This window comes from Wolbachia endosymbiont (group A) of Cydia splendana (genome assembly GCF_947179475.1).
Classification (GTDB): domain Bacteria; phylum Pseudomonadota; class Alphaproteobacteria; order Rickettsiales; family Anaplasmataceae; genus Wolbachia; species Wolbachia pipientis.
The window spans coordinates 807,400-922,742 of sequence record NZ_CAMXBP010000001.1; the positions used below are offsets into that span (position 1 = coordinate 807,400).

Here is a 115,343-nt window from a genome sequence, read left to right on the forward strand (position 1 = left end):
CGGCTTTCCAAATGCTTCCACTATTGCTGTCATAATTTAAACTTTTCTACCTAAAATACAAATACATCAATAAATAATATGTTGATTTTATAAAAATACAACAAAAAAAAGAGCGGATAGTGGGAATCGAACCCACGTCACTAGCTTGGAAGGCTAGAGCTCTACCATTGAGCTATACCCGCACAATGGAGGAGGTAGGATTCGAACCTACGTACGCTCACGCGGACAGATTTACAGTCTGTTACCTTTAACCACTCGGTCACTCCTCCGCAAAAATTTGTTAAGAGAATACTATTTTAGCATCTTAACTTAAGCTCTTATTGTATTTAATACTAAACGCCTAAAATTAAAAAATCAAGCAATAAAACCTACCCTGATTAAAATCATGCAGATTTCATTTTATATAACACAATATTGCCAATAAAACGCCTAAACAAATAATGCGAATCATGCGTACCTGGCGCTTCTTCTGGATGATATTGCACAGAAAAGACTAGGTAATCCTTCATCATTATTCCCTCTACACTATTATCAAATAGAGAAATGTGAGTAATTTCAACATTACTTGGAAGAGAAGCTGAATCAACAACAAAACCATGATTTTGGCTAGTGATCTCAACTTTTCCACTAATTACATCATAAACTGGATGGTTACTCCCTCGGTGACCTATATCCATCTTGATGGTCTTTGCCCCCAAAGTAATCGCAAGTAATTGATGGCCCATGCATATGCCAAAAATTGGTATTTTAGATTTTATAATAATGTCTATTTCTGAAACTACACTTTCTCCTATTTCTTGCGGATCACCAGGACCATTTGAAAGCACTATACCATCTGGATTCATACTCAACACTTTTTGAGCAAAACCTGTGCTTGGTCTGATTAATTCAACTGTACAACCAAGTTCTATTAAGCGTGAAACTATACTGATTTTTACGCCAAAATCAACGATTACAATCCTATATTTTGCATTAAGGTCAATAGCTCTATCTGATGTCATTCCAGTGCGTGACACTGGAATCCATATATTTTTTGCTGGATCCGAGTAGTCAGCTACTTGGATGACAAAGTGCTCCGCTAGTCTATTATTTTCAAAACTGTTATTTAAGCTAACCTTATTAGTTATTTCTATCCCATTTACAGGTTTGTATTCCTTCAATTTGTCTAATGCATGCGCCTTACTCGATGAGCATATCATTCCATTTTGAGATCCATGTTCTCTCAAATGTCTTGTTAAAGCTCTAGTATCAACTCCTGATATCCCAATCACGTTATTTTTCTCTAACCAATCATTTAAACTGATATATGAAGAAGGGTGGGACATAGAAGAAAGTTCACGCATAACCACACCACTTGCAAAAATTTTCTTTCCTTCATTATCTTTATGGTTTATTCCAATGTTACCAATATGAGGAAAAGTGAACGTTATAATTTGATCGGCAAAAGAAGGATCAGTTATAGTATGCTGATAACCGGTCATACCAGTGGTAAAACAAACCTCGCCTATGCACTTGCCTTTTTTACCTACTGATTTTCCCCAAAAGCACTTGCCATCTTGTAAAATTAAAACTGCGTCCTGCACTTCATTATCTATTTAACTGATTCAAAACAGTATACAAGAATTTCAAATAATACGTAACTCTTTCTAAAATTCCAAATTTAACCACGAAGCAGCAAAAAATAACATGAAAAACTTTTAATACAATCTTTCATATAAAATATATAGTTGACTACCTTCATATTTCGTATTAGATATAGGTAAATCATAAGTAAAGTGGAGGGTAATAATGAACACTGGTACAAATCAATCAAAAAAAATAAATGAGAAGTGGTTAGCTGGAGGAATTGGCGCGCTATTATTTGTAATGATGCTACCGTCGATTCTTCTTTTAGCAAAAATAGCTATAGGGCTAATTATGGTTTCAGTTGCAGCAATAGCGATAAAAGTTGCCTTAAAAACAATATCGAATGCTTTAGAGGATAAACAGGCAGATCAAAGCCAAGCGACGCAACAAACAACACAAAGTAAAATTATAAACCTGGCTATTGGATTAACATCTATATTCGTAGGAGGATTATCACTATTCATTATAGCACAAACTGGCTTAATTGCAGCATGTGCAGCTATAACTGCTTTAGCTCTACACGAATATGTTAAAAATCAAGAAATAGGAAAAGAGATAAATGATAAATTCGATAAGGTAGCTGACGATACAATCAATTTTATTGTTAGCAGTGTTGAAAAACTTATTCCAACAAAGCCGCCAGGCATAACAGCCTAAACTGTCTCCGTTCAGGGCATAAGTGTTACAAGTAGCATTATATAAAGCGATTAATGGCATCCTCCTGATAATAGAATAATTGTATCTGTTCAGGGGCATCGCAAATATTGAAGCAAAAGTGGTCAGTGCTTACTATACGAATATTGTGATTTGAATCCACTAGGGAGGATGTCATCCCAGTGCCCAGACACTGGGATCCAGGAATTTTGATTAGAGATTAAATTGGTGAGTATAAAAGTAGCTAATCCTACGTTAAAATACAACGTTTTTAATGGGACTGCGTAAAAGGGCTGGATTCCAGTGTCAAGCACTGGAATGACACCTTTGTGTTTGAGGCAAAACCTGCTATAACATTTCTTCGCAAACAAACGTTCGTACAGTTATGTATCAGCTACTTTCATGGCACCATTTGTTGTAAACTCACATTTCTCTATGATTATCTTTATTTGCCGCTTTCCCGAACGGATGCTCTACAGTTATTTCCTCATTAATAGAGCGAGGTGCACCGGAACCAGGTACAACGATATTCTCGTGCGATTGCATATCCTTCTTTTCCTCACATGGTGTTTGCTTAATGAAATGTGCTGCTAAAACTTCATGTAAAGCTTTACCTTTTATAAGCACAGCCTCGTTTTGCTTAGCTAACTCTAAAATTTTCTTTGGTTCAACATCTTTACCGTCAATAGTTGATTTTTTAATACTAACTTGACCTAAATTTATATTTAGAACAACAGTACAGTTAAGGTCTTTTCCAGATTCATCTTTTGCACCCCAACTAATTTCGATGTCACATATTGCAAATTTTGTAAAGGAGTAGTTCCTCTGTTGTTTCTCATTCTTCTCAATTGTTACTATTCTTTCACCATTGCTGTATATTTTTGCTCTTTTTACCTCGCTTTTCTCTTCTTCCATTCTTTTAGTTTTTTCAGTGAAAAGACGACTGGTTTCTAAACTTTGTTCAGGTTTAGTAATGTTGATATTAAGATGGTCATAATGATTAAGAAGACGGTTTGCATATGGACATGGCACATAACACCCATCAAAGAAAGCAATTGCACTACCAGTTTTTAGAAATTCTTGTCCATCGCTCATTCTTTCACCAATTCGAATAAGATATCTACCCAACCTCTTTTTAAAATTTTCTTTTAACTCCTCCTGATCTTTAGAAGTAAGCTTCTTATCCAATATACCCATTATTTCTTTTCGCTTACTCAATACCACATAATTGAAAAGGAAAATATCATCCTCTCGATAACAATTTGCTATCTTGTCAAATGGATCTGCCGGCCAACCGTTATTATAATTTACGAAATCAGAAGAATCTTCACACTTATTATCCTTAAAATCAAAATTCAATCTTTCAAAATCTGATAATACTTTTTCTGCCCTATCTTCAAAAGACCGAAGTCCATCTTGAAGTTCTTTTCCATAACTCATTCCTTTGTCAATTTGAAGAACATATTGACCATATTTCTTTCTAAACTCCTCCTGTTCTTCGAGGAGAGGAAGATTCCTATCTAATATATCGATTATTTCTTTCCGCTTATTCAATATTACATAGTTAAAAAGGGCACTCTCCCCCTTCTTTTCATAATCGTCTGCTATTTTGTCAAAACACTTATTATCCTTAAACTCCAATTCCTCAAAATCTGAGAGCACACTTTGTACCTGAGTCTCATCGAATTGAAGATTTGCTTGAGGAGATAGAAGAGTCAACTTTTCTTCACTTTCCTTGGTACTCGAATTTTTGTACAAACCATTAAATAGATTTATAATACTAGAAAACATTTCACACCTCTATTGTTATAAGTAAACTTGATTATATCTTAATGCTAAATGTTGTAAAGCTAAAATTAGAAACTAAAAAAGCTAACATAAGTTCTGCATTGTTTGCAGCTTTATCAGCCTATTAGGCAGAATTATTAAAGAATTAGTTGAATAGGTATTATGATTCAATTTAACTCCATCCACAAGTTCTCCGCTTGTTACTCCAGTTGCAATGAACACTGATTCACCTCTTGCCATATCTTTTACGGCGTAGACTTTTTCTGGGTCATCAATATTTAAATTTTTTGCTCTTTCTCTTAACTGATCCGTATCAAGTACTAATCTTCCCTCCATCTGTCCGTCGATAGAGCTTAGCGCTGCAGCCGCAAGCACTCCCTCTGGTGCTCCTCCTATACCGATATACATATCATGATTGCCATTTACTAGTGAAACTATGGCCGCAACATCACCATCATCTATTAGTTTAATTTTTGATCCTAATTTCCTGATTTTCTCTATTAATTCACCATGCCTTTCACGTTTAAGTACAGTTACCACGAGATCATTCACTTTGCACTTTTTTGCCTTGGCTAAATTGTCTAGATTCTTTTCAATGCTATTTTTTAGTGAGACTACACCCTCTGGAAGATTTTTTCCTACCGCTATTTTTTCCATATAAACATCAGGTGCATGTAAAAAATTACCTTTTTTCGTTGCAGCAAGAACAGACATTGCCCCTGGTTTGTAATGAGCACAAATCGTAGTGCCCTCAAGTGGGTCAACGGCAATGTCGATTTCAGGACCATTTCCAGTGCCAACCTTCTCGCCAATATATAGCATCGGCGCTTCATCTCTCTCACCTTCACCAATTACGATAGTACCATTTATTTCCATTGAATTTAATACTGTACGCATTGCATCAACTGCAACCTGATCAGCCCTTTTTTCATCACCAAAGCCTGCCAATTTATACGCAGCAAGTGCTGCAGCTTCGGTCACTTTAACTAATTTACAGGCTAAATCTTCCATCATTTGCTTTAAGAACTATATTCAATATGTATCATGATATATCATGCTGCTTGAAACTGCAATATGCCTTGACTGGTTTTGGGAAAGTTGCTATAATAAATTAGATAGTAATAGTGGTAAAATTTGACATGACTTATGAAAAGATAAAGGAAATTGTAACTAACAATCCTAATATAACTGCTGAGGAGTTTGGTGAGAAGCTCAAAGAAAATAGGATAAACATAAAAAAAACAAATAAATATCATTATACTTTACTTGGGCATATTGTTAATTCAAAGGGACCTAATATTACAGACAACACCAATGATCGTGCTATATTTCTACACATTATTAAATTACTCACAGAGTTGAAAACTGAAGGCAATACTGGTCAATTCAAACATGTAAAAGCTGGATTGAGCGAAGCTATAACGACTAAGCAAGCTGATGTTGTAAGAATACTCCTGGATAGTGGTAAGTTTAATGAAGAAGAAAAATTTAACGCTTTGCTCTGTGCTGTTACTCAAAAGTATGTCCAGGGAGTTAAATTATTGTTAGGTCATGTAAATGATGAAAACATGCAAAAGGCTTTAAAGGTGGCCATGGATAAAGAACAAACTACACAAGTTGAAGAAATTACTCAGATACTATTAAATTTTATTACACCAGAAACATCCAATGTAGAAGAAAATATAGTACCAGCACCTCCTATAGTAACAGAAGCAAATGCTAACCAACCTGTGTCAAGTAGTGTTAATGATCAGCCAGGTCATAGTAACGAAAATGAAACGCCTGTATTAACAATAGAAACAAATACCGGCAAAACTACTATATCAGATTGTGATAATAATAAAAATGTCTTCACAAATTCTCAATTTTCTATGCCAAATGAACAAGAAACTAAATATAAAGAGAGCAAAAAGGATTTTTACACCTCATTGACAAAAGATGTTGTTGGAGTTGTTATTACAGGATTATTCATTACTGCTGCTGTGATGGTTCCATTTGTAGCTGGTGCAGTAGTTTGCAGTGTCATAGCTGCTTTGATTGCAATATATACCGGGTTGCATGTAAAAAATTCTACATTACCAAGTTATAGGGAGATGAGAGAGAATGAAGTTGAACGTGTAACAGGATGTCATCCCAGTGCCCAGACACTGGGATCCAGAAGGTCATAATAAAAACTAGATTCCAGCGTCACGCGCTGGAATGACACCCTCTGGTGGGCTCAAACCATATGAGTAGCCAACACTGCCACTATACTTACCTAGCAAATTTAGATCTAACACTAAACTGTGCTGCCACTAACTTTGCAATCGGTACTCTATAGGGTGAGCATGAAACATAATCTACCCCTGATTCGATGAGAAACTCTATAGATTTTGGATCTGCTCCATGCTCTCCACATATACCCAGTTTTATTTCTTTTCGGGTTTTTTTGCCTCTTTCAATGGCTATCTTGATTAACTCCCCTACCCCTTCGATGTCCAGCACTTCAAATGGATCATTGTCAAATATGTTGCTTTCCTTATAAGAATCGAGGAAATTAACTGAATCATCTCTTGAAAGTCCCATGGTTGTTTGCGTTAAATCATTAGTGCCAAAACTAAAAAACTCTGCATGTTTTGCTAACTTATCAGCAATCAGTGCTGCTCTTGGTAGTTCTATCATCGTTCCAATTGAGTACGCCTTGTCTGATGTCATTCCAGCGCGTGACGCTGGAATCTGCATCTGGATCCTAGCTGAGATGACAGAGGATTCTTTCTTTGCTAGCTCGCATATCAGAACAAACTCTTTCTCACTCATGATAAAAGGAATCATGATTTCAGGTTCCACTTCTATCTTCTTTTCTTTCTTTAATTCACTTGCAGCACTAAGTATTGCCCTAATCTGCATGCTATATATTTCAGGATGAGAAATAGCAAGTCTACAACCTCGATGGCCAAGCATTGGGTTCTTTTCTGATAACTGTGCTATTTTATTTTTTACTGACTCAACTGACTTACTAAGTGATTTGGCAATTTTTTCTATAGTAGACTGATCATTGGGTAAAAATTCATGCAAAGGTGGATCAAGCAACCGTATAGTGACTTCCCTGCCCTCCATAATAGAAAATATTTCTTTGAAATCAGACTTTTGCATTTCTTCTAGTTTAATGAGCGCATTTGCCCTTTCATTTTCATCGTCAGCTATTATCAATTTTTGAATGAATTCGATTCTATCACTAGCGAAAAACATATGTTCTGTGCGACATAAGCCTATACCTTCTGCACCGAATTCTTTTGCAATTTTTGCATCTTTTGGAGTATCAGCGTTCGCTCTCACTTTGATCGTTTTGATTTCATCTATCCAGTTGATTATCGTTTTGAATTCTTGCGATAATTCAGGCGAAATTGTAGGAAGAATGCCAAGCATAACCTCCCCTGTTCCTCCGTTGATGGTAATTGGTTCACCTTTATTTACTTTTGTATCCCCTACAGAAAAGAAAATTCCATCTTTATCGATATAAAGTCCACTTACACTGCAAATGCATGGCTTACCCATTCCACGGGTTACAACAGCAGCATGCGAGGTCATCCCTCCCCGTGCTGTTACTATGCCGCTTGCAGCATTCATTCCATTAATATCTTCAGGACTCGTTTCTGACCTTACTAAAATCACTTTTTTACCCTGCTCTGCAGCTTTTTCAGCATCACTTGCACTAAACATTACATATCCAGAAGCAACACCTGGAGAAGCAGATAGCCCCTTCCCTATTACTTTTTGGTCACTCTCAACGTCAAGAACTGGATGCAATAAATTGTCAAAGGTTTTTGGATCAATTCTCAATATTCCTTCTTCTTTTGTAATCGTTCCTTCGTTTACCATATCAACTATTATGCGAATAGCAGCTTCAGCCGTGCGCTTGCCAGACCTAGTCTGCAAAATCCATAATTTACCGTCCTGTACAGTAAATTCGATATCCTGCATGTCTTTATAATGCCTTTCAAGTTTTTCACATACCACACATAATTCTCGGTAGACACTTGGCAGCAACTTCTCCATGGTGTTTTTTTGCTCTCCGTCAATTGGCATAGGAGTATAAACACCAGAAACCACATCCTCACCCTGAGCATTAATCAGAAATTCACCAAAGTATTTTTTTTCTCCAGTTGAAGGATTTCGTGTAAATATCACACCAGTTGCAGAATTATCATTTAAATTACCAAAAACCATTGCTTGCACGTTGACCGCTGTTCCAAGGTTTTCAGGAATATTATGTATTCTTCTATAGGAAACAGCCCTATCATTTTTCCAAGAGGCAAATACTGCATTAACTGAGTTTAACAATTGCTCTTCAACGTTCTGCGGGAAATGTTTTCCTGTTTTTTCATGTACTATCCTTTTGAAATTGTTAACAATTTCTTTTAAAACATCAACATCAAGATCAGCTAAGCTTTTTGCTCCACTCTTTTGCTGCTTATTATCAATAACATCTTGAAATAGGTGATGATCAAGCTGTAGTACAACATTGGAGTACATCATGATGAAACGGCAGTAGCTATCGTAAGCAAAACGTTCGCCACTTTTTTTTGCAAGCCCAACAACGGTTTCATCATTTAGGCCAACATTTAAAATAGTATCAAGCATGCCCGGCATTGAACTAACACTACCAGAGCGTATTGAAACTAATAAGGGGTTATTTAAATCCCCAAACTTACAACCGATGTCATTTTCGAGCATCGCCATGTAGTTTTTGATTTCACTACATATGTCATTCCAGTGCGTGACCACATTTTTTTCTGGATCCGAGTAGTCAGCTACTTGGATGACAGAAGATCTATTGTCTTGATAATAGACTTTGCAAGCAGAGGTGGAAATTGTGAAACCAGGTGGAACAGGAATGCCAACATTGCACATTTCTGCTAAATTTGCCCCCTTTCCTCCCAGCAGATTTTTCATTTCTGCATTGCCTTCGCATTTACCCTGGCTAAAGTAATGTATTAACTTTTCCCCCATCATTTTCTCCGGATTTTCACTGATAAACACATTGTACATATAGTTCCAATAAACCTGTGAGGACTTGAAACCTTAGGATAATAAATTTTACAAAATTTTGCAACAACGTTCCCTCTGGCAACATCAGTAAAGTTAACAAAAAAGATGACAAATTATTGAATTATTATCAATAAGAATATATAATATAAAGATACATTTAAAAATTTTTTTATGGCTCTTTCTAAGTTTCTCGACCCCAAGAATGATGTTGCGTTTCGGCGTATTTTTGGTACTGAAAAAAATAAAGACATCCTCATTCACTTTCTCAATGATATTTTGGGGTTCACTGGCAAAGATGAAATAAAAGAAATAGAATTCCTCAGCACTATTCAAGATGCTGAAATTGCCTCTAAAAAACAAAGTATCGTTGATGTTCTTTGCAGGGATGAAAATGGGGTGCAAGTAATAGTCGAAATGCAAGTTGCCAAAACTAAAGGCTTTGAAAAACGCGCTCAATATTACGCTGCTAAAGCTTATTCAAGGCAAGCTGATAAAGGTGATCAATATCAGGATCTTAAAGAAATCATTTTTATAGCTATTGCTGATTGTATTCTCTTTCCTAATAAATCTGAGTATAAGTCAGATCATGTAATGTTAGACAAAGATAGCTATGAACATGATTTAAAAGATTTTTATTTTACATTTATTGAGTTACCAAAATTTCCTAAAACTAAAGAAGACCAATTGGAGAGTATAGTTGAAAAATGGATCTATTATTTTAAATATGCAGATGAAACTAGCGAAGAAGAATTGGAAAAGATAATAGGTAGTGATGTAATAATTAAAAAGGCATATGAAGAACTAAATAGATTCAACTGGTCAGAGAAAGAATTTATTGCCTACGAACAGGAAATAAAACGTATTCGTGATGAACGGGCTGTTCTTGAACAAAAACTTGATGATGCTAAAAAGGAAGGAAAAATTGAAGTTGCAAAAACAATGCTGGCTAATAATGTTGATGTCACCACTATTGTTAAGTTTACTGGCCTCTCCATGAGTGAGATCAAAGAATTGCAGAATTAAGTGGACCCGCAAACGGTTACACGAAATAATGCTGCAGCCTGACCAGGTGATAAGTACATTTAGCCTATTTATCTTTATACTTTCATGTCAATTTTATAAATCAAATTTATTTCTGTGAGTAGCTACAATTTAAAGACCTTGCTTCATCAATGTAATGGAACAAAACCTTTTTAGTAAGTTCAAAACCCTCTAAAGTCTCTCCTTCGCATCTTGCTGTAATGCAGTTTTGCGTATTTGATACCCTAAGAAGCCACCAACCTTTATTATCGGTTACTTTAACACCATCAAGATCTGAAAATACAATATTTTGCTTCTCCAGTGTTTTCTTTATTGATTCAATTATTTGAAATTTTTTCTCATCTTTCACTACAATCTTTACTTCATGAGTGATATATAACTTCGGTAAATCCTCAATTACCTGAGATAGGCTTTGGTTTTTCTTAAGCAAAATGTCAACTGCTTTAACAGCAGAATATAGCCCATCATCAAAACCTAGCTCAGAAAAGAAGAAGTGCCCGCTTAATTCACCAGCAAACTTTGCCTCTTCCTCTACCATCTTCTTCTTAACTAGTGAATGTCCAGTAGCGCAGGTAATAACTTGCCCTCCTAACTTACTAACAAAATCATGCACTTTCATACTCATTTTTACGTTAGCAATAACTTTGCTTTCTGGATATTCCTCCAACACTTCACGTGCAAAAATTATAAATAAATGGTCATTGGAAACAACGTTGCCTTTATTATCAATTAAGCGCACCCTATCGCTATCGCCATCTAGCGCAATGCCAAGATCACATTCACATTCCTTCACAATGTCAATTAATTGAGCGAGGTTCTTTTCCTCTATGGGATCTGGATCATGCAGTGGAAATGCCCCATCTATAGAGTTATTGGTTACGATATGCGTATGACCAGGCAAGATCTTTTCAATATACCTTATAATTCCACTTGCTGGACTATTTCCACAATCCCAGGCTATTTTTAATTTCTGTGTAGTATTATTCTTCACTGCACTTTTCAATATGCTAATGTACTCACTATATATATTTATGTTAATTAAGCTTCCAATTCTTGTGCTGTTTTTAATTGGACTGCTTATAATTTCCTTCATTTCTTGATCTGAGAAGACTTTTTTATTACTAAAAAATTTAAAGCCATTATATTCGCTGGGGTTATGAGAGGCAGTTATTATGATACCAAGATCCGCCTGTGTGATTTGTGTTGCAGCGTAAAGCATAGGTGAAGAGCATAGTCCAACGCGTATAACATTTGCACCGGATAAAGTTAAGCCCCTAATTAATTCTCTTTCTATACCTGGTGAATCTATTCTGCTGTCGTAGCCGACACAAACACTAACTACGGTTTGGCCAAACTTTCTACCTATCTCGTACCCATCATTAATCTGCAAGTCTTTGCCTATTATACCTCTAATATCGTATTTTCTTATAATGGTATTGTCCATACTGTACTTCTTGAAGTGACTACTATATAACATTTTGGCCAAATGCTCAAGTTTATTTATCCAACAATTAGTTGGCTTTTTAAAGAAATCTGTTAATATTATAGTATATTTTTTAAAATGTAAAATTATGCCACAGGAAAACGAAAATGTATTTATAGCTGAAAGTCAAAGTTTAGATGTAGATGAACAGAAGAAAAAGGATATTTTAGATGTGATTGAATCTTGTAGCAGCTTTCAAGAGACTATAAAACAATTGGAGGAAAAAAATTTAATCTGGTATTTTATTGGCCCTTTACGCAAAGATGAGAACATTACAGGACAGATAAATTTAAAGTGGGAAAAGGAGTTCCAAAAATTTGAGCAATCAATAAATGAAACACATAGAGAATTTGAAGCATCTTTACCAAATCAAAATTTCTTAGCGTATTCAACAAAAGATGATGACTTCAAAATTAGATTTGAAAATGAAGAAAAACCAATAGAAATTAGCAATATTTTAAGAGCTAGCAGTGAAGGTAAGGTTTATAACATATCTTTAGGGAAAGATAGTCAAATAACTGCAACCAAAAAAGGCAGCGAAAGGCACTATGATTTTACTGGTTCAAGCTCATGTGAAATGACCATTAATTGGCAGGCTAAGGATTCTGAAGGTAACAGCATAGACTGTAGCATGACCGTAAAATTGGATTCTGGTGGTATACAGAGTGTTATTGGTGAGCCAAAATTTGGAGGAATAACGAGTTCAGAAGAAGTATTAAAGTTAGTTGGACAAAATAAAGAAGTTTTTATCAACGGAAAAACTCTGTATCAAGCTTTTACTGGCATATCCAAGAGTGTAGACGATCAGCAAGTACCAGCAGAGGAAATATTTACAAAAGATCTACATATATCACCACAGTCACCTACACCAAGCAGCAGTGGGTATTCCTCTCCTAGCACACCTTCTTCACGTAGAAGTTCTATATCCACCAGCAGTGAATTTAGTGATGAAGATGAAATATTTGAGGATGATATGTCTGGTGATGAAGAAGAGTATGAGCAAGAAGGATTAAAAGATGAAGTTGAGGAATTAGAGGAAGAAAAAGAAACATTTGCTAAATATTTTGCAGTGCAGGCAAAGCAGCTTGAGGATCTAAGATTAGAACGTGACTCCTTGAGAGATAAAGTCAATGAACAACAGCGAGCGATATTTGAAAGAGGTCAAAGAATAAAGGAACAAGAGGAAGAACTACAGGATAAAAATGATGTAATAAAGAACTTAAATGATCAGTTGAAAGATAAGGAAGGTGAAACAAATGAGGCAAATAAAGAATTACAGAGAAAATTGAAGCAAAGTGAAGCTAATTTAACTGTACTAAAGGAAAAGAATGCAAATTTGGAGAATGACCTGAAGAAAATAGTGGAAGGTTTAAACGATGATCATAAAAAGCAGTTGGCAGAACAGTTAATGGAAACAAAAAAGGAAAACAATACATTGGCTGAAACGGCGAACCAATTGTCTAAAGAATTAAATGAATTACAGAGAGAAAAGGAAGACTTAGAGAGGAAAATTCGACAACTTGAACCTGGAAGATCACTTGCAGATGAGCTAAGCGAAGAAAATACGAAGGGGGAAATAGAAAAGCTTCAACGTCAGCTTAAGGAAAAGGAAGATATGTTACAAGAAGAGTTGAAATCTGCCAAAGAGAGTCTAGAGCAACTGCAGAACATATTACAGCAGGAAAAAGGTCAGGCAACTCAAACTGAAGTTGAATATGAAAGTAGAGGAACAAGCATGCAGCAGCAAGACCAAGGTATACAAGCTGTAAACAATAACTCAAGCAGAACAGCTAGTGGGTTAAGACAAGAAAACAAAAAATTGACTAGAGACAAACTAACTATATCTGAACAATTAAAACAAAAAATAAGAGAGATTGACGAGTTAAAGAAAAATTTAAAGCAATTACAAGAAGAAAATAAACAACTCAAACAAGAAGTTACTAAAAATGCAGGAGTTGATGCATCATCTTCAACAGGTCAAAAAGAAGCTAAAGAAGCAGAAGTTATACCGCAAAACATTATGGATTGGCCTGTTCCAATTCCAGATGATAAACCGGAAGAGCAGAAAACTCCATTAGAGCCAATCAAGGTAAATACAGAATTATCAGATCCAAAATCAATCCCTGCTGAGGGTCCGGAAAAATCTCCTCCTCTTTCAAAATGATGAGTTTTGCTTCTATAGCTGACCCAAGCAACACGTCATCCCGCGATTTATTCGCGTTATCTCAGCCGCTAACACGTAGCGGGATACTTAACCGTCATACCGTGATTTATTCACAGTATCTCTTAGCCACTAACAAGCAGCGGGATGACAGCAATCCTACGTCATGCCGCCGCGGTACCTCTAGATCCCGCTAACTAGTAGCGGAATGACGAATTTTTGTTTTTCAAATTATAGCTAAACATACTGTAATTGCTATTGAATGATGGAGAGACATACTCCATTATTTTAGCACGAAGTAACAAATTCAATGAATTGGTTCTTCAAAAATAATTTAAACTTTTACAGTAGGTCATGAAATATTATAGCGATCTCATTAAAAGAAACTTTTATAAGTATCGTTGATGAGAAAGGAAAAGTTGTTAAGGAAGAAGTTGTTGCAAGCGAAAGTAAGGCAATAGCAGATTAGCCAAGGCAAAAAATACGAACCCATAGGAATAGAAAGTGGATAGTTGTCAATATCAATGTGCAAAGAGTTAAGGAGTTTTGGATTACCAGTAATTTGTGTAGATGCAAGGCATATGGCAGCAGCGTTGTCTGCAAGAATCAATAAGAATGATAAAAACGATGCGAGGGGTATAGCGCAGATGATGAGAAGTGTTAGTAAAATCAGTTGTCAAATTAAAATAGCGCTTGGAAGCAGAAGACAGCTAATGTGTAGCAAACAGCAGGTTATTGGAACAATAAGAGGGTTGTTGAAGATACCATACGCGTCAAGTTAAGGAAATAAAGGTATGAAAGAGATAGAATAATAAGGTATAAGTTCTCCCAGATATACTTTTAGTGAGAGAACCAATGAATAAAATAACTTGCTTATCAAAAAAGCTCAAAGAATTTTTTAATGAAAAAGCAGAGAAAATCTCAATTACAACAAGGTTTATAAAAAGAAAGAGAAAGCTAAAAGGTTCATCATTCGTAAAAGCCATGGTCTTGGGTAATATAGGAGTTGATAATTGTAGCGTAGAAACAATGTGTCAATTACTAAACGAGGACTCGATAGATATAACAAAACAAGGTTTGGATTTTAGATTTACTGAAGAAGCAGTGGAATTTATGAAAAGGATGTATAATGAATCTGTGATTCTCTTTAAAAATATCTTGCAAGTTGATTGCAAAATCTTACAGCAATTTAATAGTGTTAAATTATTGGACAGTAGCTATATTACTCTACCTAACAGTATGGAAGAGATGTATAAAGGTTATGGTACTAGCTACAGTGGCTATGAAAGCAATACTAAGTCTGGAATAAAGTTACAATTAGTTTTCGACTACATGAATCAGATAATAGACCAACTTAATTTAACGGAGGGGGTAAGATCAGACCAGGGATATAGGAAACATTTAAGTAATATATTAAGCAATGATTTGCTAATATCTGATCTCGGTTATTTTGTGCCAAGTTCTTTTAAACAAATCAATGAAATAGGAGCTTATTTCATAAGTCGTTATAAATCCGATACCAACATATATGATGTAGAAACAAATCAAAAAATGGAGTTATTAGAATGTTGAGAGGATAAGTTATTTTTAGAAAACGAGGTATTGTTAGGAAAAGAAGCAAAAATTAGAGTAAGAATTATATGTCAGAAACTAACTGAAGAACAGTCTATGGCCAGAAGAAGGAAAGCTAATAGATTAGCAAGATCGCAGGGATATACATCCTCTAAAAGAAATCAAAAATTGTTGAACTGGTCAATATTTATAACTAATGTTCCAGAAAATAAAATTAGTGCTGAGCAAGTATTAACGATTTACAGAGTAAGGTGGCAAATTGAGTTATTATTTAAATTGTATAAAAGCCATATCAGGCTTGATAAGCTAAAAGGAAAGCCATGCAGAGTATTATGTGAACTATATGCTAAATTGTGCGCAATTCTTATATTTCACGGCATAGTTGGTTGCACAGAAGTGAAAAAGAATACAGAACTTAGCTTAACAAAGGCATTTATTGAGCTAAAAAGGCGGGTTAGAGAGTTATTTTTAGTATTAACCAAAATTAATAGTTTAAAAGCATTTCTTAAAAAACTCACTATAACTTGGTCGCGATTTTCATTAAAAGACAAACGTAGAAGGGCTAGAGTATCCACTTTAACCTCTCTAAATTTGCTCACAATCTCTTAACTTGACGCGTATGGTTGAAGATACATGGTCGATAAAGGATCAAAATTTGAAACTTTCGCTTTAAGAATACAAGAGGCAATAAATAATTTGGATGAAATCAGTAGGAGTTCAATTGAAGCGTTAGTTTGTAGTTTGGAAGCAATAGAAAAGTCATTAAGAAAGCTTGACAAAATGCTTTCAGAACAAGGTGAAAAAGACGATGATTGTAAATTGTTAACTACTGTTCCAGGAGTGGGGATTATAGTAGCAATGACGTATAAAGCTGCAATTGATAACCCACATAGGTTTGAGAAATCTGATACAGTTGGAGCATATATAGGGTTGACACCAAGGCAATATTCTTCTGGAGAAGTTGATCGGCATGGCAGCATATCAAAGATGGGACCAGCGGAATGTAGAAGTATGTTATATGAAGCTGCACAAACAATGCTTACAGTTACCAAGCTTACTATTACCCACAAATAAAAACATAATATTGTATTTACTCAAATAATTTAATTTTATTAACCTGAAAGCTTATTAGATTAAAATTATTAAACTAAGAGTTATAATTTTAGCAACTAAAAGCTGTAAATTGCACCATATAAACAGTTATTTCAAGCAAAAGTTATGCCATTAAGAGCTATGCAACAAACATTTATATTTGTGGGTAATAGTAAGGTTACCAAGAGGACATTTAAATTAAAAAACTGGGGTTGCGAAGAAAAAAGGAATGAAAAAAGCAATTGTAGCAGTAGCAAGAAAATTAGCTGTAATTATGCATAGGATGTTGGTTGATAAAACAGAATTTTATTATCAATAAACATCAAAAGAGCATAGGACAATAATTTTATTGAAAATAAAGATAGCAATGCCGATGGAAGGGACAAGCAAGAACTTAGTTAGACTTCGTGGTAAACATGTTGCCGTCCACTTCCGCCTAACAAGTATGATGCGGCTTGACAAATTTATTGTCATCTCAGACCGCGGAGAGAACCATATGCTACTTTTAACTTATGTAAAATTACCAAGGATTATGGAGAAGATATGCTGTTTTGATTTGTGTGAAAATTATTGTTGACTTATGTGCAATTAGAGAACCTAAGTCACTTTAGCTATAATTCAGAATTGAGAGCTTTTAATAACTCTCTAACTCCCACTTAGGTCTTGGTGCAAAATTAAGTGGATCTATATAATTTTTCTGTAACCTTTCAATTCCTGTCCATCCAACCATAATTGCATTGTCTGTACATAGGTCGTTAGGGGGAAAAAATATGTTTAAGTTTATGTGTTGTTTTAATTTTTCTCTCAAGAAATTATTTGCTGCAACTCCGCCGGTAATCACAAAGTCATTGATTTTGATATTTAAAGATTCGGCCATAATAATCGCATTACTAACCCTGTCCAGCAGTATGTCACTAATACACTCTTGAAACGAAGCACATACATCACACACATCTTGCTCGCTCATTTTAAGTTCTTGTACTAAGTTTTTTACTGCTGTTTTAATCCCAGAAAACGAAAAGTTACATCCAGAACGTTTTATCATTGCCCTTGGCAGTTTGAATCTTGTGCCATTGCCTTTTTTAGCCAACTTTTCAATTAATGGGCCTCCTGGGTAGCTTAAACCCAGCATCTTAGCAACTTTATCAAATGCTTCTCCTAGTGAATCATCGAGCGTTTCTCCAAGTTTAATGTATTTACCTACATCCTGTGCAATTAAAAATTGACAGTGACCACCTGATATTAGTAGGACTAAAAATGGAAATTTTACCTCATGCAGTAACCTAATAACCAATGCATGCGCTTCTAAGTGATTCACTGCAATGAACGGTTTTTGTGCTACATGCGCAATTGCTTTAGCCATCATTGTACCAACTATTAATCCACCTATGAGTCCTGGTCCTGATGTTGCTGCAATTGCATTGAGGTCACAAAAGTTAAGGTTAGATTTTTTTACAGCGCTTTTTATCAGGCCACTTAAATGTTCCATATGAGCACGTGAAGCTATCTCAGGAATCACCCCACCGCGTTTTTTGTGTTCTACTTGAGAAAGAATCTTGTGAGCAAGGACTTGCTTGTCACTATTTACAATCGCTACTGCAGTTTCGTCGCAGCTTGTTTCAACAGCTAAAATGGTTTTCATGTATATTTAGTTACTGTATTACCAAAACTATACTTTGAAACGCTGTAGAAGTTAACTGCAAAGTTAACTTCTATAGCTAAAAGATTTACCGACAACCGTCATTCCGCTACGTGTTAGCTGATGAGATACCGCGCACAACTGTACGAACATTCATTCTTAAAGGTAAACTGCACAGCAAATGGTGTCATTCCAGTGCTTGACACTGGAATCCAGCCTTGCCGTAATCTCATCAAGAACGTTGTGTTTTAACATAAGATCAGCCACTTTTATGCTCACCAACTTAGTGCCCAATCCAAATTCCTGGATTCCAGTGTCAAGCACTGGAATGACACCATCTACTACTCAAATTACCTGCAAATTGCAATGTTCGTACACCAAAAGAATGAATCGCGGTATGACGGTTCGCGGCGGCATGACGTAGGAAAACCTGCACTATAAGCTAATCATCATCTCCAAATATAGAGCTAATTTTTTTGCCCCCAGGAGAACATTTATTAGTCCAACTGCTTTGCACTTTGGTTACGTCTTTAGTGGCAGTTTTATTGCTGTATTCCTTGATTTCCTTATCTATTCTCTCCATCATTTGTGAATCAAGGTAGCTCTTTTTCCATTGGCCAGTAGCAAGGAACACTTTGTTTAAGTCTTGAGTGCGGATTAAGTATTCTTTATCTTTAGGGTAAACCTCCTGCGCCCAAGCAAATAGCTCAAAATAGCGTGCAAATAATTCAGATGCACGTGATTTTGCAGTTTGATAAGCCTGTATCTCCTTAAATATAACTTGGCCGATAATTTTCTGCACAAGAATATTTGCTTGCTTTAGGTTCTGCTCAATATCCTGGTAAACTTTATGGAGGAATTCCTGCTCCAAATTTAAGTTCAGTTCATTTTCAACCATGTGTGAAAGTTCATGCACTATAATGTATGGGTTTGACTTCCTCAGTACAATAACATATCTATTTACACTGGAAGACCTGATTGTCTTACACACTCCCTCTTCCATATCCACTAATCCCTCTTGGTATATTTCAAATGAGAGCCTATTTTGCTTTATTAGTGATAAAGTGAGGTTTAATGTGTTTCTAAACTTCTCAAATTGATAGAGATATTCGACATACCGTATTGCATTTTCACTGCTTCCTACTTGAGTTGCTTGTTTTATTAAATTCCTGATTAGCATACCTTATTATTAAAGGAATTCTTTTTATACTCAAGAATTGATTGGCTACAAAGTGTTTTTAGGAAGCCTGATTGCATAGCTAAAGTAATTCATGTTTACTGATAACCGTCATACCGCGATTCATTCCATAGCTGTACGAACATTGTGATTTGAGAGCAATTTCCATAAGGGAGGATGTCATTCCAGTGCTTGGCACTGGAATCCAGCCTTTCCATAATCATCAAAACATTGTATTTTAACGTAAAACAGCTATTTTTATGCTCACCAACTTAATAAAATTCCTGGATCCAAGTAGTCAGGGCACTGGGATGACATTACAGGGGCACTGAAATGACACCATTTTCGGTCTCTTAAATTGCTTTAGCCATAAATATTTAAGAAATTTACTAAATAAAAAAAAGGCAAAAGAAGCCCCGTGGTGGTTGGCTATTTACTATGTACTAAAATATCGGCGTTTTTTTTATTCTAAAACGCTTGATTAAGAGCGATTTAGCTGCTTTTAACTTGCAACTAACCTACACCGCAAGTGTTTAAGAAATTTACTAAGCAGGAAAAAAGGCAAAGAAACCCCGTAGTAGCTAGCATTCAAATTCTCCCTTGTCAATTTGACGTTTTTTGCTGTCTTAAACGCTTTGTAAGCGCGTTTCGGCTTATATAGGTAAAAACCTAAAAATTTTTAAAGACATGCGATGCACGTAGTGCGAAAAATTAAACATGAGACGCCAAATACCCTAAGTTTTTTGTCATTAACCTGCACAGATTGCGAAGATAAATAAATAGCTTCACTGTTATGATAAGCATACGCGTCAAGTTAAGGAAATAAAGGTATGAAAGAGATAGAATAATAAGGTATAAGTTCTCCCAGATATACTTTTAGTGAGAGAACCAATGAATAAAATAACTTGCTTATCAAAAAAGCTCAAAGAATTTTTTAATGAAAAAGCAGAGAAAATCTCAATTACAACAAGGTTTATAAAAAGAAAGAGAAAGCTAAAAGGTTCATCATTCGTAAAAGCCATGGTCTTGGGTAATATAGGAGTTGATAATTGTAGCGTAGAAACAATGTGTCAATTACTAAACGAGGACTCGATAGATATAACAAAACAAGGTTTGGATTTTAGATTTACTGAAGAAGCAGTGGAATTTATGAAAAGGATGTATAATGAATCTGTGATTCTCTTTAAAAATATCTTGCAAGTTGATTGCAAAATCTTACAGCAATTTAATAGTGTTAAATTATTGGACAGTAGCTATATTACTCTACCTAACAGTATGGAAGAGATGTATAAAGGTTATGGTACTAGCTACAGTGGCTATGAAAGCAATACTAAGTCTGGAATAAAGTTACAATTAGTTTTCGACTACATGAATCAGATAATAGACCAACTTAATTTAACGGAGGGGGTAAGATCAGACCAGGGATATAGGAAACATTTAAGTAATATATTAAGCAATGATTTGCTAATATCTGATCTCGGTTATTTTGTGCCAAGTTCTTTTAAACAAATCAATGAAATAGGAGCTTATTTCATAAGTCGTTATAAATCCGATACCAACATATATGATGTAGAAACAAATCAAAAAATGGAGTTATTAGAATGTTTAGAGGATAAGTTATTTTTAGAAAACGAGGTATTGTTAGGAAAAGAAGCAAAAATTAGAGTAAGAATTATATGTCAGAAACTAACTGAAGAACAGTCTATGGCCAGAAGAAGGAAAGCTAATAGATTAGCAAGATCGCAGGGATATACATCCTCTAAAAGAAATCAAAAATTGTTGAACTGGTCAATATTTATAACTAATGTTCCAGAAAATAAAATTAGTGCTGAGCAAGTATTAACGATTTACAGAGTAAGGTGGCAAATTGAGTTATTATTTAAATTGTATAAAAGCCATATCAGGCTTGATAAGCTAAAAGGAAAGCCATGCAGAGTATTATGTGAACTATATGCTAAATTGTGCGCAATTCTTATATTTCGCGGCATAGTTGGTTGCACAGAAGTGAAAAAGAATACAGAACTTAGCTTAACAAAGGCATTTATTGAGCTAAAAAGGCGGGTTAGAGAGTTATTTTTAGTATTAACCAAAATTAATAGTTTAAAAGCATTTCTTAAAAAACTCACTATAACTTGGTCGCGATTTTCATTAAAAGACAAACGTAGAAGGGCTAGAGTATCCACTTTAACCTCTCTAAATTTGCTCACAATCTCTTAACTTGACGCGTATGGTAGTGGTATCTCACTAATCCAATTATTTTTCTCCCGATCTAGCCTATCATCTAATATAGCCTGCCTTATTGATGCCATTAACTTATTCATAAAGAAAATATTATGAATGGTAACGAGCGTGTAAGCCAGGAGCTCTTTAGCTTTCAGTAAATGGTGTATATAAGCTCTTGAATGTTTTCTGCAGGTAAAGCATAAACAGTCACTTTCAATTGGGTTGTTGTCCAGCTCAAATCGTTGATTCCGCAAATTAATATGCTCTTTGCACTTTGAAGAAATAGAATTTCTGTTTTTTACTTTAACAAGTGCGCCACCATGCCTTGCTAAGCGGGTTGGATGCACGCAATCAAACGTGTCAATTCCAAGCTCTACTCCGCGAAAGATGTCCACAATTCCACCAATACCAAGCAAATGAGTAGGCCTGTCTTTTTTCAGGTGGTCCATAGTGAAAGAAACTACATCATGCATCTGCTCTTTACTTTGACCAAGTGATCCACCTATTGCTTGACCAAAAAATGGCAAATCGTTGATAAAATCACAACTTTCTCTACGTAAATCTTGATACACTCCGCCTTGACTAATTCCATACAGTGCCTGCTTGCCATTATTGTTTTTTTCAAATTCATTTAAAGAACGTTCAGCCCATCTGTGGCTCATGAGCATTGATTTTGCTGTGTATTCTTTGCTTACGTGAAATGGAGTGCATTCATCTAAAACTAGGATTAAATCTGCACCTAATTTCTGTTGAATTTGTACAGATTTTTCAGGAGTTAAGCAATAAATTTTACCATTAATGTAAGAACGAAAAATTGCCCCATCCTCATTAATTTTGATCAAAGTTTTTTGTTTTTTTCTTATTCCTTTTATCTCTTCCGAAACTGATCCGTGGCCTAAGCTAAATATCTGATATCCACCTGAGTCAGTTAGCATTGGCCCATTCCATCCTATCATCTTGCGCAAACCACCAAGTTTTGCAACAGTATTCTCTCCTGGTTGAAGCATTAGGTGATAGGTGTTGGAAAGTATGATTTGGGTACCAGCTTCACTTATTCTTTCAATATCTGCAGCTTTAATTGCAGCTTTTGTTGCGCAGAATATAAAAGCGGGGGTTTCTACGCTTCCATTTGGAGTTTTAATTGTTCCAACTCTTGCAGAACCTGATTGCTTGATTCTCTTGAATGAAAATTCTTCTTTCATCTATTTGCCTGAAAGTTCTGTTATGATGTTTTCTACTTTCTCAGGAGTAAGATTTTCATAGAAGTCATTATTGATCTGCACAACGGGAGCATTAACGCATGCACCTAGGCATTCAACTTCTTTTAAAGTGAACAAATTATCTTTAGTAGTCTCACCGATATTGATTCCAAGTTTTTTTTTAAAGGTATTTAAAACTTCTTCACTATTGCACAACCAGCAAGGAGTTGTTCTACAAATTTGTATTAGATATTTGCCTACTGGTTTTAAATTATACATGGTGTAAAAATTTGCCACTTCATATACACGAATATGTGGAATATGCAGCATATCAGCAACATAACGCATAGCAGATTCAGAAACCCATCCGCATTGCTCTTGAACCAGATATAGTAAAGGCATAACAGCACTACCTTCTCTACCTTTGGGATACATCTCTATAAACTTTCCCGCTTTCTTGAGGTTTTCTGATGTAAAACTAAACTGCTCTTCTTTTTCTATCATTCATGAGACTCGTGTAAACTTTAACAGATTATACCTGTAGAACCAATGATTGCAATTGTTGGTTTTTTGAGAAATAGCATAAAGCTTCTTAGCCCTCTTCAAGCTTATATTTACCTTTTAGTATAAAATATTATATTAATTTTTTAATTTTAGTTAAAATTTTCATTGACATTAACACACAGGAGTAATCATAATAGCATTTTATTAATATTTTAAATAAAATTATGTCTATATTAAGAAGATTGCTCGGGATCAACTCAAATACACCGGAAATTAAAGAAGCGATAGGTTTTAATCCAACAAACGTAGAATTAATTGAGGGGAATGGAGTTGCTTACGGACTCAGCTATCAAGATAATGGTAATGGGAGCAGTAAAGTAAAATTACTTATTAGTCCATTATATCAATCAAAAACATACGAATGTGGTACAAATATCAGCGTAGCAAATGAATTCAAAGATCAATTATCTCTCACATTAATAGAAGATTCAGCTGAAATAGATAAAGTTGGAGTTATCTTTCCTGAAGAAGGAATTAGCGAAGAAGGAGAAAAATGCGTTAAAGGCTTATCTTTTAACACTTACGGAATTAAACAATCAGTTAACACTCCTTCAGTTGAACATTTAGATAAAAGAAAATTACAAAAGAATATTGATAATAATAGTCTTGCAAATGTGGGCAATAGTTACTTTCAACCAAGAGCAGTGAAAGTTGGTAATGGTGACGTAATTGTAATCGCCCATAACTTAAAGGATCAAACTTTAGTTTCTTGGTACTTAAAGTCAAGCGAGAGCGGAAAATTTAAGGTATTGACTGGAGAAAAAGGTGTTACAGAAAGAAAATTGTTCAATTTTGATAATCAGGGGCAATTGGCATTAAATGGAAACACGATGCTTTATTCGCAAGTGAGCAAAAGTATTACTAAGGAAAATCAAGAGGTGAGAAAAACACGTATTTTTAAATTTGATATGGCTAAAGTGATTCAGGGTCTAAAGGATGGAGTTAATGGCTTTTTACTTGGTAATCGAAAAGGTCAAATAGATAATAAAGCACTATCTCTTTCTAGAGAACATGAAATAAGCTTTTTGCAGTATGTTGAACAAACGGAAGGAAATGATCTAGTTGCTTTTCTTGAAAATGACCAATCAGCTAATGAGCAGAGGTTACATATAGCAACTCTACTTAAAAATGGATCAGTGTCAGATTTTCCTATCTATCAATTTACAGATCCTATAGAGCAATTATATATTAAAGGCAACGGTCAGGGTGGTTTTATCGTAACTGCGGTAAGTGGAGAAAATATTGTAACTTTTAATCAAAACGGCTCTGGAAAATCTTCTGAAGCAACAATAATACCGGCAAATAGCATCAAAACTCTCAGTGATTTTGTTAATATCATTAACGGTCGATTAACGCCAGATATTATTTCTAGTAGTACCGTGGCTCCTATAACTGTTGCAGAAACGGTTGTGACTTCTAAGAAAACGCCGACTGCTGCAATTACTAGCACAGCAGAAACCGACGCTGTGAAGACTACTAAATTGACAACGGAAGCCGTTGCACCTACTTCTACAATAAGTAAACCTTCAACGGAGTCAACGACAGTAGCAAAAACAACTACTACTTCACAAGCGACCACGGTTGCTACAACGTCAACTAGTGTGCCGATAGTAACTTCAGGGACTGAGACAAGTACTGTAAAACCTACAGCAGCGAATGGTGCGTCGACTTCTACGATGAGTAAACCTTCAACAGAGTCAACGACTCAAACAAGCACAGTAACAGTGGAACCAACTGCGCCAACAACAAGCTCAGAGAAAACTACACAAACAGTATTTAGTATACCAAGTACTAGAACAAAAGAGTCAACAACTCCTATATTCACCACGACTTTACTTCCTCAGTCTACTTCTTCACCACAACCTACTCAACTTGCTATAGGGTCTAATAAGGCAGGAATGATAGGGGGATCTTTGGTTGGAGCAATAGGTATTGTTGGAATTATAGGATTCATAGCATATAGATATGTTAAGGGTCGTAATGCTGCTCCTGTATTAGAACTAACTGATTTGGGTTATAGAAGGCGATCATCTTCAAGTAGCGATGAAGAAATTTTTACCACTGGTAACAGAATGCGAACTATATATCAATCTGAAACAGTGCTAAATAGTATATCAGTAGAAAGTAGTAGTCGATCAAGAAGTAGCTCATCGTCTTCAAGCGGTGGACCAGGCTCTTGACTAACTGAAGCGGAGTCTAAAAGTGAAAAAAGCTTATCTTGGGATAGTGATGATGTGCCGGAATATCACCTTTAGCTATTTGTCTAAATGTTTTTAATATGTAGACTGTTAGGAAATTGTCTTTTGCTTTTGTGATTTTCATGTTAAAGTATAATTCCTAGGTGAAATAAGTAGCTGCTGTTGTGTGATAAACATAGCAGAGGAAAGTCCGGGCTCCAAGGAAAAATAGTGACGGGTAATGCCCGCCGGAGGTAACTCCAGTTATAGGACTACAGAAAATTACCGCCTAAAATATTTTTAGGTAAGGGTGAAAAGGTGTGGTAAGAGCACACCATGGCAATGGCAACATTGGTAGTCGAGTAACCAACACTAGGAGCAAGATTAAATAGAAGTAGATTTTATGTTTTCCTCATATCTACTCGGGTAAATCGCATGCGGTAAATGGTAACATTTACTCCAGATAAATAGCTACATAAACAGAACTCGGCTTATATTTCACCTAGGCGTTCACATGATACGTGCGATATAAGCCATGCTATATTTAAATGTGTAGGCATTTCATGCGTTGTCCTTCACTTGTTCTGCTTAATAGCCATCACTACTTTCGCCTACATTAACATTAGAATATTCATCATCATCAATATACTCTTTCAGAACATACCCTCTGCCCCAAACGGTTTCTATGTGGCTTTTTCCATCATTTGCACTTTCAAGTTTCTTACGTAATTTGCACATAAAAACATCAACTATCTTGTTATCTGAAGGTTCATCCAAGCCATTGTAAAGATGATTTAAGAACATTTCTTTTGTTAGTACTGTTCCTTTACGCAGTGCTAGCAATTCTATCATAGAATACTCTTTATTAGTAAGGTGAACCGTTTTACCTTTCACCTCAACAACCCTGTGATCAAAATTGATATTTATATTACCAATCTTTATCACCGATTCAGGATGGCCTTTAGTACGACGCACTATGGCCTTAATTCGAGCTAATAACTCGCTTTTATGAAATGGCTTGGTTAAGTAATCATCGGCACCATACCCGAGTCCTTTAGCTTTGTGATTGACAGCGGATATGCATGAAAGTATTAAGACAGGAACTTTGATTTTTGCACTTCTTAGTCTTAACAATATATCATATCCGTCAATATCACCAGGTAAGTGTATATCTAAAATAACTAGGTCATAGTAATCTCCGTTTGAGGAAACCATATTATTGTTATAATCTTGTGCAGAAGTAACAACGTCACAGAAGTGTCCATCAGAAGTTAAGGCGTTAACCACAGTCTTTGCACTTACTTGATCATCTTCAATTAATAATATACGCATATTTTACACCCCATAAATAATTTATAATTTTAGTAATATATATAACTAAGGAAAGTAATAAATCAAATTTTTATTAACAAATGATCAAAATTACACTTATTAATTAATAGTAAATATATTGTTCCAAAGTTATATAAATAGATCTAAAATATAATAGACATACCATGATAGTAATAATATTTTTAGTAAATATTGAATTAAAGTTACTATTATTAAAAGAATACTTCGGTTAATAAATATTTAACTATTCTATATGTCTGTGTTATATTTTTAATTTACTTATCCTACTATTTTAAAGTATAAGTAATATTTCCAGGAATATTGTGTGGCAATATCAATTTTAGGTGCTGGTGCATGGGGTACAGCAATCGCAATTTCATTAGGTAGTAAGAAAGATGTGATTTTGTGGACTCACAATGAAACTACATTTGAATCAATCAACGGGAAAAGAGAAAGTGACAAGCTACCCGGTTGTCGAATTTCTGATAATGTGTCAGTAAAATTGGCTATTGAAGACACAATTAATGCTTCAGTAACAATCCTCGCTGTTCCCACTCAGTCTCTGAGGAAGGTATGTCAGCAATTGCATAATTATAATCTGAAAAAAGATGTAGCAATAATTTTAGCTTGTAAGGGAATAGAAAAGTCTACATTAAAATTACCTAGTGAAATAGTAAATGAAATTTTACCTAACAATCCTATTGCTATTTTTTCAGGTCCTAGCTTTGCTGTAGAAGTTGCAAGAAAATTACCCTATTCAATGGTTCTTGCATGCCAAAATAACACATTAGGTTCAAAGCTAGTATCAGAGCTGCAACAAGAAAATGTTAAATTGGAGTTTAGTAACGACATTATAGGAGTACAGATTTGTGCAGCGTTAAAGAACGTTTTTGCTATAGCGTGTGGGATTGTTCTAGGTAGTAAACTTGGGTTTAATGCTCATGCAGCATTGATTACGAAAAGTATGAGCGAAATTAAGGCTTTATACTCAGCAAAAATTGGTGACGGTAGTGTGGATATAAATACACTACTTGGGCCAGCATGTCTGGGTGACCTAATTATGACATGCACATCCTTGAATTCAAGAAACTTATCTTTTGGGTTTAAAATAGGTAATAGTGACAATGGCTTTAATGTTCAGCAGATTTTGTCAGAAGGCAAGTCAGTGATTGAAGGTTTTAGCACTGCTGAGTCCATATTTAATTTAGCAGGAAAGCTAAAGATAAAAATGCCTATATGTGAAGCGGTCTATAGATTATTGTATGAAAGCGCCTCTATAGAGGATACTCTTTCTGTTCTTATAAGTTAATTTTGTATTTGGATATATTGTGAAATTTTTATATAAATTAATATCAACGTGGTGGCTGTCTGGAACAGTAAAAAAAATGCCAGGTACTGTGGGTAGTTTGGCTTCTTTTCCGCTTGTTCCTGTAATCCTGAGCAACAAAATTTTAGGTGCAGCAATTATTTCTTTTTTATTCTTAATTGGATTATGGTCTACAGGTAATTATATAAAACATTACAAGACTTCATGTGATCCAAAAGAGGTAGTAATTGACGAAGTGGTTGGTCAATTGCTGACGATACTTTTAGTTTCGATATTGTTAAGCCAAGAGATGAATTGTTCTTCATTGTTGTTGTGCTTTTTTTCTTTTAGGTTTTTTGATATAATAAAAACGTGGCCTATAAATTTAATCGATAAAAATACCAAAGGTCCTTTAGGTATTATGCTAGATGACGTTATAGCTGCAATTTTAGCCTGTGTTCTTATAGGAGCCTTTTATTGTTTATTGTTGGTGTATGCAGGATAAAAAAATTTATTATTCAAGCTTAATTGTTCAAAATCTAAAGGATTATATACTGTACACAGCGAATTTATCTGAGTGGGAAGTACACGATGAATTTGATAACATCATATTTACAATAAATGGTACCAGGGAGTCATTATTTAATTTTGTGTTCTGTGGAGATCAATGTACCGAGCTTTCTATACAAAAAACTCTAGATTATCTCAGAACAAGAGATATAGAAGCAACATGGGTAATAAATTCACATATGAAAATAAGAGATATTTTAGAAAAGTGTGAAATAAAACACGTTAGCACACCAAAAAAAGCTTTACTTAATATGAAAAATTACTTTTTACCTGCTGATGTTATTCCAAACTTGAGGTTAAATGCTGTGAATGGTAGCAACCTCTTAGAACAGTTAGATCTACACACTTCTAAAATTTTTTATCATGGCGTTGGAATTGTCAGCACATTTTTTCGCGGATTATCAAATTATGATGATAAGAACTCAAGATTAAGATTTTTTCTTGTAACACTAAATAATGAAATTATTGGGACATGCGGTCTTTATGTTCAAGATAGCGTAGCTGGTTTTTATAGTGATGGAGTTTTACCAATTTACAGGAATCGTGGAATAGGTACCCAAATGGTTTTAGAAAGAATAAAGATAGCTAAACAGCTTGAATGCAAATATATAGTAGCACATTGTATGAAATCTTCTGTGAACCTTTATAAGAGATTGGGCTTTCAAATGTTAGGCAATCTTTACTTATATACCTCTTCAGCATAATTCTGAGCGGTTACAAATTTTTACATTTGTTTTAAAAGTGCTATGTTTTTTTTGTATGAAGTGGTTTTAATATTGATTCTAATATTATTCTTTCTCTCTTATTCTAAATTAAAAATTAGTAATAAGATTAAGAACTTACAGCATCAAAATGTTATCATAAATAATTTAATTGATACTGTGAATGATGGGTTTTATATTTGGGATGCAAAAAAACGTATAGAAAAGTTCTCTCCCAATTTACTAATTTTGCTTAATACTGTTTTTTACTCATTTAATGAGTTTGTGAATTTTTTTGAGCAATCAGAAAGCTTAATCAAAAATTTTGTTGAGGCAAAGGAAATAAATAAATCTTTTACTCTAGATTTAAAGTCAAAAGACAGTGAGGTTTATTGCATATGTTACGGTAGAAGCATAATAGATGATTCTAACAATGTGATAGGTGTGCTGTTATGGATAAGGAATGTCTCAGACTGTAAGATAAAGGCTAACGGACTTGAGTTAGAAAATAGTAAGCTTACACAGGAAGTGGAGAGCTATAAAAACGTTTTCAACTCTTTACCATTTCCAATACTAAGATATAACAAGAGTAGAAAGGTGGAATTTTATAACTTGTTTTATGATAAATATGTAGATGGTTCTAAGAAATTTGCTATTACCGGTAGCGCTCATAGCACAAAACCAGGAAGACATGTCATAACTTATAAGAACGAACCTAAGGTTTTCGATTTTGTTAAAATTCCAATACAAGGTTCTGGTAGCATAGTAATGTATGGGAAAGATGTTAGTGATGCAGAGAAATTATATACTGAATTAAACAGTTATTTAGCTACACAGAAAAATTTGCTTGAGAGGTTACCGGTTGCTATAGTAATATATAGTAAGAATCAAAAGCTAAAATTTTATAATAATGCTTTTATAAAAACCTTTCAATTTGACCCAAAATTTTTGGCATCTTACCCAACTTATCACGAAGTTATGCTTTACCTCTTCGAATCTAAAAAGCTTTTAGAAAAAGAGGATTTTCAAACTATTAGTAACCAAAGACATGAGTTGTTCAAAAAATTATTTGAATCGTACGATGATACGATGCACTTCACAAACGGAAAAGCGTTCAGGGTATTAACAATACCCTACGCTTCGGAAGGTTTGCTGTTCTCTTACGAAGAATGCAAAAGATAATACTTAAACTCCTTCTCTCTCTACCATGAGCTGTTTTACTTTCGCTATTGCTCTTGCTGGATTAAGTCCTTTAGGACAAGTTTTTGTGCAATTCATTATTGTATGACAACGATACAACTTGAATGGGTCGTTTAAAACATCAAGTCTTTCACCTGTCTTATTATCACGGCTGTCAGCAATCCATCTGTAAGCTTGTAATAGTATTGCTGGTCCTAAAAATTTATCACTATTCCACCAGTAGCTTGGGCAACCAGTCGAACAGCAAGCACATAATATACAGTCGGACAAGCCATCTAATTTTTTTCTATCTTCAGAAGATTGAGAGTATTCTTTATTTGGTAGGGCAGGCTTATCTGCTTGTAACCAAGGTTTAATTGATTTGTATTGCTCATAAAATTGGCTCAAATCCGAGACTAGGTCCTTTATTACATACATGTGAGGTAATGGATATATTTTTACGTCACCTTTTATATCATGTATAGATCTAGTACATGCAAGAGTATTGGTTCCGTCAATATTCATGGCACAAGATCCACATATGCCTTCTCTACAAGAACGTCTGAAAGTTAAAGTCGAATCTATTTCATCCTTTATTTTTATTAATGCATCAAGTACCATAGGGCCACAACTATCCATATCAATAAAAAATGTGTCTATTCTAGGGTTTTTCTCGTCATCAGCAGACCAACGGTAAATTTGAAATCTTCTGATGTTTTTTGCTCTAGCAGGAATAGGATAAATTTTGCCCTTTTGATTAATTTTAGAATTCTTTGGCAAAGAAAACTGAACCATATCACTTACCTTTTATTGTTTATAGCTAAAACCCTTTGTAGATAACATATTTTATTATCATCTACTATATTTTTATTAAATTCCTTTTAAATCGCACACATATTGTAGCCAAGCGAAGCTAAAATCTCTCTTTCTAGATTTTTCATTATAATTTCTTCATCTTTTTTTTGGTGATCATAACCAAGTAAATGCAGTAATCCATGCACTAACATGTGTGCAATGTGAGCAAGAATGGGTATATAATACTCATGCGATTCTCTTTTTATTGTGTCTATTGAAATTGCTATGTCTCCTAAATCGCACTCATTAGACAATTGTTCATACGGAAATGATAGTACGTTAGTTGGCTTATCCATTTCTCTAAATTTTAAATTAAGTTGATGTAGCAAGTCATCATCAGCCAGAGCTATTGATATATTTGGTTTATAGTGGTCTATTTTTAATTCTTTTAGAGAAGCATTGATGACACCTAATACAAAATTTTTAGGATTTTCTATAATGCTGCACCATTTCTTGTCAAGAATATTTACTTCTAACATGAGTGACACATCAGTAAGGGTGTCATGCAAATAGCTGACACTGGAATCCAAAAAAGAAGAGTTATAGACCCTTGTGTCATGTACACAACTGTACGAATATTGTACACTAGAAGGATGTCATCCCAGTGTCTAGGCACTGGGATCCAGGAATTTTGATTAGACATCAAGTTAGTGAATATAAAAGTAGCTAATCTTATATTAAAACACAACGGCTTTAATGTGGTTGCATTAAGGCTGGATTCCAGTGTCAAGCACTGGAATGACACCTTTGTGTTTGATGCAAAATCGGCTATAACGTTTAATGCACTGCCTTCGAGACAAATATTCATACAGCTGTGCGTTGTGTGCTGAGATGACATCATTTAGGAACTGAAATGACAGGTATTACACATCACTCATCCTTATTATTTCATTCCATTCAATTTCCGAAACTGGGGCAATTGATAAACGTGGTTGTTTTAATATAGTCATATTTTTCAAAAGTGGGTTTTGTTTTATATTATTCAACGTTACTTGGTTATTTAAAGGTTTCAAAAACTTTACATTCACTAATCCGAACTTGGGATCATTAACATGATAATACTCTTTAAATACTTCAACGATTCCAAGTATTGCTTTCTCTTTACCTGTATGATAAAAAAACGCAAGATCGCTTGCTTTCATAATTTTCATGTAATTTTGAGCTTGATAATTGCGCACACCATCCCACTCAACTACCTGCTCCTTTTCCATTTTTTGCCATGAGTATTCACTTGGCTCTGACTTAAGTAGCCAAAATTGCATTATTTTTTTCTTCTTAAGTAAGCTGGTATATCATAGATATTGCTGCCCCACTTAGCTCCTTCGCTTACCTGTTCAGCTGGTTTTGTTTCCAGTGTTTTGTCTTGTGTACTTTCACTTTGACTATATGGCCACTTAAATTTCTCTTTCTCTGAGTCTTCGCTCTGACTTATAGGTGAAGTTTCTGATTTATTATTGCGACCATCAATGCCAGTTGCAAGAACAGAAACTCTAACTCTTCCCTCCATCGCTTGATCAAAAGTAGCACCAAATATTATATTTGCATTTTCATCTACTTCTTCACGCACTCTATTGGCTGCAGCATCAACTTCAAACAGAGTCATATCTCCGCCACCAGTAATGTTAATTAATATTCCTTGCGCACCTTTCATTGATACATTATCAAGCAATGGATTAGATATTGCAGCCTCTGCAGCACTAATTGCTCTATCTTCTCCTTCTGCCTCTCCGGTGCCGATCATCGCTTTGCCCATCTCGCTCATTACTGTTTCTATATCAGCGAAGTCAAGATTGATAAGCCCTGGCATGACCATCAAGTCAGTTACTCCTCTGATGCCAATGTGCAGAACATTATCAGCAAGTTTAAATGCATCAGAAAATGTAGTTTTTTCATTTGCAATTCTAAATAAATTCTGATTTGGAATGACAATAAGTGTATCCACGTATTTTTGCAGTTCTTCAAGTCCAAGCTCTGCAATGCGCATACGGCGCACACCTTCAAAACCGAACGGTTTAGTTACAACTCCAACAGTCAATATCTTTTTTTCTTTTGGCGCTCTATCCTTAACTGCGGCTCTTGCTTCTCTGGCTGCTTTTGCAATTACCGGTGCTGCACCGGTTCCAGTACCACCGCCCATTCCTGCTGTGATGAAAAGCATATGACTATCTTTTATATGCTCCATAATCTCATCAATTGACTCTTCTGCTGCACCTTTGCCAACATCAGGCAAAGCACCAGCACCAAGCCCCTTAGTTAAATTAATGCCAAGCTGAATTTTTTTATCACATAACGACTTTTCTAGTGCTTGAGCATCGGTATTTGCGACAACAAAATTCACTCCTTGCAAATTAGATTGGATCATGTTATTCACAGCATTTCCACCAGCACCACCCACTCCCACAACGGTAATCCTTGGGTGCAATATAGGTAACTCCGGCAGACTAAGATCAATAGACATTTAAATTACTCAAATTTAGCGAATTCACTTGATAATAAGTTACCGCTTTTTTAATAATATGCAAATACTTTTCACTTCTATAGGCGTAAACAGTAAACGGGATTTACTTATTCTTAACATTTATACTAATAAGTGCCGTTAATTATAATAACTAGATTCTTAGATGACATCACTTAACCGATGCAAAAAATAGAAAACGTTTATAAAAAGGGACAGAAACCTATCCCTTTTTATTTTGTTAAAGATTATTAGCTTCCTTATCTTTCTCTTCCCCTTTCAATGCTTCAACCGCAACATCTTTTAATTTTGAGGCAATTTGATATGTTCCATAAAGAACAGCAGCTGCAGCAATTGCCATTATGGCACCCGCAACTATCTGACCAGCAACACCTGTTCCGATAAATCCAGGTAATGAAGCAGCTATTGCTTGATTTGTTCCAACAAAGTAACTGGCAGTCTTAGCAAGAAACCCAGAAGCTTCTGCTGCACTAACAAAGCCTGCTTTCATATGCATTGCTGTAAAGACAACACTTGCAACTGCAAGCGGAAATAATGCTGTTCTCCCTTTATTATGCATAGCGTACTGACCAGCTCCACCAGCTCCACCAGGAATTCCCCAGTATTTTTCAGCTCGTATATATCCTTCTGAAATAGCATGAAAAATGCCATCCCCTTTTCTATACTCATAATTTGTTAATGCCATAACTCTACTCCTTAAATAGAATGTTAAAATTTCATTAAGGAAGCATATAGTAAAAAAAATTGCCTGTCAAGTAAACTAATTTTTTAATATACCTTTATTCTGTAATTGAGCGCTTCAGCAATGTGTGCTCTTTTTACTTCTTCACTTTTTGCAAGATCTGCAATAGTTCTTGCAACTTTTAATACGCGTGTGTAGCCTCGATTGGAAATGTAATTTTCTTTCAGTACGTATTTTAGCAATTCTAACCCTGCCTGATCTGGTTCAGTAAATTTATTAAATGCTTCACCGCTTACTTCTGAATTGCAACGAATATTTAATTCACTATAGCGCTCAGTTTGAACTTTTCTTGCTGCTATCACTCTTTCTCTTATGATTTTAGTACTTTCTCCCTCCACAGAGATTTCAGGAGAGAGTATGCTAACGTTTGGCATTTCAATGCATATGTCTATTCTATCAAGCAATGGGCCTGATATTTTGTTTTTGTAATCTGTGCCACACTTTGGAGCTTTGTTGCACGATCTGCTTGCATCACCTAAATAACCGCACCTGCAAGGGTTCATTGCAGCAATCAGTTGAAAATTTGCAGGGTAGGTTATGTGAGCATTTGCCCTTGCAACGGTAACTTTTCTATCTTCAAGTGGTTGGCGCAGAGAATCAAGCACAAGTCTTGGAAATTCTGGCAACTCATCAAGAAATAACACGCCATTGTGAGCCATGGTAATTTCTCCAGGTTTTGCATTCTTTCCTCCCCCTATCATCGCTGGCATAGAGCATGAATGATGAGGTTCACGAAAGGGACGAGTTACTTTGAATATTTCATTACCAGTTTTTGTTATGCTGGAAATAATATTAACATCAATCATCTCCTGTTCGGTTAAATCAGGCAGCAATCCTATAAAGCGCTTAGCAAGCATTGATTTTCCAGTACCAGGAGGGCCAACAAGAAGCATATTATGCCCACCTGCTGCTGCAATTTCAGCTGCTCTTTTTGCAACAACTTGGCCTTTGATATCCTTCATATCGGGAACCAATCTTTTTTCTTTGGGTGCATCACTATAATTAAAAATTACTGGCTGAATTAATTCCTCACCCTTAAAGTGTCTGATAATATCAGTTAATTTCTCTATAGCCAGAATTGAAACATTCTTCACCCATACAGCTTCTACACCATTTCCTCTCGGGCAAATTACTCCTTTATTGTCCTTTTTTGCATTAATTGCTGTTGGCAGCACACCTGAAACTGGAATAACTCTGCCATCAAGGGCAAGCTCACCCATAATGATATAAGACTGAACTTTTTCAACTGGTATCACATTCATTACAACAAGTAGTCCAATAGCAATAGCCAAGTCATAATGACTGCCTTCTTTCAGCAAATCCGCAGGGGAGAGATTAACTGTAATTCTTTTTGGAGGTAGTAGTAGATTGATTGAATTTAACGCTGCTCTGATGCGCTCTCTGGATTCTGCAACAGTTTTATCCGGCAAGCCAACAATATTGACTGCTAGTACAACATTGCATAATTCTATTATGCCTATTTTGATCAAAATTTGCAAGACTTTTTATGCGAAATACTATGTATAAGTGGTTGTGGTTGATTTCAATTTGATGAATTAACATTCTAATAATATTTTGTTTAGTCTGCCAATCTACCAGATCAAGTTTTGATTCAACACTTGAGGAAAAGTTTTTCAAGCTATCTGTAACAAGGCTCAATTCTTGTTGTAACTTCTTTTGATCGAGTGTTCTTTCTTTCTCTTCTTCAATTTCTTTCAAATGTTGTTTCATTGTTGTGATTCTTGGTTCAAATTCTTCTTGGCTTATAAACCCTTTGGCATAGCTATCAATAAATTTTTTGATACTTAATCTTAGCTTACTTTCTTGCTTTTCACGTGTTTGATTATGTAAAGGCTTTTTGTTCTCTGACAATCTACGTTGATATTCATTTGCAATCCTATCTGGCTCTTTCAGGATACTCTTGACTTCTTCCCATATAACTCCATCTAATACATCAGTGCGTATTGATTTATTATCGCAGATTTTATTGCCATTGAATTTGCTAGAGTTTGTACCAGAGCAACGATAGTAATAATATGTCGACTTTTTATGAACGTGGTTTGTACCGCAATAAGTATATTGACAACGTTGACATACCATTAAATCTTGCAATAAATATGTTTCTCTTCTTTGTCGTACTCTTGCTCTTTGCCTATTTTCAGTTAGTTGTGCCTGTACTGAATCAAATAAAGGCTCATTGATTATTTTTGGTACTGGAATATAAGTCCAGTTCTCTTTATCACTGTTAAAGCGACCACTTTTAAGTTTACCACAAGTTCCTTTTTTTGACTTTTTTACTTGTGGTTTTGAGCATGTCCTAGTTTTACCATAAGCTGCTTTTCCTATATAAGCAGGATTTCTTAACATGTTCCAAATAGTGCTCCTTTTCCAATACCTTTTTCCTGTTCGTGTTATTACCGGTATCTTATTCAGTTCATGTACAACTTCTCCTATACTTGCTCTTTCTTGGCCAACCCGACTAAATATTTTACGCACTATATTTGCCTCTTCTTCATCAACCTCAAATTGAGCACTTCCTTCACCTACATGTTTTGCTATGTAGCGATAACCGTAAGGCGCCCTACCCATCACACTTATACACCCAGCTTTGGCCGCATGAAGTTTACCTCTACGGTTTCGTTCCATAATCTTTGCACGTTCATACTCTGCTATTGCTCCCTGAATCTGTAGAAATAAATGGGAATCCGGATTATCATCAAACTTATGATTCAAAAATACTATTTCAGATCCAGCCTTTTTAAACTCTTCGAGTAAGATCATTTGATATGAAAATTTACGTGATAGCCGATCAGGTGAATGAATGTATATCTTATCAATCTTACCTTCTGCTACTCTATCACGTAAACTCTCTAAGCCAGGACGTTCTAAATTTGATCCACTGTAACCATTATCGATGAACCTATGCTCATCTAACAATTCATGTCCATCACTACTAATGCGACGCTCCAATTCTACAATCTGACTCTCTATTGTATTCTCCTGTGCCTGTTGTCTTGATGAAACTCTTGCATACAAGCTTACCGTTGTCATTTTCTTCTACCTCCTTTGTTTTACATTTCAATAATTGTTCATAAGCATTTGCCAAATATGTACCCGCCAACCTGTGAGGTTCATAACGGCAATTAATAGTTAATTCCCCTTTTTGCATGTTTTTCTTCCTGTGAATTTTTTTATAGGTTAGGAGACTTCTATTAAACTAAACCAATGCACACCTTATTGTAAGAAAGCTATCTAGTTTACACACATTCTCCCTAATTAAATATACAAGATTTGAAAAAATTATGTCCAAAAAATCTTTGCTTAAATTATCATATTATGTATGATATAGCTTATTTAAAGTATCATGAATGTTTATCCAAGTAATGAATTCTGGGAGAGTGATTTAGAAGTTCCTGTTAACCTTTTACTAGAACGTTTTCAGGATTCTAATGTACGTCAATTTTGGTTAGATTCGCTTTCTGGTAAACAACTGAGCATCATTTTTCAGCATTGCTTTAAAAAGCATTTAAATGGGCAACTTTTTCAGGACGGAGATTATGACGATAGATCCACTCAACAAAAACGTAAGATACTTACCAGTTACTCTGACTCTCTTTTTGACTATTATCTCATTAGCTACTTTGATCGTACAAAACTTGAGGCTACAGTTAGTGAAGTAGCAAGATTTGCTCTGACTGAGAAGTTAATGAGATCGTACCTGGTAAAAAACAATACCAAGTATGATAAAAGATCCTTATTGTTTTTACTATTTCACATAAATTGTGAACTTCTAAAATCTGTCTATCACTTTGATAAAGTACAAAAGAAAGGTTTCGTATCATTTGCTTTACAGAAATCACCAAGACAAATACATACTTCATTTAAGGAATTTATGTCACAAGAAGCTGTAGAGCAGATACTTAAGGATGATGACCAGTTGCAGGGTTTTTTCCATCACCAAGATCGAATATATATGTTTGTACGTCGAGGAAGTGACATGGATTTACTGCTTAATTCAAATAAAGTTGTTCATGGTCATAAACCTGAGTGGATGATTTTAGATTTTTCGCTTGATGGTACACAGGTTAATCTCTGTGCTAAAAATACTAATAAAGCTGTGGAAATAGCAAATAGCATTGTAAGTGGGTATTTTAACTGCGAATGTACTTTCGTAAATATAAAAGATAAGAACTTTCCACTACAAGTGCATAAGTTTCTTCAAGCATGTATAGATGGTTCTGACCCTGACATTTGTATATTTGAGTTAAATTTTAAGTCAGATTATTTTAAAAATAGTAATACATATCTTACTTTAAGTGTAAAACCGTATGATCCTATTGCACCAGAGTTACATATTTTAAAGCCAGCTATTGGCAACATACTACAATCTATTCAATCAGCTAAAGTAATGTTCCAAAACAAAAAGGTAACATTTTCTTTCAAAATAAGTGGGGAAGTTTATTATTCAGAGCATCCACTCAATAAAAAAGAAAGAGAGGACCTGAAGAAACATATGGAACAATCTTATGGTCTTAAAATTCTTTCACGAGCAAATTGCTGATCTTTTAAGTTCAAATGGTTCCTGGATTAATCCAAGCCAAAATCATATTAAAGCAGCAAGATACTTATTCGATCTTGGATTGATAAAAATGCAAGAAAGGTATTATATTGTTTGCTCTCGTGAAGAAGATCATCTTGATTGGCCAAATGTAATTGATTCAAGTTGTAGCAATGAGATTTTTATCGATTCAGACTTTGATGAAGCATGTGATGACGCTATTTGTGAAAACTGTTCTCGTCATATTCTGCCTAATACTTATCAAAAACAGAGATTTCATCTCTTATCCATATACTTAAATACAGAAAAGGTCATAGACTGGTTTGAAACAAAGTTGAATGATTCAAAACTTATGTGGGAAAAAGTGGAAAAAGGAGTTTATTATATTTGTAATCAAGGTCGTATTGTAAATCTAATAATCCTTGATTTTTGTACTGATGCGATATTTTTAACTATAGATAAACTTAGAGTCCACCCTACAGTTCTCATCACTCTAAAAAAAGATATACCAAATCTATTACTGAATCTATATGTAGTGCCAATGGTGAAACTGTTTTGTCAGCTTAAGACTGTAACTGAGATCATACGCGTCAAGTTAAGGAAATAAAGGTATGAAAGAGATAGAATAATAAGGTATAAGTTCTCCCAGATATACTTTTAGTGAGAGAACCAATGAATAAAATAACTTGCTTATCAAAAAAGCTCAAAGAATTTTTTAATGAAAAAGCAGAGAAAATCTCAATTACAACAAGGTTTATAAAAAGAAAGAGAAAGCTAAAAGGTTCATCATTCGTAAAAGCCATGGTCTTGGGTAATATAGGAGTTGATAATTGTAGCGTAGAAACAATGTGTCAATTACTAAACGAGGACTCGATAGATATAACAAAACAAGGTTTGGATTTTAGATTTACTGAAGAAGCAGTGGAATTTATGAAAAGGATGTATAATGAATCTGTGATTCTCTTTAAAAATATCTTGCAAGTTGATTGCAAAATCTTACAGCAATTTAATAGTGTTAAATTATTGGACAGTAGCTATATTACTCTACCTAACAGTATGGAAGAGATGTATAAAGGTTATGGTACTAGCTACAGTGGCTATGAAAGCAATACTAAGTCTGGAATAAAGTTACAATTAGTTTTCGACTACATGAATCAGATAATAGACCAACTTAATTTAACGGAGGGGGTAAGATCAGACCAGGGATATAGGAAACATTTAAGTAATATATTAAGCAATGATTTGCTAATATCTGATCTCGGTTATTTTGTGCCAAGTTCTTTTAAACAAATCAATGAAATAGGAGCTTATTTCATAAGTCGTTATAAATCCGATACCAACATATATGATGTAGAAACAAATCAAAAAATGGAGTTATTAGAATGTTTAGAGGATAAGTTATTTTTAGAAAACGAGGTATTGTTAGGAAAAGAAGCAAAAATTAGAGTAAGAATTATATGTCAGAAACTAACTGAAGAACAGTCTATGGCCAGAAGAAGGAAAGCTAATAGATTAGCAAGATCGCAGGGATATACATCCTCTAAAAGAAATCAAAAATTGTTGAACTGGTCAATATTTATAACTAATGTTCCAGAAAATAAAATTAGTGCTGAGCAAGTATTAACGATTTACAGAGTAAGGTGGCAAATTGAGTTATTATTTAAATTGTATAAAAGCCATATCAGGCTTGATAAGCTAAAAGGAAAGCCATGCAGAGTATTATGTGAACTATATGCTAAATTGTGCGCAATTCTTATATTTCGCGGCATAGTTGGTTGCACAGAAGTGAAAAAGAATACAGAACTTAGCTTAACAAAGGCATTTATTGAGCTAAAAAGGCGGGTTAGAGAGTTATTTTTAGTATTAACCAAAATTAATAGTTTAAAAGCATTTCTTAAAAAACTCACTATAACTTGGTCGCGATTTTCATTAAAAGACAAACGTAGAAGGGCTAGAGTATCCACTTTAACCTCTCTAAATTTGCTCACAATCTCTTAACTTGACGCGTATGGTTATGATAAGGGGGCTGGCGAAACTTGTAAAGGAATTTTTTACATCTAATTTATAGCTCCCTGCATGATATCACGTATTATCTATACCAAGGAGTTCTGCTTGTAGATATTATACCAACAATCCACTATTTTTTTTATGTCTTGTGGTTTAGTTTCTGGACCTATACTGATTCTAATTGAACACTCTGCTTGCTCTTTTGTTGCCCCCATTGCAAGCAAAACATGGGAAGGCTCAACTTTTCCAGAAGAACATGCGGAGCCATTACTAACTGCAATATGATTCAAGTCAAAATGCATAAGCTGCACATCACTCTTTACTCCTGGCATATAAATAAAACTTGTGTTTGGCAGCCTCTTAGAGTTTTTACCGAAGATTCTTATGTCACTGGCAAGATTTAATAATTCACACTCTAATTGATCACGTAGCTCCTTTACTTCATCCATTTTTGATAGAAGGTCTGGAATATTTTGCAGTGCAGCAGAAAGGCCTGCAATCGCAACAATATTTTCCGTACCACCACGAAATCCCTTCTCTTGTCCACCACCTATTATAATAGGTTCTATCGCAAGTTCTTTATTGAATATTAAAACTCCACTGCCTGCTACACCGCCAAATTTATGGGCGGATAAAGTGAGTAAATCCACTCCTAAATCTTCCATATTAACTTTAATTTTCCCAACACTTTGAGCAGTGTCAGTGTGGCAAATTGCTCCAAACTTGTGTACTATTTTAGCTATTTCCTCAATAGGTTGAATAACTCCGGTTTCGTTATTTGCCATCATAACTGAAACTATTGCTTTGTTTCCTTTAAGTTCGCTTAGAATTTTTTCTAGCTCTAAAAAGTCAACAATGCCCTCCTGATTAACAGGTATTATATATGGATTACATGCAGAATTAAGAATTGAAGGATGCTCTATAGCTGAAATTATATGCAGGTAGCCTGCTATTCCTCTCATAACAAGGTTATTCGCTTCAGTTGCACCAGACGTAAAAACTATTTCTTTATCACTTGAGACGCCAATAGCACCACGTACGTTATCTCTTGCATCCTGAAGAATCTTCCTCGCTTCTTGTCCTCTTTTATGTAGTGATGATGGATTGAGCGTTTGTTTTAACAAGACCTCAAATATACTTTTTTTTACATTTTCACTAATTGGAGCAGTTGCATTGTAATCAGCATATACGCAACCACTATTTTCTAAAGAGAATGGACTCATCTGTCACTTAAATAAGTTTACCATCAACTATAGCCATAACTATGTACGTTAGCTTTAACACGATAAAAAATTTATTGCAAAAACAGCGAAATTAATACATAATTAATAACTCACGTCATTAATACCTGTCAAGCGGGTTCTTATTAGGGGTTACCATGGTTGAAGTTTTTTTGAATAATGCAACAAGAAAGATAGAAGGTGAATACCACCAAAGCAAAGATGCCAACGCGCCGGTTGTGCTGGTTTTACATCATCATCCTCAATATGGTGGTAATATGGATAGTAAAATTGTACATAGTACATATACGTCTTTTATCGATAACAATTTTTCTGCATTGAAGATTAACTTTCGTGGTGTGGGAAAATCTACCGGAACTTTTGATAAGGGTATAGGAGAATTAACTGACGCTGCGGTAGCCATTGATTGGCTTCAGGAACATAATCTTAGCAATGTTTCAATTTGGATCGCTGGTTTTTCTTTTGGAGCATGGGTGGCTATGCAGCTAACAATGCGCCGCCCTGAGATAGTGGGTTTTATTGCTCTTTCTCTTCCGGTAACTAAGTACGATTTTTCTTTTCTTTCTCCCTGTCCAGTTTCTGGGCTTATAATACAAAGCAGTAATGATACAATCTCAGAAGAAAGCGATGTAACAGAATTAGCAAAAAGGTTGATAAATTCAGTAAGAAGTGATCACATGAAATACCATATAATAGATGATACTAATCACTTTCTAAAGGATAAAGAAGAGGAAGTGACTCAAATCGTGGACAATTATATAAAACTGCGCTTGAATAGTGCAACTATTTCTTTTCAAAAGGTCAAAAAAGAGGTAAGGGTAAAAGAATATGCCTAATCTTTACAAACAAGAGAAATGAGTGTAGTAATATAAATGAAAAGGTTTTGTTATGTTTAAAAAGCTATTATTTTTTGTTTTAGCTGTGTTTATGTTATCGGGGTGTTCCCTAAGTAAACAGCGTAAGTTAAAAAGTCCGTGTATAAAAAGCAATGAAAGCATTTCATGCGAGTTGTACTCTGTTAATGATCATTGGTTAGATAAGTATAAGGCATAGAAATTGTGCTATTTTTCCTATTCACAACTTCACTAATGATCGATCTCTCAATTGGAAAATGCAGTCTGCCTTTTCTGCAAGGAGATGATTGTGTGTTACTATAAGCATAGAGCTGTTATTTTCCTTTACGTATGAATGTAGCAGTAAAAACACGTTAAAAGAATTTGTTGGATCTAAATTTCCTGTTGGCTCATCTGCAAGTAAAAGCTTTGGAGAATTTACAATGCTTCTTGCAATTGCAACTCTCTGCCTTTCCCCACCCGAAACTTCAGATACCATGCTACTTGCTTTGTTTTCCAGACCAAATTTTTCCAACATTGCTTGCGAATTTTTTTTTGCTTCAGCTTTGCTTTTTCCTGCAATGAGTTGAGGAAGCATAATATTTTCCAACACCGATAACTCTTGTAACAAATAGTGAAATTGATAAACAAAACTAAGAAAATTTCTTCTTACATGAGTTTTATGCTTATTACTGGCTTGTGTGCAATTTATTCCACCTATCGTAACTATACCTGAAGTTGGCTTGTCCAACAAGCCTGCGATTTGCAATATAGTTGTTTTCCCTGCACCTGAATCGCCAATCAGCGCTACTACTTGCCCTCTTGTGACACTTAAGTTGATATCCTTTACAACAGCAGAATTGTTCTTGAAGCTTTTATCTACGGAAGTTAGTTCTAGTGCTACATTACCACCCATGTTTAAAAGATCCAGAAGGCATCTAAGTTTTAGTAATAATTAAACCGAAAAACTGTTACCACAACCACATTGAGACTTAGCAAAGGCATTCTTTATTTGAAAACCAGAACCACTGAGATCCTCAGTATAATCTATAACTGAGTTATTTAAAAATTTTGCTGAACAATTATCAACCATTAATACAGGATTACCATTTTCATCATTAATTACTATATCTTTACCTTTTTCGCTAAAACTGGAATGGCTTCTATAGTCCTCGCTTTCTTCATAATCATCATCTTCGTCTTCGTCATCAAACTCATCATCGTAATCATCATCTTCATCATCCAAAGATAGATTTTTATTCATTTGATCCATAAGAAAATTGTATTTGAAGCCAGAACATCCACCGCCTGAAACTGCAACCCGTAAAACGGAACTCTTATCTCCTTCCTGCTCTGCAAGAGAGTGGATTTTTTTTAGTGCATTATCAGTTAAGTTGATGTTGTAATTTGTTGACATAGTAACCACCGTTTATTATTGATAACTTATTATAGTAGAAATTTTACATGTCAAACAATAATTTTCTATTAAATTATGCATGTTTTCCAAGCAAAACAAAAGGGAGATACTTCAAAGAGCCAGAAGATGAGAATCGCAGCTGCTTTCAGCGTGATAGGGACCGTATCATTCACTCTAATGCGTTTAGAAAATTGGAGTACAAAACACAAGTTTTTATCAATTATGAGCACGACTACTATCGCACTCGGCTTACTCATAGCCTTGAAGTTGCACAAATTGCAAGGTCCATTGCGCGTAGACTTGGCTTAAATGAGGATATCACTGAATGCATAGCGCTTGCACATGACCTTGGTCATCCTCCATTTGGTCATGCAGGTGAAGATGCTCTAAAGAAATCAATTCAAGATTTGAATCTTGATAACGAGAAGTATGAGTTTGATCATAATGTTCAAGCTATAAGGATTTTAACTTATCTTGAACAAAAACATGCTGATTTTGATGGTATGAATCTAAGTTGGGAGGTGATTGAAGGAGTTGCAAAACATAACGGTCCCTTGCTTGGTCAAAACGCGGAGTCTTCTACAAGTAATCAGCTGTTATTAGAATACAACAAAAAATATGATCTAAAACTTGAAGAATTTTCAAGCATTGAAGCGCAAGTTGCTTCAATTGCCGATGATATTGCTTACAGTGTTCACGATCTTGATGATGCACTCAGGGCGAATTTAGTAACCATCGAAGATTTGCTGAATGTTCCTTTAATTGAAAAAATGTTTAAAGACATAAGGAGCAGATATTCAGAATTGCCTCAGAGCAAACTCATACATGAATCACTGAGTGGAACTATAGGAACTATGATAAGTGATGTTGTTTCTCAGACTGAAAGAAATATTGAAGATCACAAAATAAAAAGCGTAGAAGACGTAAGAAGTCTAAATAAAATGCTAGTCACATTTTCACCAGAAGTTGCGAATGCTACAAAAGAAATGAAAAGATTCAACATGGAGAAAATATACAGAAGCTATAAACTGAGTAGAACGATGAACAAAGCAAAACGCATAATACAGGAACTCTTTCAATGTTTTTATGAAAACCCAGGATTACTTCCCACAGAGTGGAGCAAACTCGCTTGTGAATCTCAGCGTTCAGTAATAATATGTGACTATATCTCAGGTATGACAGATAGATTTGCTATACACGAGCACAGAAGAATTTTTGATACCTCATACGAAATGACTTCTTTCTAATGACTGATGATCATTTCATGTCAATTGCATTAAGGCTTGCAGAAAAAAATCTTGGAAATGTTGCACCAAATCCTGCTGTCGGGTGTGTTATTGTAAAGGATGGTACAATTGTTAGTGAGGGATACACAGGGATTGGTGGGCGTCCGCATGCGGAGGTAGTCGCTTTGCAAAACGCTAAAGATTCAACTCATGGCGCAACTATATATATCACTCTTGAGCCATGTTGTCATCACGGAGTCACGGGGCCTTGCACTGCAAAAATCATAAAAGCTAGCATAAAAAGAGTAGTAATTGCAACTATTGACCCAGATAGTAGAGTTTCAGGCAGAGGCATGAAAGCTCTGAAAGAAGCAGGAATTGAAGTTGAGCAAGGTATTATGCAAAAAGAGGCAAAAGAACTGAATGTCGGTTTTTTCACCACTAAAGAATTACATAGACCATTTATAGCTTGCAAAGTCGCAACAACTCTTGACGGAAAAATCGCAACATTTACAGGCGATAGCAAATGGATAACAAGTGAAAATACGAGAAACTGGGTGCATGAGCTCAGAACGAAATATGATGCAATTATGATTGGCAGCAATACTCTTATTAATGATGATCCACTCTTAACTTGCAGATTACCAGGACTCGGAAGTAGATCGCCAATAAGGCTAATTATAGATAGTCAAGGGAGATTAAAGGAAGAGCATAACATTGCAAAGACTGCAGACAAAGTAATAACTTGGGTCATCACAAATAAAGAAGTAGAGAAAAAAATAAAAAACATTAACTACTTAGTAGTTAATTCAAGCAACGCAGGTAAGGTTTGCCTAAAGGACATGGCATTAAAACTTGTTTCAGAAATTGGTATAACAAGATTATTAGTTGAAGGTGGAGGAGTATTAATCACAGAACTATTAAAGTGTAATTTAATCGACAGGTTGATAATATGCCGCAGTGGTAAAATTTTAGGCAATGATGCCACTCCTTTTGTAGGAGATTTAGGGATTCAATTCATTAACAACTGTTATCAGTTAAAAAAAACAAAGATAATAGAGTTTAGTGAGGATATAGTTGAGGTTTGGGATAGGTCGTCATAATCCTTACATACTCAAACAGTAAAAAAAAGGTATCCGTTCAGCGGAGCGGTAAAATAAAAAGTAGACAAGGAGTGCTAAAAACATAATATCACAAGTAGTATGTGTGGTAAATATGTCTGATCTACTAGCTAGTCTTCTCAAGCTCTGTGAAAGCTTTAAAATAGAGATAGAGCAACTAAAAGCAGAGATAAAGAGGTTAGAGATAGAAAACGAAAATTTTAGATCTGAGAATAAGGCGCTAAGAATCGAAAATGCTGAATTGAAAGAAAGACTAGGTCTGAATTCACAAAATTCATCGATAACGAGCTCAAAAGAGTTATACAAGCTAAAGAAGAAAAAGAAAAAAAGTGACAGGAAAATAGGGGCACAGATTGGGCATGAAGGAAAGTATCGCCCTAAAATGGAAGCAGATGAAGTGGTGAAAATAGAGTTCTTGCGAGTGCGGAGGAGAAATTGCGATATCGAAAGAGCCATACATTCATCAAAAAGTTGATTTGCCAGCTTATGTTGTGGAATACCAATGGCCGCTGTTGCAAGTGTGGAAAAAGAAAAAGTAGCAGGCTACCAGAAGGTGTTACTGCGGATACATTTGGTCCAAAAGTTAAGTCAACAATTGCGGCGCTGAGCGGATTTTACAAGAACTCGAAAAGAGAAGTAGCAAATATTATAAAAAATATTTTCAACCTGGACATCAGTGTTGGTAGCGTGTCAAATAGCGAGGCTAGAGTTGCAGAAAAATGCCAAGAAGCATATGAGCAAATCGAGCAAGAAGTAAGTAAAAGTGAAGTTCTGCATATCGATGAAACGAGCCATTATAACAAAGGTAAACTTGGTTGGTGCTGGATGTTTGCCAGTAATACAGCAAGTTTTATAAAATTGACAGAGTCAAGAGGAATGAAGGTTTTACAAAATAGTAAGTTCTGCAATCGCAATAGCTTACGACAGGTACGCAGCATACAACTACTTTGCCGATAAGAACAGGCAAATCTGTTGGGCACATTTATCAAGAGATTTTGAAAGATTAGCACATAGTTGAAGTTAAAGTTCTGGGCTGTTACTTAAGAAACGTAGCCACTGAATTATTTGCACTAAAAAAGGCCTTGCTAAAAAATGAGATAGATGTTTTTAGATTTACCAGACGTGCCAGAAAATTGCGAAAACGTACAAGGTATTACTTGAAGCCGTTTACCTGAAGCAATTGGAGCTTCTCGAGTTGCAAAAAATATTTTGAAATCTGAAAGAATGATGTGGAAATTTTTAGATGACCCAGAAAATATTCCGCTGACAAATAACCATGCTGAACGGCAAATACGGCATTATGTCGTTTATCGCAAAAATTCATATTTTACCCAATCGAAGCGGGGAACTTGAACGGATAATTTCATTATACTTGACATGGAAACAAATGGGCTTTCCAAAACCTCTTATCTATCATCTCTCACACCGCTTAGCTGAACGGATACAACCCAAGAAAGGTTTTTCTACGTCATACCGCCGCGGTATCTCAGCATAGATTCCGCTAACGAGTAGCGGAATGACGCATTTGTTGTTTTTTAAATTGTAGGTAAACCTAAGCCACTTTAGCTATATAGGGTCACAACAATAGATTTTTAAGATCGTTTACGGCCTTCTTAATATCTTCAGCCTTGAATATCGCCGATCCCGCAACTAAAATATCAGCACCTGCTTTTATTATATCAGCTGCGTTAGAAAAGTTAATTCCACCATCTACTGAAATTTGTGTTTTAAGATTACGCTCCTGTATCATTTTTTTTATAGTAGATATCTTGTTCAACTGTGAATGAATAAATTCCTGCCCTCCAAAGCCAGGGTTGACTGTCATAATCAGCACAATATCTAGCTCATGTATTATATATTCAAGCACACTTGGGGAAGTTGAAGGAACAATTGAAACTCCAACTTGAATCGGTTTTTTTTCGTCGTTTACATTTTTGTATGACTTTATCTTTCTTATCAACCTCTCAAGGTGTATCTCTGCTTCTGCATGTACAGTGATAATATCAGCACCAGCATTTATAAAGCTTTCAATGTGGTTACCAGGAGATTTGACCATTAAATGCACATCAAAAGGAAGATTGCTATATTTACGTATTGCAGAAACAACGCTAGGACCAATTGTAATATTTGGAACGAAATTCCCATCCATAACGTCTATGTGTATGTAATCTACACCTAAATCGCTAATTTTTCTTACTTCTTCCCCTAATTTTGCAAAATCTGCTGAAAGTATAGAAGGTGCAATTTTAATACTCATGAGCTGCCTTTTTTGCTAAAAAATAACTTATTTTTAAAACTCTGTCACCCTAAGCACCATCTGAGTAGCTAGAGACCGATATCGGTATGCCTATTTAACTAGATCTTAAATTAGATAAAAAAAGGTAGTCTTGATAAAACTTATTTACAGCAAGTTTTTTTACATTTGGACTTTCTGTTTGTTCTTTTTTGTACCCTAATTTATAGCTTATTGAATCCTTGTATAAACTGATCGTTTTGTATGCTTTGTTCATCTCTCTAGGAAAGATGCCGTTAGCAATTACGACGCATAACCCTGTAGCTGTTGCAAAAGCTAGAGTGGTAAATGCTAGATTTTGTAAAAAATTCCTTCCACTAACTTTTTTTTCCTGTATATTAGCAGAGTGCGATTTGTTTGACACTTCTTCTAGATATTCATGCCATATGTGATTGCAGTTCGTACATTTTACCTTTCTTCCAGATGCACCTATTTGCTTAGGAGATACTAAGTAAGTTTTAGTACAACTATTACATTGTATTTTCATAGCACTTACATATAAGTAGTAACAAGCCCAAATGATACGAGCTACAAATTTAATATCAATATATATATAACAAATGGAAGGTTTGCAACTAAAAAAAACACAGAGTGAGATAAAAGATATTTGGAAAAATAGAGAAAAATTTAATGACTGTAATCTAAAGAAAACAGCAAGAATAGCAATTAAAGAGGTAATTGAGCTCCTTGATAGTGGCAAAATTAGAGTAGCAGAAAAGCTATCAAGTGGAGAATGGGTAGTACATAAGTGGATAAAGCAAGCAATATTATTACATTTTCTCACTGAAGAAAGCAAAATAATAGACAATACCAATTGCTGGTTTGATAAGATCGGTAACAAGTTTAGTGAATGGAATGAGGAGAAATTTCGCCGGTTAAAAATTAGAGCAGTTCCTGGGTGTTTTGTTCGCCGATCTGCTTATATAGGTACAAATGTTGTTCTAATGCCAAGTTTTATCAACGTTGGTGCATATGTTGATTCAGGAACAATGATAGATACCTGGTCAACGATTGGTAGCTGTGCGCAAATAGGAAAAAACTGTCATATTTCCGGTGGAGTGGGAATAGGTGGAGTTCTTGAGCCTATTCAAGCTTCACCTGTCATTATAGAAGATAATTGCTTTATTGGAGCACGTAGCGAAGTGGCCGAGGGTGTGGTAGTGAGAGAAGGATCAGTCCTTGGCATAGGCGTGTTTATTGGGGCATCAACAAAGATTATTGATAGAGAAACTAGCAAGGTATTTTACGGCGAAGTGCCACCTTATTCTGTAGTGGTACCAGGGTCTATTCCATCTAAAAATAATATTTCAACCTATTGTGCAGTCATAGTAAAAAAAGTGGATGAAAAGACGAGATCGAAAATCTCTATAAATGAAATATTGAGGGATTAAACTATCTTACTCCTTGTCGTCACTTTTTTTATCATTATTACTAACCACAGTAATGGCATACGCGCATAACTCTGAGAAAGAGACTCCATTTTCTTGAGATAGTTTATATAATTTTTGTAGACTTTCTTTTACTTTATTAGGAATATTCCCTCCACGTTCTTTTACAAGCCAGGAATCTTGATGATGAATTGGATGAGCATCACTTTTTGGATTTCCTATATATATTGCAAAAGGTGAACTTTGCCCTTTGAAGTCACATTGTACAGTAAATTTTTTTATAGATTCAGCCATCTAAAGACCTCTACTTTTCTTTTTGGTCGATTTTATAGCAGGTGGAAGAGGTGGTTTCTTTATAAAATCTTGTCTATTGACAACACTTTCTCTACCTTCCAAAGCTCGGCGAACATCAGCTCTGCTTAATTGCGACTCTTTTGCTACCTTCATTCCATGCTTTGCCATAATATTAGCACATGCTAGTACTTTTTTTACCAATTCTAGATCACCATTTAGCATTTGAACTAGCACTTGAAACACTTCCGCTAAAGTTAGCCCATCAGCATTTATAACCTTGTTTTCTATAAAATTGACAGCTTCTTCAAATTTGTATTCAATACTATCATCTTGAGCTATAAGGGCAACATAATCGGTGTTTTTGTCGTCCATAACTGAAGCACTATTACTCACAAACTTAAGTGTATACTATATATATAAATACTCTACTATTTTATATTATGGCACGCTATAGTTAAACATTTATTAATAACATGCTCACTTATATACACGAATTAATTGACAAAAGTCAAGGATCAATATCCATCAGTGATTTCATGAATGCCGTTTTGTACCATGAAAAATACGGCTATTATACAAGTAAATTACCGCTTGGTAAGGATGGTGATTTTACTACCGCACCTGAGATCAGCCAATTATTTGGTGAAGTAATTGCAGTTTGGATAATGCATACATGGGAAAAATTAGGAAAGCCATCAAAATTTTCTCTAGTTGAACTTGGGCCAGGCAAAGGAACACTCATTCACGATATAATAAGAGTCACTAAAAAATACAGCAGCTTTTTTAATTCAATGTTGATCCACTTAGTTGAAATAAGCCCTACTTTACGGAAGATACAAAAGGAAAAATTAAAAAGCTTAGATGTTAATTGGCACAAAAATATTGACAACCTACCAGAACAACCAACCATTTTTTTAGCAAATGAGTTCTTTGACGCTCTTCCGATAGATCAGTTTGTATATCATGATGAGGGGTGGTATGAAAATATGGTGACAAAACAAGATGATGGCAGTCTCTTGGTGTCATGCCAGTGCGTGACACTGGAATCCAGAAAAAAAGAATCATGGATTCCAGTGTCAGCTACTCAGATGACAAATGGAAAATTTTTTAATGGTGCAGTGGTGGAAATATGTTCAGTTGGGGTTGAAATATTAAAAAAACTTGAGAAGAAGATATATAATAATAAAGGAGCTGCTTTGATTGTAGATTACGGTTATGTATACCCCGCATATAAGAGCACTTTGCAATCGATAAAACAACATAAGTATGCTAATTTTCTTGAGAATGTTGGTAATAGTGATATTACCGCACTTGTAAACTTTCAAGCATTAAAAGATTCATTAAAACACGTAGATTGCGAGATTTTAACTCAAAGGGAATTTTTATATCTTTTTGGCATAAAAGAAAGAACCCAGGCTTTAATGAAAAGCGCAAGTGATGAACAAAAGAATAGGATCTTTAGTGAATTCTTAAGGTTGACTGAAAATATGGGCACTCTTTTTAAAGCAATGCTATTGATATAGCTAACCCAAGAAAGGTTTCCCTACGTCATACCGCCGCGATATCTCAGCATAGATTCCGCTAACGAGTAGCGGAATGACGAGCTTATTGTCATGCCGCCGCGAACCGTCATACCGCGATTCATTCGCGGTATCTCATCAGCTAACAAGCAGCAGTTCTACGTCATACCGCCGTGGTATCTTTTAGCATAGATCCCGCTAACACGTAGCGGGATGACGAGCTTATCGTCATGCTGCCGCGAACCGTCATACCGCCACGAACTGTCATACCACCACGAACCGTCATACCGCGATTCATTCGCGGTATCTCTAGATCCCGCTAATAAGTAGCGGGATAACGGTTGTCTCCTAGCTGTCATCCCAGTACTGGTAGACTCAAATCACAATGCTCGTATAGCTGCAACCCTGGAGGTACTGTTTCTCACCCACTGGAGATATTGCACGGTACTATCTACTTGATCATCGTGTCGAGTTTCAGGAAACATTAAAATCTCATACTCAAAATCGTTCAGCCATACTGCTTGATGTGGCAGAAAAACCTTGCCAGACTCTATAATCGGAACAATTTGATGAAATCGAGTGAGCTTGTCATCATGTGGCACTATTTCAATAATCGGTAAATCACTGTTTGTCTTTAGCTCTTGCACCAATTGTTGACCACTTGTTTTTGCTTCGATTAAAATTGCGTGTGGCGTCCATCTTGCAGCTAGTGACAAAACCTGTTCTTTAAGCTTTGGATACTCAAGCTTTGCGCGATATACGTCGAGTAAATAGAATTTATTATCTATTTTTGCCCAGGTGATGCAGACACTAAAGTTGCTCATGTTACTTGTTGAAACCGCAGTATCCCAACTTTGTGTTATATGCGAGAGATTATCAGGAAATTTTTTATAGCGTTTCAACCACTCTGGTTTAATTATACCACTTGAAAGCGGCAGAGGGTTTTGTTGATATTGAGCAGCAAAAGCGTAACTCCCAAGTTCAGCTTTTATTATCTCAACTTCTTCTTTTCCTCCATCGAGGGGATATAACAACTGACCTTCTTCTCTTGAATATAATATCCTTACAGGTGACGCTGGTTTATTATATAATCGCCTGGTCGCACAGTGCTGAGCTACTCGGATGATAGGAACGGGAGGTATTGGCTTTTTGATTGAATAAATAACCTGCTTATTTTCAGAAATCATTGGCAAACAAATATGATGCCATATGTTTTTTGGCTTGGAGAGAAGGTGTCCAGTTAAGTCCTCCTGGTGTAGCCTGTGCATTACAAGAACGATGACTCCTTTTTTTCTATCGTTCAGCCTGGTTACTAAAGTCTGATCAAACCAGTTTGTGGCACGCTTTCTAAGCGTTTCACTCAAAGCTTGAGCAGAACTGAGCGGATCGTCCACAATGATAAAATCACCACCTTCACCAGTTAGTGTTCCACCAACTGATGTTGCGATTCTGTATCCTCTCTGCACTGTTTGAAATTTATATTTTGTATTCTGGTCTTTGGATAGTTCTATCTCTGGAAATAGCGCTCTATACCAACTAGACTGCATCACGCACCTGGTGTCGAGCGAGTGCTTTTCGCTGAGCCGCTGAGAATAACTTGCAACTATTATTCTCGCAGTTGGTTGGTTTCCCAGTATCCATGCGGGCCACGCAACGCTTATGCACATGGACTTCATCGAGCGCGGAGGCATATTGAATATTATTCGTTTCACTTCACCAGCGCTCGCCGCTTCCAGCCTATCTGCTATGACTTTTATATACTGATAATCGTTATACTCACACCCCGGCACTACCGTTTGAAAGCACAGTTCAATGAATTTTAGAAAGTTCATGATATAATGTTGAAACCAACGCGTGACGCTGGGATGACAAAAAAAGGAGCACTGAAGGCTATAGGTGAGACGTCGCGGTATCTCTAGATCCCGCTAACAACTTACTATTACCCACAAATAAAAACATAATATTGTATTTACTCAAATAATTTAATTTTATTAACCTGAAAGCTTATTAGATTAAAATTATTAAACTAAGAGTTATAATTTTAGCAACTAAAAGCTGTAAATTGCACCATATAAACAGTTATTTCAAGCAAAAGTTATGCCATTAAGAGCTATGCAACAAACATTTATATTTGTGGGTAATAGTAAGCGCTAACAAGCAGCGGGATGACGAATTACTTAACCATCATTACACCGTCATACCGCGATTCATTCGCGGTATCTCTTAACATAGATCCCCTACTATACCTTAACATAGATCCCGCTAACAAGCAGCGGGATGACGAATTACTTAACCATCATCTACACCGTCATACCGCGATTCATTCGCGGTATCTCTTAACATAGATCCCCTACTATACCTTAACATAGATCCCGCTAACAAGCAGCGGGATGACGAATTACTTAACCATCATCTACACCGTCATACCGCGATTCATTCGCGGTATCTCTTAACATAGATCCCCTACTATACCTTAACATAGATCCCGCTAACAAGCAGCGGGATGACGAGCTTATCTTCATGCCGCCACGAACCGTCATACCGCTGCGGTATCTCAGCCGCTAACAAGTAGCGGAATGACAACAATCCTACGTCATACCACCGCGGCGCTAACAAGAGATCCCGCTAACAAGCAGCGGGATACTTAGGGATGACGGTTGTTGTTTAGCTATAAATATTAAGAAATTTACCAAATGAAAAAAAAGGCAAAAGAAACCCTGGGGTTATTATCCGCTTTAAAATATTGGCGTTTTTTATGTTTTAAACGCTTGACAAGCAAGATTAAGCTGCTTTTAATTGCAACTAACTTACGCTGCAAATGTTTAAGAAATTTACTAAGCAGAAAAAAAGACAAAGAATCCCCGAGTTAGCTAGTCTTTTACTATCTCTGTCGAGTATTGGCATTTTTTGATGTCTTGTAACGCTTTATAAGCGCGTTCAGCTTATTTAGATAAAAATCTAGATGTAGATGAAGTTTTGTAAAGACATACAGTATCTATATACTGCAAAAAATTGAACATAAGACGCCGATACATTAAGTAATCCTTACCTTTTAATCTGCAGATTGGCGAAAGCAAATACAATAGCTTCAGTTTCATGATAAGGGGGCTGGCGAAGGGTGTCAAGTAAGTTTTTTCGTTTCTATTCCCAATAAAAGTTTGTTATATGGTTATGCAAGAAGTTTAATACTCATAGTTTCAAGCATATACTGAAATATCTCATTAGCAATTGCAACATCTTGGCGTGGGGCTTTGCCGTGTTCTATAAACACAGAGATTGCATAGCGCGGGTTATGGTAAGGGCCATAGGCGATAAATAACTTATGACTTTCGCCCTTAGAGTTTATTTCTGGTGTACCGGTTTTGCCAGCAATTTGTATACCGCTTAGCCCTTTCTTATAGGTTCCAGTTTTAGAATTCACCACATCAAACATAGCTTTTCGAACTATGCTAAGATGCTCACAATCCACATCAATATCGGGAAAATCTTGTATCGTTTCATTCATCTTAATGCGGGGAATTACCTCTTTTCCTGTTGCAATCCTCGCTGCAAGAACTGCAAGCTGTAGTGGTGTTGTAAGCATATACCCTTGTCCTATAACTAAGTTGATAGTGTCACCTAAATACCACTGCGAATATAGCTTTCGTGTACGCCAATCTCTATCTGGCAACAACCCTGGAGCTTCTTCTTTAAACGTTCCAATCAGTGGCCCACTTCCAATACCAAATTTTCTGGCCATTTCTACTAGAGAGTCTACACTTATTTTTTTCCCTATATTATAAAAGTAAGTGTTGCATGATAATGCCATTGCTTCATTTAAAGATACATATCCATGGACTTTGCTTTTCAGGCAACGAAATTTCCGCTCACCTATTTTCATATAGCCCTTACACGAGAATTTTTCTTCTGGTGTGATTATTCCGTCTTTTAAACCCGCAAGCGCAACTATTACTTTAAATATTGAACCAGGTGGAATTTGATATGATAACGCACGATTCACGAGCGGCAATGAAGGAGCATTCAAGCTCTCCCAAGTCTCATTTGATAGCCTGCTAGCAAAAAGATTATTATCGTAAGAAGGTGAATTATATAATGCTAAAATTTCTCCATTATTTACATCAATTACCACTGCGGAGCCTTGGTGATCTTTAAATACCTCTGCGGTTTTCTCTTGCAGATTAATATCAATTGTCAGTTGTACATCTTGTCCGTCTTGTTGTGGTATGCTTGATAATTCTTTTATGACGCGTTTTTTAGAATTTATTTCCTGCTCAGATTTTCCTGACTTGCCTTTCAATATATGATCATATGTATATTCAATACCGCTGATTCCTACTTCGCTTATGCCTTGCTGTCTTTTTGTATATCCGATTACATGAGAACACATTGAACCAAACGGGTAATAACGTTTATAAAGAGCAGTTATTTTTTCTGACGATTTTGCTATTTTAGACTCGACTTCTGATAATGTCTGCAAATCAACTTCCTTACCAGAACCATCAAACAAAACAACATACGAAATTTTGTTTACCGCAAGTTCAATGCTATTCCTATCTAAAATTTTGCCCCGCTTAGGCATAATAGTAGCAACTCTTATTCTATTACTATTAGATAGTGCTTCGTACTTTTGTCTGTTTCGTATTTGTAAATTATATAACCTGCAACTAAAAACCGCAGAAATGGTAAGCTGAATACCACCTAATATGAATGCTCTGCGGTTAAAGACTTTGTTTTTTGTCCACATAACATTCCTTCAAAACACACTTTTTTCCCCTCTTTTATTGTTACACTTCTGGCTTTTACCGTATTACAAACCCTTTTTTCCCACTTACTTAAGGTCACAAACTTATAACCTGATTTTTTTAGTATTTTAATAATATGAGGTAAAGCTTCAATTGTGTTTGACCTGTTATTGTGATCATGAAACAGTATAACTGCTCCATTATGTACATTACTTAAAACTCTTTCAACTAAAGTTTCTGGCTTATCACCTTGCCAATCTAGCGAATCAACTGTCCATAATATTGAATACATATTTAATTGATCAGTATTTTCAATCAGATTATCGTCATAACATCCATATGGCGGACGAAACCATTTTACATCTTGTTTTATTGCATTTTTAATTGCTGTATTTGTCTTTTCCAATTCTTGCAATTGTTCCTCACTTGAAAGTGATGTCAACTTCCTATGCGACCAAGAGTGATTGCCTAACTCATGACCTGATTCATGAATTTTCTTTACTATTTCAGACGTTTTTTCATTTATACGTTCACCAAGCACAAAAAATGTTGCTTTTGCTTCATAGCTTTCCAGAACATTAATAATATCGTTTACTCTATTGTTAGACGGTCCATCATCAAACGTAAGCGCAACAAACTTATCGTCGTTATTCAATAATTTTTTTATATTACTTAAATTTCTATATGATAGATCTAGATTACAACTGAGCCCACAGTATGGTAAATTAAAATTACAATCACTACAAAAAGCCGTACTTGAATATAGTAAGAAAAAAGTGATTATCCTTATAAACATTTGTAATCAGCAAAGTGATAGAATACTACACTTTTTTGCTAAGTTAAGCCATCTTTAATTGCTGTAGCCTTTACTTCATCGCTTCTTTAATATATTGTATTAACAATTTTATATAATATATTATGATTGCAAATATAAATACCGTTGCGCTTCAGGGAATTAGCACAGTAAATGTCAATGCACAAATTCATATGGCAAATGGTATTCCAGCTTTTAAAGCAACAAGGACAACATTGCAAATTTAGAGTTCAAAAGGGTTATTCCTCGAGAACTATTGCGTCAGAAAGCTGGCGCTGAATTTGTATATAATGTTGACCTTGGAGGTTTTTATGAATAATAGTGAGAGAAAAGAAAAATTGGAAACTCGTATTCTATCAAGCAGAGGCAGGTCTTTATTGGATCACGAGCTACTAGAACGTACCATACGCGTCAAGTTAAGAGATTGTGAGCAAATTTAGAGAGGTTAAAGTGGATACTCTAGCCCTTCTACGTTTGTCTTTTAATGAAAATCGCGACCAAGTTATAGTGAGTTTTTTAAGAAATGCTTTTAAACTATTAATTTTGGTTAATACTAAAAATAACTCTCTAACCCGCCTTTTTAGCTCAATAAATGCCTTTGTTAAGCTAAGTTCTGTATTCTTTTTCACTTCTGTGCAACCAACTATGCCGCGAAATATAAGAATTGCGCACAATTTAGCATATAGTTCACATAATACTCTGCATGGCTTTCCTTTTAGCTTATCAAGCCTGATATGGCTTTTATACAATTTAAATAATAACTCAATTTGCCACCTTACTCTGTAAATCGTTAATACTTGCTCAGCACTAATTTTATTTTCTGGAACATTAGTTATAAATATTGACCAGTTCAACAATTTTTGATTTCTTTTAGAGGATGTATATCCCTGCGATCTTGCTAATCTATTAGCTTTCCTTCTTCTGGCCATAGACTGTTCTTCAGTTAGTTTCTGACATATAATTCTTACTCTAATTTTTGCTTCTTTTCCTAACAATACCTCGTTTTCTAAAAATAACTTATCCTCTAAACATTCTAATAACTCCATTTTTTGATTTGTTTCTACATCATATATGTTGGTATCGGATTTATAACGACTTATGAAATAAGCTCCTATTTCATTGATTTGTTTAAAAGAACTTGGCACAAAATAACCGAGATCAGATATTAGCAAATCATTGCTTAATATATTACTTAAATGTTTCCTATATCCCTGGTCTGATCTTACCCCCTCCGTTAAATTAAGTTGGTCTATTATCTGATTCATGTAGTCGAAAACTAATTGTAACTTTATTCCAGACTTAGTATTGCTTTCATAGCCACTGTAGCTAGTACCATAACCTTTATACATCTCTTCCATACTGTTAGGTAGAGTAATATAGCTACTGTCCAATAATTTAACACTATTAAATTGCTGTAAGATTTTGCAATCAACTTGCAAGATATTTTTAAAGAGAATCACAGATTCATTATACATCCTTTTCATAAATTCCACTGCTTCTTCAGTAAATCTAAAATCCAAACCTTGTTTTGTTATATCTATCGAGTCCTCGTTTAGTAATTGACACATTGTTTCTACGCTACAATTATCAACTCCTATATTACCCAAGACCATGGCTTTTACGAATGATGAACCTTTTAGCTTTCTCTTTCTTTTTATAAACCTTGTTGTAATTGAGATTTTCTCTGCTTTTTCATTAAAAAATTCTTTGAGCTTTTTTGATAAGCAAGTTATTTTATTCATTGGTTCTCTCACTAAAAGTATATCTGGGAGAACTTATACCTTATTATTCTATCTCTTTCATACCTTTATTTCCTTAACTTGACGCGTATGGATACCACTACACTGTGAATTATACACCTAGTTCATATTTTTCTACGCTTATTTTATATTCCCTAAAACAGAAAAAGCCTTCCTCTTCCTACTCTTTCTTCCTTGGCTAATCCATAGTTAGCGTCTTTTGCACATGTGCGTTGCATTTTTTAATCTTCTTTAAAAACTTGACAATACATGACAACACTGGTATGTTAAAAATATAGTTTTTGTGAGGTATTTATGGTTAACAATAAAGAAAAACATCAAATAGCGTTTTGCGTTTCAGCCGTTACATTCTTAGCTGGGTTATCATTAATCGCAACTGCAATTGCAGTGGGTACCGTACCTGCTATAGCTGCTTGTCTAGTGATAGGAGGAATTTTGACTGTCTTGTCTGGTGTGCAAGCAGTAGAAAGCTATTTATTTTTACGAAACAGCGAGAAAACTTTGAATAAACTGATAAGTAATATACGCGATGAACCAGAAAGTAAACTTTTTATAGAAAGGATTTTGCAACCGTTCATTGAACTTTTTAGTGAGCTTAAGCAACATAATTAAAGTACACTAAGCTTTAAGCATAGAAACCACTTTATCGTAACTTGGCAATGATTCAATTTCTCCAATTGCAGCTAGAGTGGTTTTTTCATGCTGAGATAACAATTCTTCTGCTGCTTTTTTTACGTTAGCAGTGGTAACTGCACTAATTTTTTCTATTAATTCATTTTTACTGATGTACCTATTATAGTTACCGTAGTAGTGTCCCAATGTTTCAGCACGTGAGCTAACACTTTCGCGTGACATTAAAATTTGGGATTTTACTCGCTCTTTCACTCTATTTACTTCTTCTTCCTTCAGATCATCTGTAGACAACTTCTTCAACTCTGTCGTTATAGATTTTAAAAGCTTATCTAAGTTACTACTGTCTGTACCAGCAAAAATGGAAAACATTCCTGTATTAGTATAGCTGGAATTAAATGAATAAACAGAGTAAGCTAATCCCTGCTTTTCCCTTACTTCCTGGAATAAACGTGATGACATTCCGCTCCCTAATATAGAATCAAGCACTTGAAACGTGTGATATTTATCGTCATGGCGAGAAACACTAGGTAGACCAATTAGCAAGTGTACCTGATCTAATTTACGATGTTCTAAATACTCACCACCAGTACAGCTCGCATTTTGGCTTTTTTTCAGCTTTTTAGAATGAATCTTTGAGAGAAAATCTTTGGTTAATGCAACAACTTCTTCATGTTCAACATTTCCTGCAACGGCAAATAGCATATTCTCACCAAAGTAATGCTCATTTATGTAATTATCTAGATCTCCTCGAGTAAAAGATTTTACAGTATTTTGCGTGCCTAAGATTGACCTACCAAATGGTTGGTCTTTATAAGCTGCCTCAAAATATTTGTCGAAAATAATGTCACTTGGTGAATCATTAGTTTGAAAAATCTCTTGTATTACAACACCCTTCTCACGTTCCAATTCATCTTCTGGAAACGTGGAATTCATCAATATATCTATTAATATATCAATACCAGTTTTTATGTCTTTCTTGAGGACTTTTGCATAATAGGTGGTGCTTTCCCTACCGGTGCTAGCGTTGAAAACTCCACCTATGTCATCAAAAGCTTTTGCAATTTCAAAGGCAGTTCTTGTCTTCGTCCCTTTGAAAGCCATGTGTTCTAAAAAATGGGATATTCCATTTTGCTTTGCACTTTCTGCTCTACTGCCAACACCAACTCGTATGCTTAAAGCTACGGAATCAATATCACGCACCTGCTCAGTTATTATGCGCAGACCATTATCTAATTTTGTTACCCGGGGTATATTCATCTCATATATTCTTCTAAGTTCTCTTCTGCAAAATCCCAATTAATCAAATGATCAAGGAAAACTTTTATGTAGTCAATTCTACGGTTTTGACAATCTAAATAATAGGCGTGCTCCCACACATCCATAGTGAGTAGTGGCACTTGGCCATAAATTATTGGCAAATCTGCATTTGGAGTCTTGGTGATTTTGAGCTTTCCTAACCTACCTTTTTCGAGCACTAACCATACCCATCCACTGCCAAACTGGCTTACTCCATGACTCGAAAATTCTTCATAAAATTTATCAAAGCCACCGATATCGTCTTGAATTTTTTTTGCTAGAAGACTACCATCTTTAGGCTTACCACCACCATTTTTTTTCATTGAATTCCAATAAAAAGTATGGTTCCAAACTTGTGCTGCATTATTAAATATAGGCAAGTTGCCGCTATTACCATGCACTTTTGTTATTAATTCCTCAATTTTTACATGTTGACAATCTGTATTTTCAACTAGCTCGTTGAGTTTATTTAAATATCCTTTATGGTGCTTATCATAATGAAAATCTAAGGTTTTTGCAGATATATAAGGCTCCAAAGCTGTTTTATCGTATGGTAATTCAGGTAAAGTAAAACTCATAAAAACCTCTTTATTTCTAACCTACTTGGATGGTAGGGCAATATATGCTTTTGTGCAACATATAATTAATAGCTAAAACATTTAGGTATCTATTGCATTATTCTAAATTATACTACAATAACGATTATTATATAAGCCATAGAAATGGATTAAATGCAAAAGTTACTTGACACCCTTCGCCAACCCCCTTATCATGAAACTGAAGCTATTTATTTATCTTCTCTGTACAGATTAAATGACAAAAAAACTCACGTATCTGGCGTCTCATGCTTAATTTTTTGCACTATGTGCACCTTATGTCTTATAAAATTTCTACCTACATAAGCTGAAACGCGCTTATAAAGCGTTTAAAACATAAAAAAACGCCAACTTAAAAAATGGATAGTGAATAACTAGCTACCCTAGGGTTTCTTTTGCCTTTTTTTCTGTTTAGTAAATTTCTTAACGTTTATAATTTAGATTAGTTGCGGTTTAAAAGTAGCTGAATCGCGGTTATTAAACGTTTAGAATAAAAAAACGCCATACTTGAAAGTATAATGTAAGTAATTAGCCAACCACGGGGCTTCTTTTGCCTTTTTCTCCGCTTGGTAAATTTCTTAATGTTTATACGGAAGGTGTCATTCCAGCGCGTGACGCTGGAATCCCAAAAAAAGGATGATGTCATCCGAGTAGCTGACACTGGGATGACAAAAAAAGGAGCACTGGGATGACATCATAGGGGCGCTGGCCTGACAATCGTCATTCCGCTACGTGTTAGCGGGATCTAGAGATACCGTGACGGTATGACAAGGGAGAACAGTTGTATTCCTGCACAATTTATTCTCATGACAAAAACGTCTTAACTTTCTCTCTACTTTTTCTGGGTAAGGTCAATTTTGTGAAAAAATGGATTGAATTATAGGCAGATTTGGCTATTATTTGTAATACATGGGTATTAGGTAAAATGTTTAAATTTGATCCTTTATTATTAGCTCGAATTCAGTTTGCCTTCACAATAGGCTTTCACATTATATTTCCTGCTTTCACGATCGGGCTTGCAAGTTTTCTAGCCTTTTTGGAATGGTGTTGGCTTAAGACTGGTGATACACGTTTCCGTGATGTTTATAAATTCTGGATCAAGATTTTTGCCGTTGCTCTTGGCATGGGAGTGGTATCTGGAGTTGTAATGTCATATCAACTTGGTACCAATTGGTCGATTTTTTCTGACCGCATAGCCAATGTTCTCGGCCCTCTATTTTCCTTTGAGGTTTTAACAGCCTTTTTTCTGGAGGCATCTTTTTTGAGTATTATGCTATTTGGATGGAATAGAGTAAGTTCTCGTATGCACTTTGCTTCTACTTGTATTGTTGCAGTGGGAACGCTTATTTCAGCTTTTTGGATTATTGCGGCCAACAGTTGGATGCAAACACCCGCTGGATTCACGATTGGTGAGAATGGTCTCCTATATCCAACCAATTGGTTAGAGATTATTTTTAATCCTTCTTTCCCTTATCGCTTTATTCATATGGTAACAGCAGCCTATCTTACAACAGCTTTTGTGGTTGGTGGTGTAGGAGCATTTTATCTTTTGAGAAAACGACATGCTCCTCAAGCAAGAATTATGCTTGGTATGGCAACCATTATGGTAGCTTTAGCTGCACCATTTCAGCTGTTCATGGGAGATAGGCATGGATTAAATACACTAAAGCATCAACCTGCTAAGATTGCTGCAATGGAAGGTATATGGGAAACCGAAAAAGGGGCTGGCTTACTTTTATTTGCTTATCCGGATCAGCAAAATGAAATTAATCACTACGAGACAAAAATTCCTAATCTTGCCAGCTTGATCTTAACACATGATTTTTTAGGAGAAGTAAAAGGATTAAAGGAATGGAAAAAAGAAGATAGACCACCTGTAGTATGGGTATTCTGGTCCTTCCGTATAATGGTTGGAGTTGGAATTTTAATGATCATAATTGGGTCAGTAAGTGTTATACAGTATCTTCGTGGCAAATTATTCCAAAGTTGTTTCTTACATGGATGGTGGATATCAATGATGCCGTCTGGGTTCATAGCGTTACTTGCAGGTTGGTTTACTACTGAAATTGGCCGTCAACCTTACACTGTATATGGAATTATGCGCACAATTGAATCATTTTCATCTGCGATTACCGGTCCTCAGGTTGCATGGTCTTTGATTGCATTTATCGTTATGTATACCCTTATATTTGGAGCAGGTAGTTACTATATTCTGAAACTTATATACAAAGGAATTCCTGTCATTAAAGAAGAAGAGCAATTTTATAAACACGGTATTGGAGCTTCAGTGATTGATGCTGGTACATCTGGAAAGGACAACAATCATGTTTGATTTTTCTTCCTTAATTAATTTACCCCTAATCTGGGGATTACTAATTGCCATAGCTGTTTTACTGTATATTTTAATGGATGGGTTTGATTTAGGTATTGGTATTTTACTTCCTTTTGCACCGTCAGATAAATGCCGTGATCACATGATAAGCTCAATTGCACCATTTTGGGATGGAAACGAAACATGGTTGGTATTGGGTGGTGGAGGGTTGTTTGCTGCTTTTCCTCTTGCATATTCAATATTAATGCCTGCTTTTTATATTCCAATCATTATTATGCTGCTTGGCCTTATAGTGCGCGGAGTATCCTTTGAGTTTCGTTTTAAGGCAGAAGGAAAATACAGGCGATTATGGGATTATGCCTTTCATTTTGGGTCACTTGGTGCTGCATTTTGCCAAGGCATGATTTTAGGTGCATTTATACATGGTGTAGAAGTAAACGGACGCAACTTTTCTGGTGGCCAATTTGATTGGGCAAGTGCTTTTAGTGTAATGACAGGCATTGCTGTGATATTTGGATATGCACTTTTAGGTTCTACATAGCTCATAATGAAGACAGAAAATATAACACAAGAATGGGCACGCAAGGTTGCTTCTTATACGCTTGGTTTTGTAGGTATTTTCATGGGACTAGTGAGTGTAGTGACACCATTTTTAAATGAACGTATTAAAAACTTTTGGTTTAGCATGCCAAATTTTTATTATTTATTTTCTATTCCATTACTCACATCTTGGCTATTTTTCATGCTGTGGTTTGATCTTCAGAATACTAAACAGGAGTACCGTCCATTCTTTCTCAGTATTGCTATTTTTTTTATGGGATATTTAGGTTTAGGAATTAGTATCTACCCATGGATTATACCTTTTCAATATACCATTCTGGATGCAGCCGCTTCTCGGCCAAGTTTATCTTTAATGCTCATTGTTATAATACCGCTTTTACCAATCATTTTAACTTACACTGGTTATTGCTATTATGTCTTTCGTGGAAAATCAAATTATGAACACACATATTAAGGAGTTAGTGACCTTATGGTTAAAACGTTACCCTTAAATCAAGCAGTCGTTCAGGCAATGGCGTCAACTCAAGAACCTTCATTAGCAAACCCTCCTATGGATTTTCTGAAAAGTTTTTGAGTATATTGTATTTTTAATTTGTAGAATAAGTTTTTTTCCTTTTTGCATGCTAACCAAAAAGGGTTCTGTCATCCTTCTTGTCATATAAGTAGCTTGACGCGGGCATTCAGTTTTCTTTATAATTTTCTTTGTGAAAGAACAAAAATGCTTATTTGTAACCATAGCTGGCTTACCAAATGCTGGGAAGTCTACATTAATTAACAGCATCATAGGCAAGAAAATTGCAATTGTCACCCCTAAAGTGCAAACAACAAGGACGCAAATAAGGGGTGTTGCAACATGCAACAACACACAAATTGTCTTTACTGACTCCCCAGGAATTTTCTCAGCAGAAACAAAACTTGAAAAAGCTTTAGTTAAATCTGCATGGTCGGCAGTTAAGGATAGTGACATCACTTTGTTGCTTGTTGATGTAAGCAATTATTTGAAAAATATAGAAAGAATTAAGACTATATTTATGCGGCTGCAGCGCACAAAAGGCAGATGCATTTTGGTTATCAATAAAACTGATTTGGTAAAAAGGCCTGAATTAAAGATGGCGCATGAGCATCTGAATTTGCTTTATAAATTTGAAAAGGTTTTTATGATATCAGCATTAAAGAATGATGGACTTTCTGATTTGATGAATTACTTGTCTGAAGTTGCATCGGTGAGCCCCTGGTTTTATGAAGAAGATCAAATAACCGATTCCTCGACAAATTTTTTATCAGCAGAAATTACGAGAGAAAAATTATTCTTGAACTTGCGTGAAGAATTGCCATACTCTACAGCTGTTATAACTGAACAATTTGAGGAAAAAAAAGATAAGAGTTTAGTCATCAAACAGATCATATTTGTGTTGAAAGATAGTCATAAAAAAATAGTACTAGGAAAAGATGGCAGTAATATTAAAAAAATTAATATCGAAGCGCGTGCTGAACTAGAAAAATTATTTGAGTGCAAGGTACACCTCTTTTTATTTGTGAAAGTGCGACCTTGGATCGACCGTCCGGAGGAGTATATAGGCAATGCTTAATTCTTTATTGGTATTTGATATTGAAACTATACCAGATGTAAATTCCTGCAAAAATTTACTCAATATTAGTGATGATAGTAGTGTAGAAGAGAAGAGGGATGCATTAACAAAATATCATCTTGAAATAACAAACGGGCAAAACTCTTTTCTGCGTCAGCCTTTTCACCTTGTTGTAGTTATTAGTTTTTTACTTTGCAATATAAGCTACCAGAGTGGTTATGAGGTGTTCACACTGCAAGAAATAAGATCTGGAGGCACACTAAATTCCAGTGAAAAGGAGCTAGTGAAAGGATTTTTTAACTACATATCAGAGAAAAAGCCAAGATTAGTTTCGTTCAACGGACGCACTTTTGATATACCAGTGCTGAAGTATCGTGCTATGGTCCATGGCATTCAAGCAGAATATTTTCATAAAGCTGGCGATAAGTGGAATAGTTACAATCAGAGATATAGCAGTGATTGGCATTGTGATTTGCTTGAATCCCTCTCTGATTTTGGAGCTTCTGCGAGAGTAAAAATGAACGAAGTTTGTGCAGCATTTAATCTTCCTGGTAAGATTGGAGTTGATGGGTCACAAGTTATGGACTTATACGATAGCGGCAAGATACAAGAGATTCGAGATTATTGTGAAACAGATGTAATTAACACTTATTTGATTTACTTAAGGTTCATGCATCATCAGGGAAGGATTACTACTGAAAGCTACAACAAAAGTGTGGAAGAGCTGCTTTTAGAGTGCGAAAAAAAAGAATACCTAAAGAAATTTAAAGAAGAATGGCAAATAACTTGTGGTGGAAAAATTTTACTTCCATAGAATAAATAGTCGAGTTATAATGGACTAACAAGCGAACCTCTGTACTAAATTTTGGTTAATATACACGTTGAGCATATTAAGAAAGTTGCTTTTAAGGTATTGCATTTTACTTTTATTTTCGTTATAAGGTTGCTTTAAGTTGAATTTTCAACATTTTTATACTATTTACATTTAAGATATGATTTCGAAATTTTTTGGGGGCACTTCATGAAAAAGTCTATGTATACTAGAACTGTTCTAGTTTCTTTATTAACTTTATGTTCTTTCAGCAGTTTTGCAGCTGACTTTCCTGATGAGAGTATGAAGGAAATAAAAAAGCAAGAGAGCACAAAAACTTCTGGAAAAGTGGAAGTTATGAAAACATCAAATAAAAAACTGAAAGAAAAGATGGACAGAATATGTAATGCTGATCCAAGAAAAAAAGCTGAAGAGCTTAAGAAAAAAGAGGAGATCAGGCTAGCAAATGAGAAAAAAGCAAAGCTTATAGAGGATTCAAAAGCGAAAGCTCTAAACGCTAAGAATTCTAATATAGAAAAAGGTAAAGTTTCAAAAACTAAGCGTTCTAAAACTAAGAATGCTAAAGTTGAAGCTAAAGATGTAAAGAAGGATATAAAAGTTGTTAACAAAAATACAGAGGAAAAAGGTAAGGCAAGTCCTGTTGTTTCAGTTGGTGGAGTTGATATTATCGATACCAATCAAGGGCAAAGTAATTTAAGAATAACTTTTGGTGGTGTTGTTGATGCTCAAGGTTATGGCAAAGCTGGACCAAGTGGCGCAGATTATAAACGTTATAACGTTATGCCAAACAGATCTACAGAGTATTATAATGCCACTCCAGATATAACAAGAGGAGCAAATCCAATATTCTATGAAGGAATAGGAAATATTGGTGATTACAGCAACGATATGGGTATGATTGCTGACGCGATATTGCACCTCAGAGCAGAAAATAAGAATGAAGATTTAGGTCTTCTTTATGGTGCTGACGTGCAGTTTCATGTTCCAGTGACCGAAGGTAAGGGAGCTTCACAGGGTGTTTATGCTGCAAAAGGCAGAAGTGCGCATGTGTTTGTTAACTCAAAATATGGTGACGTGAAGCTTGGTTACCAATTTGGTCCTGAGGCTCTGATGAGGCTTGATGCAACAAGAATTGCGACTGTTGACGGAGCTGCAGATAGTGACTGGTTCAGAAAAGTGAACTTAGAAGGAAGCGCTGCTAGCTTTCCATTTTATGTAACACCACGTCTTTACACTGAAAGTTTTTCGAGTGAAAGTGAAAAATTCTCTTTCCGCATGGCAGGGAAATATAACAAAGGCGTTATGACTACACTGCCATTTAGAGTTGCCTACTACTCACCAAATTATATGGGCGCAAGGTTTGGCATCAGTTATGCACCTCGTTATGATAGTAGCTTGTTTATTGTGAAAGAAAAAGAAGAGAAAAACGGTAAGGTAAAAGATAAGATAAGGCATGTCGGTCCAGACTATGAGCACATAGTAAGTGCTGGTGCATCATATGAATATGACTTTGATAAATATAATGTAAAAGTTAAAACTTCTGCAGTTGGTGAGTATGGCTTTCCAAAGCAACCAAGTAAAGATAAGCATCTTTATAAGGAATTTGTGGAGTATAATGACCTGATGGGTGTTAATTTTGGTGTAAGCGCTGATTATAAGATTAATGAAGATCAAGGCGTAAAGTTTGCTGCCTCTTTTGCATACTTGGGCAAATCTGGTCAACCGAAGGGTATTAAAAAATTAATTGGTGATACCTATACGGAAATTGATAGTAAAGATGCTACTGATGGCAAAAGAGTGGAAGGGCTGAAAGCTCAATTTGGTAAAGATAGTATAGATACCATGTATTGGACTGTAGGAGCTGGGTATCAACATGAGAATATCTACACAAGTTTGACGTATTTTGGCAGCAGAATGAATGACAAAGATATGCTTCATGATGGTGCACTTGGCGTTCAATATGATCTGTCTCCTGCATGCAGTAAGAACAAATTTGTTCCTTACGCAGCTCTCCATTATTTTATGACTAACGAAACAGGTAAGCTGAAAGATGAGTCTGATGCTGATGTACCTTCTAACCAAGGAATTCTCCTTCTTACTGGTGTGAAGTTTTCTTTCTAACCAGCCAGTACACACCACAGTTAACTGTGGTGTATTCTTGTCTGTTAGTGTTTATTTGTCGATCAAATAAACATATGGTGTCCTCTCTCCTGTCATCCCAGTGCGTGACACACAACTGTACGAACATTGTGATTTGAGGACACTCCACCAAGAAGGATGTCATCCCAGTGCCCAGACACTGGGATCCAGCTTTCCATGCAACTTCATCAAAAGCGTTTATTCAGCATAAGATCAGCCACTTTTTATGCTCACCAAATCAGTTTGCTTACTTACAAGCAAAATTTCCTGGATTCCAGTGTCAAGCACTGGAATGACACCCTATGTTCACCGGAATGACGCTTTATGGCTACTTAGATGATGAGAAAAGAACACACTGCCCTTATTCTACTGGCCGTATAGCTACTTTCAAATTTAATCAATTAAGCAGGAGGCCCCTATGCAAACCACACTAAAAAATCATTTAGCTGGAGAATTACTTACCACCGCTACGTGCTGGAAATTAAAGCTCGCAGGTGGAGAAGTAATGGGATTCACTGACTATGATGAAGATTTAAATATTGATAATATACTCTATAAATCTTCAAGTGGATTTACAGCCAGTAGTATAATATTAAACAGCGATTTAAAAACTGATAATCTAGAAATTGAAGGGATATTAAATAGTGCTGATATTAAAGAAGAAGATGTTTTATCAGGAAAGTACGACTTTGCAAATATTGAAATATTTCTTGTGAATTATAAAGACTTGACCCAGGGAACAATGAATCTACATTCAGGAATTTTTGGTAAAGTGACATTAAGTAGTGGAAGATTTATTGTTGAAATTAGAGGGCTTTCAGCAAAGCTTGAGAGAAGCATAGCAGAATTATACTCTCCTGCATGCAGAGCACAATTTTGCGATGATAAATGTAAAGCCGATACTAAAAAATTTAGTAAAATAAGTACAATCACTAAAGTAATAGACGAAAGAAGATTTGAAGACACGAATTTAACTGAGAGTGATGAATATTATAAGCACGGAGTAGTAAAATTCTTTGGCTCAATAGCGTTTGAAGGTATAGTAAAAGAATATAAAAATAAAGTAGTTACGTTGTTTACTTCGCCTCCATACCAAATTTTTGCTGGAGATAAATATTCAATACTCGCAGGTTGCGATAAAACATTTCCAACTTGCAGAAGCAAGTTTAACAATACTGTGAATTTTCGTGGTGAACCCTATATACCAGGTTTTTATATTGTTTAGCAGTACAATTTTCAATATTATGAATAAGCATGGAAAGGTGGCTGAGTGGTCTAAAGCACACGCTTGGAAAGCGTGCACATATGAAAATATGTCGGGGGTTCGAATCCCCCCTTTTCCGTATGTTACTTCTAGAATAGTATAAAACCCCCGGTCGCGCACACAACTGTACGAACATTGTAATATGGTACAATGTTACAACTATGCGGTGGTAATTTACGATAAATTCATGTAGCCATTTCAAATTTAGCCATACCAATGTCAGTAAATTGATTAAGCAAATAACACTTGAGTAGCAGTTCCTTCCCACGATTAATTTCAGATTTGTTCCGAAAATTAAACCCGAATGTTTGTTTCAGTCGCGAGAAAAAACTTTCTACATAAGATCTTTTTCCGTAGTTTGTTTGCCTTTTCCACCTCTTCATTCCATCTTCGCTGTATGACTTTATTAGTCTAATTGCAGCATTTCTCTCTGCCATACTTTGGATGCTCTGCTGCATTGTTTTTTTGGAGGAATTTTTGTCTTTATGCCGCATTCATCACAGAATTTATAGAGTTTATGTCTGTCATATGCTCCATACGCGTCAAGTTAAGGAAATAAAGGTATGAAAGAGATAGAATAATAAGGTATAAGTTCTCCCAGATATACTTTTAGTGAGAGAACCAATGAATAAAATAACTTGCTTATCAAAAAAGCTCAAAGAATTTTTTAATGAAAAAGCAGAGAAAATCTCAATTACAACAAGGTTTATAAAAAGAAAGAGAAAGCTAAAAGGTTCATCATTCGTAAAAGCCATGGTCTTGGGTAATATAGGAGTTGATAATTGTAGCGTAGAAACAATGTGTCAATTACTAAACGAGGACTCGATAGATATAACAAAACAAGGTTTGGATTTTAGATTTACTGAAGAAGCAGTGGAATTTATGAAAAGGATGTATAATGAATCTGTGATTCTCTTTAAAAATATCTTGCAAGTTGATTGCAAAATCTTACAGCAATTTAATAGTGTTAAATTATTGGACAGTAGCTATATTACTCTACCTAACAGTATGGAAGAGATGTATAAAGGTTATGGTACTAGCTACAGTGGCTATGAAAGCAATACTAAGTCTGGAATAAAGTTACAATTAGTTTTCGACTACATGAATCAGATAATAGACCAACTTAATTTAACGGAGGGGGTAAGATCAGACCAGGGATATAGGAAACATTTAAGTAATATATTAAGCAATGATTTGCTAATATCTGATCTCGGTTATTTTGTGCCAAGTTCTTTTAAACAAATCAATGAAATAGGAGCTTATTTCATAAGTCGTTATAAATCCGATACCAACATATATGATGTAGAAACAAATCAAAAAATGGAGTTATTAGAATGTTTAGAGGATAAGTTATTTTTAGAAAACGAGGTATTGTTAGGAAAAGAAGCAAAAATTAGAGTAAGAATTATATGTCAGAAACTAACTGAAGAACAGTCTATGGCCAGAAGAAGGAAAGCTAATAGATTAGCAAGATCGCAGGGATATACATCCTCTAAAAGAAATCAAAAATTGTTGAACTGGTCAATATTTATAACTAATGTTCCAGAAAATAAAATTAGTGCTGAGCAAGTATTAACGATTTACAGAGTAAGGTGGCAAATTGAGTTATTATTTAAATTGTATAAAAGCCATATCAGGCTTGATAAGCTAAAAGGAAAGCCATGCAGAGTATTATGTGAACTATATGCTAAATTGTGCGCAATTCTTATATTTCGCGGCATAGTTGGTTGCACAGAAGTGAAAAAGAATACAGAACTTAGCTTAACAAAGGCATTTATTGAGCTAAAAAGGCGGGTTAGAGAGTTATTTTTAGTATTAACCAAAATTAATAGTTTAAAAGCATTTCTTAAAAAACTCACTATAACTTGGTCGCGATTTTCATTAAAAGACAAACGTAGAAGGGCTAGAGTATCCACTTTAACCTCTCTAAATTTGCTCACAATCTCTTAACTTGACGCGTATGGTCATATGCTCTGTCTGCATATAGTGCTTTTATGGCATGCTGAAAATTAACTCCTTTAAGTAAATCGCAAGCTCCATAGTGATCAGACCGTTACTGTATTTTGCAGCTATGGCTTTTTTGCTGTTTATATTCAACATTACATGCAATTTTCTTGTCTGTTCATAGCCACGATATTTTCTATCAGCGCTATTTTCCTTGCTGTGTGTTGTTATAAATGCTGATGCTTGTGCTATCTATGGCAATTTCGATATCTTCCATATTATTTTTATCAATTCTGCAATCATTGATCTTAATATTAAGTTTTTTTTGAAGCTTGCGAATAGCTGATAACTGCCAAATCTCTTCCTATTTGTTGCAAATATCCTTTTATAAACCCGACTGTTTGTCTTAAGCCAATTCTAAAAAGATTAACGATTATATGCACTAAAATCACAACTTTATCACTATAAATATAGTTGCCGCCCTGCATTTTTGGACTATTTTCATACCAATTTTCGATAGCTTTATCGATGTAACGAAAAATATTTCCTCTTTTTTCTAGAAATTTGTTATATTCATGGCAGTTACTAACTCTCATTTTTTGTGGCATATTTTTTCTTCAACAGTTAAATAGCTATTTATAATGAATTTTGTCAGTAGCCACCAGATTTTTTCAGTTGCTATGCAACAAAGCTATCCCAGTGTCAAGCACTGGGATGACAGGAAAAGAGGCTATTTGGATGACATCTTTCTTCTTGGTATAAATTATTTTATATCTCAATGTTCATACAGCTATGCACGTTGCTGCATAGTGGATGAGGTGTACTACCTCTAAGAATATACATTATCTCACATAATAATATAATATTTCGTTCATAAATCAACGTTTTTAACATGCAGCAAGAACATTTCCGTTGTAATTAAGGTTCTTAAGATGTATATTAATGAATCTTGTTTTCAATAAATAATGAAAGTAATAATTGTCATGATAATGTTATTGTGTAGCAGTTACACAATGGCAAGCGAGAGAATAAGTCTAGTGGATAAAAAACTATCTCAAGGATATGTAGCTCCAGTGCTTATAGAAAATAGCGTTATTTTATCAGACAAGCACGGCGCTTTATATTCCTTTGATATTGATAACTCAAAGGCTATGAATTGGAAATTACAACTCTCACATAGGAAAAAAATTGGTAACATGAGCCTATCACATTATGAAAAAAATGTTTTCTTTATAGTGGATAACACTTTACACGCAATAGGCGCAAAAACTGGCAAGATTGAGTGGGAAAAAGAATTGAGAGCTCCAGTAAGAGGAAAAGCAGCAGTAATAAATAATAAATTGGTAGTATTGACTATTGATAATTATCTGTACGTGTTTGATATAAAAGATGGCAGCTCCGCTTGGGCTTATCAAAACGGTATCAATGAGGTTCGAGGTTTGTATTCCATATCGCCAATAACTTCTAACGATAAAATAATAGCACCATTTTCAAATGGTGAGTTAATAGCTTTTAATGAAGATGGTAAAAAATTGTGGAGCCAAAAATTGGCTACAAACCTTTTGGATACACAGCTCACAGATGTAACTACTACACCGAGAGTGCTTGGCGATACTTTAATAGCTACAAATAATTCTTATATTTATGGTATTGACGTAAAATCAGGAAATATTTTATGGTCAAAGTCACTGCAAGTAAAAAGTGTATCAGACATTGAGTCATATTATAGTCCTCTTATTCCTGCAGAGAAACAAAAAGAAGGCGGAAGAATTTTTATAGTTACTAAAGATGATAAAATAATTGGCCTGGATATAAAAAATGGAGAAATAGTCTGGGCATCTGATTTAATAGAAAATACGCAACTATTTGCTCCAATTATGCATGCCCATACACTGTGGGTGACAAGCAATAAAAGTTCAATGTTTGCTTTTCCGGGATCTGAAAGTGCAGGAAAGGTAGTAAAAGTACCTGGTAATGTGTTTCACACTCCAGTGTTTACTCGCAATAAGATATATGTAACAACTGAGGGAAAAGGTGTTTATTCTTTAGAAAATAGGTTTGTTTTTTATGACTGATTATGATTTAATTGTTATAGGTGGTGGCCCAGGAGGCTATAAGTGCGCTATCGCTGCTGCAAAACTTGGATTGAAAGTTGCCTGTATAGATAAAAATAGCATTTTTGGTGGCACATGCCTCAGAGTTGGGTGCATACCCTCCAAAGCATTGCTCCATTCTTCCTATCAGTATGCTCACACGAAAAATGATCTGTCGAAGCTTGGCATAAAAATTAAGGACGCAAGTTTCGATTTAAAAGAAATGCTAGGTTATAAGGACGCCAGAGTTCAGGAACTTGGAAAAGGTATAGAATATCTGTTTAACCTTCACAAAATCACTAAAATCAATGGGCTTGCTTCTTTTGACCAAGGTAATCTTGAAGTTTCAGTTGAAGGTAAGGTGCTGAAGACAAAAAATATAGTAATTGCAACCGGTTCTGACGTTATTTCTTTGCCAGGAATTAATATCGATGAGAAAGACATTATTTCTTCCACCGGTGCACTATCTTTAACTGAAGTACCAAAAAAACTTGTCGTAATCGGAGCTGGGGCAATAGGGCTTGAAATGTCTTCTGTATGGAGGAGGCTAGGGTCTGAAGTCACTGTAGTAGAATTTTTTGACAGAATCGCTGCAGCAATGGATGGAGAATTAAGTAAGTCTCTACTTTCTAGTCTACAAAAACAAGGAATAAAATTTTTACTTAGCACTAAAGTTGAGGAGATAAAACAAAGTAGTAATTCTTTGAGTGTGAAAGTTTGCTCTGTAAAAGATAATCAAACAAACACTATAGAGGCGGATAAGGTATTGGTGGCAGCAGGACGCAAACCATGCACTGAGAATCTTGGTATTGATGAAAAAATAGAAAAAGATAATCGCGGTTTCGTTCAAGTTAACAACAGATATGAAACTAATGTGAAAGGAATATTTGCTATTGGTGATGTGATCGGTGGAGCAATGCTTGCTCATAAAGCAGAGGAAGAAGGAGTGGCAGTTGCAGAGATAATAGCAGGACAGTCACCTCACGTTGATTATGGAATCATATCATCTGTCATTTACACTCACCCTGCGGTTTCTTCAATCGGTAAAACTGAAGAGGAGTTGAAAAGTGTTGGCCGTAAGTACAAAGTTGGTAAATGTCAATTTGCTGCAAACGGCAGAGCAAAAATAACTGATGATGCTGAAGGATTCGTGAAAGTGCTGACTTGTAGCAGGGCAGATACAATACTAGGTGTGCATATCATAGGAGCATACGCTGACACGCTAATCAACGAAGCAGCGGTTGCAATGGCATATGGCGCAGCAGCAGAGGATATATACAGAATTTGTCACTCTCATCCTGATATAAATGAAGCCTTTCGAGATGCGTGCATCGATGCTTTCTTTAAAAAATAATTGTGGACCTCGGTTCAATCATTGAAAAATGGTATGAGTGGCTGAGGTGCAACAGATCTTATTCACCAAACACTTTGGAATCATACATGAGGGACTTGAAGGATCTTATAAGTTTCCTAAATACTCACATTGGTGGAGAAGTAAATGTTGGTACTCTGAAAAATTTAAGCATACCTGAGTTAAGAAGTTGGCTTACCTCTCGTTACGCAAGAGGTGTAAACGCAAGATCCAACACTCGAGCACTCTCAGTAATCAGAAATTTCTTCAAGTACATAAAAAATAACCACAATATAGACAATGAAGCTGTATTTTCCTTATCAAGGCCAATTCAGAGAAGAACTCTGCCCAAAGCATTATCAATACCTAATATAAAAACTTTATTGAAAGAAATGAAACTATCCGACCTGGGTGAACCTTGGGTGGTAAAAAGAGAAATTGCGATTATCGTCCTGCTATATGGTACAGGCTTAAGAATCAGTGAAGCGTTGAACCTTAGGGTTAGTGATATTAACAATGAAAGTTTAATAGTAACAGGTAAGGGAGATAAACAAAGGCAGGTATTCATTCTTCCGGTAGTAAAAAAATGTATACAGGAATATGTAAAAGCCTGTCCTTATCTTGGCATTAATGATGAAGCACAATATCTTTTTTTGGGAGTAAGAGGAAAAAAATTGGGAAGAACTTATGTGGCCAATCGTTTGCAAAAAATAAGGAGAATGTTAAATTTACCAGAAATTTTATCTCCACATGCATTTCGCCATAGTTTTGCTACTCATTTGCTTCAGGAAGATATTGACATAAGATCAATACAACAACTGCTTGGTCACTCAAGCCTGGAAACTACTCAAATTTACACTCACCTCAATTATCAAGATGTTTTTAACATGTACAAAAATTTTCAGCAGGGCCTGGAGAAGAAATCAAAACTTTAACTTCGTTCTAAACCACCAAGCTGAGTGCTTTCAACATCACTAAGTATTGTGTTTGCTTTATATAAATTACAACATCCTAATAAAAAAAAAGCCAGTGCAACTGCTGTAAAGAAAGCACTTATTATCCCTGGATAATCTTCTATTACTAAACATGCAACAACAGTATATACTCCAAGCAATATAAAACATGCAGAAGCGTAGTTGCTTAGTTTTCTACCAGAAGAAATTGCTTGCGAGGATTTTTCGTTTTTATTACTACGGAGTAGTCTATTTTCTGATGAAAGCCTATCTCTTTCTTCCCTTACTTGTTTCAAATCTCTTTTTAATTGTAAAATTTCGACAGTGTCGCTTGCTCTTCCATACACAATTCTATTAAGTCGAGTTACTTCACTATTTAGATCATTGATTTTTGTTTTTTGAGCCGATTTTTCCTGTCTTACTTGCCCTAAATCTCTTTCTAATAGTGAAATTTTGCTAGTTTTATTCGTTAGCTCTTGCTCTTTCTCTACAAGTTGAGCTTTTGTTCTTTCAAGCCCTTGTAAAAACTTCTCAAAATCTTCTGGTATATTATTCGTATTTGCAGGAAATTTTTCATTTAAATAATCTTTAATAGAGTTAACTGGATTATCAACACCCCCCAATGCAGCAGTAACAACTGCACGATTTATAAAACAATTATCTTCTACTAATTTTTTCACATCATCTAAATCTTTTCTATTAATAGTATCAGTTAATCGGCTCTGAATAGCTTGTTCAATTGTTTGCTTTAATTGTGCATACTGCTCGTAACTAAAATCTAGGTCTTTATGTTTTAAAAGTTTTGTCAATACTTCTTTTTCATCTTCTGTTATCGTTCGTAAACATAATCGAATAATTAAGCTAAGTGGTGTTTTTATTCTTCCATCTTGGGTTCTTCTCCAGCAATTAGGATGAAGCTCTTGATTCAATAGTGTTTTCGCTTGGCAAATATTTCCGCTAGAAAGAGCAGCTAATAATTCTTTTCCTTTCTGTGCTTTTTGTATTTCTATTATCAAATGCCCAGCACGATTTTGTCTAGCACATTCCTCAGGATTTTGATGGTTTTTATTGGTTAGATAAGTGTTTATGTTTGGATGACTTAGTAAGAGTTGTAAAGTTTTCTTTTGTTGAAAGCACATTGCTAGATGCAAAACTGTATTGTTATTATTTTGTTCAGAAATATTAACATCTATGCTCCGGTGCAGTAGGAGCAACCTAATCATATTCTGATATTCTTTTTCTGTTTCAGAGCCTGCAGACAAATTAGTAACTATGGACATCAAAGGTGTCATGCCTTCTTTATCAAACGCATTAACATCCGCACCCTCTGCCAGAGCTTCTTTAAAATCTTCTAGGTTTCCATCATCAATAGCCTTAAATAGCTGTTTTGTTGATTCACTTAGCTGTCTTGAAGTTGTCGGATTTCGAGCTTGCGATGCCGTGTTATCACCACCTCCATAAGCTCTATAATATGCTACACCGTTTCTATAAGGCATACTAAACCCTCTTTATTAATGATTTACTAATATAATTATGTAAAAGAAAAGGAAAATTGCAAGCAATTTATCTAAAATCCTAGAATTAACTACGACTCCAAAAACTTTTCTGCATCAAGCGCAGCCATGCATCCTGTTCCTGCTGCAACTACTGCTTGACGATATACCTTATCTTGAACATCACCTGCAGCAAACACTCCTGCCCTACTAGTTAAAGTTGTTCCAGGTTTTGTAATGATGTAACCCTGCTCATCCATTTCAACAAAGCCTTTAAAAATACCCGCATTTGGTGCATGCCCGATTGCAATGAACACTCCATCCACTTTTAATTCTTGGGTTTTATCGATCTCTGCTGATTTAATCGCAATACCAGCAACCCTTTTTGGATTTTCTTCTCCAAGAATCTGCTCTACGGTATGGTTCCACATTACTTTTATTTTATCATTTTTAAAGAGCCTATCTTGCATTACTTTTTCCGCTCTTAATTTATCACGCCTGTGTATTAATATCACTTCTTTGGCAAATCGAGTTAAAAATATTGCTTCTTCAACAGCAGTGTTTCCACCACCAATCACAGCTACAACTTTATTCCTAAAAAATGCACCATCGCAAGTCGCACAAGCTGAAACCCCATAACCCTGAAATTTCTTTTCACTTTCTAAACCAAGCCACTTCGCTTGCGCACCAGATGCAATGATAATTGCATCTGAATAGTAGTCATTGATATTACCAGAAGATCTAAATCTATACTCATTAAAGTCCTCAAGTTGTTCAACGCTTTTTATCTCATCATCTATTATTTTTGCTCCAACCTTTTCTGCATGAAACCTCATTTGCTCCATTAGTTCTGGACCCTGTATTGAAACAAAACCAGGATAGTTTTCAACATCTGTAGTAATTGTAAGCTGACCACCAGGCTGCATTCCCGTTACTACAATTGGCTCTAAGTTTGCACGTGCTGCATATATAGCGGCAGCATAACCCGCTGCCCCAGATCCAATAATAAGAACTTTTGTACTAAATTTATAATTCTTCACTGTATGAGTTTAGATAATCAGCTACTCCTTCATCGCTTGCCTGCATTGCTGGCTTACCTTTCTTCCACCCTGCTGGACATACTTCACCATGCTCCTCATTATGTTTAATTGCATCAACGATTCTAACGAATTCATCGATATTACGCCCTAAAGGCAAATCATTTATCGATTGATGACGTACAATAAATTTATCATCAATAACGAAAGTTGCTCTCAGCGCAATTGAGTCATCATATAAGACCCCATAGTCTCTTGATATAGACTTTTTGATATCAGACACTAAAGTGTAGCTAATCTCTCCAATACCACCATCATTAACTGGAGTGTTTCGCCATTTATAATGTGAAAATTTTGAATCTACACTTATTCCTATCACTTCAACACCACGCTTTGCAAACTCATTTATTCTATTATTGAGCGATATCAATTCAGTTGGGCAAACAAAAGTAAAATCAAGTGGATAGAAAAAAAGGACAGCATACTTATTTTTTATGCGCTTACTCAGACAGAAATCATCAACAATTTCTCCGTCAGAGAGAACAGATGAAGCAGTAAAATCGATAGCAGATTTTGTTACAAGATTCATAATTAACCTATTCTTTTAAAATAACTTTAATTTTACATCTTGATAAACTTATATGCAAGTTTTCTTTGGTTTTAGTCCTATAAAAACTTCCTAAAATAGCTCTTCTTTTTTACCGATAAGATACAATCCAGGTTGGAATACTGAGTTGGTGAGTATAAAATTCTACGTCATGCCACCGCGAACCGTCATACCGCCACGGTATCTCAGCCGCTCACAAGTAGCGGGATGACGGTTGTCGTTTAGCTATAAATGTTAAAAAATTTGCCAAACGAAAAAAAAGGCAAAAGAAGCCCCGTGGTTGGCTAATTACTTACATTATACTTTCAAGTATGGCGTTTTTTTATTCTAAACGTTTAATAACCGCGATTCAGTTGCTTTTAAGCCGCAACTAATCTAAATTATAAACATTAAGAAATTTACTAAACAGAAAAAAAGGCAAAAGAAACCCTAGGGTAGCTAGTTATTCACTATCCATTTTTTAAGTTGGCGTTTTTTTATGTTTTAAATGCTTTATAAGCGCATTTTAGCTTATATTAGGTAAAAACCTAGAAGTTTTATAAAGACATAAGGTGCACATAGTGCAAAAAATTAAACATGAGACGCCAGATACGTGAGTTTTTTTGTCATTTAATCTGTACAGAGAAGATAAATAAATAGCTTCAGTTTCATGATAAGGGAGTTGGCGGAGTTTGTCAAGTAAGTTTTTCGCTTCTGCGGGCTACTTGAATAACGGCTACAATGTTCATACAGCTATGTACATAGCTGGAACCCAAAAAAAGAACCAAGTAGCCAAGGCTACTTGGATGACAAAAGGTAATACAAGAAATCTATTGGCTCTCGTATATCTTAGTGAAACTTAACAAGTTTATCTATAGTTTTAGTGATGATTCTTGGAGTATCCGGAGAAACTGCTGAGCTCAGCCTATTTAACCGCTCTATAGCGAACTCGCTATTCTCATTTGCTATGAAATCACATAAAATATTTTCTATATCCTTAGTAACACTTTCATGCTTTCTCAGAGGATGATTATGTGGATACCTACTGATGGTTTTGATACTGGAATACTCAACAAAAGCTTGATCCTTAAAAGCAAGTTGTCTCAATTTCTCTTTGAATTTTCCTTCTTCCTCTTTTGCTAAAAGGCGAGACTTTATCAGTGATTTTATAATCAAATTTATAGCTTGATGTATTTCAGAATGCACTATAACTTTAATGGTATTTTCTTCTACTATACAATCATAAATATTTTTTTCGCTCTGTAACGACTCTATTAATTTCTTGCTACTTTGTGAATTCAATTCCAAATTCTCCTCACTCATAGGAGTTATTATGAAGGTGTTCTTACTCACTCTGATGTTAAATTGTGGAGAGCCTTCAGAAAAGGAAAATGCTACATCCTTAAATTCAAGTGCATGATTGTATGCAGCAAAAAGGGTGTGTGCTATAACACTGCTGGGCACCTTCATTCCATGTTTACTCAGGTGGTTCAATACATTTTCAACCTCATGATATGTAAAGTCTGTATCTTTTAGCAATTCAACAACTTCTATGCCGTTGTGTTGTTTATACTCTATTCTCACTTCTTCTGTAAAAAGTGTTTTAGCTGCTATATGTTTATCAAGCACTGTGAAAATCTTGATGAAATTCTCTAAATCTTGTTTGTTAACTAATTCGATACTAATTAAGTTTCTGCTAATAATTGAAATATTTTTTGTCATTTTTTCCCACTAAAAAAACTCACTTAATGAATTGTATTTTTAATTCATTAAGAATTGTTTAAAGTGAGCATACTAGTTTTCATTTACGTATTACACGACAAAACAAGATAAAAAGTTACATAAAATCATCATGTGGTATAACACACTCTCCACATTCATCATTGCTGTTTGTGTAGGTTGTGACATCAGTGTGATTGTCATTATTATTTAGCATATCATCCAACTTTCCTTCTTTTTCAAGATCCATCAATTTGTCACACCCCCCAATGTGCTTATCGTTGATAAAAATCTGTGGAACTGTTCTAACGTTATACTTTGATTTTATGTCGTTAAATAGATCTGAGTTTTTGAGCACATCAATTTCTTCATACTTCACACCTTTTTTATCTAGTAAATCCTTTGCCCTTATGCAGTATGGACAGCCCTTCTTTACATATATCACAACATTTTTCACAATTTATCTCCGTAGCTTACTAAAATATAGTTATTATATATAAGAAACATGTAAAAACATCAAATTGTATGAAAATTATTTATAATTGTGAGCAAGGAATAGAAAATAATATAGCACTAACCTTCGGAAATTTCGATGGCATTCATTTAGGACACGAGTTTGCAATTTCTACTCTAAAGAAGGTAGCACAAGAAAGAGGATTACCCTCTGCAGTTTTAACTTTTGAGCCTCACCCATCAACTGTTTTATTTGGTAGAAACAATTTTAGGTTAATAGACCAAGAACAAAAAAAGGAACTGATCAGCAGCTATGGTATAGATTACTTGTATATTATTAATTTTAATAGAGGTTTTTCTGAGGTTGGCTGCGATGACTTTATCAGTAAGATTTTAATAGATAAATATGGCGCTAAACACATAATTGTCGGAGAAAATTGCACTTTTGGTCATAAACGATTGGGTAATATATTAACTCTAGAGAAATATTCTGAAACGTATGGATACTCTTTGACTAAATTAGAGCCATTAATAATTGACGGCAAAATTTGCTCTTCTTCTTCAATAAGGGAGTATGTACAAAGGGGCGAAATAGAAATTGCTAATAAATTGCTCGGCAGGCCTTATCAAGTTTCTGGTGTTGTGACACAAGGTGCATGTAGAGGTAGAGAAATAGGATTTCCAACCATAAATATTCCTATAGAAGATTGCATGATAAAACCTAAATTTGGCACATATTACGCTAGAGTGACTTTTCCTGATAGTAATCCAAATTGGTTATATGGAGTAGTCAATATTGGTATGAGACCTACTTTTAAGGATCTGAAAAAGCCTATAATAGAAATGCACATATTCGATTTTGATGAAGACGTATATAGTCATAAAGTCAATATACAACTTTTAAAATTCATAAGGTCAGAAAAAAAATTCCATAGTATTGAGGAGTTAACAAAACAGATAAATTATGATATACTTAAAGTTTATAGGTTAAAGGCAAATTTATGAAAAAGTTATGCTTAGTTGTTATATTAATTATAGTATTGATTGACCAAACGAGCAAATTGTACATAAACTCATTGATTGATGAAGGAGAATCAATTGAGATCGCTAGTTTTATAAAACTAGTTGAAGTTTGGAATTCAGGTATTAGTTTTGGAATGTGTAGCGCTTTACCACATGGCGGTTTCTTTTTTTCAGCATTTTCAATACTAATAATTGGTATACTTGCATATTTGATATACAAGTCTGACGATCAGTCAACTTACCTTGGTTTTTCTCTGATGATTGGTGGAGCAATCGGAAACGTAGTTGATAGGATCTATTGGGGAGCTGTATATGATTTCATATATTTTCATATTGATGATTGGTATTGGCCAGCCTTTAATTTAGCAGATTTATCTATAGTTTGTGGAATGTTTACATTGTTATATAAGTGGTATATATACGATATGCTTATTTCTAAACAAAATGAGGAATAAAATAATTGTTTTTATATTAGGTCGAAATAATGCTTCATAAGTTTTTTAGTTTTCTTATACTACCTGTACTTTTTTTTACTTACCCAATTTCTTCGAATGCTTTAAACATAGAGCACAACATAAAATATACTAAACTCAGTAACGGACTAGATGTTTATGTTGTTTCTAATCATCGGATTCCAGCCGTTTTACATGCAGTAATATACAAAGTTGGGGGAATGGATGATCCAATCGGCAAAGCAGGATTGGATCACTACTTTGAACATTTAATGTTTGAAACTACAGGAAAGTTCACAGATATAGAAGCCACTATGAGTAGCATTGGGGCTCAATTTAACGCGTTTACCACTAAAGAATATACCTGTTATTATGAGTTGGTCCCCAAAAAAGATTTACCACTGGCAATGGAAGTTGAAGCAGATAGAATGGGAAACTTTAATGTTACTCAAGACAAAATAGATAGAGAAAAAAACATTGTACTGGAAGAAAGAAAAATGAGATTTGATAACCAACCTCATAACTTGTTGTGGGAAGAAATGGATAGTGCATTTTACCGTAATGGCTATGGTAGATCTGTTATTGGCTGGGAGAGCGATATCAAAACTTACAATCAGAATGACATAGTGAGGTTTCACGATAGTTATTATCACCCTGGTAATGCAATATTGCTGATTGTGGGTGATGTGGAGTTTGATGAAGTAGTGAAATTAGCAGAAGAAAAATATGGCGAAATTAAAGCTAAGCCTGTAATGAGACATTACCCAAATCAGGATCCAGTGCATAATGCAGGTCTATCGGTGACCTTAGAGAGCACTGAAGTAAAAGAATCAAGTTTTATATTTTCGTTATCGTGTTCCCTTATTTGATCACATAAATGAAGCCTCTGCTGCTCATTTAGCGGTTGACATTTTAGGTGGCGGCAAATCCAGCAAACTGTATAAAGATTTGGTTTTAGATAAAGATGTGGCAGTATCAGTGTTTGCTTATTATAATAGCCTAGCTTTTAGTGATGGCTACATTGATATTATGATAATTCCAAAAAGTGGCGCTAATTTAGATATTGTTGAAAGAGAGTTAGATAATGCTATTAATGGCTTCGTATCTAAAGGGGTGACGAGCGAGGAATTACAAAGCTCAAAATATAGGTATAAGGCAGCACAGTTTGATAATCCATACGCGTCAAGTTAAGAGATTGTGAGCAAATTTAGAGAGGTTAAAGTGGATACTCTAGCCCTTCTACGTTTGTCTTTTAATGAAAATCGCGACCAAGTTATAGTGAGTTTTTTAAGAAATGCTTTTAAACTATTAATTTTGGTTAATACTAAAAATAACTCTCTAACCCGCCTTTTTAGCTCAATAAATGCCTTTGTTAAGCTAAGTTCTGTATTCTTTTTCACTTCTGTGCAACCAACTATGCCGTGAAATATAAGAATTGCGCACAATTTAGCATATAGTTCACATAATACTCTGCATGGCTTTCCTTTTAGCTTATCAAGCCTGATATGGCTTTTATACAATTTAAATAATAACTCAATTTGCCACCTTACTCTGTAAATCGTTAATACTTGCTCAGCACTAATTTTATTTTCTGGAACATTAGTTATAAATATTGACCAGTTCAACAATTTTTGATTTCTTTTAGAGGATGTATATCCCTGCGATCTTGCTAATCTATTAGCTTTCCTTCTTCTGGCCATAGACTGTTCTTCAGTTAGTTTCTGACATATAATTCTTACTCTAATTTTTGCTTCTTTTCCTAACAATACCTCGTTTTCTAAAAATAACTTATCCTCTAAACATTCTAATAACTCCATTTTTTGATTTGTTTCTACATCATATATGTTGGTATCGGATTTATAACGACTTATGAAATAAGCTCCTATTTCATTGATTTGTTTAAAAGAACTTGGCACAAAATAACCGAGATCAGATATTAGCAAATCATTGCTTAATATATTACTTAAATGTTTCCTATATCCCTGGTCTGATCTTACCCCCTCCGTTAAATTAAGTTGGTCTATTATCTGATTCATGTAGTCGAAAACTAATTGTAACTTTATTCCAGACTTAGTATTGCTTTCATAGCCACTGTAGCTAGTACCATAACCTTTATACATCTCTTCCATACTGTTAGGTAGAGTAATATAGCTACTGTCCAATAATTTAACACTATTAAATTGCTGTAAGATTTTGCAATCAACTTGCAAGATATTTTTAAAGAGAATCACAGATTCATTATACATCCTTTTCATAAATTCCACTGCTTCTTCAGTAAATCTAAAATCCAAACCTTGTTTTGTTATATCTATCGAGTCCTCGTTTAGTAATTGACACATTGTTTCTACGCTACAATTATCAACTCCTATATTACCCAAGACCATGGCTTTTACGAATGATGAACCTTTTAGCTTTCTCTTTCTTTTTATAAACCTTGTTGTAATTGAGATTTTCTCTGCTTTTTCATTAAAAAATTCTTTGAGCTTTTTTGATAAGCAAGTTATTTTATTCATTGGTTCTCTCACTAAAAGTATATCTGGGAGAACTTATACCTTATTATTCTATCTCTTTCATACCTTTATTTCCTTAACTTGACGCGTATGGTTTGATAATCTATCTAACTTAACTCATATAGCGATGTTCTATGTGCCACACCTTGCACTTGGTATTCCACTTGATGAAATAGATATTTCATATAGCAAGATTAATGATGTCAATCTAGAGGATGTAAATAATAAAATCCGTGCTATTTTTTCTGCTAATAAGTTAATTGGTCGTTTATTACCAAAAGGAGATAATAATGAGAATAAGTAAAATTATATTTCTATTTTTTTTCTGTCTAGGCTTTAATTTACAAGCAAGTGGTAACCTAAATATAGAGGAGGTCACTACCCGTAAAGGATTTAAGTTTTTATTTGTAGAAAATCATGATTTGCCAAAAGTTTCACTAAATATATCGTTCAAGGATGCAGGTTATGTGTATGAGAATAAGGAAAAACAGGGGCTTGCTTGGTTTACTTCTCTTGTAATCCAAGAAGGGGCAGGAAAAAATGATGCCAAAGATTTTGCGAAAAAGCTTGAAGATAAAGGGATTAGTTTAAATTTTATTGCTGATTTAGAAGCATTTAGGGTTTCATTAAATACTTTGTCTGACAATCTAGAGGAAGCAATTTCATTACTGAGCGATACTATAATGCGTCCTAAAGTTGACCCTGAAGGGTTGAATAGTTAGATACGTTATTGTTTAAAAAACATCCTTACTCAAAAAGTGTGTACGGTACTCTTGATACTATAATGAGCATTACTAGAGACGATGTTTTAACATACATAAAGCGTAATTTTGCTAAAGATAACATAGTTATCAGTGTTGCTGGTTGTACAAAAAAAGAAGAAATTATTACGCTATTAGATAAATATTTATCTAAATTGCCGTCAAAAAGATCAAAAGTTAGAAAAATACCTGTAAAAAATAATTTTGGTTCTGCAGAAAGTAAGAATATTTTTATGGATATACCACAGAGTGTGATACTTTTTGCTCAAAAAGGTATAGCTTATGAAGATCCTAATTATTATAACGCTGGTGTCTTAATTGATGCACTTGGTGGCATGAGGCTGAATTCAATATTAATGACAGAACTGAGGCAAAACTTGGGTATTACTTATGGTGTTTATGCAAGTATTATTTCCAATAAACATGGAAATATTATATCTGGATTTATAAGTACTGATAGTTCTACTGCTGGCAAAGCTATATCAGCAGTAAAAGATACATTTAGCAGAATAAAAAAGCAAGGAATTGACGAACAATTGTTCAAGGATGCAAAAATTGGCTTGGTAAATAATCTTGTCCTTTTCCTGTCCAATAACACAAATACAGCAACGCTGCTAGATAATATGCAGATAAATGATCGTGATGTTAACCGTATAAATAATTATGCGAATATCATTAATGATGTTAAATTAGAGGAAGTAAACGAACTGGCAAGTTCTTTACTGGAACCTGAAAATTTATTTTTTGTTGAAGTTGGAAAAAACGCTCAAGGTCAATAATTATTACAGTCATATATCTTCTGCTATTGACCTTACTGCTTCTACATAACACTTATGCTCCTCAGCTAGAATGCGTTCTGAGAGGCTTTGAATATCATCAGCTGGTAACACTGGTACAACAACTTGAGCAATTATGGCTCCAGCATCAACTTCAGGAGTGACATAATGTACAGTACAACCTGTAATTTTTACACCTGCTTTTAGAGCTTGCTCTTGAGCGTTTAGGCCTTTAAAAGACGGAAGTAAAGAGGGATGAATATTTATCACCTTGTTATGCCATTTACTCAGAAAATCAGCTTTGAGAATTCTCATAAACCCTGCAAGGCAAATTAAATCAACCTTATGTTGAACAAGTATTTCGTGAATTTTACCAGCATCAAGCGGTTTATCTTTAACAATAAACGCTGAGATTCCTGCTTGCTCTGCTATTTTCAGACCAGCAGCTTCGCTATTATTTGTGATAACACATGCAACTTCTGCGGAAAAATTCTGATCTTGACATGCTTCTATTAAGGCCTGCATATTCGACCCCCTACCTGAAATTAGTATTCCGAGTTTTATCTTTTTCATTATAGCACAGTTAGTTTAGAATTTAGTTAATACTAACAAAACAGCTCAAAAGGAAAACTTATTTTATAGCAAAGAAGGCAGACTAAACTCTTTATATAAGTGGACCTCTAATTTTGGACCTCACTGGACAACACAAAATAACGAATAGCCCCATGTACCCAGCTAAAACTAGCTTTAATGCTTAGATATTGTGCTATTTTTATATAATATACTACTATAAGTATATATTTTTGTAATCGCGTTATTATTTATTTAACAAAGTATTAGTATAATTTATTACACTGGATTAAATGGAGAAAGTTCAATGAGTAAATTACCGAACAATGCAAAAATAGGTAAATCTCAGGTTACTCAGTGGGAGGTAATAAAAAATTGTGAATATGCTGATAATTGCTTGTCAAAAATAGTAACTTTGTACGTTATTAGAATAACTCAGCTATCAGATTTTTATACGAGTGACGAACCTGAAATTAACACTGTTTTAGCAAGAATAAGCGTGACAAGTGAAAATGTATTTTTAAACAAGGCTACTACTATTGAAGTTATGGAAGGTATTTTTCCGTATAAATTCAACAGCAAGAAGAGAAATAACGTATTAAGGTTAGAAGATTTGTATAATTATTTATGTTCTATTGTTAACAATAGCCTTCCAAAAGAAATGCTTGAAAGTCTTGTAAGGGAATATAAGGATGCTGTTAACTTATTTAAAGCAATTACTTAACTGAACGTAGTATTTTTAAGATTTTATTTTCTATTTCAGAAATGCCGCTTTCAAGATCTTTATCTATCAAATACATGGTAGAGAAATATGTTTTCTGCTTACTTTCAACATTGATAGTTAAAGTTCCGGGAGTGATTGTGACTGAATTGGCAAATAACGCAATGCTTTCATCATTATGCCCTTTGCATTTTCTTAGGATAATGATTGGCTCAAGCTTAGATTTGAGTTGTAGCACCTTTTTTGTTACATAAACACTTGATAAAATGATTTGGTACATTAACCATGGTATATAACTTACTAACTTATAAAACGACAGTCTACTCGTACTATTTAAAATCTGGCTAAGAGCTCTTTCAGCGTTTATCAACCTTCTAAAGATAAACGATGTGAATATACAGGAAAACACTCCACAAAAAATAAAAAACGGCTCAAAATAACCAGACAATACAGTCCATAGAACAAATAAAATTATAAATGACAGAGAAAAAAACTTGATTTCCTTCCTAAAGTTGAGGTTTTTCATAGTCTGTAATATAACTAAAATGACTCTTTAAGGAAAGATAATAACGAATATTTAGGTTCTTGACTTCTATGTTAAAAGATATAACAACTAAGTTATGTATTTTAAGTGAGGAAGTTATGGAATATGATAAATTTATGGAAATATTAAAAAAAATAAATGACCTTTCAGATTTGAGCAAGGACAATATAGTTGAAAAAATAAAAGCTAAGTTACAAGAAGAAGATCCAGATTTATGTCAAGAGTGGGAAAAGAGTAAACCTGACAATGATAGTGGATCTGGCATAAATTACATATTTACTATATCTCGTGGTCAAAATTCTAAGGAAGTCAAATTGTTACATCTTGCTTCTTATTGGAACTGTGCAAATGTAGCAAAAGCTCTGATTGAAAACGGAGCAGATATTAATGCAGAACATGATAATAAAATTACTCCTTTACATATTGCTGCTCACTATGGCCACGAAGATGTAGTAACCATTCTAACTGGAAAAGGAGCAATTGTTGATGCAAAAAATGGTGATGGATGGACTTCTTTACATTTTGCTGTTGAAAAGAACCACAAAAATGTAGTAAACACTCTAATTGGAAAAGGAGCAAATGTTAATGCAGAAAATGATAAAGGATGGGCTCCTTTACATCTTGCTATTACAAATGGCCACAAAGAGATAGTACAAGTTCTATCAAAAGCAGAAGGAATCAACGTTGATGCAAAAAATAGTGATGGGTGGACTTCTTTACATCTTGCTGCTGCAAATGGCCGCAAAGATATAGTAGAAACTCTAATTGAAAAAGGAGCAGATGTTAATGCGAAAGACCATTATAAATGGACTCCTTTAACATTTGCTTCTCAAAAAGGCCATAAAGCGGTAAAAGAAGCTCTATTAAAGGCACAAGAGAACATCAAAGCTTTGCATTCAGCTGTTAAACATAATAATGAGGAGGAGGTGAAAAACCTATTAAATAAAGGAGTAAACGTTAATGCAAAAGATGATGATGGATGTACTCCTTTACATCTTGCAGCCAGAGAGGGCCATAAAGATGTAGTAGACATTCTAATCAAAAAAGGAGCAAAGGTTAATGCAGAAAATGATAATAGATGTACTGCTTTACATCTTGCTGCTGAAAATAACCACATAGAGGTAGTAAAAATTCTAGTTGAGAAAGCAGATGTTAATATAAAGGATGCTGATAGATGGACTCCTTTGCATGTTGCTGCTGAAAATGGCCACGAAGATATAGTAAAAACTCTAATCGCAAAAGGAGCAAAGGTTAATGCAAAAAATGGTGATAGACGTACTCCTTTACATCTTGCTGCTAAAAATGGCCACGAAGATGTAGTAAAAACTCTAATCGCAAAAGGAGCAGAGGTTAATGCAAACAATGGTGATAGACGTACTCCTTTACATCTTGCTGCTGAAAATGGCAAAATAAAAGTGGTGGAAGTTCTGCTACACACTGAAGCAGACCCTTCATTAAAAGATGTTGATGGAAAAACGCCAAGAGACCTTACTAAATATCAAGGTATAATTCAGCTTTTAGAGGAAGCGGAAAAAAAGCAAACGTTAAAAAATGAGAATAAAAAAACGCCAAAGGATCTTACTGAAAATAAAGATGTAATGCAGCTTCCAGAGAAAAAGGAAGAAAAACAAATTGGAAAAAATGCAATTGTGAAAGAAAAAGAACAATCTGCAAAAAATGCAATTGTAAAAGGTGTTATTGTGTGTTTTGTAACTGCAGTGATAGTTGGTGTTGCACTTGCATTTGCTACTGCCCTATCTGTACCAGCAATAATTGGACTAGCTGCAGGATCTGCGCTCATAGTTGGTGCTGGTCAATATATAATGTCAAAGCCTAAAACTGAAATGAAAGAAGTAAAGGAACTTGTGCCTAGAGAGACAGAAAAAGCACTTACTTGATTTTTGTTATCCTGTTGCTATCAGACTAGCCTGGCACCTTATATTTATTGGGATAACTGTTTTATTATGAATTAAGTCAAAAACTCTGTAATATATTGAAGCTTAAAGATATCTTTAGATATGGAAGTTATTGCAGAAAATAGGAAAGCAAGGTTTGAATATTTCATCTTAGAAGAATTTGAAGCGGGTATGGTCTTATTAAGCAGTGAAGTTAAATCGCTAAGAGAAAGAAAAGTAAATATTTCCGACGCCTACGTTGTTGAAAAGAATAGCGAAGTATGGCTGCACAATATGCATATTGCAGAATATAAAGCTGCGAACCGAAAAAATCATAAACCAAAAAGGGAACGTAAATTACTCTTGCATAAAAAGGAGATAAATAAACTAATTGGTCAAATCAAGACTGCTGAGATAACTGTTGTGCCGCTTTCGGTCTATTTTAACGATAAAGGATTTGCAAAAACTAAAATTGCCATTGTAAAAGGAAAAAAACTCTACGATAAGAGAGCAACCATAAAACAGAGAGAGTGGGATCGTGAAAAAAGTAGATTGTCTAAAAATAATTTATAGCAAAATATGTCTTTAAATCCAGTAATTTTCAGCATCGGTCCTGTTTCTATATATTGGTATTCCTTAGCCTACGTTTTGGGTATAGTGTTTGCATATTGGTATTTACATAGGCTAGATGACCAAAAAATATTTACTAAGAATTTTTATGATTCGTTATTAACAGCCACTATTGTAGGTATTATCCTTGGAGGTAGACTTGGCTACGTATTGATATATGATCCAGTTCTTTATATAAGCAACCCTATCGAGATATTGAAGACCTGGGAAGGAGGGATGTCATTTCATGGCGGTGCTATAGGAGTTTTGCTTGCAGTAATAATCTCCTGCAGAAGACATAACATTCCTATATTTTATGCACTGGACCTAGTTTCTTGCGGAGTTCCCATAGGTTTATTTTTAGGTCGCATAGGCAATTTTATAAACGGAGAGTTATTTGGCAGAGTTACAACTATGCCATGGGGTATGGTATTTCCAGAGAGTGGTGATAATTTGCTGCATCATCCAAGCCAGCTTTATGAGGCACTTTTTGAAGGACTGCTACTTTTTGCAGTTGCAAATTCACTGTTTTTCTTAACTAGAATAAGACTGTATCACGGTGCGTTAACTGGTATTGCAGTTATGTGGTATGGAATAGCACGTTTTTTCGTTGAGTTTTTTCGCGAACCAGACTATCAAATTGGCTATTTGTGGCTTGATTTAACTATGGGGCAGTTGCTTTCTATACCTATGGTTTTGCTAGGAATGCTTGTATATCTAGGCGCATTAAATTTAAAATTTAATACGAAATCTGTCACATAGAGAAAAGGTGAGTTCAATAGAAAAATGTAGCCAGAAGCCCCACATTATGCACAATTGTACGAATTTTCTGCGTTGCAGTAGAATGAATCGGTGGGCTTTGTTGCATCGCTAGCTATGATGGATTAAAGATAAAAAAGGTGGAGAATATCAGTAGCTTATTATTCTGGTATTTATAACAAGAACGGTCAGTGAATACCTAAATTTGAGTAAAAGAAATTTCACTACCACTCACTAATCTGGCTAAAATTCAAGAATTTCAATGCTTTAGCTATTTTCAATAGAATTAAATTTATTAATATAAATAACAAATTACTATTCTTAAATTTGATCAGATTGATTGCAAAAAAACAAGATTTTCAATAAGTTGCTTATAATCCTAATTATAGTTAGCCTTTCATAAGTAGCGATGCAACAAAGCCATCCCAGTGTCAGCTACTTTCATGACACCATTTGCTGTGCAGTTTACCTTCAAAAATGAATGTTCGTACAGCTATGGAATGAATCGCGGTATGACGTAGCTTCGCTATAGGCAATGAAGGAAATATTAACTATACTTCTTTTTACCATTGTTTATATTTCCTATTCACATATATTAATATTTTACTCACTTAAAGTAAGCTAACTACCGTTATTAATATTTTTGTAATAAAAATTGTATATGGTGCATGTAATCAAATTAAGAGGAAGATTGTGGAAATTACGCCATCAATAAAAAAAGAATTGAAGCAAAGTACTCTATATATTTGCCTAGAAAAATGCAAAAGTGCATTTTGGTTTATCTTTTGGTTTAGTGCGGGAATCAATTTATTAATGTTATTCCTACCACTTTATACCTCTCAAGTGCTTGATCGGGTGATATCGAGCGAAAGTGTATCAACACTAACTATGCTGACAATTATCACTTTATCTGCATTTGCATGTTCTGCAATGCTTGAAACTTGTCGATATTTAGCCATGGCAAAAATAGGTGATTGGATCGATAAAACTGCAACACCAGATCTGATAGTAAGGTCAATCAGGCTAACGTCAGTGCAGAGCTCAACTTCAAGTGGTGAAGCAATACGAGATCTCGGAGTGATAAAAAATTTCATTACAGGAAATGGTATATTCTCACTGTTTGATACTCCATGGTCGTTAATTTACCTTGTTGTGATTTTCATGATACATACCTCCACGGGGTTTATAGCTATTACTGGAATTATTATATTAGTCTCTATGGCAATATGGAATGAACTTGCCACTAAACGAATATTACAAGAAACCAACGAAGAAACTATACGGAATATCAATGCTATAGATGTTGCAACAAGAAATGCAGAAGTGGTTGAAGCTATGGGCATGTCAGAATTCATAGTCTCTGATTGGTGTAAACGAAATGATCAGAACCGAGCAATGCAAATTAAAGCACAAAATCGCTCTAATGTAATTACTGGAATCACTAAATTTTTGCGCTCAACTCTGCAAATATCAGTGATTGGAACAGGTGCATTACTTGCAATCACAGCTCATAAGACTGCCGGTAGCATCATCGCTGCTTCAATTTTAATGGGTAGAGTATTAGCACCATTTGATGCTGCGGTTCATACTTGGAAGTTTTTAAATCAGGCTAGAATGTCATATGGAAGGCTACAAAGACTTATATTAACATCGCCAAAAAGAGAGCAAACGATGGCTCTACCAGAACCTGAAGGAAAATTGGAATTTGATAGAGTATTTTTTACTCCTTATGGAAGCAATAAGCCGACAGTAAAAGGAATATCATTCATTATAGATCCTGGAGATGTAGTTGGTGTTATTGGTGCAAGTGCTTCTGGTAAATCCACTATCGCAAAATTAACTGTTGGTGTATGGAAGCCAATATCTGGTGTAGTCAGACTAGATGGCGCTGATGTATATACTTGGAATCGAGAAAATTTTGGTAATTATGTTGGCTACTTACCTCAGGATATTGAGTTATTTAACACTAGTGTCAAAGCTAATATTGCTCGCATGAGGCCAGATCCAAATCCTGAAGAAATAATCAAAGCAGCAAAAATTGCAGGAATACATGAACTAATACTAAGCTTACCAAATGGATATGATACAACAATAGGAGGTCCTGGAGGAGTAACGCTCTCTGGCGGCCAAAAACAGCTTCTTGGACTTGCCAGAGCTTTTTATGGTCACACAAAACTTTTAGTACTTGATGAACCAAACGCTAACTTAGATAGCAATGGAGAGGCATGCTTAATTAATGCAATTGGCATTGCAAGAAAACAAAATACTACTACTGTTATCATCACTCACAAGCTACCGTTATTGTCCGTAGTTGATAAGGTGATCCTCATGTCAGATGGTGTCATTTACGCTATGGGACCAAAAGATGAGATTTTGAGCAAATTAGTTGCTCCATCATCAAGTACCACAGAAGATGAGCGCTCTTCAGCAAATGGTTAGTTTACTTACAATAAATTCTGTATCTGAAATAACAACTGTTCCAGAAAAATATATATTTCTTTACCATTAGAAATAATATTACAAGAATAGTAAATAGATTAATAACTCTTATTAATTAAAGTCAATCGGCAGATATAGCTAAAGTGGCTTAGGTTTACCTACAATTTGAAAAACAACAAATTCGTCTTAATGAATTTTCTTAATTTGTTATCTAAATAACTTAATATTAGTGGTAATTTTATAAAAAAATTATAATATAAATAATGTTGCTGCGAAAATTTATAACAATATTTCCCTCTAACGTTTAATGAATTTCAATAAATTGCCTTTTTAATTCTAGATAAGTATATGCTTTGTTAATATGTTTAGTTCAAAATCCAAAAGTAAGTTTATGCTTTCTATTGGAGAAGAAGGCATAATGTTACTATATTTTAAAAATAATACTTTAAATAAAAGGTATTTTGTTAAGGGCAAAAACGATAAAGCAGTTTCCGATTTAATTTCATGTCTTTCGTCAGATAAAAAAGCACCTTTATACCTGGTGCTTAATCATGCAGATCAAAATTACTCGCTACAGTTTATTACAAGGGCAAACAAGATTAGTGCCTATCTATCAGCAAAAACAAAGATGGAGCATTTTTCTCGTAATAATGACATAAGTTCAGTTTTTTTGGTTGAGAAGCCAAACAAATTCAATCAAAACTGGTGCTATCTTCTTGTTTCATCAAAAGCAAAGCATTTAGTAGAATATTGGTTGAATGTGTTTATTGAGATAGGCTCCAACTTTAAGGGAATATTAATGTTTCCTATAGAAATAAGTAATATAACAAAAAAGATTCTACATAAAGATCCTAATAATTGGAAAATTATAGTTGCTGCAACTAAAACGGGAGGCTATAGACAAGTGGTTCTTAAAGAGAATAAAATGGTATTTACGCGCTTAACATCATTTACTAATGATAATTTACCAGGAATTATCGCTGGTGGAATATATCAGGAAGTGCAAGATACTATTCGATCCTTAACTAAGTTTGGGTTTGAAAAAAATAACCCTATCGACCTTTGTATCATAGTGTCAGAAGATATCAAAGCTAGTTTATCAGTCATAAATTTTTCAGAGAACAGTGTGAACATATTAACTCCATATGAGTTAGGCAAACTATTAGGAGCAGAACTAGCTATAAGTGAAAAAGATAACTTTTGCGATACCATAATTTTGTTTCATAGCTTTAAGAATAAATTAGCAGCTATTTTTAATACAAAGGAAACTAAAGAATTTTATCTATTCAATTACCTTTATTTAAACTCTCCTCGAATTTTTCTATACTTCGCCCTGGTTTTAGTTATAACAAACACCCTTTGTTTGCTAAATTTGTATTCAAATTTCAATGTCGCTGATAATTTATCAGCAAAGCAGAACACCTTAAATAACCAATTAACAAAACTTAGCCAAAGCTATAATGTAAAAAAAATAGATGAAATTTATGATTTTATTAATATCAATAATATTTTATCAAAAATAGAATACTCTCCTCTTACACAAGTTAAGTATGTAGAAAAGTTAAAAATACCAGGTATAGAGCTTCGATCATTTGAATGGAATTATAATGAGGCAAAAAGTTATATTACCACAACTTTAAAGTTTAATTTTCAATCCGGTAAAAATATTTCTCATCAATACGAGAAACTACGAAAAAATTTAAACGATAATTTTCGTACCTATGACATTAATATTTCTAGCTTACCTGCTGCTAAAGAGCAAAATCTATCTATTGATGTTGAAATAGGAGAGGCAATGTAGATTAATGACTATCTCTCAATTAAAAAGAAAAGCTACAATTCAGTTTATATCGTATTTGTTATTATCTGTTGGATCAATAGGGTTATTAACATATGTTGTTATCTATAACGAAAAGATTTATAATAAAAACCAAATTGCGATTGATAAAATACGTTCTATTAATTTACAGATTACTGGAATTCAAAAAAAGGAAGTTGTTCTAAATAAAAACCTAGATTTATGGAAAAAAATTTCTTCTTCAAATTTACATAGTAGCAGATACATTGCAAATTTAAATTTCGAGCTTAGCAAGTTATATAAAAAGCACTATATATTAGAACCTGAAATATCAATTTCTATACCCGAAGAAGTTGAGCTCCACAACAAAAGTGAACGCACAAAAGTAATAAAAAGTGAAGTGGTCCTAAATTTAAGCTCAATCAGCGATAAGCATATTTTTTTATTTCTACAGTCTATTCCAAATCTGCCCGGTTATGTTATGATCAAATCTCTTATTTTAAATAAGCAGAGAAATATTGATGCTGCAACTATGAATCAGATTTTGAATGGTAATATGATAGAGATAGTGAGAGCTAATATAGTCTTTGATTGGTATACTATATTAAGTAGATAAGGTGATGAACATAAAGCTGTTTTTTATTTTTACGCTACTCATTTCCAATGTTAATGCATATTGCAGTTGTGAAGATATCATAGAAAGCATAGAAATTTGTAAGGAGTATTCTTGCCGACAATATATTGGCAATGAAGATTTTATTGAGCATAAAATATTAGGATTAAATAGTGGAAATTTATGCGTATATATAGAAAAACAAGGTAATGATGAAATGGTTTGTCATCATTCTCAGTATGGAATGATGATAGAAAAAAGATATTTTGAAAGTATTCTTAAAGTTGGCAATCAAGAAATCGACGATTTTATTGATATAGCAAATTTGCGTGCAAAAGAGTGTTTCTTTATCAACAATCAAAAACTAAGCTATACAGATCGGGACGATATAATAAGAGAAGCAGTGGAAAGTGACTTTGACGTTTTGTCACAATATAGTAACGTAAAAAGCATTTTTTTTGATGAAGAGCCAGTTAATAGAATGGTCAATGAAATGGAAAAGTTCAATTTACGATCTTCAAGAGCTGCAAAAGAGGAGGTATCAGATAATTTCAACTGTAAGGTAGTGAGTTTAGACTCAATTTTATATCTTTCTCCCGATACATGGAAAATATGGGTAAATGGAAAACTGTTTATAAATACCAAGGATTTAAAAGTGCACTCAGTCACTGAAAATTATGTAACTTTTGTATGGACCGTAGATCAAAAAGCAATAAAAAAGCATGCGAATGATTCTCAAAATGTATATTTTGGATATGGGAGTATTATGTTTACGCTTTATCCAAAACAAAAATTTGACTTGGATGGCTTATCTATTAAATAACTTAAATATATATGCGCTTGTAGCTCAGCTGGATAGAGCGTTGCCCTCCGGAGGCAAAGGCCGTGGGTTCGAATCCCTCCAAGCGCACTTTTAATTAAATTTGACAATAGTATTTTCACATAAGATAATAAAAGGATTTATTTAGAGCATAATTATGTCTGGTGGTACCATAAACAAAGTCATACTAGTTGGTAATTTAGGAAAAGATCCTGAAATTAGGACTACACAAAATGGAAAAGAAATGGCAAGTTTTTCAATAGCCACGTCTGAAAGTTGGACTGACAAACTTTCCGGTATGCGCTCTGAAAAGACAGAGTGGCATAATATCGTAATTTTTAGTGAAGGATTAGTAAAAATCGTCAAAGATTTTGCACGCAAAGGCAGTAAAGTTTATGTTGAAGGTTCTTTGAGAACTAGAAAATGGACTGACCAAAACGGTGGTGAAAGATACACAACAGAGGTGGTTCTATATAATTTTAATAGCGCTCTTACTCTCTTGGATTCACGAAATAGTGCGCCAAATCCTGATTACAAGCCAAGTGAATACAAACAAGGTGAAACAGGACAAAAAGATAAACACGAAAGTTTTGACAACGATATAAAAGATGAACTACTCGATGATGAAATACCATTTTAACAATTTAAATTGAAATCTACATTTTTATGGACTGCTTGTATTACTCCTTTTAATTGCAATGGGGATAGCATAGATTATAGCAGTTTGCAGCGTTTACTGACAATGCAAGTTAAAGCTGAAAATGGTGTAGTGTTGCTGGGTAGCACCGGTGAAAGCCTATCGCTTACTGATTCTGAAAAACGCGAGTTAGTTGAATTTGTATGTGAGCTAAAATTAAATACAAAAATTATAATTGGCGTACCAGGAGTGAATCTATATCAGACTCTTGAATGGCTTGATTTTTGCAAGGGTATGCCTATTCATGGCTATCTAATGACAACTCCCATTTATGCAAAGCCCGGAATTATGGGGCAGACTTTATGGTTTGAAAAGCTGCTTGAGAAAGCACATATGCCGGCTATGTTTTACAATATTCCATCGAGAGCAGGAGTGAGTCTTCACGCTGAAACTGTACGCAACTTATCTAGTCACGAAAAATTTTGGGCTATCAAAGATTCAAGTGGCACTGTTGATACTTTAACTCAGTATAAGAAAGTTGCACCAAATATTGAGGTCTTTTGCGGAGATGATAATATGATATCTGATATGGCCGCTTATGGTGCGGCTGGCCTGGTTTCCGTTGCTGCCAATGTTTGGCCACGCATAGCGCATGAATACGTTAAGAAGTGCCTCAATGGCAGGAACCCTCAGGCAGATATCTGGCAACAGGCTTGCGAAGCGTTATTTATTGCCAGCAACCCAATACCCACTAAAGCACTTTTGCATGATATTGGGCTCATAGAACATCAAACTGTCCGCCTACCACTCAGCACAGAAGACTTGCCTTCTGTTGAAAAATTGAGGCAAGTCAATAAAATGATTCTTGGATGGAAAGAATTGGCTACTCTCTAAATAGTCTTGCAACTTTGATTTAATATACAATCCAAGTTTCATTTGAACACTCCCAAACTTATCACTTTATGCCACTGGTCTTCATCTAAAATTTCTACACCTAATTCCACTGCCTTTTTATATTTGGATCCTGGTTTTTCTCCTGCAATTAGGTAGTCAGTTTTAGCAGAAAGATGTGAGCTGACCTTTGCTCCTAGAGTTTTGGCTCTTACTTTTGCCTCTCCTCTACTCATAGCAAGTAGCTTACCAGTAAACACTATAATTTTATTATTTAAAACAGAGTCACTAGAGTTGGAGCTCACAGAAAGAATTTGAAGACAAGCAGTAAGATCATTTAACATTTTGATGTTATGTTCCTTAGAAAAAAATGATTCCAAAGATTCAGCTACTTTTTTTCCTATGCCGTCTATACCTACTAGCTCAGTATTATCTGATGACAGTTCAATCATCGAATTATACCAATTATCATAAGAAACATAATAATCTGCAAGCAATTCTGCTGCAACTTGGCCAATAAATCTAATACCTAAAGAAAATATAAACCTATCTAGAGTTATTACCCTTCTGCTTTGTATAGCATTTAATAAATGAGCTATTGATTTCTTGCCCCAACCAGACTGTTCTTCCAGATTAAATTCATCCAATCTTTCTTCTAAAGTAAAAATATCGGGAATTTGTTTTATCAGACCAAGGTCGTAAAAAAACTCTATCTGCTTATCACCAAGGCCAACAATGTCAAATGCATCTTTCGATACAAAATGCTTTAGTTTTTCTATTATTTGAGCTTTACAGGCAAATTCCTCAGGACATCTTACTGCAGCCTCTCCCTCAACCTGACGTACTTTACTACCACATTCAGGGCATACTTCAGGAAACACAAATTCAGGTGTATTTGGAAGACGAGAATCTCTGCTTACTTCAACGATCTGGGGAATTACATCCCCTGCCCTTTTGATTGTTACAATATCTCCCTCTCTTATGTCTTTACGTTTTATCTCATCTTGGTTATGCAGACTTGCTCTACTAACTAGCACCCCACCAACATTGACTGGCACTAAATCTGCAACTGGAGTTAAAACCCCTGTTCTGCCCACCTGTATAAATATTTTATTTAACTTTGTTTTTGCATAAACCGCAGAAAACTTGTATGCAAGTGCTGAGCGCGGTGCTTTGTGAGTATTCCCTAGACGATTTTGTAGTACCAAATCATTTACTTTATAGACTATTCCATCAATATCATAATCCAAGTTATAGCGACAGTTATAGACCTCGTTATAGAACTTCAGCATTCCATCTAAACTACTCGTTAAGGACTGATGCTCATTTACGCAAAAACCAAGTGCCTCAAGCTTATTTAGTACCTCACTTTGACTTTTCTCTGCTCCACCAATCAAAGAATAAGCAAAATATCTAAGAGGTCTGCTTGCTGTAATGTTTGCATCCAATTGCTTTAGAGAACCAGCGGCTGCATTTCGAGGATTGGCAAATTCATCGTTTTCATTTAACTTTAAAAAGTCGCTGTTACCGATGTATATTTCACCTCTTACTTCTAGTCTTCCTTGCACACCTTGCAAAAACTTAGGAAAGCCTTTTATTGTTGCAACATTGTGAGTGACATCTTCCCCTACAAAACCGTCACCTCGAGTTGCAGCTTTAATAAATCTTCCATCCTCATAAATTGCAGAAAACGACAACCCATCAATTTTTGGTTCACATAATATCTCTATTTTGTCCTCAATTAAAAACCTCTTTATTTTAGACAAAAATTTCTCTACACCTTGTTCATCATAAGCATTCTCAAGGGAAAGCATAGGTTCTTGATGTTCCACCTTAGAAAACCTCTCATCAGGTGGAGCACCAACACTATCTTGTGTTGCATAAATTTCTGGCTCTATTTCAGCTAACTTTTTCTTCAGTTCATCATATTCAGCATCACTTATTTCTGGCTTATTTTTTTGGTGATACAAAACATTATGATAATTTATTTGATCTTGCAGTTTTTCTCTCATCTTTTCTAAGTTAGTCATGATACCAATATAATGCTACATTAGCCTTTGTCGTCAAGCTGTGAATTTTCTTGAATTTATCATATGGTCTTAATCCATCAAATATCAAAGGTGCCACAATGCTATAGCCATACTTATTCTTCTCTTGCTCAATTGTATTAGCAGATCTCGCTTGCTCTAGCCATATATTTATATAAAATTAAAATAAATTAGAGTAAACAATATTGCTATTTAAATGCTAACAAGATTCGCTCCAAGCCCAACTGGCTACCTCCACGTAGGAAACGTACGAACTGCCTTGGTTTGTTGGATGTACACACGCAATCAAAATGGAAAATTTTTACTCCGTTTTGATGATACTGACCTTCAGCGTTCAGATGTCAAATATATAAATGATATCATACAAGATTTGAAATGGATTGGTATCAATTGGGATGCAAATTTCAAGCAATCAGAGCGCTTTGAGCGTTACAATGAGGTGTTTTTGCAGTTAATAAAAGAAGGGCATATTTATGCATGCTATGAAACAAGAGAAGAGTTAGACATTAAACGAAAATTGCAGTTAAAACAAGGACTTCCCCCTGTATATGACAGAAGCGCGTTACTTCTAACTGAGCAAGAGAAAATTAGTTATGAGCAAGAAGGAAGAAGACCACATTTTAGATTTAAGTTGGATAGAAATGAAGTTGTTAAATGGAATGATGAAGTTAAAGGTGAAATAAATATTGCAACCAGTAGCATAAGTGACCCTGTGGTAAAAAGAGAAGATGGAATTTACACATACATGTTACCTTCTGTTATTGATGATGTTGACTTTAATGTAACCCATGTTGTACGCGGGGAAGATCATGTAACTAATACCGCAGTTCAGCTCCAAATGATTAAAGCATTAAAAGCGAAAATCCCTACATTTGCTCACCTTTCTCTGCTACATTTTGATGATAGCAAGATATCCAAGCGAGCCGGCGTGCTAGATATCAAATCTATAAAAGAAGATGAAATTGAACCGATGGCGCTAGTTAGTTATTTAGTAAAGCTCGGAACATCCAATCCAATTGAAGCTTGCGCCTGTATGCAATCTTTGATTGACTCATTTGATATTAAAAAATTTAGCTCAGCATCTGTACAATTCAGCTTGAGTGAAGTATACAAGCTAAATAGCAAAGTGCTGCAACAAATGCCATTTGAAATTATACAAGAACGTTTAAATCAAATTGGAGTGGACTCCTCAGAGTTTTGGTATTTTATAAAGAACAATATAGAAAGGTTTTCTGAGGTGGCCAAGTGGTGGAAAATATGCAAATCCGATATAGAGCCTGTGATTCTTGATAAGGAGCTTATAAAAATTGCGTTCAATGCATTGCCCCAAGGTGATTGTAATGAAAACACGTTGTCAGAATGGGTCAAAACTATTCGACAAACAGTGGATATAAAGGCAAAAAACCTATTTACGCAGTTGCGTTCAGCTTTAACAGGAACAGAAACAGGACCAGAGCTCGCTAAACTATTAATTTTTATCGGCAAAGAAAATATCATTGCAAGGTTAAAAGAAAAGTGAAAACTAAAGAATTATAGCTAATGCAATCCCTACGTCATACCGCGATTCATTCGCGGTATCTCAGCCGCTAACAAGAGATCCCGCTAACAAGCAGCGGGATGACGGTTGTCGTTTAGCCATAAACATTAAGAAATTTACCAAATGAAAAAAAAGGCAAAAGAAGCCCCGTGGTTATTATCCGCTTTAAAATATTGGCGTTTTTTATGTTTTAAACGCTTGACAAGCGAGATTCAGCCGCTTTTAACTGCAACTAACTTACGCTGCAAATGTTTAAGAAATTTACTAAGCAGAAAAAAAGACAAAGAATCCCCAAGTTAGCTAGTCTTTTACTATCTCTGTCGAGTATTGGCATTTTTTGATGTCTTGTAACGCTTTATAAGCGCGTTCAGCTTATTTAGATAAAAATCTAGATGTAGATGAAGTTTTGTAAAGACATACAGTATCTATATACTGCAAAAAATTGAACATAAGACGCCGATACATTAAGTAATCCTTACCTTTTAATCTGCAGATTGGCGAAAGCAAATACAATAGCTTCACTATTATGATAAGGGAGCTGGCGGAGTTTGTCAAGTAAGTTTTTGTATTTTAATTTTAGAATTTTATAGGCTTTTGTTCTCATGAAAATTATGTTCTCATGAGTAAATTAATGTTATCCTTTTTTGTTGATCTAAAGTTTCTTATGTTCATACACTTACGTGTTCATAGTGTTTATTCGCTGCTTGAAAGCTCGGTTAAAATTGAGGAGCTGATCGGCCTTTGTTTGCGAAATAAAATGCCAGCGGTTGCAATTACTGATTCAGGTAATTTATTTGGTTCACTTGAGTTTGCAGAATATGCGGCAAGTAGGGGAATACAGCTAATAATAGGATGCAATATTATAGTTAAACATTCAGAACAAAATTTACCTATATTATTGCTTGCAAAAAATGAGCAAGGGTACACTAATTTAGTCACTTTGGTGAGTGAGTCTTTTAGAAAGCGCAAGAATAACAGCGATATTCCTTACGTTGATTTTGATGAGCTATTGAATTTAAGTACGGGTCTGATCGCTTTAACCGGTGGATGTTTGGCTCAACTATTGTTGGGGCAAGATAAAGAAACGGTTGAAAAACTGCTTTCAGCATTCAATGGTCATTTATATGTTGAATTGCAGCGTCATGGGCTGAGCAAGGAGCTAGAGCTTGAAGAAACTTTAATAGATTTTGCTTATCAGCGCAATATACCACTGGTTGCAACAAATGATGTATTCTTTACAAATAGATCTGACTATGAAGCTTATGATATATTAACGTGTATATCAGAGGGTAGTTATGCTCTCGAAAATAACAGGAAAAAGCTAACCACTGAGCATTATTTCAAATCTGTGGCAGAAATGGAGGAGCTGTTCAGCGACATTCCCGAAGCAATTCATAACACTTTAGTGATAGCTAAGCGGTGCTCTTACATGCCAAGAAGCAGGCAGCCTATTTTGCCTAAATTTCCTTGTCGAGAAAATAAAACTGAGAATGAAGAACTGAGGGAGCAGGCAGTTGCAGGATTAGAATTCCGTATTGCGAATGAGACAGACATAGACCTTAAACAATACTACGATCGGCTGAATTACGAACTGAGTGTGATAACTTCGATGAACTACGCTGGCTACTTTTTGATAGTTTCTGATTTCATTCGTTGGAGCAAAGCAAATGGCATTCCAGTTGGTCCAGGAAGAGGCTCTGGTGCAGGCTCAATTGTTGCTTGGGGCTTACAGATTACAGACCTTGATCCAATAAAGTTTGGCCTAATATTTGAAAGATTTTTGAATCCTGATCGTATATCGATGCCTGACTTTGATATCGATTTCTGCCAAGAGAAAAGGGACCTGGTTATTGATTATGTTCAGAAAAAGTACGGTTATGTTGCTCAAATAATCACTTTTGGAAAATTGCAGGCAAGGGCAGTATTGCGTGATGTTGGGAGGGTATTACAAATGCCTTACTCTCAAGTGGATAAAATATCTAAAATGGTTCCATTTAATCCAGTAAATCCTGTAACTTTATCGCAAGCGATAGAGTTTGATCAAAATCTGCAGAAAGAACGGGATAGTGATGAGGTAATTGCAAAGCTTCTTGATATATCTCTTAAGCTTGAAGGAATATATCGTCACGTTTCAACCCATGCTGCTGGAATTGTAATATGTGATCAAAAGTTGGAAAATTTTGTTCCTGTGTATTATGATCCAAATTCAGCTTTGCCAATCACTCAATACAGCATGAAATATGTGGAGAAAGCTGGGCTAATAAAATTTGATTTTCTTGGACTTGGTACGCTAACGCTAATAGATCATGTGTGTCGTTTAATTAATCGTGATAGACAAAAGATCGATATTTCTTCAGTTCCTTTAGATGACCAAAAAACCTATGAGATGCTCTCAAGCGGTGATTCAATTGGAGTGTTCCAGCTTGAAAGTTCGGGAATGAGAGAAGCTTTAATTAAACTAAAACCGGACTGCATTGAGGACATCATCGCTTTAATCTCCCTTTATCGTCCAGGACCTATGGATAACATTCCAACTTATGTTGCAAGAAAGCATGGACTTGAGAAGCCAGATTATATTCATCCATTACTTGAGGGAATATTAAAAGAAACGTTTGGGGTAATAATCTACCAAGAACAGGTGATGGAAATAGCGCGTATTCTCTCTGGATATAGTCTCGCAGAAGCAGATTTGCTAAGACGTGCCATGGGTAAGAAAATCAAGGAAGAGATGGATAAACAACGTACACTTTTCGTCCAAGGGGCAACGAAGAATGGCGTTGATTATGACAGGGCAAGTTATATCTTTGACCTTGTTGCAAAATTTGCTGGTTATGGGTTCAATAAATCTCATGCTGCAGCATATGCGGTTATATCTTATCAAACGGCTTACCTTAAAGCTAATTATCCATTAGAATTTTTTACAGCACTAATGAATCTGAATATTGATGATAGAGATAAACTGAATTTATTTTATCATGCAGCAAAGTTTAGTGGCGTTACCGTTCTTTCACCTGATATAAACAAGTCTCAAGCTGAATTCTCAATAGAGGATGAACGCATACGTTATGGTATTGCTGCCTTGAGGAATGTTGGTTTTTCTATAGCGGAAGGAATAGTGAACGTACGTTCAAGCGCTTGTAAGGACATATGGGAATTCATTCAAAATTCAGGTCATATAATAAATAAGAGAGCGCTAGAAAGCCTGATTAAATCCGGAGCATTCGATAGCGTGCATAAGAACAGAAAGCAGCTATATGAGTCAATGGACATGCTGATTTACTTTGCAAACAAAAACAAACAGGATAGAGAATCAAGTCAAGCTGCTTTGTTTGGTAGTCTTGATGTCCTCAAACCGAAACTTGAGAATGTGGAAGATTTTGATGAAGAGAAAAAATTAGAGCATGAGTTATTTTCACTAGGATTTTATTTAACTAATCATCCACTTGAAAAATTTAGAATTCTTCTGGAAAAGTTAAATATTGGGTTTATCGGAGAAAATAGAACAGCAAAAACTGCTGGGGTAATATTAAATGCACGTATGAGAACCTCAGAGCGTGGAAGGTTTGTTATACTCACACTTTCTGATCCCCATAACGTTTCTGAAATAGCATTCTATAATAATGAAATAATAGAAGAAAAAAGAGATTTATTTTCACCAGGAACGTTTGTGATAATTGATCTTGAAGCTTCGGAAAATACAACAAGATTGGCAGGCAAAGATATATCTGAGTTTACAAAAAGAGTCACTTCTACAATAAAAGAATTAGTTCTCACCACTGAGTGCACGGATTCGCAAAAAGCCGCTATGGAATTAAACGCAATATTGAAAGATGAAGGCAGAACCAAAATAATGCTAAAACTTCTTCTCGAAAAACACAAAGTGAGCATCTTATTACCAGGTGCATACTCAATTGCTCCTCAAGTTATTTATGAAATATCTAACTTAAGCTGGATTAAAGGCGTAGAAATTAATACAAATAACTTGCTTATACAAAAAAGCTTTATATAATGAAATATTTAATCGGTATTAAAGGAAGATATAGTGAATCTTTATGAATTTACTTTTATAGCACAACAAGGATTGTTACAGCAAGAAGTAGAGGAGATGGTCCAAGAGCTAGCTGTTTCATTGAAAAATATTAAAGCAGATATTATGTTCCAGCAAATCAGGGATATTCTGAAAAAAGGAAATGACAAGCTTACAAAACAAGAGTTAGAAGTGCGTGCTGAGGACATTAAAGAAAGTCTAGTTGCTTACTCTGATTTCTTGGAAGATCTTACAAAAATTTTATGGGTTGAATTAGAAGAAGATCTTTCAAATTTGAAAGAAGTGAAGTCAAAAATCGATAAAGAGTTGAAAGATGACCTAAAAGATTTAGGAATAACGCAAGATTTTACAAAATTTCTAGGAGGCAGTACTAAAAGTGCGTTTATCCATAACGCAGTAAATGCTTTGAAGAGAAATATTTCAGAACATCTAATAAAGATTTTTCAAGATATTTTGAAAGATTTTAGAATAAACGGTCCAACTCAATCGAGCAAAGCGTTGGAAATGCTTTTGAAAAACATTGAAGCATCAGGATTAATCAAGTATGAACATTGGGGTCTTTTGGATTTTGCATATCACAAAAATAAAATGAAGAGCGGTCATTATTGTATAATGTGCATAAGTTCTACTGCAAGCATTCTGGATGAATTTATGCGTAGAATGAAACTTAATGAGAACGTTATTCGCCACTTTCCTGTGCAGGTTGATAAAATTTTTGAAGGTAAATCTCATATGATGAATAAACAAATTGAGGAGCAAAGCGCATAATGATGAAAAGACGAAATAGTTTTAATAATTCTTACGTATCTGTAAATAATAGGACTGGCTTTAGGCGTTCTAAAGTTTGCCCTCTTGCTGCGTCTAAAGATGAAGACATAGATTATAAGAATATAGATTTATTATCCAAGTTTACCTCTGACTATGGTAGGATATTACCTAGAAGATTAACAGGCGTATGTGCAAAAAAACAAAGGAAGTTACGCTTAGCGATCATAAGGGCACGTTTTTTAGCTCTTATTCCTTACTGTACTAAAAAAGTTTAGGTAATTTATGTTGATAATTTTAAAGGAAAATATAAGGACTTTAGGTAAGCTTGGTGAAGTTGTCAAAGTTAAACCAGGTTATGCACGTAATTTTCTTTTTCCACAAAGAAAAGCGGTGAAAGCTACCAAGGAAAATTTAACAAAGCTAGAGGAGCAACGTTTATTACTGGAAGAAGAGAATATAAAAAGATTAAATGTAGCAAAAGAGCTTGCATTGTCACTACATGATAAGTTTGTGGTATTGATAAAGCAAGCTTCAGAGGATGGTAAAATTTTTGGTTCTGTAACAACACGTGAAATTGCGAAAATTTTACTACAAGAAGGACATGTGATAGATCACCGTAGTTTATCTTTTGGTGGAGTAAGCATCAAAAACTTGGGTGAATACCAAGTAAACGTAGAATTACATAGTGAAGTAGTAGTACCAATTACTATATACGTCGTGAAATCCGAAACAGATGCAAATGAGCTAAGGCAAGTAAAATTGCAAAATCAGAAGTCTGAGCAACAAGAAGCAGAGCAAGATGCGAATAAAGAAGCTACTGATGGTGATGATAGCTGATCAAAGATGATCCCTTGTTATAGTCGTAAAGAAATGTCTGCCATGGCTAAGCTGGTGTCATCCCAGTGCTTCCCTCATGTCATCCCAGTGCGTGACACTGGGATCCAGTTTATTTCATCATGGACATTATTTTATGCTTCTAGAATCCGTTGTCCATTGAATAATTTGCAAATACTTTTATACCTGGATTCCATTGTCACGCACTGGAATGACACCATTATTGGAATAAATCAAAAATGATTCCCCGCTATAGCAGAAAAGAAATGTCTTCCATTTGGGAGGAAAATAATAAATTTAATATATGGCTTAAAATAGAAAAATTAGCGTGTGAAGCTCAAGCAAAGTTAGGAGTGATTCCGAATAATATTGCTGAGAACCTCTCTGGTGCTATTGAATTTGATGTTGAATGTATCAACGAAATTGAATCCATTGTAAAACATGATGTTATAGCTTTTCTGACATATATTGCTAAAAAAGCGGGAGTTGATGTTCGTTATCTTCATTATGGAATGACAAGTTCTGATGTTTTGGATACATGCCTTGCGGTGCAACTGAAAGAGTCCTGTGATATTTTGCTCGAGAATCTAAAAAATTTACTTGCAGCATTGAAAAAAAAAGCTGAGGACTATAAAGATATTGTTTGTGTTGGACGCAGTCACGGAATGCATGCAGAACCAACAACTCTTGGAATAAAATTTGCCAGATTTTATGCTGAATTTAAACGCAATTATCAGAGATTAATTAGCGCGCAAAAAGAGATCTCAATTTGTAAAATATCAGGTGCAGTAGGCAATTTTGCAAATGTTGATCCGTTTGTTGAAGAATATGTAGCGAAAGAAATAGGACTCATACCTGAAATCATATCGTCTCAAGTCATTCCTCGTGATAGACATGCTATGTTCTTTTCAGTTTTGGGAGTGATTGCAAGCTCAATAGAAAATGTTGCTGTTGAAATTCGTCATTTGCAAAGAACTGAAATCGGCGAAATTTCTGAGCATTTTTCCACTGGGCAGAAGGGAAGCTCTGCTATGCCACACAAATGTAATCCTATTTTAAGTGAAAATCTGACTGGACTCTCACGTTTAATACGCAGTTATGTTTTTCCTGCGTTAGAAAATGTTGCATTGTGGCACGAACGTGATATATCACACTCATCTGTGGAAAGATGCATTGCTCCTGATGCTTGTATAACAATGGATTTTGCTTTAGTGCGATTAACAGATTTGATAGATAAATTGGTGATCAATAAGGAAAACATTGAAAAGAACTTAAATTCTTCAAAAGGTTTAGTTTTCTCACAGCGTGTATTGCTTGAGTTAGTAAATAGTGGTTTGGCGAGGGAAGAGGCGTATAAAATTGTTCAGAGCAATGCAATGAAAGTGAAACAAAACAACAGTGATTTTCTGGCCGAATTGAAACAAGATAAACTCTTACTTAAGGTTATTAACTCGGAAAAACTTGAATCTTTGTTTGATTTGAAATATTATACAAAACATGTAGGTCACATGTATAGCAAGGTTTTCAATTAGGCTGAGTAGCTCAGTTGGTAGAGCAGGAGGATCATAATCTCTTGGTCGGGGGTTCAAGTCCCTCCTCAGCCACTCGAACTAAACTATGTTTAGCAAAGCAGTGCTATTGGTGAAACCCAGTGTCAGTTACTTGGAATGAGTTGTATATCCACTCAGGTGAGGAGACAATGGATAAGAGATTGTGAAAAGGGTTTAGCTTTTGGCCTATGATCTCTTTAAATGACAGAATTTCACTACAAAACTTAACTTTCTTCTATGCAGTTAGCTAAGTCAAGAAAGGTGAATCTATCTCTTGTTGCAAACGCAAGATCGACCACTTTACAATATTGTTCTTTATTCCAATTGAGGTGCTCTGGTAAGTGTGGAATTGACAGATCTTCAAATATTTTTTGCAGGTGTTTTGCAGGTAGTAAATTTTGCTTAATTAAACTGGAAATATTATGCCATTCTTTGCGAATAATCTCTTGGATTTTTTGCTGCAGAATTTGCTTCTGTTCAAAAGTTCTTACAAATTCAATATTATCAAAGCACTGAGTTATATGTTTTACATCTAAAGTGGTCGGTTTAATTATTGGGTTTTGTATTGATAATATCTTTTCCTGTAAATTAGCCATAGTAATCGTTGTGACAGCAATTTTTTCACCATGTAGTGAGGAATAATCTTTTGTTACCATTTCCATTGCGTGAGCTATCATATGCTCTCCTTGGCTTGCAGAATAGCTGCCTTTTGACATCACCATTCCAAGTCCTGAAATTAGTAGAACTTCCATAAGTAATAGGACCTCTTTTCTACTTCTTTTAGTAAGCGCCATATATTCTCTTAGCAAAATTTGCTCCAAATCGTGAACAAGTGTAAAAGGTAATTCATTGTATTCTGTGCTAAGCAACAAATGAGATAGTAGCCAGTCAGCCTGAACTGTTGAACGACAAATGAAATCTGCAAATCCGCTTAATATGAGGCGCAGTGGTGCATTGGCAAGTATGTCTATATCTATATATATTGCTCTTGGAAGATGTGCTTTGAACGATTTTTTATATCCATTTACTAATATTGAAGCATTTGCGGATGTATATCCATTCATAGAAGCGGCTGTTGGAAAGGATATATAATCTTTTTTCTCGAGGTAGCTTACATATTTGCAGATATCGTTAACGGTGCCGCTACCAAATGCAACTATTAAGTCACTGTCTTTTACTTTGTTTCTCACTAGATTTACGGTTTCAAGAGAGGCAGCTCTGCTTGGTGTCATTTCTCTACCTGATGTCATCCCAGCGCGTGACACTGGAATGGCAGGTGGGGTTGGAATAATTAAATGAGAAATTTTATTAAATACGTTTTTGTTTAAAAGTTTTGCTGTATTTTCATCTGCAACTAGAAAGATGTCATTTCCGTGTCGTGTGCATATTTCATAGATATCATCAGCAAGGTGGTAATCTGTTATTACTTCCCTTAGAAAAGTTTGTTCGGCTTGATGTAATATTTGTTTTAAATAGTGCATAGAGTGTTTACAATATAGCAATATAAGTATTTTAAGATTGACATGAAAATTGACCCTGTAGAGCTAACTAAGAAATTGATCTCTTTTGAGAGTATAACACCAAGGGACGGCGGGGCAATAGAGTATATAGCAACAATCTTCAAGAAGAGTGGCTTTGACTGTGAGATTTTAGAATTTGGTGATAATGGAACTAAAGTTAAAAACCTCTATGCGAAATATATAAATGGAGTACCAAATTTGTGCTTTGCTGGGCATGTTGATGTTGTACCACCGGGTCAGTTAAAAGATTGGGCATTTGGTCCATTTAATCCAGAAGTGAGGGATGGCATATTATATGGAAGAGGGGCGGCTGATATGAAAAGCGGAGTAGCTGCGTTTATTGCTGCTATGGTAAATTTGATTGCAGAGAAGTTTCAATTTAATGGTTCGATAAGTGCATTGATTACCAGTGCTGAAGAAAGCACGGAAGAATATGGAACAAAGGCAGTTTTGGAATGGATGAAAAGTAAGCAGAAAAAGGTGGATTTCTGTGTGGTTGCTGAACCAACCAGTAGTGAGAAATTAGGTGATACCATAAAAATAGGCAGAAGAGGTTCTGTAACATTTGAATTAATTTGCCATGGAAAACAAGGGCACGTTGCCTATCCAGACCTAGCAGATAATCCAATATATAAGGTAATATCGATATTGAGTAAGGTAAAAAATACTACTTTTGATCATGGTAATAAATATTTTCAGCCTTCACATTGCGAAGTTACTACTATCGATGTTGGAAATAATACTAGCAATCTAATACCTGGTTCAGCAACTACATGTTTTAACATTCGATATAACAATGAACAAACACCGGGTGGCCTATATAAGCTGATTGATGAAATATGCTCTAGTGTAACTAACGATTATAAGCTTTCTATGCATAGCAGCAGGGACGTTTTCCTCTCTACTCCCGATAGGAATACTGATATTATGCTTGATGCAATAAGTAAGGTTACCAACATTGATGCTATACTTAGCACAAGTGGTGGCACATCTGACGCTGCGTTTATCAAAGATGTTTGTCCAGTGATTGAATTTGGTATAATCAACAAAACTGCACATCAGATAAACGAATGCGTATCAGTAAACGATATACACAAGTTAACAGCTATATATAAGGAATTTATAGAAAATTATTTCAATCCCACTAATAAAATATTGAATCAGGTCAACGTGGTTAGTAATATATCTAGTGGTCCATTGTTAGCTTAGATGTAATCAGATCTCTTGCATAACTGTTGTTTGAATAATAACTTGTATCATTCCAGCAAAATGTGTCAAGTAAGTTTTTTCGTTTCTATAGCTACTTGGATGACAAAAGAAGAAATACTAGACTTTATACCTTTTGCACTCAAATTCACATAAATCATGAATTATGCACGTTTCACACGAAGGTTTCTGTGCTTTGCAAACATATCTACCATGCAAAACTAGCCAATGATGAGCATAAAGCAGGTATTTTTTGGGAACCACATTTAAAAGAGATTGCTCTGTTTTAAACACATCTTTTTCTTTCACAAGCCCAATTCTATTGCTCACTCTAAAAACGTGAGTATCAACTGCCAATGTTGGAATGCCAAGCCCTGAATTTAAGAACACATTAGCGCTCTTTCTCCCCACTCCAGGCAAAGACACCAAATCATCAAAATTAGTAGGTACTTTGCTGTTGTATCGTTCTACCAATATTTTACTAAGCCCGATTATATTTTTTGCTTTGGAATTATATAAACCAATACTGCTTATGCATTTTTTCAGCTCACTCTGCCCAAAGCTCAGCATTTTTTCTGGCGTATCAGCGATATTAAATAGTTCTCTTGTAATTTTATTAACGCTTACATCAGTTGTCCGCGCTGATAAAACTATCGCAACCAGTAACGTAAAATGATTGGTATAATTTAGCTCTATTTTTGGCGCAGGATTTGATTGTTGAAACTTTTCAAATATTAGTTCTACTTTTTTTGAGTCCATGCATAGAGCTAAAAGTTTATACTATACCGTAATATTCTACTATGCAAATTCAACCGCTTGAGGTCTAGGTGGCTGTTCAGTGTTAACATCAGACATATTAGTGTTCACTTCATCGAAATTCCTCTCAGCAAATTCGCTTGCCACCTCTGTAAAACACTTTCTAACAAGAGGCATAATTATTGGCATTAATAGCCTTCGTGGATCATACCGTCCTAACAGATCAGTTTCCTTTTGCACTCTATCTCTTAGATCTTCCTCAAGTAAATCTTTCATGTGTTTTTCAGTGTATATTTCACAAGCCTTTGAAAATGTAGGACTAAATATCTCAGTAGCTAGCAGTGCTAACAATGACAAAGTACCAAATATTGTCACATCAACATAAAAACTGCCAGAGATAAAACCCTCTATCATTAAAGAAGTAAAAAAGACAGGCAAAGGGTAAAAAACAAAAAGCTTATAGCATAAGTAAATACAATTTATTCTATTTACATATTGATCAGTAGAAATTTCAGAGTTTTTGTATTTTTTTTCGTAATGTTGTGTTAAAGCAGATAAAATCTCTGTCATAATAAGATTTAATGCTAC

95 protein-coding genes, 5 tRNA genes, 1 other RNA gene and 9 pseudogenes (2 of these 110 only partly in view) are annotated in these 115,343 nt (G+C 34.9%); 62 read left to right on the forward strand and 48 right to left on the reverse strand.

Annotated features, from left to right (window positions below):
- From tuf to carA, 4 genes are all read right to left on the reverse strand, one after another.
- Positions 1-33, reverse strand: partial view of an elongation factor Tu gene (gene tuf, locus OM961_RS04040; RefSeq protein WP_010962759.1) — the 5' end (the start) only. The gene continues 1,140 nt to the left of window position 1, outside the view; 33 of the gene's 1,173 nt are visible here — the first part of the coding sequence; the start codon lies at positions 31-33; its stop codon lies beyond the left edge, outside the window.
- 78 nt (positions 34-111) lie between these two features.
- A tRNA-Gly gene (locus tag OM961_RS04045) sits at positions 112-182 on the reverse strand.
- 4 nt (positions 183-186) lie between these two features.
- Positions 187-269 (reverse strand) — tRNA-Tyr (locus OM961_RS04050).
- 114 nt (positions 270-383) lie between these two features.
- Positions 384-1,583 (reverse strand): glutamine-hydrolyzing carbamoyl-phosphate synthase small subunit, encoded by a 1,200-nt coding sequence (gene carA, locus OM961_RS04055; RefSeq protein ID WP_010962760.1) that lies wholly within the window; start codon positions 1,581-1,583, stop codon positions 384-386.
- A gap of 205 nt (positions 1,584-1,788) precedes the next feature.
- On the opposite strand from carA, the gene OM961_RS04060 reads away from it, so the two are divergent.
- Positions 1,789-2,283 carry a hypothetical protein gene (locus OM961_RS04060; RefSeq protein ID WP_010962761.1) on the forward strand — a complete coding sequence of 165 codons (495 nt, stop codon included), beginning with the start codon at positions 1,789-1,791 and terminating at the stop codon, positions 2,281-2,283.
- Positions 2,284-2,703: 420 nt separating this feature from the next.
- On the opposite strand, the gene OM961_RS04065 is transcribed toward OM961_RS04060, so the two are convergent.
- Positions 2,704-4,071, reverse strand: a complete 1,368-nt coding sequence (locus OM961_RS04065; protein ID WP_264339455.1) for a hypothetical protein — start codon at positions 4,069-4,071, stop codon at positions 2,704-2,706.
- An 81-nt stretch (positions 4,072-4,152) separates the two neighbouring features.
- Complete coding sequence (glpX, locus tag OM961_RS04070; RefSeq protein WP_264339456.1) at positions 4,153-5,079, reverse strand: class II fructose-bisphosphatase; 927 nt, start codon at positions 5,077-5,079, stop codon at positions 4,153-4,155.
- Positions 5,080-5,192: 113 nt separating this feature from the next.
- Here glpX and OM961_RS04075 point away from each other — a divergent pair, with 113 nt between their 5' ends.
- A complete protein-coding gene (locus OM961_RS04075; protein WP_264339457.1) occupies positions 5,193-6,236 on the forward strand; it encodes an ankyrin repeat domain-containing protein in 1,044 nt (347 codons plus the stop codon).
- Between the two features lie 85 nt (positions 6,237-6,321).
- On the opposite strand, the gene ppdK is transcribed toward OM961_RS04075, so the two are convergent.
- Complete coding sequence (gene ppdK, locus OM961_RS04080) at positions 6,322-9,057, reverse strand: pyruvate, phosphate dikinase (RefSeq protein ID WP_264339458.1); 2,736 nt, start codon at positions 9,055-9,057, stop codon at positions 6,322-6,324.
- Positions 9,058-9,267: 210 nt separating this feature from the next.
- Here ppdK and OM961_RS04085 point away from each other — a divergent pair, with 210 nt between their 5' ends.
- Positions 9,268-10,119 (forward strand): Rpn family recombination-promoting nuclease/putative transposase, encoded by an 852-nt coding sequence (locus OM961_RS04085; RefSeq protein WP_096616857.1) that lies wholly within the window; start codon positions 9,268-9,270, stop codon positions 10,117-10,119.
- A gap of 106 nt (positions 10,120-10,225) precedes the next feature.
- On the opposite strand, the gene OM961_RS04090 is transcribed toward OM961_RS04085, so the two are convergent.
- Complete coding sequence (locus OM961_RS04090; protein WP_264339459.1) at positions 10,226-11,581, reverse strand: phosphomannomutase/phosphoglucomutase; 1,356 nt, start codon at positions 11,579-11,581, stop codon at positions 10,226-10,228.
- A 127-nt stretch (positions 11,582-11,708) separates the two neighbouring features.
- Between OM961_RS04090 and OM961_RS04095 the strand changes: the two genes are divergently transcribed.
- The 4 genes and pseudogenes from OM961_RS04095 (at position 11,709) to OM961_RS04110 (ending at position 16,427) form a co-directional block, all read left to right on the forward strand.
- The gene (locus tag OM961_RS04095; protein WP_264339460.1) at positions 11,709-13,784 is read left to right on the forward strand and encodes a coiled-coil domain-containing protein; all 2,076 of its coding nucleotides are present in this window, start codon (positions 11,709-11,711) and stop codon (positions 13,782-13,784) included.
- A gap of 521 nt (positions 13,785-14,305) precedes the next feature.
- Entirely contained in the window at positions 14,306-14,563 is a 258-nt protein-coding gene (locus OM961_RS04100; RefSeq protein ID WP_182309174.1) for a hypothetical protein, read from the forward strand.
- Positions 14,564-14,636: 73 nt separating this feature from the next.
- Positions 14,637-15,962: pseudogene (locus tag OM961_RS04105) on the forward strand (IS4 family transposase).
- 24 nt (positions 15,963-15,986) lie between these two features.
- Positions 15,987-16,427 carry a transposase gene (locus OM961_RS04110; RefSeq protein WP_264339461.1) on the forward strand — a complete coding sequence of 147 codons (441 nt, stop codon included), beginning with the start codon at positions 15,987-15,989 and terminating at the stop codon, positions 16,425-16,427.
- 652 nt (positions 16,428-17,079) lie between these two features.
- Here OM961_RS04110 and tsaD read toward each other — a convergent pair.
- Positions 17,080-18,087 carry a tRNA (adenosine(37)-N6)-threonylcarbamoyltransferase complex transferase subunit TsaD gene (gene tsaD / locus OM961_RS04115; RefSeq protein ID WP_182309476.1) on the reverse strand — a complete coding sequence of 336 codons (1,008 nt, stop codon included), beginning with the start codon at positions 18,085-18,087 and terminating at the stop codon, positions 17,080-17,082.
- A gap of 298 nt (positions 18,088-18,385) precedes the next feature.
- On the opposite strand from tsaD, the pseudogene OM961_RS04120 reads away from it, so the two are divergent.
- Positions 18,386-18,487: pseudogene (locus tag OM961_RS04120) on the forward strand (WPE palindromic element domain-containing protein); the annotation flags it as partial.
- Positions 18,488-18,526: 39 nt separating this feature from the next.
- Here the strand turns inward: OM961_RS04120 and OM961_RS04125 are convergent.
- Complete coding sequence (locus tag OM961_RS04125) at positions 18,527-19,264, reverse strand: WD_0702 family putative metalloprotease (protein WP_264339462.1); 738 nt, start codon at positions 19,262-19,264, stop codon at positions 18,527-18,529.
- An 888-nt stretch (positions 19,265-20,152) separates the two neighbouring features.
- On the opposite strand from OM961_RS04125, the gene OM961_RS04130 reads away from it, so the two are divergent.
- Positions 20,153-21,478: an IS4 family transposase gene (locus OM961_RS04130; protein ID WP_264339205.1), complete on the forward strand. Its 1,326-nt coding sequence runs from the start codon at positions 20,153-20,155 to the stop codon at positions 21,476-21,478.
- Here the strand turns inward: OM961_RS04130 and tgt are convergent.
- The gene (gene tgt, locus OM961_RS04135; RefSeq protein ID WP_264339463.1) at positions 21,475-22,686 is read right to left on the reverse strand and encodes a tRNA guanosine(34) transglycosylase Tgt; all 1,212 of its coding nucleotides are present in this window, start codon (positions 22,684-22,686) and stop codon (positions 21,475-21,477) included. The genes OM961_RS04130 and tgt overlap by 4 nt on opposite strands.
- Positions 22,687-23,187, reverse strand: a complete 501-nt coding sequence (gene nuoE / locus OM961_RS04140; protein ID WP_010962799.1) for an NADH-quinone oxidoreductase subunit NuoE — start codon at positions 23,185-23,187, stop codon at positions 22,687-22,689.
- Between the two features lie 224 nt (positions 23,188-23,411).
- On the opposite strand from nuoE, the gene OM961_RS04145 reads away from it, so the two are divergent.
- The gene (locus OM961_RS04145; protein ID WP_264339464.1) at positions 23,412-25,427 is read left to right on the forward strand and encodes a hypothetical protein; all 2,016 of its coding nucleotides are present in this window, start codon (positions 23,412-23,414) and stop codon (positions 25,425-25,427) included.
- A gap of 157 nt (positions 25,428-25,584) precedes the next feature.
- An RNA gene (gene rnpB, locus OM961_RS04150) (RNase P RNA component class A) lies at positions 25,585-25,934 on the forward strand.
- Between the two features lie 78 nt (positions 25,935-26,012).
- Here rnpB and OM961_RS04155 read toward each other — a convergent pair.
- The gene (locus OM961_RS04155) at positions 26,013-26,756 is read right to left on the reverse strand and encodes a response regulator transcription factor (protein WP_264339465.1); all 744 of its coding nucleotides are present in this window, start codon (positions 26,754-26,756) and stop codon (positions 26,013-26,015) included.
- Positions 26,757-27,081: 325 nt separating this feature from the next.
- Between OM961_RS04155 and OM961_RS04160 the strand changes: the two genes are divergently transcribed.
- Genes OM961_RS04160 through OM961_RS04175 form a run of 4 tightly spaced genes read left to right on the forward strand, consistent with a single transcriptional unit; the run spans position 27,082 to position 30,515 of the window.
- Positions 27,082-28,065: an NAD(P)H-dependent glycerol-3-phosphate dehydrogenase gene (locus OM961_RS04160; RefSeq protein WP_264339466.1), complete on the forward strand. Its 984-nt coding sequence runs from the start codon at positions 27,082-27,084 to the stop codon at positions 28,063-28,065.
- Positions 28,066-28,084: 19 nt separating this feature from the next.
- Positions 28,085-28,567 (forward strand): phosphatidylglycerophosphatase A family protein, encoded by a 483-nt coding sequence (locus tag OM961_RS04165; RefSeq protein ID WP_006279290.1) that lies wholly within the window; start codon positions 28,085-28,087, stop codon positions 28,565-28,567.
- Complete coding sequence (locus tag OM961_RS04170) at positions 28,557-29,336, forward strand: GNAT family N-acetyltransferase (protein ID WP_006280097.1); 780 nt, start codon at positions 28,557-28,559, stop codon at positions 29,334-29,336. The genes OM961_RS04165 and OM961_RS04170 overlap by 11 nt, the downstream gene beginning before the upstream one ends.
- Positions 29,337-29,378: 42 nt before the next feature.
- Positions 29,379-30,515, forward strand: a complete 1,137-nt coding sequence (locus OM961_RS04175; RefSeq protein ID WP_010962793.1) for a hypothetical protein — start codon at positions 29,379-29,381, stop codon at positions 30,513-30,515.
- A gap of 3 nt (positions 30,516-30,518) precedes the next feature.
- Here the strand turns inward: OM961_RS04175 and OM961_RS04180 are convergent, their stop codons facing one another.
- From OM961_RS04180 to OM961_RS04215, 8 genes are all read right to left on the reverse strand, one after another.
- The gene (locus OM961_RS04180; RefSeq protein ID WP_010082472.1) at positions 30,519-31,307 is read right to left on the reverse strand and encodes a succinate dehydrogenase iron-sulfur subunit; all 789 of its coding nucleotides are present in this window, start codon (positions 31,305-31,307) and stop codon (positions 30,519-30,521) included.
- Between the two features lie 86 nt (positions 31,308-31,393).
- Entirely contained in the window at positions 31,394-31,846 is a 453-nt protein-coding gene (gene ybeY / locus OM961_RS04185) for an rRNA maturation RNase YbeY (RefSeq protein WP_010082473.1), read from the reverse strand.
- Positions 31,840-32,175, reverse strand: coding sequence for a WPE palindromic element domain-containing protein (locus OM961_RS04190; protein ID WP_173862870.1), 336 nt, complete (start codon positions 32,173-32,175; stop codon positions 31,840-31,842). Before OM961_RS04190 ends, ybeY begins: the two co-directional genes overlap by 7 nt.
- Positions 32,176-32,230: 55 nt before the next feature.
- Positions 32,231-32,629, reverse strand: coding sequence for an EVE domain-containing protein (locus OM961_RS04195; protein ID WP_007549395.1), 399 nt, complete (start codon positions 32,627-32,629; stop codon positions 32,231-32,233).
- On the reverse strand, positions 32,629-33,825 hold the full coding sequence (gene ftsZ, locus OM961_RS04200; protein ID WP_010962790.1) for a cell division protein FtsZ: 1,197 nt from the start codon (positions 33,823-33,825) through the stop codon (positions 32,629-32,631). The genes OM961_RS04195 and ftsZ overlap by 1 nt, the downstream gene beginning before the upstream one ends.
- A 238-nt stretch (positions 33,826-34,063) precedes the next feature.
- A complete protein-coding gene (locus OM961_RS04205; protein WP_264339467.1) occupies positions 34,064-34,528 on the reverse strand; it encodes a hypothetical protein in 465 nt (154 codons plus the stop codon).
- An 83-nt stretch (positions 34,529-34,611) separates the two neighbouring features.
- Positions 34,612-36,075, reverse strand: a complete 1,464-nt coding sequence (locus OM961_RS04210) for a YifB family Mg chelatase-like AAA ATPase (RefSeq protein ID WP_264339468.1) — start codon at positions 36,073-36,075, stop codon at positions 34,612-34,614.
- Complete coding sequence (locus OM961_RS04215) at positions 36,005-37,636, reverse strand: recombinase family protein (RefSeq protein ID WP_264339469.1); 1,632 nt, start codon at positions 37,634-37,636, stop codon at positions 36,005-36,007. The genes OM961_RS04210 and OM961_RS04215 overlap by 71 nt, the downstream gene beginning before the upstream one ends.
- 313 nt (positions 37,637-37,949) lie before the next feature.
- Here OM961_RS04215 and OM961_RS04220 point away from each other — a divergent pair, with 313 nt between their 5' ends.
- The 3 genes from OM961_RS04220 (at position 37,950) to OM961_RS04230 (ending at position 41,141) form a co-directional block, all read left to right on the forward strand.
- Positions 37,950-39,146 carry a hypothetical protein gene (locus OM961_RS04220; protein WP_264339470.1) on the forward strand — a complete coding sequence of 399 codons (1,197 nt, stop codon included), beginning with the start codon at positions 37,950-37,952 and terminating at the stop codon, positions 39,144-39,146.
- Positions 39,112-39,750, forward strand: coding sequence for a hypothetical protein (locus tag OM961_RS04225; RefSeq protein WP_264339471.1), 639 nt, complete (start codon positions 39,112-39,114; stop codon positions 39,748-39,750). Before OM961_RS04220 ends, OM961_RS04225 begins: the two co-directional genes overlap by 35 nt.
- Positions 39,751-39,815: 65 nt before the next feature.
- Entirely contained in the window at positions 39,816-41,141 is a 1,326-nt protein-coding gene (locus OM961_RS04230; RefSeq protein WP_264339205.1) for an IS4 family transposase, read from the forward strand.
- 95 nt (positions 41,142-41,236) lie between these two features.
- Here the strand turns inward: OM961_RS04230 and OM961_RS04235 are convergent, their stop codons facing one another.
- The gene (locus tag OM961_RS04235; protein ID WP_264339472.1) at positions 41,237-42,373 is read right to left on the reverse strand and encodes a cysteine desulfurase family protein; all 1,137 of its coding nucleotides are present in this window, start codon (positions 42,371-42,373) and stop codon (positions 41,237-41,239) included.
- A 155-nt stretch (positions 42,374-42,528) separates the two neighbouring features.
- On the opposite strand from OM961_RS04235, the gene OM961_RS04240 reads away from it, so the two are divergent.
- On the forward strand, positions 42,529-43,227 hold the full coding sequence (locus OM961_RS04240) for an alpha/beta hydrolase (protein ID WP_264339473.1): 699 nt from the start codon (positions 42,529-42,531) through the stop codon (positions 43,225-43,227).
- A gap of 238 nt (positions 43,228-43,465) precedes the next feature.
- Here the strand turns inward: OM961_RS04240 and OM961_RS04250 are convergent, their stop codons facing one another.
- Both OM961_RS04250 and OM961_RS04255 read right to left on the reverse strand, forming a co-directional pair.
- Entirely contained in the window at positions 43,466-44,140 is a 675-nt protein-coding gene (locus tag OM961_RS04250) for an ABC transporter ATP-binding protein (protein ID WP_264339474.1), read from the reverse strand.
- A 39-nt stretch (positions 44,141-44,179) separates the two neighbouring features.
- Complete coding sequence (locus OM961_RS04255) at positions 44,180-44,641, reverse strand: HesB/IscA family protein (RefSeq protein ID WP_164224387.1); 462 nt, start codon at positions 44,639-44,641, stop codon at positions 44,180-44,182.
- A gap of 47 nt (positions 44,642-44,688) precedes the next feature.
- On the opposite strand from OM961_RS04255, the gene OM961_RS04260 reads away from it, so the two are divergent.
- The 3 genes and pseudogenes from OM961_RS04260 (at position 44,689) to tnpC (ending at position 48,421) form a co-directional block, all read left to right on the forward strand.
- A complete protein-coding gene (locus OM961_RS04260; RefSeq protein WP_174515840.1) occupies positions 44,689-45,888 on the forward strand; it encodes a deoxyguanosinetriphosphate triphosphohydrolase in 1,200 nt (399 codons plus the stop codon).
- Positions 45,888-46,970 (forward strand): bifunctional diaminohydroxyphosphoribosylaminopyrimidine deaminase/5-amino-6-(5-phosphoribosylamino)uracil reductase RibD, encoded by a 1,083-nt coding sequence (gene ribD, locus OM961_RS04265; RefSeq protein ID WP_182320453.1) that lies wholly within the window; start codon positions 45,888-45,890, stop codon positions 46,968-46,970. The genes OM961_RS04260 and ribD overlap by 1 nt, the downstream gene beginning before the upstream one ends.
- A gap of 112 nt (positions 46,971-47,082) precedes the next feature.
- Positions 47,083-48,421 (forward strand): annotated as a pseudogene (tnpC, locus tag OM961_RS04270) (IS66 family transposase).
- A gap of 143 nt (positions 48,422-48,564) precedes the next feature.
- Here the strand turns inward: tnpC and rpe are convergent.
- Positions 48,565-49,245, reverse strand: a complete 681-nt coding sequence (rpe, locus tag OM961_RS04275) for a ribulose-phosphate 3-epimerase (protein WP_182309494.1) — start codon at positions 49,243-49,245, stop codon at positions 48,565-48,567.
- Between the two features lie 94 nt (positions 49,246-49,339).
- Complete coding sequence (locus tag OM961_RS04280; RefSeq protein WP_010962781.1) at positions 49,340-49,768, reverse strand: zinc-ribbon domain-containing protein; 429 nt, start codon at positions 49,766-49,768, stop codon at positions 49,340-49,342.
- A 73-nt stretch (positions 49,769-49,841) separates the two neighbouring features.
- Here OM961_RS04280 and dapD point away from each other — a divergent pair, with 73 nt between their 5' ends.
- Positions 49,842-50,672, forward strand: a complete 831-nt coding sequence (gene dapD / locus OM961_RS04285; protein ID WP_264339475.1) for a 2,3,4,5-tetrahydropyridine-2,6-dicarboxylate N-succinyltransferase — start codon at positions 49,842-49,844, stop codon at positions 50,670-50,672.
- Positions 50,673-50,678: 6 nt separating this feature from the next.
- Here the strand turns inward: dapD and OM961_RS04290 are convergent, their stop codons facing one another.
- Together OM961_RS04290 and OM961_RS04295 are read right to left on the reverse strand one after the other, a co-directional pair.
- Positions 50,679-50,963: a DUF2610 domain-containing protein gene (locus OM961_RS04290; RefSeq protein WP_010962783.1), complete on the reverse strand. Its 285-nt coding sequence runs from the start codon at positions 50,961-50,963 to the stop codon at positions 50,679-50,681.
- Complete coding sequence (locus tag OM961_RS04295; protein WP_405196811.1) at positions 50,964-51,335, reverse strand: hypothetical protein; 372 nt, start codon at positions 51,333-51,335, stop codon at positions 50,964-50,966. It abuts the gene before it with no gap.
- Between the two features lie 101 nt (positions 51,336-51,436).
- On the opposite strand from OM961_RS04295, the gene OM961_RS04300 reads away from it, so the two are divergent.
- On the forward strand, positions 51,437-52,486 hold the full coding sequence (locus OM961_RS04300) for a class I SAM-dependent methyltransferase (RefSeq protein WP_264339477.1): 1,050 nt from the start codon (positions 51,437-51,439) through the stop codon (positions 52,484-52,486).
- A 377-nt stretch (positions 52,487-52,863) separates the two neighbouring features.
- Here the strand turns inward: OM961_RS04300 and terL are convergent, their stop codons facing one another.
- From terL to OM961_RS04315, 3 genes are all read right to left on the reverse strand, one after another.
- On the reverse strand, positions 52,864-54,315 hold the full coding sequence (gene terL / locus OM961_RS04305; RefSeq protein WP_264339478.1) for a phage terminase large subunit: 1,452 nt from the start codon (positions 54,313-54,315) through the stop codon (positions 52,864-52,866).
- Between the two features lie 1,337 nt (positions 54,316-55,652).
- Positions 55,653-57,227, reverse strand: coding sequence for a penicillin-binding transpeptidase domain-containing protein (locus OM961_RS04310; protein ID WP_006280388.1), 1,575 nt, complete (start codon positions 57,225-57,227; stop codon positions 55,653-55,655).
- Positions 57,182-58,021, reverse strand: coding sequence for a polysaccharide deacetylase family protein (locus OM961_RS04315; RefSeq protein ID WP_264339479.1), 840 nt, complete (start codon positions 58,019-58,021; stop codon positions 57,182-57,184). The genes OM961_RS04310 and OM961_RS04315 overlap by 46 nt, the downstream gene beginning before the upstream one ends.
- Positions 58,022-58,350: 329 nt before the next feature.
- On the opposite strand from OM961_RS04315, the gene OM961_RS04320 reads away from it, so the two are divergent.
- Positions 58,351-58,479 carry a hypothetical protein gene (locus tag OM961_RS04320; RefSeq protein WP_264339480.1) on the forward strand — a complete coding sequence of 43 codons (129 nt, stop codon included), beginning with the start codon at positions 58,351-58,353 and terminating at the stop codon, positions 58,477-58,479.
- Here the strand turns inward: OM961_RS04320 and OM961_RS04325 are convergent.
- Positions 58,456-59,781 (reverse strand): IS4 family transposase, encoded by a 1,326-nt coding sequence (locus OM961_RS04325; RefSeq protein ID WP_264339205.1) that lies wholly within the window; start codon positions 59,779-59,781, stop codon positions 58,456-58,458. The two genes, OM961_RS04320 and OM961_RS04325, sit on opposite strands and share 24 nt — an antisense overlap.
- Positions 59,782-60,093: 312 nt before the next feature.
- Between OM961_RS04325 and OM961_RS04330 the strand changes: the two genes are divergently transcribed.
- The gene (locus tag OM961_RS04330) at positions 60,094-60,411 is read left to right on the forward strand and encodes a WD_0736 family protein (protein ID WP_010082444.1); all 318 of its coding nucleotides are present in this window, start codon (positions 60,094-60,096) and stop codon (positions 60,409-60,411) included.
- Positions 60,412-60,417: 6 nt separating this feature from the next.
- On the opposite strand, the gene OM961_RS04335 is transcribed toward OM961_RS04330, so the two are convergent.
- Together OM961_RS04335 and OM961_RS04340 are read right to left on the reverse strand one after the other, a co-directional pair.
- Positions 60,418-61,689 (reverse strand): M16 family metallopeptidase, encoded by a 1,272-nt coding sequence (locus OM961_RS04335; RefSeq protein ID WP_010962800.1) that lies wholly within the window; start codon positions 61,687-61,689, stop codon positions 60,418-60,420.
- Positions 61,686-62,306 (reverse strand): superoxide dismutase, encoded by a 621-nt coding sequence (locus OM961_RS04340; protein ID WP_264339481.1) that lies wholly within the window; start codon positions 62,304-62,306, stop codon positions 61,686-61,688. The genes OM961_RS04335 and OM961_RS04340 overlap by 4 nt, the downstream gene beginning before the upstream one ends.
- Before the next feature lie 943 nt (positions 62,307-63,249).
- Here OM961_RS04340 and OM961_RS04345 point away from each other — a divergent pair.
- From OM961_RS04345 to OM961_RS04375, 7 genes and pseudogenes are all read left to right on the forward strand, one after another.
- The gene (locus tag OM961_RS04345; RefSeq protein ID WP_264339598.1) at positions 63,250-64,656 is read left to right on the forward strand and encodes a cytochrome ubiquinol oxidase subunit I; all 1,407 of its coding nucleotides are present in this window, start codon (positions 63,250-63,252) and stop codon (positions 64,654-64,656) included.
- A pseudogene (cydB, locus tag OM961_RS04350) lies at positions 64,649-65,671 on the forward strand (cytochrome d ubiquinol oxidase subunit II). The gene OM961_RS04345 and the pseudogene cydB overlap by 8 nt, the downstream one beginning before the upstream one ends.
- 250 nt (positions 65,672-65,921) lie before the next feature.
- A complete protein-coding gene (gene era / locus OM961_RS04355; protein WP_010082484.1) occupies positions 65,922-66,806 on the forward strand; it encodes a GTPase Era in 885 nt (294 codons plus the stop codon).
- A complete protein-coding gene (locus OM961_RS04360) occupies positions 66,799-67,620 on the forward strand; it encodes a 3'-5' exonuclease (protein WP_006279435.1) in 822 nt (273 codons plus the stop codon). The genes era and OM961_RS04360 overlap by 8 nt, the downstream gene beginning before the upstream one ends.
- A gap of 207 nt (positions 67,621-67,827) precedes the next feature.
- Positions 67,828-69,759 (forward strand): WD0745 family porin, encoded by a 1,932-nt coding sequence (locus OM961_RS04365; RefSeq protein ID WP_264339482.1) that lies wholly within the window; start codon positions 67,828-67,830, stop codon positions 69,757-69,759.
- 436 nt (positions 69,760-70,195) lie between these two features.
- Positions 70,196-71,002, forward strand: a complete 807-nt coding sequence (locus tag OM961_RS04370; RefSeq protein WP_264339483.1) for a DUF2163 domain-containing protein — start codon at positions 70,196-70,198, stop codon at positions 71,000-71,002.
- 31 nt (positions 71,003-71,033) lie between these two features.
- Positions 71,034-71,120: transfer RNA gene (locus tag OM961_RS04375), tRNA-Ser, on the forward strand.
- A gap of 106 nt (positions 71,121-71,226) precedes the next feature.
- Here the strand turns inward: OM961_RS04375 and OM961_RS04380 are convergent.
- Positions 71,227-71,573: pseudogene (locus OM961_RS04380) on the reverse strand (transposase); the annotation flags it as partial.
- Positions 71,574-71,665: 92 nt separating this feature from the next.
- Here OM961_RS04380 and OM961_RS04385 point away from each other — a divergent pair.
- Entirely contained in the window at positions 71,666-72,991 is a 1,326-nt protein-coding gene (locus OM961_RS04385) for an IS4 family transposase (protein ID WP_264339205.1), read from the forward strand.
- Here the strand turns inward: OM961_RS04385 and OM961_RS07660 are convergent.
- Positions 72,987-73,593 (reverse strand): annotated as a pseudogene (locus OM961_RS07660) (transposase); the annotation flags it as partial. The gene OM961_RS04385 and the pseudogene OM961_RS07660 sit on opposite strands and share 5 nt — an antisense overlap.
- A 357-nt stretch (positions 73,594-73,950) precedes the next feature.
- On the opposite strand from OM961_RS07660, the gene OM961_RS04395 reads away from it, so the two are divergent.
- Genes OM961_RS04395 through OM961_RS04405 form a run of 3 tightly spaced genes read left to right on the forward strand, consistent with a single transcriptional unit; the run spans position 73,951 to position 77,364 of the window.
- Positions 73,951-75,060 (forward strand): outer membrane protein assembly factor BamB family protein, encoded by a 1,110-nt coding sequence (locus OM961_RS04395; RefSeq protein WP_264339484.1) that lies wholly within the window; start codon positions 73,951-73,953, stop codon positions 75,058-75,060.
- Positions 75,053-76,432, forward strand: coding sequence for a dihydrolipoyl dehydrogenase (lpdA, locus tag OM961_RS04400; protein ID WP_264339485.1), 1,380 nt, complete (start codon positions 75,053-75,055; stop codon positions 76,430-76,432). The genes OM961_RS04395 and lpdA overlap by 8 nt, the downstream gene beginning before the upstream one ends.
- Positions 76,433-76,434: 2 nt before the next feature.
- A complete protein-coding gene (locus OM961_RS04405) occupies positions 76,435-77,364 on the forward strand; it encodes a tyrosine recombinase XerC (protein ID WP_264339486.1) in 930 nt (309 codons plus the stop codon).
- On the opposite strand, the gene OM961_RS04410 is transcribed toward OM961_RS04405, so the two are convergent.
- The 5 genes from OM961_RS04410 to grxC form a co-directional block, all read right to left on the reverse strand.
- Positions 77,361-78,878, reverse strand: coding sequence for an ankyrin repeat domain-containing protein (locus tag OM961_RS04410; RefSeq protein WP_264339487.1), 1,518 nt, complete (start codon positions 78,876-78,878; stop codon positions 77,361-77,363). The genes OM961_RS04405 and OM961_RS04410 overlap by 4 nt on opposite strands.
- Positions 78,879-78,967: 89 nt before the next feature.
- Positions 78,968-79,915: a thioredoxin-disulfide reductase gene (trxB, locus tag OM961_RS04415; RefSeq protein WP_264339488.1), complete on the reverse strand. Its 948-nt coding sequence runs from the start codon at positions 79,913-79,915 to the stop codon at positions 78,968-78,970.
- A complete protein-coding gene (locus tag OM961_RS04420; RefSeq protein WP_012673206.1) occupies positions 79,902-80,501 on the reverse strand; it encodes a peroxiredoxin in 600 nt (199 codons plus the stop codon). The genes trxB and OM961_RS04420 overlap by 14 nt, the downstream gene beginning before the upstream one ends.
- Before the next feature lie 846 nt (positions 80,502-81,347).
- Positions 81,348-82,220, reverse strand: coding sequence for a hypothetical protein (locus tag OM961_RS04425; RefSeq protein ID WP_007550039.1), 873 nt, complete (start codon positions 82,218-82,220; stop codon positions 81,348-81,350).
- Positions 82,221-82,335: 115 nt separating this feature from the next.
- A complete protein-coding gene (gene grxC, locus OM961_RS04430) occupies positions 82,336-82,674 on the reverse strand; it encodes a glutaredoxin 3 (protein WP_007550037.1) in 339 nt (112 codons plus the stop codon).
- 68 nt (positions 82,675-82,742) lie between these two features.
- Between grxC and ribF the strand changes: the two genes are divergently transcribed.
- From ribF to OM961_RS04445, 3 genes and pseudogenes are all read left to right on the forward strand, one after another.
- Positions 82,743-83,675: a riboflavin biosynthesis protein RibF gene (gene ribF, locus OM961_RS04435; protein ID WP_182309507.1), complete on the forward strand. Its 933-nt coding sequence runs from the start codon at positions 82,743-82,745 to the stop codon at positions 83,673-83,675.
- Positions 83,672-84,148, forward strand: a complete 477-nt coding sequence (lspA, locus tag OM961_RS04440; protein ID WP_006279329.1) for a signal peptidase II — start codon at positions 83,672-83,674, stop codon at positions 84,146-84,148. The genes ribF and lspA overlap by 4 nt, the downstream gene beginning before the upstream one ends.
- Before the next feature lie 29 nt (positions 84,149-84,177).
- Positions 84,178-85,318 (forward strand): annotated as a pseudogene (locus OM961_RS04445) (M16 family metallopeptidase); the annotation flags it as partial.
- 14 nt (positions 85,319-85,332) lie between these two features.
- Here the strand turns inward: OM961_RS04445 and OM961_RS04450 are convergent.
- Entirely contained in the window at positions 85,333-86,658 is a 1,326-nt protein-coding gene (locus OM961_RS04450) for an IS4 family transposase (RefSeq protein WP_264339118.1), read from the reverse strand.
- Positions 86,659-86,749: 91 nt separating this feature from the next.
- Between OM961_RS04450 and OM961_RS04455 the strand changes: the two are divergent.
- Both OM961_RS04455 and OM961_RS04460 read left to right on the forward strand, forming a co-directional pair.
- Positions 86,750-86,959, forward strand: a pseudogene (locus OM961_RS04455) (insulinase family protein); the annotation flags it as partial.
- Positions 86,946-88,195 (forward strand): annotated as a pseudogene (locus tag OM961_RS04460) (M16 family metallopeptidase). The pseudogenes OM961_RS04455 and OM961_RS04460, both read left to right, overlap by 14 nt.
- A gap of 9 nt (positions 88,196-88,204) precedes the next feature.
- Here the strand turns inward: OM961_RS04460 and purN are convergent.
- The gene (gene purN / locus OM961_RS04465) at positions 88,205-88,765 is read right to left on the reverse strand and encodes a phosphoribosylglycinamide formyltransferase (RefSeq protein WP_010082490.1); all 561 of its coding nucleotides are present in this window, start codon (positions 88,763-88,765) and stop codon (positions 88,205-88,207) included.
- A gap of 304 nt (positions 88,766-89,069) precedes the next feature.
- On the opposite strand from purN, the gene OM961_RS04470 reads away from it, so the two are divergent.
- Positions 89,070-89,486, forward strand: a complete 417-nt coding sequence (locus OM961_RS04470; protein WP_010082489.1) for a hypothetical protein — start codon at positions 89,070-89,072, stop codon at positions 89,484-89,486.
- Here OM961_RS04470 and OM961_RS04475 read toward each other — a convergent pair.
- Positions 89,479-90,009 (reverse strand): Na+/H+ antiporter subunit E, encoded by a 531-nt coding sequence (locus OM961_RS04475; RefSeq protein WP_006280659.1) that lies wholly within the window; start codon positions 90,007-90,009, stop codon positions 89,479-89,481. The two genes, OM961_RS04470 and OM961_RS04475, sit on opposite strands and share 8 nt — an antisense overlap.
- Before the next feature lie 68 nt (positions 90,010-90,077).
- Between OM961_RS04475 and OM961_RS04480 the strand changes: the two genes are divergently transcribed.
- The 10 genes from OM961_RS04480 to dapA all read left to right on the forward strand — a co-directional run bounded on the left by OM961_RS04480 (position 90,078) and on the right by dapA (position 100,491).
- Positions 90,078-91,925, forward strand: a complete 1,848-nt coding sequence (locus OM961_RS04480) for an ankyrin repeat domain-containing protein (protein ID WP_264339489.1) — start codon at positions 90,078-90,080, stop codon at positions 91,923-91,925.
- A 120-nt stretch (positions 91,926-92,045) separates the two neighbouring features.
- Positions 92,046-92,495: an SsrA-binding protein SmpB gene (gene smpB, locus OM961_RS04485; RefSeq protein ID WP_264339490.1), complete on the forward strand. Its 450-nt coding sequence runs from the start codon at positions 92,046-92,048 to the stop codon at positions 92,493-92,495.
- A gap of 6 nt (positions 92,496-92,501) precedes the next feature.
- Entirely contained in the window at positions 92,502-93,293 is a 792-nt protein-coding gene (gene lgt, locus OM961_RS04490; protein ID WP_006280508.1) for a prolipoprotein diacylglyceryl transferase, read from the forward strand.
- Between the two features lie 690 nt (positions 93,294-93,983).
- On the forward strand, positions 93,984-95,729 hold the full coding sequence (locus OM961_RS04495; RefSeq protein ID WP_065094799.1) for a type I secretion system permease/ATPase: 1,746 nt from the start codon (positions 93,984-93,986) through the stop codon (positions 95,727-95,729).
- A gap of 361 nt (positions 95,730-96,090) precedes the next feature.
- On the forward strand, positions 96,091-97,530 hold the full coding sequence (locus OM961_RS04500) for a hypothetical protein (RefSeq protein ID WP_015589193.1): 1,440 nt from the start codon (positions 96,091-96,093) through the stop codon (positions 97,528-97,530).
- Between the two features lie 4 nt (positions 97,531-97,534).
- Positions 97,535-98,143: a hypothetical protein gene (locus tag OM961_RS04505; protein WP_264339491.1), complete on the forward strand. Its 609-nt coding sequence runs from the start codon at positions 97,535-97,537 to the stop codon at positions 98,141-98,143.
- A gap of 4 nt (positions 98,144-98,147) precedes the next feature.
- Complete coding sequence (locus tag OM961_RS04510; protein ID WP_264339599.1) at positions 98,148-98,963, forward strand: hypothetical protein; 816 nt, start codon at positions 98,148-98,150, stop codon at positions 98,961-98,963.
- A gap of 13 nt (positions 98,964-98,976) precedes the next feature.
- Positions 98,977-99,050, forward strand: a tRNA-Arg gene (locus tag OM961_RS04515).
- Between the two features lie 67 nt (positions 99,051-99,117).
- Positions 99,118-99,600, forward strand: a complete 483-nt coding sequence (gene ssb / locus OM961_RS04520; protein WP_155969077.1) for a single-stranded DNA-binding protein — start codon at positions 99,118-99,120, stop codon at positions 99,598-99,600.
- A 9-nt stretch (positions 99,601-99,609) separates the two neighbouring features.
- Entirely contained in the window at positions 99,610-100,491 is an 882-nt protein-coding gene (gene dapA / locus OM961_RS04525; RefSeq protein WP_264339492.1) for a 4-hydroxy-tetrahydrodipicolinate synthase, read from the forward strand.
- Between the two features lie 38 nt (positions 100,492-100,529).
- Here dapA and ligA read toward each other — a convergent pair whose 3' ends face one another.
- Positions 100,530-102,518, reverse strand: a complete 1,989-nt coding sequence (gene ligA / locus OM961_RS04530) for an NAD-dependent DNA ligase LigA (protein WP_264339493.1) — start codon at positions 102,516-102,518, stop codon at positions 100,530-100,532.
- 214 nt (positions 102,519-102,732) lie between these two features.
- Between ligA and gltX the strand changes: the two genes are divergently transcribed.
- The 8 genes from gltX to OM961_RS04570 all read left to right on the forward strand — a co-directional run bounded on the left by gltX (position 102,733) and on the right by OM961_RS04570 (position 111,327).
- Positions 102,733-104,055 (forward strand): glutamate--tRNA ligase, encoded by a 1,323-nt coding sequence (gene gltX, locus OM961_RS04535; RefSeq protein WP_264339494.1) that lies wholly within the window; start codon positions 102,733-102,735, stop codon positions 104,053-104,055.
- Positions 104,056-104,737: 682 nt separating this feature from the next.
- Positions 104,738-108,082: a DNA polymerase III subunit alpha gene (dnaE, locus tag OM961_RS04540; RefSeq protein ID WP_264339600.1), complete on the forward strand. Its 3,345-nt coding sequence runs from the start codon at positions 104,738-104,740 to the stop codon at positions 108,080-108,082.
- Between the two features lie 33 nt (positions 108,083-108,115).
- Positions 108,116-108,889: a 30S ribosomal protein S6 gene (locus OM961_RS04545; RefSeq protein WP_010082465.1), complete on the forward strand. Its 774-nt coding sequence runs from the start codon at positions 108,116-108,118 to the stop codon at positions 108,887-108,889.
- Positions 108,889-109,164, forward strand: a complete 276-nt coding sequence (gene rpsR / locus OM961_RS04550; RefSeq protein ID WP_007548890.1) for a 30S ribosomal protein S18 — start codon at positions 108,889-108,891, stop codon at positions 109,162-109,164. The genes OM961_RS04545 and rpsR overlap by 1 nt, the downstream gene beginning before the upstream one ends.
- A 7-nt stretch (positions 109,165-109,171) precedes the next feature.
- Positions 109,172-109,726 (forward strand): 50S ribosomal protein L9, encoded by a 555-nt coding sequence (rplI, locus tag OM961_RS04555; RefSeq protein ID WP_006279792.1) that lies wholly within the window; start codon positions 109,172-109,174, stop codon positions 109,724-109,726.
- Positions 109,727-109,732: 6 nt separating this feature from the next.
- Positions 109,733-109,966, forward strand: a complete 234-nt coding sequence (locus OM961_RS04560; protein WP_264339495.1) for a hypothetical protein — start codon at positions 109,733-109,735, stop codon at positions 109,964-109,966.
- Positions 109,963-111,255, forward strand: a complete 1,293-nt coding sequence (gene purB, locus OM961_RS04565; RefSeq protein ID WP_264339496.1) for an adenylosuccinate lyase — start codon at positions 109,963-109,965, stop codon at positions 111,253-111,255. Before OM961_RS04560 ends, purB begins: the two co-directional genes overlap by 4 nt.
- Positions 111,255-111,327 (forward strand) — tRNA-Met (locus tag OM961_RS04570). Before purB ends, OM961_RS04570 begins: the two co-directional genes overlap by 1 nt.
- Before the next feature lie 170 nt (positions 111,328-111,497).
- On the opposite strand, the gene OM961_RS04575 is transcribed toward OM961_RS04570, so the two are convergent.
- A complete protein-coding gene (locus OM961_RS04575; protein WP_264339497.1) occupies positions 111,498-112,754 on the reverse strand; it encodes an iron-containing alcohol dehydrogenase in 1,257 nt (418 codons plus the stop codon).
- 42 nt (positions 112,755-112,796) lie between these two features.
- Here OM961_RS04575 and dapE point away from each other — a divergent pair, with 42 nt between their 5' ends.
- On the forward strand, positions 112,797-114,002 hold the full coding sequence (gene dapE, locus OM961_RS04580) for a succinyl-diaminopimelate desuccinylase (protein ID WP_264339498.1): 1,206 nt from the start codon (positions 112,797-112,799) through the stop codon (positions 114,000-114,002).
- Between the two features lie 117 nt (positions 114,003-114,119).
- Here dapE and nth read toward each other — a convergent pair whose 3' ends face one another.
- Both nth and OM961_RS04590 read right to left on the reverse strand, forming a co-directional pair.
- Positions 114,120-114,758 carry an endonuclease III gene (gene nth, locus OM961_RS04585; protein WP_006279797.1) on the reverse strand — a complete coding sequence of 213 codons (639 nt, stop codon included), beginning with the start codon at positions 114,756-114,758 and terminating at the stop codon, positions 114,120-114,122.
- A 39-nt stretch (positions 114,759-114,797) separates the two neighbouring features.
- Positions 114,798-115,343, reverse strand: the 3' end of a protein-coding gene (locus tag OM961_RS04590) for a DnaJ domain-containing protein (protein ID WP_264339499.1). The gene runs 786 nt beyond the window's last position; the window shows 546 of its 1,332 coding nt (coding positions 787-1,332); the start codon falls outside the window, past its right edge; its stop codon occupies positions 114,798-114,800.

Coding starts and splice junctions, on each gene's coding strand:
- OM961_RS04060 (WP_010962761.1), top strand. CDS start 1,789: ATGAACACTGGTACAAATCAATCAAAAAAAATAAATGAGAAGTGGTTA.
- OM961_RS04065 (WP_264339455.1), bottom strand. CDS start 4,071: ATGTTTTCTAGTATTATAAATCTATTTAATGGTTTGTACAAAAATTCG.
- glpX (WP_264339456.1), bottom strand. CDS start 5,079: ATGGAAGATTTAGCCTGTAAATTAGTTAAAGTGACCGAAGCTGCAGCA.
- ppdK (WP_264339458.1), bottom strand. CDS start 9,057: ATGGGGGAAAAGTTAATACATTACTTTAGCCAGGGTAAATGCGAAGGC.
- OM961_RS04085 (WP_096616857.1), top strand. CDS start 9,268: ATGGCTCTTTCTAAGTTTCTCGACCCCAAGAATGATGTTGCGTTTCGG.
- OM961_RS04090 (WP_264339459.1), bottom strand. CDS start 11,581: ATGGACAATACCATTATAAGAAAATACGATATTAGAGGTATAATAGGC.
- OM961_RS04095 (WP_264339460.1), top strand. CDS start 11,709: ATGCCACAGGAAAACGAAAATGTATTTATAGCTGAAAGTCAAAGTTTA.
- OM961_RS04100 (WP_182309174.1), top strand. CDS start 14,306: ATGTGCAAAGAGTTAAGGAGTTTTGGATTACCAGTAATTTGTGTAGAT.
- OM961_RS04110 (WP_264339461.1), top strand. CDS start 15,987: ATGGTCGATAAAGGATCAAAATTTGAAACTTTCGCTTTAAGAATACAA.
- tsaD (WP_182309476.1), bottom strand. CDS start 18,087: ATGAAAACCATTTTAGCTGTTGAAACAAGCTGCGACGAAACTGCAGTA.
- OM961_RS04125 (WP_264339462.1), bottom strand. CDS start 19,264: ATGCTAATCAGGAATTTAATAAAACAAGCAACTCAAGTAGGAAGCAGT.
- OM961_RS04130 (WP_264339205.1), top strand. CDS start 20,153: ATGAATAAAATAACTTGCTTATCAAAAAAGCTCAAAGAATTTTTTAAT.
- tgt (WP_264339463.1), bottom strand. CDS start 22,686: ATGAAAGAAGAATTTTCATTCAAGAGAATCAAGCAATCAGGTTCTGCA.
- nuoE (WP_010962799.1), bottom strand. CDS start 23,187: ATGATAGAAAAAGAAGAGCAGTTTAGTTTTACATCAGAAAACCTCAAG.
- OM961_RS04145 (WP_264339464.1), top strand. CDS start 23,412: ATGTCTATATTAAGAAGATTGCTCGGGATCAACTCAAATACACCGGAA.
- OM961_RS04155 (WP_264339465.1), bottom strand. CDS start 26,756: ATGCGTATATTATTAATTGAAGATGATCAAGTAAGTGCAAAGACTGTG.
- OM961_RS04170 (WP_006280097.1), top strand. CDS start 28,557: ATGCAGGATAAAAAAATTTATTATTCAAGCTTAATTGTTCAAAATCTA.
- OM961_RS04175 (WP_010962793.1), top strand. CDS start 29,379: ATGTTTTTTTTGTATGAAGTGGTTTTAATATTGATTCTAATATTATTC.
- OM961_RS04180 (WP_010082472.1), bottom strand. CDS start 31,307: ATGGTTCAGTTTTCTTTGCCAAAGAATTCTAAAATTAATCAAAAGGGC.
- ybeY (WP_010082473.1), bottom strand. CDS start 31,846: ATGTTAGAAGTAAATATTCTTGACAAGAAATGGTGCAGCATTATAGAA.
- OM961_RS04190 (WP_173862870.1), bottom strand. CDS start 32,175: ATGAATATTTGTCTCGAAGGCAGTGCATTAAACGTTATAGCCGATTTT.
- OM961_RS04195 (WP_007549395.1), bottom strand. CDS start 32,629: ATGCAATTTTGGCTACTTAAGTCAGAGCCAAGTGAATACTCATGGCAA.
- ftsZ (WP_010962790.1), bottom strand. CDS start 33,825: ATGTCTATTGATCTTAGTCTGCCGGAGTTACCTATATTGCACCCAAGG.
- OM961_RS04205 (WP_264339467.1), bottom strand. CDS start 34,528: ATGGCATTAACAAATTATGAGTATAGAAAAGGGGATGGCATTTTTCAT.
- OM961_RS04215 (WP_264339469.1), bottom strand. CDS start 37,636: ATGACAACGGTAAGCTTGTATGCAAGAGTTTCATCAAGACAACAGGCA.
- OM961_RS04220 (WP_264339470.1), top strand. CDS start 37,950: ATGAATGTTTATCCAAGTAATGAATTCTGGGAGAGTGATTTAGAAGTT.
- OM961_RS04225 (WP_264339471.1), top strand. CDS start 39,112: ATGGTCTTAAAATTCTTTCACGAGCAAATTGCTGATCTTTTAAGTTCA.
- OM961_RS04230 (WP_264339205.1), top strand. CDS start 39,816: ATGAATAAAATAACTTGCTTATCAAAAAAGCTCAAAGAATTTTTTAAT.
- OM961_RS04235 (WP_264339472.1), bottom strand. CDS start 42,373: ATGAGTCCATTCTCTTTAGAAAATAGTGGTTGCGTATATGCTGATTAC.
- OM961_RS04240 (WP_264339473.1), top strand. CDS start 42,529: ATGGTTGAAGTTTTTTTGAATAATGCAACAAGAAAGATAGAAGGTGAA.
- OM961_RS04250 (WP_264339474.1), bottom strand. CDS start 44,140: ATGGGTGGTAATGTAGCACTAGAACTAACTTCCGTAGATAAAAGCTTC.
- OM961_RS04255 (WP_164224387.1), bottom strand. CDS start 44,641: ATGTCAACAAATTACAACATCAACTTAACTGATAATGCACTAAAAAAA.
- OM961_RS04260 (WP_174515840.1), top strand. CDS start 44,689: ATGTCAAACAATAATTTTCTATTAAATTATGCATGTTTTCCAAGCAAA.
- ribD (WP_182320453.1), top strand. CDS start 45,888: ATGACTGATGATCATTTCATGTCAATTGCATTAAGGCTTGCAGAAAAA.
- rpe (WP_182309494.1), bottom strand. CDS start 49,245: ATGAGTATTAAAATTGCACCTTCTATACTTTCAGCAGATTTTGCAAAA.
- OM961_RS04280 (WP_010962781.1), bottom strand. CDS start 49,768: ATGAAAATACAATGTAATAGTTGTACTAAAACTTACTTAGTATCTCCT.
- dapD (WP_264339475.1), top strand. CDS start 49,842: ATGGAAGGTTTGCAACTAAAAAAAACACAGAGTGAGATAAAAGATATT.
- OM961_RS04290 (WP_010962783.1), bottom strand. CDS start 50,963: ATGGCTGAATCTATAAAAAAATTTACTGTACAATGTGACTTCAAAGGG.
- OM961_RS04295 (WP_405196811.1), bottom strand. CDS start 51,335: ATGGACGACAAAAACACCGATTATGTTGCCCTTATAGCTCAAGATGAT.
- OM961_RS04300 (WP_264339477.1), top strand. CDS start 51,437: ATGCTCACTTATATACACGAATTAATTGACAAAAGTCAAGGATCAATA.
- terL (WP_264339478.1), bottom strand. CDS start 54,315: ATGAACTTTCTAAAATTCATTGAACTGTGCTTTCAAACGGTAGTGCCG.
- OM961_RS04310 (WP_006280388.1), bottom strand. CDS start 57,227: ATGTGGACAAAAAACAAAGTCTTTAACCGCAGAGCATTCATATTAGGT.
- OM961_RS04315 (WP_264339479.1), bottom strand. CDS start 58,021: ATGTTTATAAGGATAATCACTTTTTTCTTACTATATTCAAGTACGGCT.
- OM961_RS04320 (WP_264339480.1), top strand. CDS start 58,351: ATGAATAATAGTGAGAGAAAAGAAAAATTGGAAACTCGTATTCTATCA.
- OM961_RS04325 (WP_264339205.1), bottom strand. CDS start 59,781: ATGAATAAAATAACTTGCTTATCAAAAAAGCTCAAAGAATTTTTTAAT.
- OM961_RS04330 (WP_010082444.1), top strand. CDS start 60,094: ATGGTTAACAATAAAGAAAAACATCAAATAGCGTTTTGCGTTTCAGCC.
- OM961_RS04335 (WP_010962800.1), bottom strand. CDS start 61,689: ATGAATATACCCCGGGTAACAAAATTAGATAATGGTCTGCGCATAATA.
- OM961_RS04340 (WP_264339481.1), bottom strand. CDS start 62,306: ATGAGTTTTACTTTACCTGAATTACCATACGATAAAACAGCTTTGGAG.
- OM961_RS04345 (WP_264339598.1), top strand. CDS start 63,250: ATGTTTAAATTTGATCCTTTATTATTAGCTCGAATTCAGTTTGCCTTC.
- OM961_RS04360 (WP_006279435.1), top strand. CDS start 66,799: ATGCTTAATTCTTTATTGGTATTTGATATTGAAACTATACCAGATGTA.
- OM961_RS04365 (WP_264339482.1), top strand. CDS start 67,828: ATGAAAAAGTCTATGTATACTAGAACTGTTCTAGTTTCTTTATTAACT.
- OM961_RS04370 (WP_264339483.1), top strand. CDS start 70,196: ATGCAAACCACACTAAAAAATCATTTAGCTGGAGAATTACTTACCACC.
- OM961_RS04385 (WP_264339205.1), top strand. CDS start 71,666: ATGAATAAAATAACTTGCTTATCAAAAAAGCTCAAAGAATTTTTTAAT.
- OM961_RS04395 (WP_264339484.1), top strand. CDS start 73,951: ATGAAAGTAATAATTGTCATGATAATGTTATTGTGTAGCAGTTACACA.
- lpdA (WP_264339485.1), top strand. CDS start 75,053: ATGACTGATTATGATTTAATTGTTATAGGTGGTGGCCCAGGAGGCTAT.
- OM961_RS04410 (WP_264339487.1), bottom strand. CDS start 78,878: ATGCCTTATAGAAACGGTGTAGCATATTATAGAGCTTATGGAGGTGGT.
- OM961_RS04420 (WP_012673206.1), bottom strand. CDS start 80,501: ATGAATCTTGTAACAAAATCTGCTATCGATTTTACTGCTTCATCTGTT.
- OM961_RS04425 (WP_007550039.1), bottom strand. CDS start 82,220: ATGACAAAAAATATTTCAATTATTAGCAGAAACTTAATTAGTATCGAA.
- ribF (WP_182309507.1), top strand. CDS start 82,743: ATGAAAATTATTTATAATTGTGAGCAAGGAATAGAAAATAATATAGCA.
- lspA (WP_006279329.1), top strand. CDS start 83,672: ATGAAAAAGTTATGCTTAGTTGTTATATTAATTATAGTATTGATTGAC.
- OM961_RS04450 (WP_264339118.1), bottom strand. CDS start 86,658: ATGAATAAAATAACTTGCTTATCAAAAAAGCTCAAAGAATTTTTTAAT.
- purN (WP_010082490.1), bottom strand. CDS start 88,765: ATGAAAAAGATAAAACTCGGAATACTAATTTCAGGTAGGGGGTCGAAT.
- OM961_RS04470 (WP_010082489.1), top strand. CDS start 89,070: ATGAGTAAATTACCGAACAATGCAAAAATAGGTAAATCTCAGGTTACT.
- OM961_RS04475 (WP_006280659.1), bottom strand. CDS start 90,009: ATGAAAAACCTCAACTTTAGGAAGGAAATCAAGTTTTTTTCTCTGTCA.
- OM961_RS04480 (WP_264339489.1), top strand. CDS start 90,078: ATGTTAAAAGATATAACAACTAAGTTATGTATTTTAAGTGAGGAAGTT.
- smpB (WP_264339490.1), top strand. CDS start 92,046: ATGGAAGTTATTGCAGAAAATAGGAAAGCAAGGTTTGAATATTTCATC.
- lgt (WP_006280508.1), top strand. CDS start 92,502: ATGTCTTTAAATCCAGTAATTTTCAGCATCGGTCCTGTTTCTATATAT.
- OM961_RS04500 (WP_015589193.1), top strand. CDS start 96,091: ATGTTTAGTTCAAAATCCAAAAGTAAGTTTATGCTTTCTATTGGAGAA.
- OM961_RS04505 (WP_264339491.1), top strand. CDS start 97,535: ATGACTATCTCTCAATTAAAAAGAAAAGCTACAATTCAGTTTATATCG.
- OM961_RS04510 (WP_264339599.1), top strand. CDS start 98,148: ATGAACATAAAGCTGTTTTTTATTTTTACGCTACTCATTTCCAATGTT.
- ssb (WP_155969077.1), top strand. CDS start 99,118: ATGTCTGGTGGTACCATAAACAAAGTCATACTAGTTGGTAATTTAGGA.
- ligA (WP_264339493.1), bottom strand. CDS start 102,518: ATGACTAACTTAGAAAAGATGAGAGAAAAACTGCAAGATCAAATAAAT.
- gltX (WP_264339494.1), top strand. CDS start 102,733: ATGCTAACAAGATTCGCTCCAAGCCCAACTGGCTACCTCCACGTAGGA.
- dnaE (WP_264339600.1), top strand. CDS start 104,738: ATGTTCATACACTTACGTGTTCATAGTGTTTATTCGCTGCTTGAAAGC.
- rpsR (WP_007548890.1), top strand. CDS start 108,889: ATGATGAAAAGACGAAATAGTTTTAATAATTCTTACGTATCTGTAAAT.
- rplI (WP_006279792.1), top strand. CDS start 109,172: ATGTTGATAATTTTAAAGGAAAATATAAGGACTTTAGGTAAGCTTGGT.
- OM961_RS04560 (WP_264339495.1), top strand. CDS start 109,733: ATGATCCCTTGTTATAGTCGTAAAGAAATGTCTGCCATGGCTAAGCTG.
- purB (WP_264339496.1), top strand. CDS start 109,963: ATGATTCCCCGCTATAGCAGAAAAGAAATGTCTTCCATTTGGGAGGAA.
- OM961_RS04575 (WP_264339497.1), bottom strand. CDS start 112,754: ATGCACTATTTAAAACAAATATTACATCAAGCCGAACAAACTTTTCTA.
- dapE (WP_264339498.1), top strand. CDS start 112,797: ATGAAAATTGACCCTGTAGAGCTAACTAAGAAATTGATCTCTTTTGAG.
- nth (WP_006279797.1), bottom strand. CDS start 114,758: ATGGACTCAAAAAAAGTAGAACTAATATTTGAAAAGTTTCAACAATCA.